Source organism: Paenibacillus sp. FSL W7-1279, assembly GCF_037969845.1.
Classification (GTDB): Bacteria; Bacillota; Bacilli; order Paenibacillales; family Paenibacillaceae; genus Paenibacillus_AQ.
In genome coordinates, this window is record NZ_CP150215.1 from 219,786 (window position 1) to 335,128 (window position 115,343).

Annotated in this window: 83 protein-coding genes, 1 tRNA gene, 1 other RNA gene, 4 pseudogenes and 1 other annotated feature (2 of these 90 cut by a window edge); of the genes and pseudogenes, 62 read left to right on the forward strand and 27 right to left on the reverse strand. The window is 51.0% G+C overall.

All coding sequences use genetic code 11. From position 1 onward, the window contains the following. Both MKY82_RS01070 and MKY82_RS01075 read left to right on the forward strand, forming a co-directional pair. Nucleotides 1-152: the 3' end of a response regulator transcription factor gene (locus MKY82_RS01070; protein WP_220686975.1), read on the forward strand. The gene continues 529 nt to the left of window position 1, outside the view; 152 of the gene's 681 nt are visible here — the last part of the coding sequence; its start codon lies off the left edge, out of view; it ends in the stop codon at nt 150-152. Continuing rightward, entirely contained in the window at nt 152-1,231 is a 1,080-nt protein-coding gene (locus tag MKY82_RS01075) for a HAMP domain-containing sensor histidine kinase (RefSeq protein ID WP_220686974.1), read from the forward strand. The genes MKY82_RS01070 and MKY82_RS01075 overlap by 1 nt, the downstream gene beginning before the upstream one ends. Nucleotides 1,232-2,012: 781 nt before the next feature. On the opposite strand, the gene MKY82_RS01080 is transcribed toward MKY82_RS01075, so the two are convergent. After that, entirely contained in the window at nt 2,013-2,741 is a 729-nt protein-coding gene (locus tag MKY82_RS01080; protein WP_071219487.1) for an amino acid ABC transporter ATP-binding protein, read from the reverse strand. After that, nucleotides 2,734-4,122 (reverse strand): amino acid ABC transporter substrate-binding protein/permease, encoded by a 1,389-nt coding sequence (locus MKY82_RS01085; protein ID WP_233355153.1) that lies wholly within the window; start codon nt 4,120-4,122, stop codon nt 2,734-2,736. The genes MKY82_RS01080 and MKY82_RS01085 overlap by 8 nt, the downstream gene beginning before the upstream one ends. A gap of 325 nt (nt 4,123-4,447) precedes the next feature. Here MKY82_RS01085 and MKY82_RS01090 point away from each other — a divergent pair, with 325 nt between their 5' ends. From MKY82_RS01090 to MKY82_RS01120, 7 genes are all read left to right on the forward strand, one after another. Next, the gene (locus tag MKY82_RS01090; RefSeq protein ID WP_220686973.1) at nt 4,448-5,209 is read left to right on the forward strand and encodes an SIMPL domain-containing protein; all 762 of its coding nucleotides are present in this window, start codon (nt 4,448-4,450) and stop codon (nt 5,207-5,209) included. 404 nt (nt 5,210-5,613) lie between these two features. Continuing rightward, on the forward strand, nt 5,614-6,585 hold the full coding sequence (locus MKY82_RS01095; protein WP_071219490.1) for an ABC transporter ATP-binding protein: 972 nt from the start codon (nt 5,614-5,616) through the stop codon (nt 6,583-6,585). Next, complete coding sequence (locus MKY82_RS01100; RefSeq protein ID WP_220686972.1) at nt 6,582-7,430, forward strand: ABC transporter permease; 849 nt, start codon at nt 6,582-6,584, stop codon at nt 7,428-7,430. Before MKY82_RS01095 ends, MKY82_RS01100 begins: the two co-directional genes overlap by 4 nt. After that, entirely contained in the window at nt 7,431-8,237 is an 807-nt protein-coding gene (locus MKY82_RS01105; protein ID WP_308116319.1) for an ABC transporter permease, read from the forward strand. It abuts the gene before it with no gap. A gap of 57 nt (nt 8,238-8,294) precedes the next feature. Then, nucleotides 8,295-9,347, forward strand: coding sequence for a spermidine/putrescine ABC transporter substrate-binding protein (locus MKY82_RS01110; protein WP_269468905.1), 1,053 nt, complete (start codon nt 8,295-8,297; stop codon nt 9,345-9,347). 231 nt (nt 9,348-9,578) lie between these two features. Next, the gene (locus MKY82_RS01115) at nt 9,579-9,800 is read left to right on the forward strand and encodes a hypothetical protein (protein ID WP_233354706.1); all 222 of its coding nucleotides are present in this window, start codon (nt 9,579-9,581) and stop codon (nt 9,798-9,800) included. Nucleotides 9,801-9,970: 170 nt separating this feature from the next. Continuing rightward, on the forward strand, nt 9,971-11,044 hold the full coding sequence (locus MKY82_RS01120) for a DUF4163 domain-containing protein (RefSeq protein WP_220686971.1): 1,074 nt from the start codon (nt 9,971-9,973) through the stop codon (nt 11,042-11,044). 598 nt (nt 11,045-11,642) lie between these two features. Here the strand turns inward: MKY82_RS01120 and clpP are convergent. Both clpP and MKY82_RS01130 read right to left on the reverse strand, forming a co-directional pair. After that, nucleotides 11,643-12,239 (reverse strand): ATP-dependent Clp endopeptidase proteolytic subunit ClpP, encoded by a 597-nt coding sequence (gene clpP / locus MKY82_RS01125; RefSeq protein ID WP_006207581.1) that lies wholly within the window; start codon nt 12,237-12,239, stop codon nt 11,643-11,645. A 162-nt stretch (nt 12,240-12,401) separates the two neighbouring features. Then, nucleotides 12,402-12,476: transfer RNA gene (locus MKY82_RS01130), tRNA-Arg, on the reverse strand. A gap of 260 nt (nt 12,477-12,736) precedes the next feature. Between MKY82_RS01130 and MKY82_RS01135 the strand changes: the two genes are divergently transcribed. The 6 genes from MKY82_RS01135 to eno all read left to right on the forward strand — a co-directional run bounded on the left by MKY82_RS01135 (nt 12,737) and on the right by eno (nt 19,973). After that, nucleotides 12,737-13,780 (forward strand): sugar-binding domain-containing protein, encoded by a 1,044-nt coding sequence (locus tag MKY82_RS01135; protein ID WP_071219496.1) that lies wholly within the window; start codon nt 12,737-12,739, stop codon nt 13,778-13,780. Between the two features lie 100 nt (nt 13,781-13,880). Beyond that, nucleotides 13,881-14,885, forward strand: a complete 1,005-nt coding sequence (gene gap, locus MKY82_RS01140; RefSeq protein ID WP_071219497.1) for a type I glyceraldehyde-3-phosphate dehydrogenase — start codon at nt 13,881-13,883, stop codon at nt 14,883-14,885. 194 nt (nt 14,886-15,079) lie between these two features. Further along, nucleotides 15,080-16,261: a phosphoglycerate kinase gene (locus tag MKY82_RS01145; protein WP_194540401.1), complete on the forward strand. Its 1,182-nt coding sequence runs from the start codon at nt 15,080-15,082 to the stop codon at nt 16,259-16,261. 76 nt (nt 16,262-16,337) lie between these two features. Next, complete coding sequence (tpiA, locus tag MKY82_RS01150) at nt 16,338-17,090, forward strand: triose-phosphate isomerase (protein ID WP_194540402.1); 753 nt, start codon at nt 16,338-16,340, stop codon at nt 17,088-17,090. Then, nucleotides 17,091-18,635, forward strand: a complete 1,545-nt coding sequence (gene gpmI / locus MKY82_RS01155; RefSeq protein ID WP_194540403.1) for a 2,3-bisphosphoglycerate-independent phosphoglycerate mutase — start codon at nt 17,091-17,093, stop codon at nt 18,633-18,635. 48 nt (nt 18,636-18,683) lie between these two features. Next, nucleotides 18,684-19,973: a phosphopyruvate hydratase gene (eno, locus tag MKY82_RS01160; RefSeq protein WP_071219501.1), complete on the forward strand. Its 1,290-nt coding sequence runs from the start codon at nt 18,684-18,686 to the stop codon at nt 19,971-19,973. Between the two features lie 472 nt (nt 19,974-20,445). Here the strand turns inward: eno and MKY82_RS01165 are convergent, their stop codons facing one another. Next, nucleotides 20,446-21,330 (reverse strand): LysR family transcriptional regulator, encoded by an 885-nt coding sequence (locus tag MKY82_RS01165; RefSeq protein WP_113060531.1) that lies wholly within the window; start codon nt 21,328-21,330, stop codon nt 20,446-20,448. 110 nt (nt 21,331-21,440) lie between these two features. Here MKY82_RS01165 and aroC point away from each other — a divergent pair, with 110 nt between their 5' ends. After that, nucleotides 21,441-22,499, forward strand: coding sequence for a chorismate synthase (gene aroC, locus MKY82_RS01170; RefSeq protein ID WP_220686968.1), 1,059 nt, complete (start codon nt 21,441-21,443; stop codon nt 22,497-22,499). A 110-nt stretch (nt 22,500-22,609) separates the two neighbouring features. Here aroC and MKY82_RS01175 read toward each other — a convergent pair whose 3' ends face one another. From MKY82_RS01175 to MKY82_RS01185, 3 genes are all read right to left on the reverse strand, one after another. Beyond that, nucleotides 22,610-23,734: an NADH:flavin oxidoreductase gene (locus tag MKY82_RS01175; RefSeq protein ID WP_339295276.1), complete on the reverse strand. Its 1,125-nt coding sequence runs from the start codon at nt 23,732-23,734 to the stop codon at nt 22,610-22,612. A 117-nt stretch (nt 23,735-23,851) separates the two neighbouring features. Beyond that, nucleotides 23,852-24,163: a helix-turn-helix transcriptional regulator gene (locus MKY82_RS01180; protein WP_009590170.1), complete on the reverse strand. Its 312-nt coding sequence runs from the start codon at nt 24,161-24,163 to the stop codon at nt 23,852-23,854. Nucleotides 24,164-24,281: 118 nt separating this feature from the next. Beyond that, the gene (locus MKY82_RS01185; protein WP_339295277.1) at nt 24,282-25,802 is read right to left on the reverse strand and encodes a flavocytochrome c; all 1,521 of its coding nucleotides are present in this window, start codon (nt 25,800-25,802) and stop codon (nt 24,282-24,284) included. Between the two features lie 402 nt (nt 25,803-26,204). Here MKY82_RS01185 and MKY82_RS01190 point away from each other — a divergent pair, with 402 nt between their 5' ends. Further along, nucleotides 26,205-26,771: a TetR-like C-terminal domain-containing protein gene (locus MKY82_RS01190; protein WP_100539618.1), complete on the forward strand. Its 567-nt coding sequence runs from the start codon at nt 26,205-26,207 to the stop codon at nt 26,769-26,771. Between the two features lie 112 nt (nt 26,772-26,883). Next, nucleotides 26,884-28,653, forward strand: a complete 1,770-nt coding sequence (locus MKY82_RS01195; protein WP_220686966.1) for an oleate hydratase — start codon at nt 26,884-26,886, stop codon at nt 28,651-28,653. Between the two features lie 132 nt (nt 28,654-28,785). Here MKY82_RS01195 and MKY82_RS01200 read toward each other — a convergent pair whose 3' ends face one another. After that, a complete protein-coding gene (locus tag MKY82_RS01200; RefSeq protein ID WP_339295278.1) occupies nt 28,786-29,004 on the reverse strand; it encodes a helix-hairpin-helix domain-containing protein in 219 nt (72 codons plus the stop codon). Nucleotides 29,005-29,310: 306 nt separating this feature from the next. Here MKY82_RS01200 and MKY82_RS01205 point away from each other — a divergent pair, with 306 nt between their 5' ends. Beyond that, nucleotides 29,311-30,345, forward strand: a complete 1,035-nt coding sequence (locus tag MKY82_RS01205) for an iron-siderophore ABC transporter substrate-binding protein (RefSeq protein WP_339295279.1) — start codon at nt 29,311-29,313, stop codon at nt 30,343-30,345. Continuing rightward, nucleotides 30,342-32,447, forward strand: a complete 2,106-nt coding sequence (gene fhuB, locus MKY82_RS01210; protein WP_339295280.1) for a Fe(3+)-hydroxamate ABC transporter permease FhuB — start codon at nt 30,342-30,344, stop codon at nt 32,445-32,447. The genes MKY82_RS01205 and fhuB overlap by 4 nt, the downstream gene beginning before the upstream one ends. A gap of 125 nt (nt 32,448-32,572) precedes the next feature. Here fhuB and MKY82_RS01215 read toward each other — a convergent pair whose 3' ends face one another. After that, entirely contained in the window at nt 32,573-33,505 is a 933-nt protein-coding gene (locus MKY82_RS01215; protein ID WP_339295281.1) for a helix-turn-helix domain-containing protein, read from the reverse strand. Nucleotides 33,506-33,651: 146 nt separating this feature from the next. Between MKY82_RS01215 and MKY82_RS01220 the strand changes: the two genes are divergently transcribed. Further along, on the forward strand, nt 33,652-36,441 hold the full coding sequence (locus MKY82_RS01220; protein WP_339295282.1) for a sugar-binding domain-containing protein: 2,790 nt from the start codon (nt 33,652-33,654) through the stop codon (nt 36,439-36,441). A 270-nt stretch (nt 36,442-36,711) separates the two neighbouring features. On the opposite strand, the gene MKY82_RS01225 is transcribed toward MKY82_RS01220, so the two are convergent. From MKY82_RS01225 to MKY82_RS01235, 3 genes are all read right to left on the reverse strand, one after another. After that, nucleotides 36,712-37,653, reverse strand: a complete 942-nt coding sequence (locus tag MKY82_RS01225; RefSeq protein ID WP_339295283.1) for a hypothetical protein — start codon at nt 37,651-37,653, stop codon at nt 36,712-36,714. Nucleotides 37,654-37,893: 240 nt separating this feature from the next. Continuing rightward, on the reverse strand, nt 37,894-38,592 hold the full coding sequence (locus MKY82_RS01230) for a hypothetical protein (protein ID WP_339295284.1): 699 nt from the start codon (nt 38,590-38,592) through the stop codon (nt 37,894-37,896). A 1,149-nt stretch (nt 38,593-39,741) separates the two neighbouring features. Continuing rightward, entirely contained in the window at nt 39,742-40,404 is a 663-nt protein-coding gene (locus MKY82_RS01235; protein WP_339295285.1) for a M50 family metallopeptidase, read from the reverse strand. 138 nt (nt 40,405-40,542) lie between these two features. Here MKY82_RS01235 and MKY82_RS01240 point away from each other — a divergent pair, with 138 nt between their 5' ends. The 18 genes and pseudogenes from MKY82_RS01240 to metG all read left to right on the forward strand — a co-directional run bounded on the left by MKY82_RS01240 (nt 40,543) and on the right by metG (nt 69,632). Then, nucleotides 40,543-42,543, forward strand: coding sequence for a TerB N-terminal domain-containing protein (locus MKY82_RS01240; RefSeq protein ID WP_339295286.1), 2,001 nt, complete (start codon nt 40,543-40,545; stop codon nt 42,541-42,543). Between the two features lie 67 nt (nt 42,544-42,610). Next, complete coding sequence (locus MKY82_RS01245) at nt 42,611-43,948, forward strand: ATP-binding protein (RefSeq protein ID WP_194540416.1); 1,338 nt, start codon at nt 42,611-42,613, stop codon at nt 43,946-43,948. Continuing rightward, nucleotides 43,945-46,164, forward strand: coding sequence for a DEAD/DEAH box helicase (locus MKY82_RS01250; protein ID WP_339295287.1), 2,220 nt, complete (start codon nt 43,945-43,947; stop codon nt 46,162-46,164). The genes MKY82_RS01245 and MKY82_RS01250 overlap by 4 nt, the downstream gene beginning before the upstream one ends. Beyond that, a pseudogene (locus MKY82_RS01255) lies at nt 46,157-46,969 on the forward strand (phosphotransferase). The gene MKY82_RS01250 and the pseudogene MKY82_RS01255 overlap by 8 nt, the downstream one beginning before the upstream one ends. Before the next feature lie 178 nt (nt 46,970-47,147). Continuing rightward, on the forward strand, nt 47,148-48,167 hold the full coding sequence (locus tag MKY82_RS01260) for a LacI family DNA-binding transcriptional regulator (protein ID WP_194540418.1): 1,020 nt from the start codon (nt 47,148-47,150) through the stop codon (nt 48,165-48,167). Nucleotides 48,168-48,285: 118 nt separating this feature from the next. Continuing rightward, complete coding sequence (locus MKY82_RS01265) at nt 48,286-49,275, forward strand: ABC transporter permease subunit (protein ID WP_339295288.1); 990 nt, start codon at nt 48,286-48,288, stop codon at nt 49,273-49,275. A gap of 23 nt (nt 49,276-49,298) precedes the next feature. Then, nucleotides 49,299-50,183 (forward strand): carbohydrate ABC transporter permease, encoded by an 885-nt coding sequence (locus MKY82_RS01270; protein WP_194540420.1) that lies wholly within the window; start codon nt 49,299-49,301, stop codon nt 50,181-50,183. A gap of 83 nt (nt 50,184-50,266) precedes the next feature. Then, nucleotides 50,267-51,910, forward strand: a complete 1,644-nt coding sequence (locus MKY82_RS01275) for a sugar ABC transporter substrate-binding protein (RefSeq protein WP_194540421.1) — start codon at nt 50,267-50,269, stop codon at nt 51,908-51,910. 112 nt (nt 51,911-52,022) lie between these two features. Then, nucleotides 52,023-53,372, forward strand: a complete 1,350-nt coding sequence (locus MKY82_RS01280; RefSeq protein WP_339295289.1) for a glycoside hydrolase family 30 beta sandwich domain-containing protein — start codon at nt 52,023-52,025, stop codon at nt 53,370-53,372. 181 nt (nt 53,373-53,553) lie between these two features. Continuing rightward, nucleotides 53,554-55,266 (forward strand): PrpR N-terminal domain-containing protein, encoded by a 1,713-nt coding sequence (locus MKY82_RS01285; protein WP_339295290.1) that lies wholly within the window; start codon nt 53,554-53,556, stop codon nt 55,264-55,266. A 240-nt stretch (nt 55,267-55,506) separates the two neighbouring features. Continuing rightward, entirely contained in the window at nt 55,507-56,496 is a 990-nt protein-coding gene (locus tag MKY82_RS01290; protein WP_194540424.1) for a 2-keto-3-deoxygluconate permease, read from the forward strand. A 15-nt stretch (nt 56,497-56,511) separates the two neighbouring features. Continuing rightward, complete coding sequence (locus MKY82_RS01295) at nt 56,512-57,813, forward strand: four-carbon acid sugar kinase family protein (protein WP_339295291.1); 1,302 nt, start codon at nt 56,512-56,514, stop codon at nt 57,811-57,813. After that, the gene (gene pdxA / locus MKY82_RS01300; protein WP_339295292.1) at nt 57,810-58,814 is read left to right on the forward strand and encodes a 4-hydroxythreonine-4-phosphate dehydrogenase PdxA; all 1,005 of its coding nucleotides are present in this window, start codon (nt 57,810-57,812) and stop codon (nt 58,812-58,814) included. Before MKY82_RS01295 ends, pdxA begins: the two co-directional genes overlap by 4 nt. Before the next feature lie 1,055 nt (nt 58,815-59,869). Continuing rightward, nucleotides 59,870-60,883: pseudogene (locus MKY82_RS01305) on the forward strand (Ig-like domain-containing protein); the annotation flags it as partial. A 567-nt stretch (nt 60,884-61,450) separates the two neighbouring features. Then, a pseudogene (locus MKY82_RS01310) lies at nt 61,451-61,915 on the forward strand (DUF11 domain-containing protein); the annotation flags it as partial. A gap of 708 nt (nt 61,916-62,623) precedes the next feature. Continuing rightward, nucleotides 62,624-65,299 (forward strand): annotated as a pseudogene (locus MKY82_RS01315) (isopeptide-forming domain-containing fimbrial protein); the annotation flags it as partial. A gap of 170 nt (nt 65,300-65,469) precedes the next feature. Then, nucleotides 65,470-67,344: an isopeptide-forming domain-containing fimbrial protein gene (locus MKY82_RS01320; RefSeq protein WP_339295293.1), complete on the forward strand. Its 1,875-nt coding sequence runs from the start codon at nt 65,470-65,472 to the stop codon at nt 67,342-67,344. A gap of 332 nt (nt 67,345-67,676) precedes the next feature. Continuing rightward, nucleotides 67,677-67,945, forward strand: a binding site (T-box leader). 46 nt (nt 67,946-67,991) lie between these two features. Further along, nucleotides 67,992-69,632 carry a methionine--tRNA ligase gene (gene metG, locus MKY82_RS01325; protein ID WP_339295294.1) on the forward strand — a complete coding sequence of 547 codons (1,641 nt, stop codon included), beginning with the start codon at nt 67,992-67,994 and terminating at the stop codon, nt 69,630-69,632. Between the two features lie 1,355 nt (nt 69,633-70,987). Here metG and MKY82_RS01330 read toward each other — a convergent pair. Together MKY82_RS01330 and MKY82_RS01335 are read right to left on the reverse strand one after the other, a co-directional pair. Continuing rightward, nucleotides 70,988-71,842, reverse strand: a complete 855-nt coding sequence (locus MKY82_RS01330) for an alpha/beta hydrolase (RefSeq protein WP_339295295.1) — start codon at nt 71,840-71,842, stop codon at nt 70,988-70,990. Nucleotides 71,843-72,195: 353 nt separating this feature from the next. Next, the gene (locus MKY82_RS01335; protein ID WP_194540430.1) at nt 72,196-73,314 is read right to left on the reverse strand and encodes an ATP-binding protein; all 1,119 of its coding nucleotides are present in this window, start codon (nt 73,312-73,314) and stop codon (nt 72,196-72,198) included. A 165-nt stretch (nt 73,315-73,479) separates the two neighbouring features. On the opposite strand from MKY82_RS01335, the gene MKY82_RS01340 reads away from it, so the two are divergent. Continuing rightward, on the forward strand, nt 73,480-74,433 hold the full coding sequence (locus MKY82_RS01340; RefSeq protein WP_339295296.1) for a GNAT family N-acetyltransferase: 954 nt from the start codon (nt 73,480-73,482) through the stop codon (nt 74,431-74,433). Between the two features lie 192 nt (nt 74,434-74,625). Here MKY82_RS01340 and MKY82_RS01345 read toward each other — a convergent pair whose 3' ends face one another. Together MKY82_RS01345 and MKY82_RS01350 are read right to left on the reverse strand one after the other, a co-directional pair. Continuing rightward, nucleotides 74,626-75,684, reverse strand: a complete 1,059-nt coding sequence (locus MKY82_RS01345; protein ID WP_339295297.1) for a hypothetical protein — start codon at nt 75,682-75,684, stop codon at nt 74,626-74,628. 310 nt (nt 75,685-75,994) lie between these two features. Continuing rightward, a complete protein-coding gene (locus MKY82_RS01350; protein ID WP_220687543.1) occupies nt 75,995-76,759 on the reverse strand; it encodes a DeoR/GlpR family DNA-binding transcription regulator in 765 nt (254 codons plus the stop codon). A gap of 252 nt (nt 76,760-77,011) precedes the next feature. Between MKY82_RS01350 and MKY82_RS01355 the strand changes: the two genes are divergently transcribed. The 6 genes from MKY82_RS01355 to MKY82_RS01380 all read left to right on the forward strand — a co-directional run bounded on the left by MKY82_RS01355 (nt 77,012) and on the right by MKY82_RS01380 (nt 84,252). Further along, complete coding sequence (locus MKY82_RS01355; RefSeq protein WP_220686943.1) at nt 77,012-77,764, forward strand: ABC transporter ATP-binding protein; 753 nt, start codon at nt 77,012-77,014, stop codon at nt 77,762-77,764. Beyond that, nucleotides 77,757-79,373, forward strand: a complete 1,617-nt coding sequence (locus tag MKY82_RS01360; protein ID WP_339295298.1) for an ABC transporter permease subunit — start codon at nt 77,757-77,759, stop codon at nt 79,371-79,373. Before MKY82_RS01355 ends, MKY82_RS01360 begins: the two co-directional genes overlap by 8 nt. Before the next feature lie 259 nt (nt 79,374-79,632). After that, entirely contained in the window at nt 79,633-80,628 is a 996-nt protein-coding gene (locus tag MKY82_RS01365; RefSeq protein ID WP_339295299.1) for an extracellular solute-binding protein, read from the forward strand. 22 nt (nt 80,629-80,650) lie between these two features. After that, complete coding sequence (phnW, locus tag MKY82_RS01370) at nt 80,651-81,745, forward strand: 2-aminoethylphosphonate--pyruvate transaminase (RefSeq protein WP_339295300.1); 1,095 nt, start codon at nt 80,651-80,653, stop codon at nt 81,743-81,745. Further along, on the forward strand, nt 81,742-82,560 hold the full coding sequence (gene phnX, locus MKY82_RS01375; RefSeq protein ID WP_339295301.1) for a phosphonoacetaldehyde hydrolase: 819 nt from the start codon (nt 81,742-81,744) through the stop codon (nt 82,558-82,560). Before phnW ends, phnX begins: the two co-directional genes overlap by 4 nt. A gap of 252 nt (nt 82,561-82,812) precedes the next feature. Further along, the gene (locus MKY82_RS01380; protein ID WP_339295302.1) at nt 82,813-84,252 is read left to right on the forward strand and encodes a serine hydrolase; all 1,440 of its coding nucleotides are present in this window, start codon (nt 82,813-82,815) and stop codon (nt 84,250-84,252) included. A gap of 187 nt (nt 84,253-84,439) precedes the next feature. Here the strand turns inward: MKY82_RS01380 and MKY82_RS01385 are convergent. Both MKY82_RS01385 and MKY82_RS01390 read right to left on the reverse strand, forming a co-directional pair. Beyond that, nucleotides 84,440-85,800 (reverse strand): IS1182 family transposase gene (locus tag MKY82_RS01385; protein WP_339219424.1). Its coding sequence is split into 2 segments (ribosomal slippage): nt 84,440-85,233 and nt 85,233-85,800, totalling 1,362 coding nucleotides; the frame shifts between segments, so codons are not numbered across the junction. A gap of 143 nt (nt 85,801-85,943) precedes the next feature. Beyond that, a complete protein-coding gene (locus MKY82_RS01390; protein WP_339295303.1) occupies nt 85,944-86,891 on the reverse strand; it encodes an alpha/beta hydrolase in 948 nt (315 codons plus the stop codon). A gap of 213 nt (nt 86,892-87,104) precedes the next feature. Between MKY82_RS01390 and MKY82_RS01395 the strand changes: the two genes are divergently transcribed. Further along, complete coding sequence (locus tag MKY82_RS01395) at nt 87,105-87,548, forward strand: DUF3888 domain-containing protein (RefSeq protein ID WP_194540439.1); 444 nt, start codon at nt 87,105-87,107, stop codon at nt 87,546-87,548. A gap of 144 nt (nt 87,549-87,692) precedes the next feature. On the opposite strand, the gene MKY82_RS01400 is transcribed toward MKY82_RS01395, so the two are convergent. Both MKY82_RS01400 and MKY82_RS01405 read right to left on the reverse strand, forming a co-directional pair. Continuing rightward, entirely contained in the window at nt 87,693-89,441 is a 1,749-nt protein-coding gene (locus tag MKY82_RS01400) for a M28 family peptidase (protein ID WP_339295304.1), read from the reverse strand. 168 nt (nt 89,442-89,609) lie between these two features. Beyond that, nucleotides 89,610-90,371 (reverse strand): kanamycin nucleotidyltransferase C-terminal domain-containing protein, encoded by a 762-nt coding sequence (locus tag MKY82_RS01405; protein ID WP_339295305.1) that lies wholly within the window; start codon nt 90,369-90,371, stop codon nt 89,610-89,612. 80 nt (nt 90,372-90,451) lie between these two features. Between MKY82_RS01405 and MKY82_RS01410 the strand changes: the two genes are divergently transcribed. Then, nucleotides 90,452-90,847: a hypothetical protein gene (locus MKY82_RS01410; RefSeq protein ID WP_339295306.1), complete on the forward strand. Its 396-nt coding sequence runs from the start codon at nt 90,452-90,454 to the stop codon at nt 90,845-90,847. 111 nt (nt 90,848-90,958) lie between these two features. Beyond that, the gene (locus MKY82_RS01415) at nt 90,959-91,672 is read left to right on the forward strand and encodes an SAM-dependent methyltransferase (protein ID WP_339295307.1); all 714 of its coding nucleotides are present in this window, start codon (nt 90,959-90,961) and stop codon (nt 91,670-91,672) included. Between the two features lie 97 nt (nt 91,673-91,769). Here the strand turns inward: MKY82_RS01415 and MKY82_RS01420 are convergent, their stop codons facing one another. Both MKY82_RS01420 and MKY82_RS01425 read right to left on the reverse strand, forming a co-directional pair. Beyond that, nucleotides 91,770-92,399 carry a GyrI-like domain-containing protein gene (locus tag MKY82_RS01420; RefSeq protein ID WP_339220990.1) on the reverse strand — a complete coding sequence of 210 codons (630 nt, stop codon included), beginning with the start codon at nt 92,397-92,399 and terminating at the stop codon, nt 91,770-91,772. 88 nt (nt 92,400-92,487) lie between these two features. Continuing rightward, nucleotides 92,488-93,471, reverse strand: coding sequence for a YafY family protein (locus MKY82_RS01425; RefSeq protein WP_339295308.1), 984 nt, complete (start codon nt 93,469-93,471; stop codon nt 92,488-92,490). A gap of 187 nt (nt 93,472-93,658) precedes the next feature. Here MKY82_RS01425 and MKY82_RS01430 point away from each other — a divergent pair, with 187 nt between their 5' ends. Next, nucleotides 93,659-94,300 carry a TetR family transcriptional regulator gene (locus MKY82_RS01430; RefSeq protein ID WP_233354710.1) on the forward strand — a complete coding sequence of 214 codons (642 nt, stop codon included), beginning with the start codon at nt 93,659-93,661 and terminating at the stop codon, nt 94,298-94,300. 308 nt (nt 94,301-94,608) lie between these two features. Next, nucleotides 94,609-95,352 carry an SDR family oxidoreductase gene (locus tag MKY82_RS01435; RefSeq protein ID WP_220686930.1) on the forward strand — a complete coding sequence of 248 codons (744 nt, stop codon included), beginning with the start codon at nt 94,609-94,611 and terminating at the stop codon, nt 95,350-95,352. Nucleotides 95,353-95,522: 170 nt separating this feature from the next. On the opposite strand, the gene MKY82_RS01440 is transcribed toward MKY82_RS01435, so the two are convergent. Beyond that, nucleotides 95,523-96,101 (reverse strand): TIGR00730 family Rossman fold protein, encoded by a 579-nt coding sequence (locus MKY82_RS01440; protein ID WP_339295309.1) that lies wholly within the window; start codon nt 96,099-96,101, stop codon nt 95,523-95,525. Between the two features lie 217 nt (nt 96,102-96,318). Between MKY82_RS01440 and MKY82_RS01445 the strand changes: the two genes are divergently transcribed. After that, a complete protein-coding gene (locus tag MKY82_RS01445) occupies nt 96,319-96,636 on the forward strand; it encodes a MazG-like family protein (RefSeq protein ID WP_339295310.1) in 318 nt (105 codons plus the stop codon). A gap of 235 nt (nt 96,637-96,871) precedes the next feature. Here MKY82_RS01445 and MKY82_RS01450 read toward each other — a convergent pair whose 3' ends face one another. From MKY82_RS01450 to MKY82_RS01460, 3 genes are all read right to left on the reverse strand, one after another. Continuing rightward, nucleotides 96,872-97,849, reverse strand: a complete 978-nt coding sequence (locus MKY82_RS01450) for an electron transfer flavoprotein subunit alpha/FixB family protein (protein WP_339295311.1) — start codon at nt 97,847-97,849, stop codon at nt 96,872-96,874. A gap of 276 nt (nt 97,850-98,125) precedes the next feature. Next, a complete protein-coding gene (locus MKY82_RS01455) occupies nt 98,126-98,893 on the reverse strand; it encodes an electron transfer flavoprotein subunit beta/FixA family protein (RefSeq protein ID WP_339295312.1) in 768 nt (255 codons plus the stop codon). Between the two features lie 38 nt (nt 98,894-98,931). Then, nucleotides 98,932-99,522 carry a TetR/AcrR family transcriptional regulator gene (locus MKY82_RS01460; protein ID WP_220686925.1) on the reverse strand — a complete coding sequence of 197 codons (591 nt, stop codon included), beginning with the start codon at nt 99,520-99,522 and terminating at the stop codon, nt 98,932-98,934. Between the two features lie 467 nt (nt 99,523-99,989). On the opposite strand from MKY82_RS01460, the gene MKY82_RS01465 reads away from it, so the two are divergent. The 10 genes from MKY82_RS01465 to ssrA form a co-directional block, all read left to right on the forward strand. Further along, nucleotides 99,990-102,170, forward strand: coding sequence for a heterodisulfide reductase-related iron-sulfur binding cluster (locus MKY82_RS01465; protein ID WP_339295313.1), 2,181 nt, complete (start codon nt 99,990-99,992; stop codon nt 102,168-102,170). After that, nucleotides 102,167-104,608: a 3-hydroxyacyl-CoA dehydrogenase/enoyl-CoA hydratase family protein gene (locus tag MKY82_RS01470; RefSeq protein ID WP_113061482.1), complete on the forward strand. Its 2,442-nt coding sequence runs from the start codon at nt 102,167-102,169 to the stop codon at nt 104,606-104,608. The genes MKY82_RS01465 and MKY82_RS01470 overlap by 4 nt, the downstream gene beginning before the upstream one ends. Before the next feature lie 348 nt (nt 104,609-104,956). Next, entirely contained in the window at nt 104,957-106,147 is a 1,191-nt protein-coding gene (locus MKY82_RS01475) for an acetyl-CoA C-acyltransferase (protein ID WP_339295314.1), read from the forward strand. Nucleotides 106,148-106,780: 633 nt separating this feature from the next. After that, nucleotides 106,781-108,571: an acyl-CoA dehydrogenase family protein gene (locus MKY82_RS01480; protein ID WP_339295315.1), complete on the forward strand. Its 1,791-nt coding sequence runs from the start codon at nt 106,781-106,783 to the stop codon at nt 108,569-108,571. Nucleotides 108,572-108,672: 101 nt separating this feature from the next. Continuing rightward, nucleotides 108,673-110,349, forward strand: a complete 1,677-nt coding sequence (locus MKY82_RS01485; protein ID WP_220686922.1) for a long-chain fatty acid--CoA ligase — start codon at nt 108,673-108,675, stop codon at nt 110,347-110,349. A 99-nt stretch (nt 110,350-110,448) separates the two neighbouring features. Continuing rightward, nucleotides 110,449-110,898, forward strand: coding sequence for a PaaI family thioesterase (locus MKY82_RS01490; protein ID WP_220686921.1), 450 nt, complete (start codon nt 110,449-110,451; stop codon nt 110,896-110,898). Between the two features lie 299 nt (nt 110,899-111,197). After that, on the forward strand, nt 111,198-111,428 hold the full coding sequence (secG, locus tag MKY82_RS01495; protein ID WP_194540456.1) for a preprotein translocase subunit SecG: 231 nt from the start codon (nt 111,198-111,200) through the stop codon (nt 111,426-111,428). A gap of 195 nt (nt 111,429-111,623) precedes the next feature. Next, the gene (gene rnr / locus MKY82_RS01500; protein ID WP_220686920.1) at nt 111,624-114,269 is read left to right on the forward strand and encodes a ribonuclease R; all 2,646 of its coding nucleotides are present in this window, start codon (nt 111,624-111,626) and stop codon (nt 114,267-114,269) included. 150 nt (nt 114,270-114,419) lie between these two features. After that, nucleotides 114,420-114,899: an SsrA-binding protein SmpB gene (gene smpB, locus MKY82_RS01505; RefSeq protein WP_071219562.1), complete on the forward strand. Its 480-nt coding sequence runs from the start codon at nt 114,420-114,422 to the stop codon at nt 114,897-114,899. A gap of 264 nt (nt 114,900-115,163) precedes the next feature. Beyond that, nucleotides 115,164-115,343, forward strand: a transfer-messenger RNA (tmRNA) gene (gene ssrA / locus MKY82_RS01510) (it continues 185 nt past the right edge of the window).

Genomic DNA, 115,343 nt, shown 5'->3' on the forward strand with positions numbered 1-115,343 from the left:
AAGATATATGGGGATATGACTTTGAAGGAAACGAACGGACGCTGGACGTCCACGTGAATCGGCTGCGGGAGCGGTTCCCGGAGGAGAAATACCGGTTCAGGATTCGGACGGTGCGCGGTCTAGGTTACCGCCTGGAGGCAGGTGAAGGTTAATGAAGAAAACGCACAAAATATGGTGGAAGATCGTTCGGGAAACGCTTCAGACCATCTTGGTCTTTGCTGTCTTAGGCGCGTCATGGACGGCGGCGACCTATGTGACGCGGTTTATTTACACCTGGACTGGAACGCCGCGTTGGGATTATGTCGTCCAGCTGATCAACTTGTTTGTTGGCGTCATCATCTTCTTCCTATGCATGCTGGTCGTGGGCATGTTCTTCAAGCATCGGCAAATGGCCATGCTGAATTCCATTACGGATGCCATGCGCCGGATATCGCAGGGAGACTTCAAGGTAAAGATGAACGAAAATGAATGGCGCGGGGAGTTCAAGATGATCGCCAGCAGCATTAACGACATGGCCGGCGAATTGGGGCGGATGGAGACCATGCGTCAGGATTTCATCTCCAATGTGTCCCATGAAATTCAATCCCCGCTTACTTCGATTCGGGGGTTTGCAAGGGCGCTCCGAAATCCCCGCCTCACGGAGGAGAAGAGAGCCCGTTACCTGGAGATCATCGAAGGAGAGAGCCGCCGCTTGTCGCAGCTGAGTGACAATCTGTTAAAGCTGTCATCCCTGGAAGGAGAGCAGCCGGCATTCGAAAGGGCCCGTTACCGGCTCGACGGGCAGCTGCGTGCGGTCGTCTTGGCGCATGAGCCGCAGTGGCTGGCGAAACGGATTCAGGTGGATCTGGATCTCGCTAAGGTAGAGATTGAGGCCACAGAGGATCTGCTGAGTCAAGTGTGGACCAACTTGCTGCACAACAGCATCAAATTCACGCAGGAAGGCGGTATGATCACCATCGTGCTGAAGGCAGGGGAAGACGGAGCCGAGGTTACGATGACGGATACGGGGGTTGGGATGTCGGAGTCGGACCAGCTGCATATATTCGAACGCTTCTACAAAGCGGACAAATCGCGTAATCGCGCTGCGGGTGGCAGCGGGCTTGGATTATCGATCGTGAAGCGGATCGTCGATATTCATCAAGGGAAGATTACGGTCCAATCCGAGCTCGGAAAGGGCTCTGTTTTTACGGTGATGGTGCCTTATAAGCGACCACTGGATATGAAAAAGTGAATTCTGCAGAGAAGGTTGGACATAAAGCATTTCCCTCGGTAATCTTGCGAATGTAACGGACACCAAGGACCTTATTTGCCGTATAAAGCACCGTAAACTAAAATAACGGACACCAGATCCGTTATTTTAGGATTTGTATAGGTAAATGCGGTCTTTTGGAAGGATTAACGGATCCTTAGTCCGATAGTCTTCGGAAAAGCCCCATTTTCCATCAAATAAGGTACTCTCGGTCCGTTAGCTCCACTAAAGCAGGGTGCAATGCAGTCATAGCAACGACCATTGCAGTCGGCTCTAAATAATATATTGCAGATGCCTATAGCCGTAAGAAAAAACTAGCCGGCGATAACGCTGCACGATAAAATGCAGATGCTAATACTTAGCTGGCGATAGCGCTGCACGATAACATGCAGATGCCAATACATAGCTGGCGATAGCGCTCTACAACAATATGCAGATGCCAATACTTAGCTGTTCGATGGCATGTACATGCCATTGTTAGCCGTACGATAACCGGTTAGTTTCACCCTAACGGTGCTAGTCGGATAATAGGGTCACTGGTTACTGCATGAATATGGTCGACAGCCAAGCACATTCCGAGGCCATGCGCCGTGTTTGCCGCGTGCCTCTCCCGCGCAGTGTAATAATGGCTGCTGCAAGATGATCAGCGTCGACGCACCTCAGCCACGCACCGTGCGCATAGGAAGCAGTGCGCACAGGGAGCAACGGCAAGGTACGTGCAGCCATTCGGCAACGGTTTGCTACAGGTAGGTTAGCTGCACTGTTACAGCACCTTCTCCAAAAAGCTGATGGTACGCTCATGCTTCGGTCTGCCGAACACTTCCTCCGGCGGGCCTTCCTCTACGATATACCCGCCATCCATGAAGATCACCCGGTCCGCAACCTCGCGGGCAAAGCCCATCTCATGCGTGACGATCATCATCGTCATGCCTTCGCGCGCCAGATCCTTCATGACGCCGAGCACTTCGCCGACCATCTCGGGGTCCAGCGCCGATGTCGGCTCGTCAAACAGCATGATGTCCGGATTCATCGCCAAGGCCCGGGCGATCGCGACACGCTGTTTCTGACCGCCCGACAGCTGGCTGGGGAAGGCCTCCGCCTTATCGGAGAGGCCTACTTGTTCCAGCAGCTTCAGCCCCGTGGCACGCGCCTCGGACGCGCTCTGCTTGCCCAGCTCGACCGGGGCAAATGTGATGTTCTTCAGCACATTGAAGTGGGGGAACAGATTAAAGTGCTGGAACACCATGCCGATGTTTTCACGTGCCTTGTTGATGTCCGTTTTAGGGTCATTGATATCCTTGTCATGCACGAACACCCTGCCTGCCGTAATGTCCTCCAGTCGGTTGATGCAGCGCAGGAAGGTGCTTTTGCCGGAGCCCGAGGGCCCGATGACACAGACAACCTCGCCTTCCTGAACCTGCATGTCGATGCCCTTCAGCACCTCGTTCGTGCCAAAATTCTTCTTCAGTCCTTCTACGCGGATTTTATCCATGACGCACCTTCCCTTCCAGACGGCCCGAAATTTTAGTCAGAATAGTAATCACGACCAGATACATGATGGCGACCACGAGCCAGATATCAAACGATGCGAATGTTCTTGCGATGATGATTTTCCCGGATTGGGTCAGCTCGACCAGGCCGATTACCGACAGGATCGACGTATCCTTGAGCGTGATCACCAGTTGGTTAATAAAGGTCGGAATCATGACTTTGATTGCCTGGGGAATGATGATTTTCATCATGGCTTTACGGTATGGCAGACCGAGCGAGCGGGCAGCCTCCAGCTGTCCAGGGTCAATGGATTGGATACCGCCCCGGATAATTTCCGTGACATAGGCACCGGCATTCAGGCTAAGTGTCAGGACAGCTGCCACGATCGGCGACATCGTGAACCCGAGCGCTTGCGGAATACCGAAATAGATGAAGAAGGCAAGAACCAGCAGCGGTATGCCGCGGAAAATATCCACGAATACAGTTGCGATGCCTCGGAGCCATTTATTGCGTCCGACCTTCATAAAACCGAATATCAACCCTAGGAAAAAAGCGAAGAACAGCGATACGATGGTCAACAGCAGCGTATTGCCAAGGCCCTTCAGCAGCGAAGGCAGCGACTCCACGATCAGCTCCCAGCGGCTTTGATTCGCCGCGCCTACGGCATTTTCGCCAATGTATTTTGCCTTAATGCGATCGTACTCTCCGCTTGCCTTCAGGTTGATCAAGCCGGCATTGAATTTTTCCAGTAGCTCCTGGTTCCGTCCCTTGCCGACGGCAAATCCGTAGGAGGCACCCGGCTCCATTTTCGTGACGATCTTCAGTCCATTGTTCTGTTCGACTCCGTATGCCAGCACGGGAAAATCGTCAAAACAGGCAACGGAATTGCCGGTCCTGACATCGTCATACATCTGGGCGGAATCGTCGAAAGGCACGATGGTAAATCCGTACTTGGACGAAATGGATTCAGCAAAGCTGTAGCCCTCCGTACCGGTTTTGACAGCGACTTTTTTTCCTTTTAAATCCTCGTACCCTTTAATAGACTCCTGATCCTGGCGGATGGCCATGACCACACCAGAGTCAAAATAAGGGTCGGAGAAGTCGAATTTCTGCTTCCGCTCTTCCGTGATGCTCATGCCGGCAATGACGCCGTCCACCTGATTGGCTTCCAGCGCCTGAACCGCCGCATTGAAGCCGAGCGGCTTGATCTCATATTTGAAATTTTGATCTTTTGCGATCGCATCCAGCAGATCCATGTCGATACCGACAAATTTGCCGCTTGCATCCTGGAATTCAAACGGGGCAAACGTAATGTCCGTTCCGATCTGATAGGTTTTACCGGAGGCTGGCTCTGCCGCGGCGCTTGCCGCCCCGTATGGCATGCCCGCTGCCATGAGTATCAGCAGTGACATGAACGCGTATAACATCCGGAATGATTTCATAGTGACCTCCTCTTTTTAAACACCGATGTAAGTTAGTTACCCATTAAGGCTTCCTTATTAAACAGTTTCCGTCTTCTTCATTGGGTATCTTATTTTGCTAATCAACCAATCATGCCTAGATATACCAATTAAATGGGGCGTATCAACATAAGCTGAAGAAAAAATTCAAAACGCTTCAATCCGGATGCAACATTTACCAATGCCCTCACGTTAGAAGGGTAAGGCAAGCATGGTAGCGATGCCAATATAAAGGAGGCTGACAATAATGAAAAGATGGGTCAAACAAGTAGGTTCCATCATGATTGCAGGTGCACTGTTGACTGGAAGTACGGCTGTAGTAGGATTGAGCGGGGCAACCGAGGTGCATGCGGCGGAGGCAGCACAGCAAAACCTTCTGACCGTACTCGGTAAAGGCGAGATCTCGGTGAAGCCAGATATCGTATATCTTTCCATCGGGGCTGAATCATATGCGGAAACCGCAAAATCCGCACAGAAGAGCAACGCACAGAAAATGGATAAGATTACGAAGCTGTTGAAAGAAACCTGGAAGATCGATGACAAGGATATCAAAACCGAGCAGTTCTATGTACAGCCTAACTATACGTACTCTGATGATAATGGACGTAAAGTGAAAAACTATTCGGCGTATCATTCCCTGGAAGTCACGCTTCGCGACTTGAGCAAAGTCGGTGATGTGCTTGATGCAGCGTCCGATGCCGGCGCCAATTCCATTGGAAACGCACGTTTCTCGGTTGAGAACCGCGATGCGTTTGAGGCCCAAGTGATTGATAAGGCGATGGCGAATGCAGACCTGAAAGCTCAGGCGATGGCAAAAGCCTCCAAGCGTCAGTTGGGCATCGTGCTGAACATTGTGGAAGGTTCCGTTGGTGTAGATACCATCTATGGTCTCGAAAAAATGGCGATGGAAGCACAATCCACGGCAGCGGACGCGGGCGCAAACACATCCGTGAAGCCGGGCGAAATCAAGATCTCGACGCAGCTGTACGTGCAATATGAGCTGAAGTAGTTGTTGTTTTCGACTCAGCATGCAGAGAACCGTTCATCCGGATCTTACCGGGTGGACGGTTTTTTGTGTATTCTTTTTTCGAAAAATGAAATACCATAATCAGGGCCCACATCCGTCCCTTCCCCTGTCGAAATACACAGAAAAGTGTTGTGTATAGGGGGAAAACGAGGTATAGTGAATATGCGAAAAACTGAACTTTGATCTGAACGTTACAGCCATACCCATGGATATGGCTTTTTTTTCTTAGTCGAGACTTCTAGCATCCTCCACCTTTAAGAAACGGATTCTGCCAACCTGAGCACAACAGGCAGTAGGACCGTTTCTTCTTAGTGGGGAACGTTTTTGTGCATACTGGTTAGCAGAAATGTACACATGGAATAGGTCACATTTTGAAGAAGGGGTTGATGCATGTGATTGAACTTGTCCAGATCGAGAAGCATTTTCAGGGACAAGCGGTCGTGCATCCGCTGTCGCTCTCCATTAAAGAAGGGGAATTCCTGACTTTGCTGGGCCCCAGCGGCTGCGGCAAAACGACGATTCTCCGAATGATAGCAGGATTCGAACAGCCGACCAAAGGACAGGTCTGGCTGGCGGGTCAGAATGTGACGGAAATGCCTGCGAACAAGCGGGATTTGAATCTGGTATTCCAACACTATGCTCTGTTTCCGCATATGACCGTAGAAGATAATATCGCTTTTGGGCTGAAAATGAAAAAAATGCCCCGTCAACTCATCAAGGAGCGGGTGGACGAGGCCGTTGCCATGACGCAGTTGACCGCCCTGCGGGAACGCTTCCCGCACCAACTGTCCGGCGGACAGCAGCAGCGCGTGGCCATCGCCCGCGCCATTGCCAACAAACCGAAGGTGCTGCTGCTGGATGAACCGCTTGGCGCACTGGATCTGCAGCTGCGGAAGAATCTGCAGTCCGAGCTCAAGCATTTGCAGCGGACGCTCGGGATAACGTTTGTATATGTAACGCACGACCAAGAGGAAGCCATGATGCTCTCCGACCGGATCGTCATCATGAACCATGGACGGGTAGAGCAAATCGGTACGCCGCGTGAGATCTATGCAAGGCCGCAAACGCTGTTTGCCGCTACGTTTGTAGGGGAGAATAACGTTTTTTCTTCGCCAGAGGGTCTCTTTGCCGTACGGCCGGAGAAACTCATTCCCCAGCGGGAATCGGGTGCCAAGAAGAACGGCGTGATTGAGGATGTGCAGTACCTCGGCAGTGTTCATAAACTGCTGGTCCAATTGGATGATGAACCGATGAAGGTCATGATTGCCCTCGATATCTCGGATGATCAGCCATGGGAGGTTGGCGAACGGGTTGGGGTGAACTGGAACGCCAAGGATGAGGTGATCATCGGATCATGAGGAAATCAAGGTTCCTGTTGACTCCGGTCCTGCTGTGGTTATCCCTGTTCCTGATCGTTCCGATGCTAATCGTGGTCGGCATCTCCTTTCTCTCGCGGGATTCGCTGGGGAATATCGTGTTTTCCTTCAGTTTGGAAGGATACAGGACCTTCTTTGATCCATTATATTTAGGGATCTACTGGGATACCTTGGTACTGTCGCTTCTGACTACGGTGATCTGCTTGTTAGTCAGCTATCCTTTGGCCTATTATATAGCCAACGCTTCCCCGCGTATCCAAACCTGGGGATTAATTCTGATCACGGTCCCGTTCTGGATCAACTTTTTGATCCGTACCTATGCCTGGGTCCTGCTGCTTCGGACCCAAGGCGTGGTGAACAGCCTGCTGCTGTGGATGGGATGGATCGACGAGCCGATTCAGATGCTGTATACGTACGGCGCCGTACTGCTCGGAATGGTGTATAACTTCATTCCGTTCATGGTGCTGCCGATTTACGTGGCTCTGGAGCAGATGGATAAGCGTCTGCTGGATGCGGCCAGCGATCTGGGCGCTTCCAGGTGGAAAGCATTCCGGCACATTACCTTGCCGCAGAGCAAATCCGGCATCATGACGGGAGCGGTTCTGGTCTATGTCTCGACATCCGGAATGTTTGTAGTTACGGATATTTTGGGAGGAGCGAAGTCCTCCATGATCAGTAATATCATTCAGCAGCAGTTCCTGGGTGCGCGCAACTGGCCCTTTGGAGCGGCGTTGTCGGTGATCTTTGTGATTACGTCCCTGGTGCTGATCCTGCTCTTTAACCGGGCGATGCAAGCCCGCCATCAACGCGTAGGGGAGGGGAGATAGGTGAAGAAGAAGAATCACCCGCTGCTTGGGATTCACTCTTTCCTTATGATGGCTTTCATCTATGTACCGATCATCATGATCATTATCTATTCCTTTAACAACACGCGGCTCAGCGGCAATTGGGAAGGATTTACATTCGATTGGTATGTGTCTCTATTCGAGAACCGGCATGTGATGGAAGCGCTGATGAACAGTTTAACGGTGGCGGTCATATCGACGATCGTTTCTACCCTGCTCGGAACTGCGGCGGCGCTCTCGCTTCGGACTCTGGGACGCCGAGGTCGCAGCGGCATGAACGGGCTGCTGTATCTGCCGGTCATTATCCCGGATATTATTATGGGGCTGTCGCTGCTGGTATTGTTTAGTCAACTGAATATGCCGCTTGGCAAGACGACGGTGATCATCGCCCATATTACGTTCAGCCTGTCGTATGTGTATGTCGTAGTGACCGCCAGACTGTCGGGCATGGGCAAACAGCTGGATGAGGCGGCCCAGGATTTGGGCGCTACGCCTTGGCAGACGTTCCGGCATGTTACATTGCCGCAGATTGCTCCGGGCATTATCTCCGGCGCCTTGATTGCTTTTACGCTGTCATTGGATGACTTTATGGTTAGCTTTTTTGTCGCTGGCCCCAGCTCAACGACGCTGCCGATCTATATTTACGCTCAAGTGAAGCGCGGCATCTCGCCAGAGATTAACGCGCTGTGTACGCTGCTCATTCTGGTCAGCATCACGCTGATTCTGTTAGCGCAATATATTCTTAACCGCGGCAACGGGGAAAAGAAACATAAAACATTACCGATCTAAATAGGTACTGCTTTTTTCGAAATAAAACATGGAAGTGGAAAGAGAGGAGATATTGAATTGAAAAAATCAAGATGGACCCGCCTGCTGACGGCAGGCATGGTTGCGGTATTGTCTGTAGGACTCTTGGCCGGTTGCGGATCGGATAAGGAGACGCTTCACATTTACAGCTGGGCGGATAACTTTGATCCCGAGGTGCTGAAGGACTTCGAAGAGAAGTTCGACGTAAAGGTAACCTACGACAATTACGCAAACAATGAAGACCTGCTGGCTAAAATCAAGGCTGGCGGCAGTGGGTATGACCTCATTCAGCCGTCCGATTATATGGTCAAAACGATGATTGAATCGGAGCTGCTTGAGCCGCTTGACATGAATAATATCCCGAACTTCGTCAGTCTTACGGATACTTTCAAAGATCCTTCTTATGACCCGGGCAATAAATATTCAATTGTCTACACGTCCGGTGTAACGGGAATTGCATATAACAAGAAGTATGTGAAGGATGAGATCAACAGCTGGGAAGATCTCTGGAACCCGGAATACAAGGGTAAAGTCCTGCTTCTGGACGACAACCGTGAAATGATCGGCATGGCGCTGAAGAAGCAAGGAAAGTCCAACAGCAGCACAGATGAAGCGGAAATCACCGCAGCTGCGGATGAGCTGAAGACCCTGCTCCCGAATGTGCTAGCGTTTGATACGGATAACATCAAGCAGAAGATGATCCAAGAAGAAGGCTGGATTGCTACGGTATGGTCCGGAGATGCCGCCTTTATTGCTGCGGAGAATCCGGATGTGGCGTATGTCGTGCCAGAAGAAGGGGCTACCATCTTCTCTGATAACTACGCGATTCCTAAGGGTGCCAAGAATAAAGAGCTGGCCGAGAAATTCATCAATTTCATGATGGAGCCTGAGGTCAGCGCCAAAAACTATGAATTTATCGGATACAGCAATCCGAACACCAAAGCGATGGAATTCCATAGCGAGGAATACCGCGCCAATACGATGATCAACCTGACAGATGAAGAGCTGGGCCGTACCGAATGGCTGGATAATGTCGGTGACTCGCTCTCGATCTATGATCGTTTATGGACCGAACTGAAGAGCGGTCGTTAATTATAGGGCTTGCATTTTCATATTTTTGTAATAAAAAGAGTCTGTCCCATTGGGGGCAGGCTCTTTTTTGTTTGTAAATAATAGTCCCTTAGTCCCGGGATAGGAAGAAATAGCCGATTTATACGAATCAAACCACAACTTCGGGGCCCGTTTCGTTGTTATATATAAAGGAGGACGCAAATAACTTAAACCAGGTTTCTATACGTTTAATCAGGAAAAGGAGAAAGCGGCTTGAGCGATGTGATGGGTATGTTTTTGATTGCATTGGTAGTTGCCGGGGTTGCAGCCGTTTTATTTCTGAACATCTTCAGGAAAAGCGCGCTGCATCTGCTGTTATTGAGTGTTCACAGTGCGCTTGTGGGAATCGGACTACTTCTATTAAGTTATGCAGCCCAGGGAAGGAAGTCTTGCTGTTTATGGGTACATGCGCTCTCTTGTTCGGTGTATTTCTAAGCGTAAAAGCATTCACTCAGAAAGACTTGGCGAACATATAGGTCCTATGGCCTGGAATCAAAATTGTCATTGACTTTGTTACCAATACATTGAAAGCTTTCCTTATAATGATTAAGGGTAATAGATTAACAACTAACGGAAACTTAATTTAACAAAGGTGGAATTCTGATATGAATCCTAAATTACGTGTATGTGCATCATTAATTGCAACTAGCGTCCTGCTTGGCGGTCTGGGTTTGAGCGGACAGGTCATCGATGCAAGTGCCGCTAAGGCACCCGTTTCCGCCAGCCAAAAATCGTCGAAGAATGAAGTCGTACTGAAATGGAATGGCAAGACCCTGTCACAGAAAGGTCTCGTGCTGCACGGGGTAACTTATGTGCCGGCAACCGCTTTGCGGGACGGCCTGGGAATGCCTCTTAAATATGATGCAAAAAAACGTACGTATACACTGGGTAACGGTTATAACAAACTGAGTGCCATCGTATATGATTCAACTGAAATTGGTATTCTGGTGAACGGTTCGTATGCCGGCGAGCCTGGGGGACAGATCATTAATGGTCGTCTGTATGTGCCATTCAAAACGATCAGCGAATACATGGGTGTTCAGGGACAATGGAACCCTTCCTTGAAAACACTCAGCATGACACAAAAGAAACAGAACGACATTACGATCAAATCGGCTGCGCTGAAGAAAAAGATTCAGGGCGTGGATGCCGTTGTGAACTATCCTGTAATCAGCGGACTCGCAAATGCGGAGGCGCAAGCCGAGATCAATCAAGTGCTGAAAGAAAATGCGTCCGGCGTAATCACCCGTGCCGAAGGGAATGCTGAGGAATTCCCGCCGTCGGAATCCAGTTTCCCTTATGAATTTAGCGGTGACTTCGTGGTCCATTATAACCAGAACGATATCCTGAGCATTACGGCATACGATTATTCCTACACGGGTGGCGCTCATGGCATGACCTTCCGTAAAAGCTTCACGTTCTCCTTGAAGGATGGCAAGAAAATGCAGCTGGGCGATTTCATCAACCTGCAGGGCAAGAACAAACAGAAGCTGAACAACCTTGTGCTGAACAAGCTGAAGAAAGAGGGGGGCTACCTCAGCGGATTTGAAGGCGTGCCTGCCGATGCGGACTTCTACGTGAAAGATAACGCTGCGGTGCTGTACTTCCAACTTTATGAGTACACCGCATATGCTTATGGATTTCCGGAGTTTGAGCTGAAGCTGAAAGAGTGGAAGTAAGAGTATACGGTAGCGGTTTGTGTAAACTGCAATCATTTATTTTCATACTATAGCTTGCCTAGAAACATGATGTTGTCCTGATGTAACACTGTATTGGAACGAGTTACGAAAATCCCTTGATCATGGAACGTGGAGAGTGTATTCTCCTTTCCTGCGATCAAGGGGTTTTTCGTTTATCTAGAGACTTGCCTGGATGATAACTTGCACGTCTTGTACATCTGCACACTGCTTCTGCTCCCTGTGCACGCGTGGTCCGTGGCAAGCAAGCCGTTCGTTGAAATGGCCACCCTGCACGGGTCTTCTTTTATTTTCCCTCCCCACAAGTTAAGGCAGGCCTTTTAGGAGGGGGATGCTCTTGAGCTAGTCTTTAAGTTTTTATAGATAAGGTCAGGTCGTACCAAAGTGAGAGTATCCTCGGAGGAGCAAAGCGTTCGCCTTTGAAATCGGGAAACCTCCCTATCCATTCATTCAAGTTTCCCGAGTTCAACAGCGACCGGAGGGGATACTCTCACTATTCAGTACTCGAAGTTTTCAATGATCCAGAGGATAAGAAAGGGCAGGCACCGGATAACGGCGCCTGCCCTTTACTTTATTTCTTTTATAAGCCTTGCGGTGGTGTATTCTCTAATACTTGATCAATCAGACCGTATTCTTTGGCTTCGTCAGCCGTCATGAAGTAGTCACGATCGGTATCCTTCTCAATGCGCTCCAGCGGTTGGCCCGTGCGATCGGACAGGATGCGGTTCAGCTTGTCGCGCATTTTGAGGATGCGGCGAGCACGGATCTCAATATCCGTGGCTTGACCTTGTGCGCCGCCGAGCGGCTGGTGAATCATAATCTCGCTGTTAGGCAGACCGTAGCGTTTGCCTTTAGCGCCTGCGTTGAGCAGGAATGCGCCCATGGAAGCAGCCATGCCGACACAGATCGTCGAAACGTCCGGCTTAATGAACTGCATCGTATCGAATATCGCCATACCTGCGGTAATGGAACCGCCAGGACTGTTGATGTAAAGATGAATATCCTTCTCAGGATCCTCAGCCGACAAGAACAGCATTTGGGCAATGATGGAATTGGCGACCACGTCATTTACGTCGGAGCCGAGGAAGATAATGCGGTCTTTCAGCAATCTGGAATAGATGTCGTACGCCCGCTCACCGCGGTTGCTTTGTTCAACGACCATAGGTATAAAACTCACGTGGAAAACCTCCTCTTAAGTACCTCATATAAATACTGTTACCGTATTACCCACATGATAAACAATTTAAATCAAAAAGTCAAAGATAGTCAAACTATTGGGTAAAAAAAAGAGCCGTCATGGGCGCTTTAGGGTAATCAGTATAGAAAATAAAAGTTATAATGGCGCGCCCGCGAGGAATCGAACCTCGATCTCAGGCTCCGGAGGCCTACGTCATATCCATTGGACCACGGGCGCAAAAAAAATTAGCAACGAAGTTGATTATACCGCATCTATTTAAAAAATACAATAGCAGACAAAACTTTGTTCCTATTATATAGACGAGCCAGTACTTGGCCATAATGTATAAGAATGCCCGGGGCAGAGAAATATACTTTCGGACACTTGCAACCGGCATAATTATTGGTTAGAATAAAGGTGGGACTTAAAAAGTTCAACTGGGACATTTTACGACCAGATAGAGGAGAGCCGAGACGAAGTTTGCAGGAGTGGAATGCATGCGTAACCTATTAGAAATACAAGAGCAGCTTCTGCCGGATCTGATGGACACTCTTAAACGAAGGTATACCATCCTTCATCAGATCAAGTTGTCCGGAATTGTTGGCCGAAGAACATTGGCTTCATCACTCTCGATGACCGAGCGTGTTCTCAGAGCAGAGACTGATCTTCTGAAAGCGCAGGGGCTGATCGAGATTGAAACGCTTGGCATGCGCATCAGCAGCTCAGGGATATGCTTGCTGGAGGAGCTGGAGCCGGTCATGAATGAGTTATTCGGACTGGTTGAACTGGAAGAGAAGATTCGTCAGGCTTACGGGCTTCGTAAAGTGGTCATTATTCCCGGTGACAGCGAGTCATCTCCGGAAGTCAAACGTGAGCTTGGCCGGGCCGGAGCAAGAACGCTGCTAAGCTTTGTCCAAGATGGAGATACGATTGCCGTAACCGGCGGCTCCACGCTCGCCGAAGTGGCCGAGCAGATGTCCTCTTTGCCAGGCGGCGAACCGCTGACAAGCACTTGGTTTGTGCCAGCGCGGGGCGGTCTTGGGGAGAGCGTGGAGATTCAAGCGAACACCATTGCTTCCAAGATGGCAAAGCGCGTTGGAGCTGAGTACCGATTGCTTCACGTACCGGATCTGCTAAGCGAGGATGCCTATCAGTCTCTGGTGCAGGATCAGCATATCCAGGAGATCGTGGATGTGATCAGGCGCTGCCGTGTCATTATTCACGGCATCGGAGATGCCATGGAGATGGCAAGAAGGCGCAAGCTGGATGAAAACTCTATTCAGAACTTGCAGGCAGATGGCGCGATTGCGGAATCCTTCGGCTACTACTTCAGTGAAGATGGTGAAGTTGTCCACAAAATGCTTACTCTCGGGCTGCGGCTTGAGGATATTATGCGGACAGAGACGATCATCGGCATTGCTGGGGGTCAAGGCAAGGGCAAGGCGATTCATGCGGTGCTGAAATTCGGACATGAGGATATTCTCGTTACCGATGAAGCCGCGGCACTGGAAGTCGAGAAGGAGATTGACGCCGGGATTTGAACCCACGGGCGTGCACACTGATTTTTCCTTATTGTTGTCTTGATTGGCTTAACGGCCAATCTTGAATATATAAATTTTACAAATATGGAGGGAACTACTCATGGTTAAAGTAGGTATTAACGGTTTTGGACGTATTGGACGTAACGTGTTCCGCGCTGCGCTGAACAACAGCGAAGTTGAAATCGTGGCAATCAACGATTTGACGGACGTAAGCACGCTGGCACACCTTTTGAAATATGACACAACTCACGGAAGACTTAATGCAACGGTTGAAGCTAAAGAAGGCGCACTCGTTGTAAACGGCCGTGAAGTAAAAGTATTCGCTGAGCGTAACCCTGAAGCATTGCCTTGGGCTGAGCACGGCGTTGAAATCGTTGTAGAATCCACTGGTATTTTCACAGCGAAAGACAAAGCTTCCGCTCACTTGAAAGGCGGCGCTAAGAAAGTTATCATCTCCGCTCCAGCAACTGACGAAGATATCACGATCGTTATGGGCGTTAACGAAGACAAATACGATGCAGCTAACCATACTGTAATCTCCAATGCTTCTTGTACAACAAACTGCTTGGCTCCTTTTGCTAAAGTTCTTGACGAGAAATTCGGTATCGTTAAGGGTATGATGACTACGGTTCACTCCTACACGAATGACCAGCAAGTGCTTGATCTTCCGCACAAAGATCTGCGTCGTGCTCGTGCAGCTGCTGAAAACATCATTCCATCCACAACTGGTGCTGCTAAAGCGGTTAGCCTCGTTCTGCCACAATTGAAAGGCAAATTGAACGGTATGGCAATGCGTGTACCTACGAAGAACGTTTCTGTAACGGATCTCGTAGTTGAGCTGTCCCAAAATGTAACCCTTGAAGATGTAAACGGAGCTCTGAAAGCAGCTGCTGAAGGCCCGCTGAAAGGCATCTTGAACTACTCCGAAGAGCCGCTTGTATCCAGCGACTACAATGGCGACCCAGCTTCTTCCACTATCGATTCGCTCTCCACTATGGTAGTTGGCGACAACATGGTGAAAGTAGTTTCTTGGTATGACAACGAGTGGGGCTACTCCAACCGTGTCGTTGACCTCGCTGCTTACATCGCAAGCAAAGGTCTGTAATTGATCTAGCCATACAATCGAAGAGGAGTTCCGTTTCACGGGTCTCCTCTTTGGTTCATGGTTTTTCCTTGTTTTCATGCCAGAGCACTGGGAAGTATAGACAAGATCCGGGCGCTGGTTAGCGATAGAGAGAGAAACGAGAGCAACTGCATGCTGTCGGTGAGGAGAATAGTTTTCTTAGGAGGAACGTGGAGATGAACAAGAAAAGTGTACGTGATGTAGAAGTAAGCGGCAAACGGGTGTTTGTCCGCGTCGATTTCAATGTACCGCTCGAAGATGGTAAAATTACAGACGACACTCGTATTCGCGAGACTTTGCCGACCATTAAGTATCTGGTAGAGCAAGGAGCGAAAGTCATCCTGGCCAGTCACATGGGTCGTCCAAAAGGAGAGGTCGTTGAATCTTTGCGCCTGACTCCGGCAAGTCAGCGTCTGTCCGAGCTGCTCGGCAAACCGGTAGCCAAAGCGGATGAAGCGGTAGGAGAAGCTGTTAAAGCTCAAGTCGAGAAGCTGCAAAACGGCGATGTGCTCGTGCTTGAAAATGTTCGTTTTTACGCTGGTGAAGAGAAGAATGATCCGGAACTTGCGAAGCAATTCGCCGAACTGGCCGATCTGTTCGTGAATGACGCGTTTGGTGCTGCTCACCGTGCGCACGCTTCGACAGAAGGTATCGCTCATCATCTTCCGGCTGTATCGGGATTGTTGATGGAGAAAGAGCTGTCCGTTCTCGGCAAAGCCCTTTCGAATCCGGACCGTCCTTTTACCGCCATCATCGGTGGATCGAAGGTTAAGGACAAAATCGACGTGATCGACAACTTGCTTACGCTTGCTGATAATGTCATCATCGGCGGTGGACTTGCTTACACGTTCTTCAAAGCTCAAGGCCATGAAATCGGCCAATCTCTGCTTGATAAAGAGAAGCTTGATGTTGCACTCGGTTTCATCGAGAAAGCTAAAGAGCTGGGCAAAAACTTCTACCTGCCGGAAGATATCGTCGTTACGGACGAGTTCAGCGCAGACGCGAATACCAAGGTCGTTGATATCGACGGCATTCCTGCCGATTGGGAAGGCGTTGACATCGGACCTAAGACTCGCGCCAAGTATGCAGAAGTGATCAAGAACTCCAAGCTTGTCGTGTGGAACGGTCCTATGGGCGTATTCGAAATCGCTCCGTTCAGCAACGGTACTCGTGAAGTGGCACAAGCTTGTGCGGATACGGAAGCTTACACGATTATCGGCGGCGGCGACTCGGCTGCAGCTGCAGAGAAATTCGGTCTTGCCGACAAGATGAACCACATCTCGACAGGCGGCGGTGCATCTCTTGAGTTCATGGAAGGCAAAGCACTTCCTGGTGTTGTGGCACTGAACGACAAATAGAAATAGGCACTATATTGGATAGCAAGTGGATGAAGTTTGGACCCCGATTCTTCGGGGGAATAAAGGAGTGAATCGTGTGAGAACACCTATCATAGCTGGTAACTGGAAAATGTTCAAAACCGTTCCGGAAGCAACTTCATTTATTGAAGATGTGAAAGGCAAAGCGGAAGTAGAAGGCGTTGAAAGCGTGATTTGCGCGCCATTTACCAATCTTCCTGCATTGGTTGAAGCGGTCAAGGGCACGAACATCAAAATCGGTGCACAAAATCTTCATTTTGAAGACAATGGCGCCTTTACGGGTGAAATCAGCGGTTTGATGCTGAAGGATCTGGGCGTGGACTATGTCATTATTGGACACTCCGAGCGCCGTCAGTATTTTGCTGAAACCGATGAGATCGTGAACAAGAAGGTACATGCGGCATTCCGCCATGGTCTTCTTCCGATCGTATGCGTCGGCGAGAAGCTGGAAGAACGCGAAGCCGGCCAAACCAAAGACGTGTGCAAAGTACAAACGGAGGCAGCGTTCGCAGGTGTTCCTGCTGATCAAGCGGTTCATGTCGTTATTGCTTATGAGCCAATCTGGGCGATCGGAACGGGCAAATCCTCTACGGCAGAGGATGCGAACGAAGTCATCGCTTATATTCGTGAACTCGTTCAAGGTCTGTACGGCGAAACCGTTGCAGAGCAAGTTCGTATTCAATACGGCGGCAGCGTGAAGCCTGAAAATGTAGCGGAGTATATGGGACAAAGCGACATCGACGGCGCGCTCGTTGGTGGTGCAAGTCTACAACCGGCTTCCTACATCGCACTCGTTGAGGGGGCGAAGTAAATGTCTGCTCCAAGACCTGTAGCTCTGATCATCATGGACGGTTTCGGGCTTCGCAACACCGAAGTGGGCAATGCGGTCGCTCAAGCGAACAAGCCTAACTACGACCGGTATTTGAAGCAATACCCGAACACCACGTTGACCGCTTGCGGTGAAGCCGTAGGCTTGCCGGAAGGTCAAATGGGGAACTCTGAAGTGGGTCACTTGAACATCGGCGCAGGCCGGATCGTGTATCAGGACTTGACCCGCATCACGAAGTCGATTCGTGAAGGAGAATTCTTCGAGAACGAAACGCTGGTGGAAGCCGTTCGCGCTGCTAAGAACAACAACAAGAAGCTGCATCTGTACGGGCTGGTATCCGACGGCGGCGTTCACAGTCATATTGAGCATATGTTTGCCATGCTGGATCTTTGCAAGAAGGAAGATTTCCATGACGTATACATCCATGGCTTCATGGATGGACGCGACGTGGCACCGGACAGCGGCAAGCAGTTCGTTAAAGATCTGATTGCGAAGATTGAAGAAGTGGGCGTTGGCCAAATCGCTACGCTTTCCGGTCGTTATTATGCGATGGATCGCGACAAGCGTTGGGATCGTGTCGAGAAGGCTTACCGTGCCATGGTGTATGGCGAAGGACCGAAATATACGGATCCGCTGAAAGCCATCATCGAATCTTACGAGAAATCGGTTTACGATGAATTCGTAGAACCGACCGTGATTGTGAATGGTGAAGGCGAGCCGGTTAGTCTGGTGGAGAGCGGAGATTCCGTTATCTTCCTGAACTACCGCCCTGACCGTGCGATTCAGCTGTCCCAGGTGTTTACGAATAATGACTTCCGTGGCTTTGAACGTGGACCGAAGTTCCCGCAAAACCTGCATTTTGTCTGCTTGACGCTGTTCAGCGAGACGGTGGAAGGCTTCGTTGCCTACAAACCGAAGAATCTCGATAACACGCTCGGCGAAGTGCTGGTTCAGCACAACAAGAAGCAGCTTCGAATTGCGGAAACCGAAAAGTACCCGCACGTGACATTCTTTTTCAGCGGTGGACGCGATGTTGAGCTTCCTGGTGAAACGCGCGTACTGATCAACTCGCCGAAAGTGGCGACCTACGATCTGAAACCGGAGATGAGCGCTTATGAAGTGGCGGATGCTTGCGTGAGAGAAATCGAAGCGGATAAGCATGACGCGATCATTTTGAACTTCGCCAACCCGGACATGGTAGGTCATTCCGGTATGCTGGAGCCGACAATTAAAGCCGTTGAGACTACGGATGAGTGTGTCGGCAAGGTCGTTGAGGCTGTTTTGGCAAAAGGCGGGGTAGTTCTGATTACCGCTGACCACGGGAACGCGGACATGGTATTTGACGAGAGTGGACGTCCGTTCACCGCACATACTACGAACCCGGTTCCGTTCATCGTAACGGATGAGAATGTAACACTGCGTGAAGGCGGTATTCTTGCCGACATTGCGCCAACCATTCTCGACCTGATGGATCTGCCGAAGCCGGATGAGATGACTGGAACTTCCATGATTGCAGCACGTAAATAAGTGGTTCATAATGGAACATAAACATAACATTAAAAGGAGACTATACACATGACTATTATTTCTGATGTATATGCACGCGAAGTCCTTGACTCCCGTGGCAATCCAACCGTAGAGGTTGAAGTATACCTGGAATCCGGTGCAATCGGTCGCGCGATCGTTCCATCCGGTGCTTCCACTGGCGTTCACGAAGCCGTTGAGCTTCGCGACGACGACAAATCCCGTTACCTGGGCAAAGGCGTTCTGAAAGCTGTTGAGAACGTGAACGAAATCATCGCGCCTGAAGTGATTGGCATGGACGCTCTGGACCAGCTTGGCATCGATAAACTGATGATCGCTTTGGACGGTACGCCGAACAAAGGCAAATTGGGTGCGAACGCAATTCTGGCCGTATCCATGGCTGTAGCTCGCGCTGCTGCTGATGCATTGGATCTTCCGCTGTATGTTTACCTTGGCGGATTCAACGCAAAACAACTTCCAGTACCTATGATGAACATCGTTAACGGTGGCGCTCACGCGGACAACAACGTTGACGTTCAAGAGTTCATGGTATTGCCTGTTGGTGCACCTAGCTTCAAAGAAGCCCTTCGCATGGGCGCTGAAATCTTCCACAACCTGAAATCCGTTCTGAAGGGCAAAGGCCTGAACACAGCGGTTGGCGACGAAGGCGGCTTCGCTCCTAACTTCACGTCTAACGAAGATGCACTGTCTTCCATCATCGAAGCGATCGAAAAAGCCGGCTACAAGCCAGGTGAAGATGTATTGCTGGGTATGGACGTTGCTTCCACCGAGTTCTTCAAAGATGGCAAGTATGTTCTGGAAGGCGAAGGCAAATCCTTCACGCCGGCAGAATTCGTGGACTTGCTCGCTTCTTGGGTAGACAAATACCCAATCGTAACCATCGAAGACGGATGCTCCGAGGACGATTGGGAAGGTTGGAAATTGCTCACCGAGAAATTGGGTAACAAAATTCAACTCGTGGGTGACGACCTGTTCGTTACCAACACCGAGCGTCTGGAAAAAGGTATCAACGAAGGCATCGGTAACTCCATCCTGATCAAAGTAAACCAAATCGGTACATTGACTGAAACGTTTGATGCGATCGAAATGGCAAAACGCGCAGGATACACGGCTGTCATCTCCCACCGTTCCGGTGAGTCCGAGGACAGCACGATCGCTGATATCGCGGTGGCTACTAATGCTGGTCAGATCAAAACGGGTGCTCCTTCCCGTACGGACCGTGTGGCGAAATACAACCAATTGCTTCGTATCGAAGATCAATTGGGCGAGCTCGCTCAATACAACGGCTTGAAGTCGTTCTACAACTTGAAGCGCAAATAATTGAAATAAGAGAAAGCCCGGCTCCTGCTTTTGTGGGAGCTGGGCTTTTTTGCATTGATTTGAGAGAGCGAAGGGCTGCACACTCTGTTATCGTGCTGTGGGATGGTGTCGTACATCGGCTCAGGTCGCTGTTAAAATCGGGAAGCTGGAATGGATTAAACCGAGGAAGCTTCCTGATTTTAAAGGCGAACGCGTTGCTTCTCCACCCCGATATACGCACCTGAGCAGGAAGAAGGTGTGCAGCCATTTGTGAGTATCTCATAGGAGTGAAAAGAAGAAAGCCCAGCTCTGTGATGTCACATGAGCCGGGATTTTGGGTGTATGGGAGGCGGGCCCATTAGCATTTCGGTCTCGTCTTGAAATAACCGCTTAGTAAGAGGTCATCGAAAAGGATCATAAAGGTGGATTGCTGTAGACAAGATCATGTATTCATAAGGTTGATGATGCTAATTTTCTTTCGACGGGAAGATCATCAATTCTGCTGCAGCATCTCCAAAAATGCCCCTGCCGCCAGCGAGGGCGACTGCTGCTTCCGAACGGCGACGCCAATATATCGATCCGGTAACGGAGTGTCTGTTCGAAGCTCCAGCAAGGAACCGTCCGAGATCTGAGACGAGACAAAGGCCCGTGGCAAGAAGGCTGTTCCATAACCGCGCTCGGCAAATTCTGCTAACATGTCCAGGCTGTTCAACTCGAAGTCGGCTGCCACTTCCACCCCTTGCGATCGGAACCACCCTTCGATGAAGGACCGCGTCGAGCTGCCGGGGGACAGCATCAAGAGGGGGAGCTCCGTCAATTCTTCCGTCCGTAGAGGCCTGCGCGCCCAATCTGCGAAGGCCGTTCCGACCACGGCGCAATAAGGCGAGGTACGGGAGTCGATGATATGGATTTCCTCGTCCGATACGGGAAGGTGAACAAAGCCGAGATCCAACGATCCTTTCTTTAAGCGCTCCACGATGCTGCTTGTTCGCTCCTGTGACAGCTGAATGCGGATGTCGGGATAGCGGGCATGGAATCGGTCGAGCAAGGAGAGGAGAAAGTCCTTAACGATAGCCCCGTTCGCGCCAATCCTCAGCCTGCCTTCGCTAAACTGCTTTAGCTTCTTCAATCGCCGCTCGGCTGAATCGAGTTCGTCGAATGCTTGCCTTACATGCTGATACAAGGCCTCTCCTTCTGTTGTTAAGCGGACGCCCTTGGATAACCGGTCGAACAGCCCCACGCCGAGGGCTTCTTCCAACTGCTTGATGGCATAACTCACAGAGGGCTGTGTCATATGGAGGTTATGCGCAGCTTTCGTGAGATTGGAAGTCTCTGCAGCATGCAGGAACACTCGATACCATTCCGTGTTGGCGATCATTTGTTATCAATCCTCTCTATGGCAACTGTTGATTATTGTGATTTCATTTATTTCAAATATACCTCTAAACTGAAGGATAAGGAATCGAAATGTTTACGGGAGGTATGAACATGGCAGGAAGTACGTTTGGAGAGCGGTTAAAAATGACTACGTTCGGGGAATCACACGGAGAAGCGGTGGGCGTCATTTTAGAAGGTGTCACACCGGGCGTTGAGCTGGACGAGGCTTACATTCAGATTCAGATGGATCGCAGAAGGCCGGGGCAATCCTCTGTTACGACTCCCCGCAAGGAATACGATAAGATCCGCATTTTATCTGGACTTTTCGAGGGGAGAACGACGGGGACGCCACTGTGCATCATGCTTAACAACACCGACATGCGCCCGTCGGCTTACGATACAATCAAATCGACCTACCGGCCCGGGCATGCAGATTTCACATATGAAAAAAAATACAAGATTCGCGACTATCGAGGAAGCGGAAGAGCTTCGGGAAGGGAGACGGCTGCGCGAGTGGCTGCTGGAGCCGTGGCGCGGAAGCTTCTGGAACGTCGGGGTGTCTCCATCCTGGCGTATACGACCGAGATCGGAGGTATCCGATGCGAGCAATTTGACGCCGATGCTATCGAACGGAATGCGGTTCGTGCGTGTGATCCGGAAGCAGCCGTTCGCATGATTGAGAGGATAGAACGACTGGCCGAAGAGGGGGACAGCTGCGGGGGGATTGTCGAATGCCGAATTAGCGGCATTGCCGCGGGACTGGGGGAACCCGTATTCGACAAGCTTGACGCTGAGTTAGCGAAGGCTATGTTGTCCGTCGGCGCGATTAAGGGCATTGAATTCGGGGCAGGCTTTCAAGCGGCCACTATGCGGGGAAGCGAGCACAACGATCAGATGGACGCGGGAGGGTTCCGGACGAACCATGCCGGCGGAATCATCGGTGGTATCAGCACCGGGGCGGATATCGTGTTCCGAGTCGTCGTAAAGCCGACTTCATCCATTTCAACCCCTCAACAGACTGTCGATGTAGACGGCAATGAACGGGAAATTGCGACGATCGGCAGGCACGATCCATGCATCTGTCCCCGCGTCGTACCGGTGATCGAAGCGATGGCTTGCATGGTAATCGAGGATCATTACAAGCGTCAAGCCGCTTTGCTGGACGAATAGCAGGAAACAACATACGGCAAAAAAAACCGGAAGCGATCTGCTTCCGGTTTTGTATTTAAAGATCTAATGCGGCTCTCAGGTCCCAAGGGGGCTGGGGAGCTGAAATCGCATTAAATCAGGGTTTGCAAGGAATCCGGCTTGAATGGTGCCAGCTCGTCGAAACGTCCATCTCGAACCTTAGCGGCCCATTGCGGATCAGCCAACAGGGCACGGCCGACGGCAACCAGGTCAAATTCATTTTCCTCAAGACGATTCAGGAGCTCTTCGAGGTCTCTTTGGCCGGCACCCTTACCTTGGGTGAAGAGGCTGGTGAATACTTCATCGAGACCGACGGAACCGACGGTGATGACTGTTTTTCCTGTCAGTTTCTTGGCCCATCCAGCAAAGTTCAGGTCAGAACCTTCGAATTCAGGCTCCCAGAAGCGACGGGTCGAGCAGTGGAATATATCGACCCCGGCGTCAGACAGCGCGGTTAACAACTGACCCAGCTTTTCAGGCGTATCCGCCAGCTTGGCCTCATATTGGGTTGTCTTCCATTGGGATAGGCGGATGGCAACTGGGAAGTCTGGACCCACCGCCTCACGTACGGCTTTGACCACTTCGACCGCAAAGCGGGCACGCTTCAGCATGTCACCTCCGTATTCATCGGTACGCTGGTTCGTTCTCTCCCAGAGGAATTGGTCGATCAGGTATCCGTGGGCACCATGGATTTCTACGCCGTCAAAGCCAAGGCGTTTGGCATTCGCGGCTGCATCGGCATAAGCTTGAATAACCTGCTCGATTTCATCCTTGGTCATGGGTTTCGTGACGACGTTGCCGTCCAGGTCAAGTCCGGATGGTCCGATCGGAAGTGCTTCCGGGTTAGGCTCGGCACCTATTGGTCTAGTCATGCCGATGTGCCAAATTTGCGGCATGATCTTACCGCCGGCTTCGTGGACCTGACGGACCACCTCGGCCCAGCCGTTCAATGCGGCTTCACCATGGAAGTTAGGTATATTGGGGTTATCGGTTGCAGCCGGGTGATTTATCAGTGTTCCCTCGGTAATGATCAATCCGACGCCATTCTCCGCACGCCGACGGTAGTAAGCGGCCACATCCGGGCCTGGAACGCCGTTCGGAGAGAACCCGCGCGTCATAGGGGCCATCACCACGCGGGATGGAAGAGTAAGGTTACCGATGGTATATGGCTCGAATAGGGATGCTGTAGATCGGACACTTTGATTTTGATTGCTCATGTATGGAATCCTCCAATATGTTTAATATACTTTTCTGCATTTTCATAAAAATAGATATATATGATAAAAAGAAAGAGCTTTTAAGCTTAATCTTCAATCTGAATTTGCTTTTTAAGCCTAAAGCTCTTCCTTGAGTTGTTCGATAAAACGCTTAATGCCCTCCTCATTGCGTCTGTAATATGTCCACTGGCCCGCTCGATGGGATTCCAGTAAACCGGCCTTTTGCAATTTTACCAGGTAGCCAGAAACGACCGACTGAGCGAGTCCTGTTTTTTCTGAAATGGAGCCCACGCAGATACCGCCATGAAAATCACATTTGGAAGGCATGTGATCCTGCGGATCAAAATGTTCCTCCGGATGCTTCAGCCACTCCAGGATTTTAAACCGGGACTCGTTTGATAGTGCTTTGATGGTTTGTAAGGTATCCATGTGTTTCATTATATCTATTTTTATAGAAATGTAAATATGATTTTTAAAAATGATCGCTATCGGAGGATTAGGACAACCAAGCGTGCGTTGTTTTGCCGTATAAAGGGATGTAGACTGCTTACTGCGCTCCTACAAATTCAGCCGATTTAATGCCGGCTTGGCGGCCGAAAATAATGATCTCGGCAACGGAGTTGCCGCCGATCCGGTTTTGACCGTGCAAACCGCCGGTTAGTTCGCCGGCTGCGAACAGTCCTGGAATAGGCTTGCCGTCTTTATCCAAAACTTCCGTGTTCGTGTTGATTTTTACGCCGCCCATGGTGTAGTGAATACCGGGGGCAATTTGGATGGCATGGTATGGAGCCCCGGATAATTCGTTATCCATGCCTGTCGTTCTGTTGAACTCGGTATCTTTATTGTTCTTCACCGCGCTGTTCCATGTATCCAGTGTGGCTTGAAGCTGATCAACTGGAACGCCCATTTCATTGGCCAAAGCCTCGATCGAATCGCCCTGAATGACAAAGCCCATTTTTTCATATTGCTGAATCGCTTTAACCCGGGATTTTACCCCGGAATCGAACACAAGATAAGCCGATTTTTCAGGAAGCTTATTGATGGCGGCGGTGACGTTATCCCGAGTATCCAGCTCGTTTGTGAAACGTTTGCCTTGGCTGGAAACGAGGATGGCCCCTTCTCCCCGAACGGCTTCCCCGATAAGATAAGATTTCTCCTGCTGAACCGTAGGGTGAACCTGGATTTGATCCATATCGACCGTAGTGCCGCCGAGTTTTTCAATCATGGTAATGCCGTCACCGGTGCTGCCTTCTTGATTGGTGGTCACGTAACCTTTCAGATCGGACCGAACTTCGGAGATCATGTCCATGTTGGCTCCGAAACCGCCGGTTGTCACAACAACGGCATCCGCTGCAATAGCTTTCTCGTCTTTCCCGTTGAAGATGACTTTGACGCCGTTTGCTTTGCCCTCTTTTTCCGTAATATCCGTTACCTTGGCGTTGACGAATAGCGGAATTTCTTGTTCTTGTACATTTTTCACCAGACCGTTGACAAGGTATTGTCCTACCGCCGAGCCGTCCTCAGGACGGTGCGTGCGCTTTTCGTTCATGCCGCCCGTAATGGTGATATTGTTCAACCGAATCCCGATGGAATCCAGCCAATCGATCGCGCTTGCCGAATGGTCAACGAAGAAACGAAGCATGTCTTTGTCGTTGGTTTCATGACCGCCCTTTAAAGTCTCTTCATAAAATAAATCGTTGCTGTCCTTAATACCCTGTTCTTGTTGGAACTTGGTTTCGGAAGCATTCATGCCCGAGGATGATTTTATGGTATTCCCGCCGGCAATCGGCATTTTTTCAAAAATGACCGGGTTCATGCCTTTTTCTTTTGCCTCAAGGGCAGCAGACATACCGGCTCCGCCTGCACCGACGATGATGATATCATACTTTTCTTTGAGCTGATCGATTGGCGTATACCCGGTTTGGGACGCACCCGAAACGGCCGTATCTGGGGCTTCTTCTTTTTTTGCGTTGTCTTGACTCTGATCCTGGGTCCCGCCGCCGCATCCCACGATGGCGAACATGAAAGAGAGAATGAGTATAAGCGTTGCTGCAACCTTCTTTTTCACTGTGTAACCCTCCACTTTCTCTACATCTATTTAGTTGACCATAAAGAGCCAAACGAAAAAGGAGGTTTACCGTAGAAAAACGAGAAACAATAGGGTGTGCGAGTGTGGCCTTTATTCTTCGAATCTCAGATCTTCCCCGGTTGCCTCCCTCCGTCAGCCTCGTTAGGTCCACTTCATTTTAATATAGGGCTGTTAATTAAGTGGTGAATTATTTCACAATATAAACTTAATTTTTATTTACAACGATGCCATCGGGTTGCGATTTTCTCGACTTCTGCGCATTTCCAATCTATTTGCCTTCATAGGGTCACCGCTTTTTCGCGTTGAGTTCCTTTATAATGAAGGTGTATCGTCTGACTAATGGCCTTTGTGAATGATTACGCTCTGGATTGGAGGAGTTTTATGGCACAAACAACAAAAAAAGCGCTTGCCCTATCGCTAAAAAAAATGCTTGAGAAAAAAACGCTTGATAAGATTACCGTCATTGATGTTGTCGAGGACTGTGAAGTGAATCGGCAGACGTTTTATTATCATTTCAGGGATATTTATGATCTTGTGGAGTGGATTTGCACAAGCGAGGCTACCATAGCGCTGGATGGCAAGAAAACGTATGACACGTGGCAGCAGGGCCTATTGCAAATATTTGAGTATGTGCTAAAAAACAAGGCGTTTGTGACGAGCGTCTATCATTCTATTAAACGAGAGCAGCTGGAAAGGTACCTATTTAACGTAACGTATCATCTTTTGATAGGGGTTATTGAGGAAAAGGCCGTTACGATGTCGATCAGGGATGAGGATAAGTCGTTTATCGCTGACTTTTATAAATATGCGTTTGTAGGGCTGATGCTGGATTGGATTGCGAAAGGGATGAAGGAAGAGCCCTCTGCGATTGTGGACCGGCTGAGCATTTTGATTCAAGGCGATATCTTTTTCGCGCTGGAAAAGTTTAAATTGCACCACTCTCATTAGACAATATTAGCCTTGTGTCGAAAGTTTCGACATTAGGCGGACATTGTCTATGGGAGACCTCCGAATATTTTTTTATGATGTAGTTGCTAGAATCAATTCGGAGGTGACTGGAATGTATTATAGCAATGGAAATTATGAAGCGTTTGCTCGCCCGGAAAAACCGGTCGATGTCGACAAAAAGTCTGCATATCTGGTTGGAGCCGGTTTAGGCTCTCTGGCAGCTGCGTGCTTCCTCGTGCGCGACGGCCAAATGAAGGGAGAGCGGGTCCACATTCTGGAGGAGCTTAGTCTTCCCGGAGGTGCCTGCGACGGAATTCATGACAGCGATAAAGGTTTTATTATTCGCGGTGGGCGAGAAATGGAAGATCATTTTGAATGCTTATGGGATTTGTTCCGTTCCATTCCGTCTCTTGAAATTGAAGGCGTATCGGTTTTGGATGAGTTTTACTGGCTGAACAAGAAAGATCCGAACTTCTCTCTAATGAGAGCCACGGTTAACCGGGGCGAGGATGCGCATACCGATGGGAAATTTGCTCTGAGCGAAAAAGCTTCGCTGGAAATCGTGAAGTTGTTCTTTACTCGAAACGAAGATTTGTATGATAAGAAAATTACCGATGTATTCACGGAGGATTTCTTTGCCTCAAATTTCTGGCTTTACTGGAGAACGATGTTTGCCTTTGAAGATTGGCATAGCGCCTTGGAGATGAAGCTTTACATCCAAAGATTCATTCACCATATTGGCGGACTGCCTGATTTTTCGGCGTTAAAATTCACGAAGTATAATCAGTATGAATCATTGATCCTGCCGATGATGAAATATTTGCAGTCGCATGGCGTTCATTTCCAATATGATATGACAGTTACGAATGTAGTATTTGATATCCAGGGCAATAAGAAGGTTGCCAAGCAAATGGTATGTCGCCGTGCCGGCAAAGAGGAATATATCGACTTGACGGAAGATGATTTGGTGTTTGTGACAAATGGCAGCTGCACGGAAAATTCTGCTTCGGGCGACCATCATCGCGCGGCTGAATTTAATCGTTCCACAGGCGGCTGCTGGGAGCTCTGGAGAAATATCGCTAAGCAGGATCCATCCTTTGGACGCCCCGATAAATTCTGCACGAATACGGAAGCGACGAACTGGGAATCGGCAACCGTTACGACACTTGATGACAGAATCCCGCCATATATCGAAAAAATCTGTAAACGCGACCCGTTCAGCGGAAAGGTCGTTACCGGCGGCATCGTGTCCGTAAAGGATTCCAAGTGGCTCATGAGTTATACTCTGAATCGGCAACCGCATTTCAAAGAGCAGCCGAAGGATCAGCTTGTCGTTTGGGTGTACGGATTATTCACCGATGTTCCGGGCGATTACGTCAAAAAGCCGATGAGAGAATGTACAGGCGAGGAAATTACGATGGAGTGGCTGTACCATCTTGGTGTGCCGGAGCATGAAATTGCGGACATGGCTGCCAACTCTGCCCGCTGCATCCCGACTATGATGCCTTACATTACGTCATTTTTCATGCCGAGGACAGCAGGAGACCGGCCTAAAGTAGTTCCGGATGGTTGCGTCAACTTCGCTTTTATCGGACAGTTTGCCGACACGGTTCGCGACACCGTATTCACAACCGAATATTCGGTTAGAACGGCAATGGAAGCTGTGTACACCTTATTAAACGTAGACCGCGGCGTACCTGAAGTGTTCGGCTCTTGCTATGATGTCCGCGTACTGCTGGACTCCACTTCCAAAATGATGGACGGCAAAAAATTAACCGATCTGAAGCTTCCGTTGATCATGAACTTAATAGAAAAGCAGGCTTTGAAAAAAGTTTCCGGAACCGTCATTGAAGATTTACTGAAACGCTATAACATCATATAGTCGAAGTCCCATTATCAAAGATGATATGGAACATCAACGAGCGCACCAATCCAAGATTGGTGCGCTGTATGGGAAAAAATAAACACGATAGATCCCTGGTCCTTATGGCTTCAGGAGACCTATCGTGTTTATTTATTCTTTGAAGGCTAGGCCCTTCTCGGCGAGAGCTTCGCGTAGTATTCTGACCGCCTTGGGTCCTACCCCGTGAATCGCCAGCAGTTCTTTCTCGGATGCCTGGGTGAGGTCGGCAAGCTGATGATAGCCTGCAACGATAAGGGCTTGGCGTGCAGGTTTGCCGGCCTTAACGGGAAAGTCGCTTTCTGCAGCCGGAGCGGGGGGGTTGTCACACATGGAGATCCCTCTCTTTTCGAATGTTTTGTTTAATGGATACAAGGCACAAGAATAGTGGTAGAGGTTAAGATGGTAGGAATAATCAGTAAGATTATGTTATACATCTAACGTTCTGTAAAGAACGAATCCTATAATCGAAGAAGGACAGATTCATGGATCGTTTAGACAATCTTCATAAATTCTATTGACATTCTTAATGAGAATAATTATCATTGTGCTGAGTATTGATAATGATAATTGTTCTCAATAATTATTATTAATAAACAATATCTACAATACATAGAGGGTATGAGGGGGAGAAATTCGATGCGCAGTATGAAGGGTGTCGTGTTTATCGTATTGATATTTGCTTTGGCTTTAGCCGGTTGCGGCGGGGGTGCGGCATCCAATGAAGGAGGCAGCTCCACGGCAGCGAAGAATTCGGATCAAGGGGCTGCACAGGGCGGGGATAACACTGAAAGCACGCCGGAAACCCGAACCATCAAGCACGCTCTGGGCGAGACGAAAATTACGGGCGTTCCGAAGCGTATTGTCGCGCTGGAATGGCTTTACGCGGAGGATGTCCTGGCACTTGGTGTTCAGCCTGTGGGCATTGCGGACATTGAAGGGATGAACCAATGGGTGAACATCCCCGTAGAGATTGGGGCGGACGTTACCGATGTCGGCACCCGTCAAGAGCCGAATCTGGAGCTGATCGCTTCCTTGAAGCCGGACCTGATCATCGGTTTGAAATCGAATCTTGAAGCCGGCTATGATACGTACAACAGCATCGCGCCTACCTTGGTGTTTGATCCTTATCCGACTGAGGGACAAGGGGATCAATATGAAGAGATGGTTAATACCTTCAATACGATTGCTGACGTGCTTGGCAAGAAAGACGAAGCCGCAAAAGTGCTTAGCGATCTGGATCAAACTTATGCCGATGCCAAGTCCAAGCTTGAAGCAGCCGGCATGACGGAAAAACCGTTTGCCCTCGCGATGGGATACAGTAATCAAAATGCGGTGACGTTCCGGATTTCGACGGATAATTCCTTGGCCGTCAAAATTCTGGAGCACATCGGGCTGACCAACGCCCACAAACCTGATCAATTTGAGGTTTATGGCTTTACCACCACAGACGTAGAGGCATTGCCTGCCCTTCAGGATGCGAATTTCCTGCATATTATCCAGGAGAGCGATAACATCATCGAGAACCAATTGAAGGACAATCCGGTGTGGAAAGGTCTGAACTTTGTTAAAGAAGACCGCGTGTACGCACTTGGCGGTGACATGTGGCCATACGGCGGCCCATTGTCTGCCCAAACCATGGCCCAGAAGACAGCTGATCTGCTCACAAAATGAGTCTCGGCAACAAACTGGCACAAGGCTCCGCGCCGGTGAGCATTCATCCAGCCCCACCCGTTTCCTCAGGTAGGGGCTGGAAGCCGTTATGGATGCTGGTTGGAGGCCTGGTGGCTCTGTTATTCCTCACGTTTATCAGCTTGACGCAAGGGCTAGCCGATATATCCGTCAATACGGTCGTGCAGGCCCTGGTGTCTCCGCAGGATATCGCGGATCACCATCTCATCCGCAGCGTGCGCCTTCCGCGTACGGTCATGGGCCTGTTGGCTGGCGCCGCCTTGGCGGTGTCGGGCGTGCTTATGCAGACCGTCACGCGCAACCCGCTGGCCTCGGAGACGACGCTTGGCGTAAATGCCGGCGCTTATTTGGCCGTCGTGGCGGGGATGATCTTCTGGCCGGGACTGCTGCATCAGTATGCCCTTCCACTGGCAGTGGCAGGCGGAACGCTGGCGGCCGTCGCCGTCTATGCGCTGGCGGGAAAAACGCAGGGCTCTCCTCTGCGGATTGCATTATCCGGGATGATTGTTACCCTGGTTTTATCCTCCGTTACGAGTGCGCTGGTGCTGCTGAACCAGCAAACGACGCAGGGGATTTTTCTGTGGGGCTCCGGCTCGCTTATTCAGAATGACTGGGATGGCGTAGCTTTTTCATGGCCGTGGATCATTGGCGGGCTGATCGTGCTGTGTTTGGCGGTACGTCAGTGGGACATTCTGACCCTCAATGAGGAGTCGGCACGTTCCCTTGGCCAAAAAGTCGGCACCACCCGTTTGCTTGCGATGGGGGCAGCGATTGTGCTGGCCTGCGTGACCGTGAGCGTGGTCGGTCCGATCGGCTTTATCGGGCTGGTCGCTCCCCATCTGGTCCGCCTGTCCGGCGTGGTCCGGCATGCGGGGTTAATTCCGCTGGCTGCCTTATGGGGCTCGGCTCTGCTTGTCGGGGCCGACACGGTGGCCAGGATGTTCATAAACGCCTACGGGGAGCTTCCGGTCGGAGCCATTACGGCCATGATCGGAGCCCCGTGCCTCATCTGGCTTGCAATGCGGGTATCCCGTTCGTTGATCGGAGGGCGCGGGTCTTCCGGCGGATCGATCATGGCGGGCACGAGCCTGCGCCGGATACCTTATCCGGCCTTGGTAACACTGTTTAGCGTGCTGCTGGTGCTGGTATGGGTATTCAGCCTGATGAGCGGCAGTCTGCGCATTCCCTTCACGGAAGTGCTGGCCGTGCTTACGGGAGGCGGCGAGTCGATGTATCGCCAGATTCTGCTGGAGTTCCGCCTGCCCAGGCTGTTAACTGCCGGGTTGTCCGGCATGGCGCTGGCCGTCAGCGGCAGTCTTCTGCAGAATGCGGTCCGCAATCCGCTGGGGGATCCCCAGGTGATCGGAGTGACCAGCGGAGCCGGTGCTGGCGCACTGCTCCTGATGATCGGTTTTCCGCAATTGTCGGCAGGCTGGGTCCCGGTCGGCGCGGTTCTTGGGGGGATGGCTGCAGCTGCTTTGGTATATGCGGTGTCCTGGAAAAGAGGACTTCATCCGACGATTCTTACGCTGGTCGGCATTGCCGTTGCCGCGCTTGGTTCCGCCATCATCAATCTGATGATCATTCATGCCAAGGTGGACGTAGCCCCCGCATTATCCTGGATGGCGGGCAGCACATATAACCGGGGCTGGACGGAGGTGCAGCGGATTGTTCCCGCTATTCTGATCCTGCTTCCTCTGGCTGCGTGGCTCGGGCGGAAGGTGGATCTGCTGACGTTCAGCGAAGAAAGCTCAACCGGCCTCGGTCTCCATGTGCGGAATACCCGGGTGTATGTCGCCATCATTGCGGTGCTGTTGGCTTCGATTGCCGCAGCCAATGTCGGCTCGGTCGGCTTTATCGGACTGCTTGCGCCGCATGCCGCCAGAATGCTGGTTGGGGCTCGCCATCGGCAATCGATGGTCATCGCGGCGCTGCTTGGCGGAATTTTGCTGGCTGGGGCAGACTGGCTCGGGAGGGTGGTCATGATTCCGAAGGAGTTGCCTTCGGGTATCGTTACCGCGCTTCTGGGTGCGCCGTATCTGTTATATCTGATGGGAAAAACCAATAAGCTGAAGAAGAAATAACCGTGATATATTCAAAAAGGCTATTCCATAGTCGCCAAGAGAGGTGGCATGGGATAGCCTTTTTTGTCTTCATTCGGTTGATTATTAGATTTGCCTCTTTTTCATCTTCTGGCTGCGGTGGGCTGTTAGACTTCCGTGTACCGTACAAAAGACAGGATGATATCCTGCGGATGATCTCCGAAACCCGAACCATATAGATTCAGGCCGTTCGGGTGCTCGGCGTCTTTCTTCACTTCGAAGCGGACGCGGATTGGCCGGTTAAAGGCAAGCTCCAGCGAATCGATGGTCGTGGCGCTGGACTCGTGGCCATTGACCTGGCTGCCTTGTTTGGTTACGCGCCATTCCGTCAGCAAACCGTACTCACTGCCGCTTCTCCATTTATCCGGGGTGAGTTTCCCCTTGCGATCACCAAAATCACCGGGACTCTTCCAAGTGCCTACAGGTTGGTCGTTGATGCTAACCGTGATGTCGGATGGCCAATCCTGCTGGAAGGAAGGCGCTTCGGAGCTAAGCTCCGCGCGAATGCGCAGCTCATCAAGGGCCGCTCCGGGCGGCATAGGGTTCGCAAAATAATATTCGATATATCCTGATCCCGAGAACCAGAGCAGCGCAGCCTCCGTTCGTTCCGGCATGTAAAAGGCGCGCGGATCGTCAGGGGATCCGATCAGAGATCCGTCCCGAGCTGCCATCCCGCAGGTTGGCTCGATATAGCAGTGGGAGAACATGCCGATGGGCATATGGATTTCTTCCGTGCGCTGCAGCCCCTCGCCCGGCTTCGATGGCAGCTCGAGAAAAATGGAACGGCAGGTGACGGCGCAGATTTTTTCCCGGTTCGCTCCTTGCGAAGAGACGATCAGATCCGCTTGCTCCAGCATCTGGACATTAATGGACACCGTAGGCTGCGCAATCCCTAGCGCCTCTGCTAACTGACCGACACTCATCGGTTTATCGCCAAGCGCTTCAAGGATGCGGACACGGACGTCACTGGATAGGGCCTTGGCCACTTCCACGATCCGGGATGCCGGATAACGGTTGGTTTCCAGCTTCGATTCGTTCATAATCCCCTTCCTTTACTGAAGAGTTGTAGTAGCTCCAAGTGTACAATACATTTGGTATATTGTAAAAGTATAATGTACATTGCATTTATTATATACAGGTGCTAGAATAGGGGCAAATTCAAAAAAAGGAAAGGTTGTGTACCTTCATGAAGACTCCTGTAGCACCCTCCATTCACACGGAAATTCCGCGCGCGGAGTACCCCAGACCGGATTTTGAGCGAAAAGACTGGTTGAATTTGAACGGCCAGTGGTTGTTCCGGCTCGACACGCAAGGATCAGATGATGTACAACAACAAGCAGGTACGGGCGCCGATGGAGACGCTGCTGCCCTGGAGGGTGGAGACGCCAGCCTTTTTACTTCAGAGATTACGGTGCCCTTCTCTTGGGTTAGTCCCCTGTCCGGCATTGAGCGTAACGAGAAGGGGGTAGGCTGGTATCGTCGATCCGTGAAGTGGGAGCCAACCGGGAGCCAGTCCCGGATCTTTCTGCGGTTTGGTGCCGTCGATTATCTGTGTGATGTATGGGTCAACGGCAAGCATGTCGGCTCGCATCAAGGCGGCTACGGAACCTTCGAGTTTGACGTGACAGCGGTGTGGGATTTGGTAAAAGACAATACGATCGTTGTGCGTGCAGAGGACTTCGACCACAATTATCAGGCCCGAGGGAAGCAGGGGTACGGCGAGATCCGGGGCATTTGGCAGCCGGTTTGGCTGGAGGCCCGGCCGCAAACCTACTTGGAGCAAGCCATCTTTACGACCTCCATTGACGGTCGGATCGAATTGAAATCCAAGATCCAGGCTCAAGAAGCAGGGACAGTGAAACTCCAACTCTCTTTTGCGGAGGGCTCGGTTACGCATCAGGTGGAGTGGGAACTGCAAGAAGGCGCGAATGAACGGACAACGGTGTTCCAAGTCCACGACCCGCGGTTGTGGAGTCCTGAAACCCCTCATTTATACGAAGGGGAGCTGCGACTGGCCGGTTCATCCGGCGAAGATGTCGTCCATACTTATTTTGGCATACGGGAGATCGGAACGGCGAAGTTTGACGGACGGGATTACCGCTGGATCACGTTGAACGGGAAGCCGGTTTATTTAAACGGGACGCTGGACCAATCCTACCATCAGACGGGATTCTTCACTTACCCGACGGATACGGAGATGCGGGACGAGATCTATCTGATGAAACGGCTTGGACTCAACTTCGTGCGGATTCATATCAAGCCGGAGGAGCCCCGCAAGCTGTATTGGGCGGATAAACTCGGGATTCTGGTGATGGAGGATATGCCGTGCTTCTGGGGCAATCCGGATGAAACGGCGCGTTCCGCCTATGAGCGCGAGGCGCTGGAAGTGATTGAGCGGGACCGGAATCATCCGTCGATCTTTTCATGGGTCATGTTTAACGAGACTTGGGGGCTTCGCACGGATAGCGAGTCTGCCGGCCTGACGGGCGGCGAAGGACAGCATCGGTATTATCTTCCGGAGACCCAGGAGTGGGTAAGGGAGAAATACAGATGGGCCAAGGAGCTGGACCCGACTCGAATTGTGGAAGACAATTCTCCATGCGCTTACGATCATGTGGAGACGGATATTAACACCTGGCATTTTTACATCAACGGTTATGAACCGCTGCGGAATCATATTGAGGAGATTGTCCAGAAGACCTATCCAGGGTCCGAACATAACTATATCGGCGGCAATCAGCAAGGCGACGCTCCGCTCATGAACAGTGAATGCGGAAACGTGTGGGGAATTGACGGAGGAGCCGGGGACAGCGATCTCGCGTGGCATTACCGTTACATGCTGAACGAGTTCCGGCGCCATGATAAGCTGTGCGGCTTCGTATTTACGGAGTTCCGTGACGTGACAAACGAATTCAACGGCTACTACCGTCTGGACGGGACGGACAAAAAATTCGGGTATGAGGATTTTGTGCCGGGCATGTCGATCGCCGATCTGCACACGCCGGATTTCATCGTTATTGACGCACCGCCTTGCCAGACGCTGGAGCAAGGGGCTGAGGCTGTCATACCGCTGCTGCGCTCCAGTTATTCGGATCAATACCATGGACAGAAGCTTACCCTTGCCTGGGAATTATCCTATGATCAGCTCGGAACGAAGGTTGTCGCTGATCAAGGCACCCTGGATGTGGTCTGGGACGGCTACGGTGTTGCGCCACTAACGGAACTCAAGCTTCGCATGCCGAAGACCGATGCGGTTGCGATCCTCGGAGTTCGTCTCTTGAATGAAGGAAGCGGTGTGGTAACGCGCAACTTTACGACGTTTGATGTGCGTGGCGGAGAAGTTCAGGGGAACGATGGAGCGGAAGGCAGCACCGTAAGCATCCCGGTTAACACATTCCGTGATCAAAGCTTCGCCTACATGTGGGAGGCGCTTCAAGGCTCCAAAGTGAATGGCGGCGGAGAAGGCCGATTCGTCTATGAGGTGCAGCTGCCGGATCACGACGAACAGCCGCTGATCCGCGATATCGAGATATTCTTCGAGGCTGGAGCGAAACGCTTATTGGCCAGAAATATCGAGGGGGCGCGGCATCGGACGCACGGAATCGATTTTATGCACGGGGCGTCGGCGGACGTGGAGTATAACCCAAGCACGTACTATATGACAGATGAAGAGCTGCATGAATCCCGTATATCGGTTTGGGTGGACGATGTCCAAATCGGCGAGGTTGTGCTCGCCGATGACCCTGCCGATGGTCGAGGCGTGCTGTCGTGGCACTATCAGCCGGTCCATAACCTTCTGGAAGAGGCCGGTTCGTACGGATACCTGTGCCAGGCGCAGGTACCGGGAAGACTCGCGGCAGAGCTTGACCGCAAGCGCAGCTTCCGACTGGAGCTGCGGGCCGAGGAAGGCGGCATCAGTCTGTATGGACGGAATGCAGGCCGCTATCCGATCGATTTGCTGGTGCGGTTTCGATGAGGATGGTTAATAGTTTTTTATCAATTTGCTTTTCGGAAATGATGTCTTAAAAGTATTGGGCAAATTTCATCTAATGTTTTTGCATTCAGATGTGACTCCAGCCTAAGATAGCTTATATCTTAGGCTGGGTCATGTGTTCTCTGCCATTTCTGAATATACATCAGGTCACCCAAGGTCACTAGCCTTCATTGTGAATGAGTGTTATGCATCTCTTCTAACCTATTCGATTCATTAACAAACAATTTATGTTAGACATTGTCTAATATAAATTTATGCTTTCTCTTCAAACATTTTTGACATTACCTTTAAGGTTTCATAGTGATCATTTGCATTCGTTTTAGTTTGATATGTTTGAAGATTTGTTGTAACTATATTAAATAATTCTTGAGAATCAATTTTGTTTTCCCCTGCTTTATAAATGACTCTCCTAACTGTATCTTTCCAAAAGTCCAATTCCTTTCTAAAATCACTTAACTTAGATTTATATAATATTTTCCATTTTGTATTATTATAATTTATCTCTTTTATTTTTTTGTGTAGAATATCTACTTCTTCTTTAAGTTCCTCTCGATCTTTTTTCAGGTCTTCTTGCCAATCACTTACCAACTTTAAGGACTCTTTCAAATCATTTTCTCTTATTCCTGCTAATTCCCTGAATTCTTCCATTCTTTTTTGACTTCTTCTGTCTATTAGATAATTGGCTACAGTAAGTAAAACTATAAACATTAGTGAGTTAATGACTAAACTTAACATAGTTTTTTTGAATGGACTTGTTACTTTATTAAAGTATTCAACTTCTATACTATTACCATTTTTATTTATTTTCACTTGATCACTATTAATAATTTTAGAACTTGTAATAATCATTGTTACTTTCTGATTCCCTAAAATATCAGGTATATTAAATATTGAGCCATTGTTAATTCCGTAATTAGCATTGACTTTTTTAATTACAATTGGTTGAGAAGTAATAATATCTTTTTTTTCAACATTCAATGGTAAACTAAATTCAATATTGCTAATATTTTTATCGGTTGAATTTAATATAGAAATTGAAGTTTGAAACTGACTTTGACCTACTTCTATTGGTTCACCAATTCGTACAACTCCTTTGTCTACAAACAAATAGCTAAAAAGTAAATTAATTAAAAGAGATCCTATTCCTAATAATACTGATGAAATTATTGTTTCCAAAATTTTCTTATTCATCATATTGCTCCTTCATAATAATTTAAGAAATATATACATAGTAGTTGCTCGATAACGCTATTGTATTCATGAGATCCCACATGACTTTAGGACCTGCCAGGGTTGCCGCGGTACGGTTATTCGGTGCGAGTTGTCCAGCGAATTCCAATCCTCTGCTGTCTCTTTGATCTACGGACTGAGGGCCTAATGACCCGATGCATGAATATTCTGTTAGATAATGTTCTATTAATCTCTCAGCTAATTTTATTTTTTAATGAAATTTATATAATAGGAATCTATTGCAACGAATGTAATAAGACTTTCAAACGAAATTTTACTAATCGTGTTCCAAAAATCACTATCAATTATTGGGCTGCCGTACAGCTTATCGAGAGTAGACAAGATGGTCAGTAAAATTACTAATTCATAGGCTCTTCTTCTAAAGAAAAAAACAGACAATGCTTTGTCAATTAAGCTTTGAATATCCTTGTGAGCTTGTGAATGTTCATTGCTAGTATATTTGTAGGTATAGATTGTTATTTTCCGACCGAAATATGCAAATACAACTATTGATACAAGCAAAGCTTGGTACGCTTCAATAACTTTCATTGAGTGATCCACATCAAATAAATAATAAATAGCTTCCCAAGTTAATATTTGTACTCCTGCTATCAATCCAAATGTCATAATTGGAAAAACAATTACTAAGTAGCCTTGTCCGAGAACCATAAGTGATGTTGCAATTCCACCGACAGCTTTCATTGTCAAGGCAATAAATTTGTATCTGGAGAATGGTTTTAATGCAGGGTAAATTACCAAAGAAGAGAATAAAACAGCTAACGTAGACAATAAAATATACTCAAATAAAGAAAGCTTTGAGATAAATATTGTTCTCCAAAAATAACAAGTAATAAAAATTAATATAAAATAAAATACTAGAGGGAGCCAATGCTTTTTTATCATTATTCATCATTATCTCCTTTATCAAGTTTCAGCTAAAGTTGCTGTATCTACGAACCTCACTGGGTTAAGAGGCTATAGCGCAGGTCCAACGAACTTTCCAAGTGAGGGGCTGTCTGCTGATTATACTTCATCAAGAATCTCTCCTGCAGACCAAGGGTTGTAAAGCCCCGAAGCGCAGATACACTGTTAGATGATGGTATTGCCTCCTTCGAATTTGCTATTTAATTGATCTATTAAGTTTGTTACTTCCCTTGGTGTTTTAGGTATTATTATATTTTTTCCTTTTTCATTTTTTGAGTATTCCTGGTCTTTTATATTTTCTGAAATTCCATACCCACTTAATGAATTCCCAATCTAATTGCTCAGGACATCTCTCATTCAAAATCAAGCCTCGTTCTTCCATGGCAACTAATTATTCGTTTAATGACTCTGAAGGTAGCTATCAACGGTGGTAAACCGCTGTTGGTGTCTTCCTCGAATTACTAGTCATCCTCGTTTACGCACCATAAAAAGTCAGTGTAGAAGCAGAGATTGTTGCTATAGCCGTAATTGCATTTCCTAGCCACTGTGGATCTGCCATGGTATCTCCTTCTTATTCGATATATCTTTCGCGTTGAATTCTTATAATGTCTTTTCCATACAGGACTCAATGGACGAATTCATATAATGCACACATACAGTATATTAGACGAAGAGAAGGCCAATCCTGCTCCATCTCCGACAGGTTCCTTCGCATGAGGCGGTCCAGGGTTTGGGAATGTGCTGATGGTTTTTAAGCCCGACATGGTATAATCTCTCGATTCGTTTTTAGGCTGAGTGGCAGAAAAACTCCCAGAATACGCCTTAGATCGATTCCAATTACCAGCTCATGACGCCGTAACGCATAGATCGTAGCTTTGTTCAATTCGTTTGGCCCGCTCAATAATATATCTATGGTTGTCTATGGATGGTAGGGGAGGAATCAAATTTTATGATGAAGAAAATAAGCTCTACTATTGTACTATGTTCCATCCTAATATTATGTTTTTGTATGAATCATGCCATCACAAAAAAGATCCTTTATAGGAATCAAGCGTTATAAAAAAGCCAGCGTCATTCCAAAGATTGGATAACGCTGGCTTCTTTTTCCTGTCTTGCAATTAACCTGTTTCACCGCTTCTTCCAGAACAGCTGGAGCGCCACCCTCGCGCACCATAGGGAGAACAGCAGGAACAGCAGCGCCCAGACGAAGGCCGGGAGCACGGTCATGTTGGCCAGGTTGGAGGCGTCGCCTGCTTGTTTGGGCTGGGTCAGCGCCATGGTCAGGAGGGTTAGCGGACCGACCACGGACTCTTCCAGCACGAGAAAGGCAAGCAGCAAGTAGTAGAAATTGCGGATCTTCTCCCCGAGGAAATAGAAGATCAGATTCACGATCATAAAAATAATGAGCCACCATAATCCATAGCCGGCACGAACGAAGAAGATGATCATAATGAGGGCAAGCACGGTAATGGTGATCAGGCCGGTGGCCTGTTTTTTCTTGGCATAGCCGTAGAACATCAGAATGGCGAACAGGGATGCCGACATATAACCTGCAAGCGAAACCACAATCGGACTCCAGCCGCCGGAAGCCAGCATGGAATAGGTCACGCCGCTGTGATCCGGATTCAGCTCGATGCTGAGCACCCGCCCCGACATCAGTAGGGTCATGACGGCATGCCCCAGCTCATGGACCATCGTATCCAGGATACGGAACCAGGAAGAGAAGGGGATCAGCCTTGTCAGAATAGCCGCGCCCACTAGAAATAACAATGCTTTCAGCCATTTATTCATTCGAAGGTCCTTTCAGCATAAAGTCATTCGCTAGACTGTCATTCCGTCCATTATAATACAGATGAGAAACATGTGAAAACCGGGTAGTCCCTATAGGTTAAATGGTATAATTGAAGTTGTGACGGAGGTTCATGTTCGATGACAAACGATAAGCCTAACAACGACAATCACATAAAAGATATAAGACAAACTACGCACGTGAGTGACCAAGGGATTCGTTTTGCCGAATTCGAGCTGGCCGGTGATGAGCAGGACGTTTCGCTGCCGGACAAGCAGTCAGTTATGCTGAATCAGGAGCAGGAACCCATGAATCCTGTGGCACCAACGAAGAAATCCTTGATTGTGAAGCCGCAGCAGCCGCTGGATATGAATTGGGATGAGGACTTCCGCTACGTGACCAAGGAGCAGCAATTCGTGCAGAAAGCAAGGGAGCTCGCATGGCATGTGGAGGGAGAGGCCCCTTTTGTGGCTTTCAAAAGCTATTGGCCGACCTACGACCAGATGGCCAGCGACCAGTTCAAGTGGTATTTTTACTGGCGGGAGGAAGTCAGGTCCGGGCGGTACCCGGATACGGACTTATCCTATTTGTTTGTCTATTTTTACGAGCTGATCCATGGTGTAGGCTGGAGCGATCCCTTACAGGGCTATGAGTTGATGGAGCAGGCATGGATAGCCTACCGCAAGCGGTATACCAAGCTGGATACGTACCTGCGGGAGTGGCTATATGATTTTATGATCGTGCATGGCTTGGATATGCCGATCCGCGAAACGTACCAGCGCTTTCCGCGCGTTCTATCCAGTGAGCTGAAGGAGAAGGAATGGAAGCGTCGGTTCTCCCTCCAGCCCGTGAAGCTGACGTGGGAGCTGCTGCTCGATTTACTGGATTATGACGTGGAGAAGAGCCGTTTTTATCAGGAGAGTGGCCGCAAGGACTTGGAACAGTATGCCCCCAAAGTCATTGCGCTCGTGGACAGCTATTGGGCCAAAATAAAGGGGCACCGATTCATCGACCACTTTCAGCCCCGGCCCCGGCAGGTGAAACGGCATTTATTCCGCAGTGCGGTGTACGATCATGGGTTATACGGGCGAAACGTCGTGCTGACGGTGGTGTCTTTAAGCGAGTATGCACCTTTGCGTTCCTATATAACGGCGCTGGTACGCTTGACCGAGAATAAGCTGCGGGAGCTGAGAGGTTTCAAGGGACGGCTGCGCGGCCCGGATGTAGTGGATCCTGAAATAGTAGAGATTATTACCCGTTATCTGAAAAAAGAGATTCAGGAGCAGATAGAGGCCCAGCGCAGACAGGCGATACCTGAGGTTCAGATCGACATCGGGAAGCTGCGCCGATTACAGCAGGAGTCGGACCAGGTCCGCGACATGCTGCTTACGGAGGAAGCGGGGCAGCAGGCTGAAGCGAGCAACAGTCAGCCGGCATCGGAACCAGCTTCGTCCGTTGGTGCTTCTTCAGATCACTCCGAAGATACGGGAGCAAGCAGTAACATGGCTGCACCTTCCAAGGGCCGATCTTCCCGAAAATCGGCGGCGAAGAAACCGGACGTGTTCCAGGCGGTGATGGATTTTGATGCGGATCCTTATGAGGTTGAAGCCATAGAGGTACGTGATCAGCTTGATGAAGCAGATGGCATCGTTCACTCCGTGAACACGGAAGAATCGAAATCAGAAGCAGCGAACGGAAAGTCTATGGGGTCGTCAGGGAGTGCTGGTGATCGCTCAATGCAATCCACAGGCTCTCTAGAGCTCAAGCCGCTGCCTTCATCAGAGCATTCATCTGAAGCTGGGGGCATCCACGTTATAGACCCGCACGTCGTAGATGTAGAGGCCCTTATAGGGATGCCTACAGTAGGAGAGCAGTTGTGGCAATGGGAGGTAGAGGATGAGGAATGGCAGGAGCTTGCAGAGCGTCTCAATCCCACCCACCTGGAAGTTCTCCACGCCCTCAAGGCGGGACCGAACCGCTCGGAGCTGCAGCAAATTGCGGAGAAGGTCGGTTCCATGCCGGCGTTATTGCTTGATGAGATCAATGAGGCCGCGATGGACACCATCGGTGATCTTTTGATCGATGGAGAGGTCATTGCGGATGATTATATAGATATGCTGGAAACATTAAAGTCCGTATAACCGGACGTGTGGAAATAGATTTTATGTTTTGAGAGATGTTTGTAAGATGCTTGAAAGAGGTGGAACTATGACGGAACTAAAAATACCGAAACGGCTCACAACGGCCCTCGTAAACTCTTTAACGGCAGGGGTCGTGCCGCGGGTGGGGCTTGAGTTCATCGCCGTCGGCCGGAAGCCGGAGGTGGAGTCCATCCTGCGCGATATGGAAAATATCGCCGAGGGCGGCGCCGCCTTCCGCCTGATTACGGGCCGCTACGGAAGCGGCAAAAGCTTCCTGCTGCAGATCATCCGCAACTACGCGATGGACCGCGATTTCGTGGTGGCGGATGCGGATCTGTCGCCGGAGCGGCGGCTGGTGGGCACGAAAGGGCAAGGTCTTGCCACTTACCGTGAGCTGATGACCCATCTGTCCACAAGGACGCGTCCGGACGGGGGCGCGTTGGAGGCCATTTTGCAGAAATGGATTGCCGCGATCCAGCAGGACATTATGCAGGAGACGGGCATGCGGCCAGATGATCCTGCCCTGAATGATCGGGTGGAGCTGCAGATCTATGCGGTGACAAACGGCATGCAGAATCTGGTGCACGGGTTTGATTTTGCGAAGGTGTTGGCTGCCTACTGGAACGGCTATAAGCTTGGCGACGATGACCGCAAGGGAGCGGCGCTGCGCTGGCTCCGCGGGGAAGTTCCGACGAAGACGGAGGCGCGTAAGGACCTTGGCGTCGGGGTCATTATCGATGATGACAATTGGTACGATTATATGAAGCTATGGTCCGAGTTTACGGCGGCCATTGGGTATAAGGGATTGCTGCTGTTCATTGACGAAGGGGTTAATCTCTACAAAATTACCAACAGCGTATCCCGCCAGAGCAACTACGAGAAGCTGCTGACCATGTTCAACGACACGATGCAGGGCAAAGCGGAGCATCTGGGCATCTACATGGGCGGAACACCGCAGTTTGTCGAGGATGAGCGCCGGGGGCTCTTCAGTTATGACGCGCTGCGTTCCCGCCTGATCGACGGACGCTACGGCAGCAGCTCGCTGAGAACGTACACTTCGCCCATCCTGAAGCTGGACATGCTGTCGTATGAGGAGATTCTGATCCTCCTGCAAAAGCTGCGGGATATCCACGCCCTGCACTTCAAATATGAAGCGCAGTTAACGGATGATCAGCTCATCGCATTCATGCAGACGGCCGTGAATAGGTTGGGAGCAGAGGAGCTGCTCACCACCCGCGAGGTGGTGCGGGATTTCATGGATCTGCTGCATACGCTGCATCAGCATCCCGATGCCACGTTTGAAGAGCTGCTAGGCGAGCGTGCCGCAGCGCAGCCGCAGGGCAAAGGGCCGAATGATGCCGATTCGGACGATCTGGACGATCTCCTCGCGGAGTTTGAATTATGAGTGCGAACCCTTTTTCCAGACTGGCCCCGTTCATTCAGGAGTTCATCTATAAAAAAAGATGGGATACACTCCGTGAGGCGCAGGTGGAAGCCTGCCGCGTCCTGTTCGACACGCCCCATCATCTGCTGATCGCTTCCGGTACGGCATCGGGCAAGACCGAAGCCGCGTTCTTCCCGGCGCTGACGGAGCTGTACAACGTGCCTTCCAGCTCAGTAGGGATCCTGTATATCGGCCCGCTTAAGGCGCTGATCAACGATCAGTTTGAGCGCATCTCCGATCTGTTGAAGGAGGGCCAGGTGCCGGTATGGCATTGGCATGGCGATGTGTCCCAAGCCGAGAAAACGAAGCTGATGCAGAAGCCGTCGGGCGTGCTGCAGATTACGCCGGAATCGCTTGAGGGGCTGCTCATGAACCGGCCGAACGCCATCCCGGCGCTGTTCCAGGATTTGCGGTATGTCATCATTGACGAGGTGCATGCCTTTATGGGAGCGGATCGGGGCATTCAGGTGCTGAGCCAGCTGACCCGGATCGAGCGGATGGCTTCCTGTTCCCCTCGCCGCATCGGGCTGTCGGCTACGCTTAGCGATTACGAGACCGCTGCCGGCTGGCTGGGCGCAGGCACGAAGAACGCGGTCGAGGTTGTCTCGCCGCAAGGGGGGCGGAAGCTGCGGCTGTCGGTCGAGCATTTCTCCTTCCCCGATGCGCGGGATGAGAAGCAGGCGGAGCAGCTGGAGCTTGCCCGTAAAGCCTATTACGATTTCGTATACGACAACACGCATCTGAAAAAAGCGCTGGTCTTCACCAACAGCCGCTCGGATGCCGAGCTGACCACGCTCGAGCTGCGCCGGATTGCGGCCAAGCGCGAGCAGCGGGACGTCTTCCATGTGCACCATGGAAGCATCTCGGCGATGCTGCGCGAGGAAGCCGAGGCTGCGCTCCGTGAAGGTCCGGGGCCGGCGGTTGCAGCGGCCACCCTGACGCTGGAGCTCGGCATCGATCTCGGCGAGCTGGAGCGGGTGATTCAGCTGGGCGCGCCGTACAGCTGTTCCAGCTTCGTTCAGCGGCTCGGCCGCTCCGGCCGGCGCGGGGATCAGGCCTCCGAGATGATGTTCCTCTGTCCGGAGGACGAGGATGAGGAGGCCATGCTGCCTGCGCGCATGCCATGGATGCTGCTCCGGGCCATTGCAGTCATCGAGCTGTATATTCGCGAGAAGTGGGTCGAACCGCTGGCCCTGCGGAAGAAGCCGGTGGGCGTGCTCTATCATCAAACGATGAGCACGCTTAAGAGCATGGGCGAAACCGAGCCGCCGGATCTGGCGAGAGCAGTGCTGTCTCTCCCGGCTTTCCGCGGCATTGAGCCGGAGGAATACAAGGAGTTCTTGCAGTATTTGCTGCAGACGGACCATATCCAGCGTACGGAGGAAGGAAGCTTGATCATCGGCCTTGGCGGGGAGAAAATCGTGAACAACTACCGCTTCTACGCGGTGTTTAAGGACGATGAAGAGCATGTCGTATATAACGGGTCCGAAGAAATCGGATCGATTACGACCGTGCCGCCGCCGGGCTACTGCTTCTCGCTCGCGGGCAAGCTGTGGAAGGTGGAGGAAGTCGATACGAAGCATAAGGCCCTGTATGTAAAGTCGGCCAAAGGCAAGGTCGATACCTTATGGCTTGGCGCAGGCGGCGATGTGCATACTCGCGTGGTGCAGAAGATGCGGGAGGTGCTGGCGGACAGCGCCATTTATCCGTATCTGGCGCCGGGCGCGGTGAATCGTCTGGAACGGGCTCGTCGTCTCGCCCGGGAAAGCGGACTGCTGAAGCAGGTGGTTCTACCGGCGGGCGGCGACTCCCTGTTCATCCTGCCTTGGGCGGGCAGCAAGCAGTTCCGCACGCTGGAACGACTGCTGAAGCATAATCTGTCCGAGCGGCTGGCGCTGCGCTCCATCGTGCCGATGGAGCCGTATTATATGGTGGTTGCGGGTAGGGTCGATAATAAGACGCTGATGGAGGAAATCAAGCAGGAACTGATGGATTGCGAGGACGCAAGCGCACTCCTGGATCCGGACGAAGCGCCGTATCTCGGCAAATATGACGAGTTCGTCCCGCCGAAGCTCGTTCGCACCGCTTTTGCCGCCGACGGACTGGATCTGGAGGGATTGGCTGATGTGCTGGGGATGGCACATGGAGCAGCGGGAAGGGGAGCTATGGATGTGTGACAAGGAAGAAATACTTCCTTATGGCAATGTGAACGAAGTCGTACGTATCGGTAATACCGTTCATCGTACGACTGAATGGAGTTCTTTCGTGCATGACTTGCTTCAACACTTGGATAAGCAGGGGTTTGAAGGCGCCCCCAAGTTCATAGGCATTGATCACAGCGGTCGCGAGATCTTGTCCTACATTCCTGGCGAAGTGCCGGGAAACCGATATCCTGATTTTAAACCCTATATATGGTCGGACCATGCCCTTATCCAGAGTGCAGCGTTGTTACGGCGTTATCATGACGCCGTGTAGGGCTTTGCCGCAGCTTCAATCCAACCGGAGGTTGCACATACCCCTCAGGCTTCGGGGGGATGGGACGATGAAGTGATCTGTCACAATGATGCCACGCCATACAATATCGTTTTTCAAGACGAAGTGCCGGTTGCACTGATTGATTTTGATTTGGCTGCGCCAGGTCCAAGAATCTGGGACATCGTTTATATGCTGTACACCTCAGTCCCGCTGGCAAGCTTTGCAATAGATTACACTACAGGGACATCGATACCTTATCAATCGGAATTACATGCTGCGGATCGCACGCACAGAGTATCGCTGTTCTTTAAGTCCTATGGTATAACACCGCCTCCCAACCTGAAAGAATGGACTATTAGACGCATCAAGGCATTATGCGATACACTTACAACCGGTGCGGCACAAGGCAACAAGGCTTACCAGAACATGATCGACGAGGGGCATGTGGCCCATTATGAGCGAGAGATTCAATTTCTGCAGGCACACTTTGAAGAGTGGTACCGATGAAGGGTACCGAGTTGAAGAGTGTCTGCTTTTTTTCATATCTATCCCCCCAGGGGTCGCTGAGCATAATCGAAAAAAATATTTGTAACCCCTTCCAAAAAAACATTGTGTTCACCTCGCGTATGTGGTAACTTATGTACATAAAAACGTTTTTATCGCAAAGGAAGAATGGAATGGTTATATGGGTAAAGTAACAATCAAGGATGTGGCAAGAGAAGCCGGCGTCTCCATTTCTACGGTTTCGAATGCATTGAACGATGTAGATGTATTGAACCCGGAGACCAAATCCCATGTGCTGAAGGTGGCGGAGCGACTCAATTATGTGCCTAACCTGAACGGAAAGCTATTGAAGTCGGGGAAGACCAAGATGCTGGGCTTCTTTACGACAAGCGTGTCAGGGCCTTACTTCTACACATTGGTGGAGTCGATGTCACGTGAATGTGACCGTCTGGGTTATGGATTGAACGTATTCGTGACGAAGGATAAGCAGATAATCATGAGCAATATTATGGGCGGCCGGGTGGATGGCGTCATTATCTTTGAAGAGCTGAAGATCGACGATAGAGACATCGCCGCTATGGAGAAGGACAAGATTAAGGCCGTTTTTCTGGATCGCGAGGTTCAGAGTGAGACGATGGGCAGCATCATATTCGACTCTTACGTAGCCGGTTATGAAGCAACCAAGTACCTGATCAGCCTGGGACATAAGAAGATTGCCTACATCTCCGGCGTGGATACGATGTTTGACAGCGTGCAGCGGAAAGAAGGATATCTGGCCGCGCTTCGGGAGTGCCAGTTCCCGATCGACGGAGACTACATCCTGCAAGGCTATTTTGAGGAAGAGGGTTCCTATAACGCCGTCAAATCGTTTCTTCACTTACACCCTGGCAAAGTGCCGGACGCGTTTCTTGCCGGTAATGACGTGAGTGCCATCGGCTGCATTCGGGCGTTGAAGTCCCATGGATACGAGGTTCCGCAGGACGTCAGCGTCGTAGGATTCGATGATATCGATATCGCGCAGTATTTTACGCCGCCTTTATCGACCGTACGCAATCAGATTGCCAGACAGGGGATTCTGGTCGTGGACCATCTGGTGCGCATGATTCAGAAGAAAGAGAAGGGCAAGATTCAGAAGCTTCCGGGAGAGCTGGTCGTTCGCGGCTCCAGTCATGTGAAGATGAATCGGAATGAATCGGGTTAAGCGAAGAGACGAGACTTACCAAGTCGCTTTTTTTAAAATGATTCAATAAAATCAGGGCGTTTTTTTACTGAAAATAAAAACGTTTTTATGGCGGTTCGAATCAAAGGAGGCTAAGCAGGTGAGCAAAACAGCTGCAGTTCAGTCAACCGGCACGGGAGCGGTTCGACCCACCGGGAAAAAGCCGATGGGGCAGAGGATCAAGGAATTCTTTATGGATTACAAGCGGCAATGGGAGCTTCAATCGATGATCATTCCCGGCGTCATCTTCATGTTCATCTTCTGCTACATACCGATTTACGGTTTGACGATTGCGTTTAAAAATTACACCGTTATCGATACGTTGGATTCCGCGCCGTGGGTGGGCTTGGATAACTTCAAAATTATTTTGTCGGACAAGTATTTTTGGGATTCCGTCGTCAACACGCTGGGCATCAGCTTCTTGAAATTGGCGATCGGCTTTGTCATTCCGATCATTCTGGCCATCATGATTTACGAGGTGGGCATGGGGCGCTTCAAAAAAATCGTCCAAACCGTCTCCTACCTGCCCCACTTCTTGTCCTGGATCGTATTGGGTGGCATGCTCATTACTTGGTTCTCGACATCCGGCCTGTTCAACGAGATATTGCTTGCTTTGGGGCTGATCTCGCAGCCGCAAAACATTTTGCTTGATCCAAGCAAGTATTGGTGGATCGCAACGCTGTCGGATATTTGGAAAGAGGCCGGCTGGGGAACGATTCTGTATCTGGCGATCATGGCCAAGATCGATCCTACCTACTACGAGGCTGCAAGAATCGACGGGGCCAGCCGACTAAGACAGATCTGGAACATTACCTTACCGAACATGAAGATGATTATCAGCTTGAATCTGATCCTGACTGTAAGCGGTTTATTGGGATCGAATCTGGATCAAACTTTGGTGCTCATGAATTCGCAGAACCGGGAAAAGGCTGAAGTCATTAACTCGTACGTGTACCGGATGGGTATGACGCAGGGAGATTTCTCCTATGCCACAGCCGTTGGTTTGGGTGTATCCATCATCTCCGTCATTCTGCTCGTTACGGCGAATAAGGTGACCAGTAAATTAAACGATAATCAATCCGTTCTATAGGTCATGCAGAAGGGGGTATAACGGTGAATTTCAAAGCAGCAAAAGGGGATCTCGACAGCCGGATCTTTGATACGATCAACATCATTTTACTGGTTACGTTTACGATCATCATTGTCGTTCCGTTATGGAACGTCGTCGTCTCATCCTTCAGCTCGGGCAGGTCCCTTGCCGAGGGTGGGTTCATCTTCTGGCCTACCGAATTCTCGCTTGAGAATTATCAGGCCGTGTTCCGGGATGCGAATATATGGAACGCCTTCTTTATCTCGGTAGCCAAAACTGTGATCGGGGTCATCACGCACGTGTTCTTCTGTGCCATGGTGGGTTACGGCTTGAGCAAAAAATACGTACGCGGCCGCAAGTTCTACGTGGCAATGGGCGTCGTCACCATGTTTTTTTCGGGCGGCATGATTCCGACGTACTTGTTGATCAAAGACTTGGGGCTGTTAAACAGCTTCTGGGTTTATATTATCCCAGCCCTGTTAAGCTTTTACGACGTCATCATTCTGATGAATTTCTTCCGCAACGTGCCGGATTCGCTGGAAGAGTCGGCGAAGATCGACGGCGGGGGAGACTGGAGGATTTTCCTGAGCATCTTCATTCCGCTTTCGATGCCGGCTATGGCGACGATAGCCCTGTTTAACGGGGTGGGGCAGTGGAATGATTTTATGACCACCAAATTGTATATCACCGATCAGTCGCTGTATCCGTTACAGATGATGCTGTATGAGATTATTGTGCAGTCCCAGACCCAATCGATGCAAAATATCGGTTCGGTCGCGATTCAGACAACGACCAAAGGGGTCCAACTAGCAACAATTGTCGTGACGACGCTGCCGATTGTTGTGATGTATCCAATATTACAGAAATATTTTATCTCCGGCATGATGCTCGGAGCTGTTAAAGAGTAGAGAAACTGCTCTTTAAAGGGGTGGAACAGAAGCAAGTCAGGGTCTGGTAAGTAAGCGCTTTTATTAAAAGGGAGGGTTACAGGATGTTGATGAACAAAGCATTTGGCAAGAAAGGACTTACGCTGATTACGGCATTGATGGCGGTTGTGCTGGTTGTGAGCGGCTGCGGCGGGTCTGGCGGGAATTCCGGCTCCAAGAAGGAAAATTGGGTTTCGATCGAGGATCGTTATACACCGAATGCTGAGACGCCGGCTTGGCAGCTGGATAAAAAAGAAGAGACAACCGAGCTTACGTGGTACGTGAATGCGGATTGGTGGAATACGGATTTTGGCAAGGACGTTGTAACTAAAAAGATTAAGGAAGACCTGAACATCAACATCAAATTTATCACGGGTGACGACACCAAGCTGAATACGTTTTTTGCCGGCGGGGACATGCCGGATCTGATTACAACGTTTGACTCCAATTCTCCGGTTGTGCAGAAGGCGGCGACATGGGCGCTGCCGCTGAACGATCTGGCCGAGAAATACGACCCTTACTTCAATAAAGTAGCGGCGCAGGATACCCTCAACTGGTTCCAATTGAAGGATGGCAAGACGTACGGATATCCGAACTACTCCAATACCCAGGAGGATTATGACAGCGGTAACATTCCGGCCAAAACGGCATTTATCATCCGCAAGGATGTTTATGAAGCGTTAGGTAAGCCTGCTATGGGAACGCCGGAAGAATTCCGGACCGTTCTTGCTGATATCAAGAAGCAATTCCCTGCTCTGATTCCACTTGGATTCAACTCCATCGGCGAAGGAACGGGCTCGCTTGGCGACGTGCTGCAGGATTTCATCGGCGTACCGCTGGAGGAGAATGGCGGTTTCTATAACCGTAATCTGGATGAAGATTATCTGACTTGGGTGAAGGCGTTCAATACCGTATATCGGGACGGCGCGATCAGCGATGACAGCTTTGCCGATGACGGAACGGCTTTTGAAGAGAAGGTGAAGGCGGGCAAATACGCAACGATCATGCTGGACGGCACGCCGCAGCAGGGCGGAAACCTGCAGAGCTTCTACAGCAACAACAAAGGCAAAGAATACATCGCAATTGACGGACCGCAAAGCACGGCAGGACGCCAGCCGACGTTGAATCAATCCGGTATCACCGGCTGGATGATCAGCTTCATTACGAAAAATAATGCAGATCCTGCCAAGTCGATTCAGCTCTTCACCTACCTGTTAAGCGAAGAAGGACAAATGCTGATGAATTACGGCATCGAAGGCGAGACCTACCAGGTGAATGCAGATGGAACGGTGGAGTTCCTCCCTGCCGTAAAGGATCTTCAGATGAACAATCCGGATACCTTCAAAAAGGATTACCGCATGGGCGAATTTATGTTCTTCGGGCATGACCGCCATAAAGCGCTGAGCGGGGATGCGTTCCCGGATGCGATCAAGCAAATGCAGGAATGGGGCAAAGGCAAGCTGACGCCGCACTTTATTTTGGAGAACATCAACCCGGATCAGGGAACACCGGAAGCACGCTCCCTGACGGCCATCAATACGAAATGGAACTCCACGCTCGTCAGCATGATTCGTTCCAAGGACGACGCAGCCTTCGATAGTCTCTTGAACGAATATAAAAAGTTCCTGGACGATAACAACTGGGATAAAATCGTCGAAGTCCGCAACGAAAAGATGAAGGCGAACAAAGAGAAGCTGGGGCTGAAATAACTCTAGGGTAATGGTAGGGAGGGTCCCCTTCTTGACAGGAGAGGGGCTCTTTCCAAAGTTATCTTCAGTAGGCCATGGATAGGAAGACACAAGAAACCTGGAGGGAAACAACATGCTGAACATCACCATCTACCAGTCGAACGGGGAAGAAGAATTATTCGTGAAGAAAGACAAGGCGCAGCTGACACCCGTAACTACGGGTGCACAGCAGCATACGGTTGTCATCGATGAGGAGCAGACGTTTCAGGAGATGGACGGCTTCGGCGCGTCCTTCACGGACTCCGCTGCTTATCTGATCCATCAGGTGCTGGATGCGACGCAGCGTTCAGAGCTCATGAATCAGCTCTTTGATCCCAGCGAAGGGATCGGATTATCTGTACTCCGCCAGCCGATGGGGGCATCCGATTACGCGCGTGACTTCTACAGCTATAATGATATGCCTGAGGGTCAGACGGATGTAGAGCTGGAGCATTTCTCCATTGTGCATGACGAGGAAGACGTTATTCCTCTCCTGCAGGAAGCGCTCCGTTTGAATCCGGACGTCAAGCTGATGGGCTCCCCGTGGAGTCCGCCCGGCTGGATGAAGACGAGCGGGTCAATGATCGGTGGAGAGCTGAAACCCGAATACTATTCGGTGTATGCTAATTATTTTGTGCGTTACATTCAGGGGTATGAAGCTAACGGTCTGCCAATCTATGCAATCACGCCGCAAAATGAGGCATTGTACTCGCCGGGTCATTATCCAGGCATGATCATGCTGCCCGAGGCGCAAAGCGATTTCATCAAGAATCATCTGAAGCCGCAATTTGTGAAGAACGGTATCGATACGAAAATCTTTTGTTATGACCATAATTGGGACAAGCCGGACTACCCGTTGACCGTTTTTGAGCAAGCGGGAGACGCTGTGGATGGCGTCGCTTGGCACTGGTACGGCGGCAAGCCGTCGGCCCAATCCGAAGTGTTCGATGCATTCCCGGGGAAAGAGGTTCATTTCACGGAAGGATCGGGCGGGGAGTGGATCCCGCCGTTTGAGCAGGCCTTCTCCAATGTGATGCGAACCGGAATCGAGATACTTCGCAATCACAGTAAATCCTACGTGCTGTGGAATATGGCGCTGGACGAGAAGAACGGCCCTACCGTTCCGGGCTTTGGAAAAAGCACCTGCCGCGGCATAGTCACGGTAAATCAGCAGACGAAGGAGCTTACCTATACGCTGGACTACTATGCGCTGGCGCATTTTAGTAAGGTGATCCGTCCGAAAGCGGTTCGCATTGCTTCTACCAGCAATGAGTGCATCCGTTCGGTAGCATTCAAGAACACGGATGGATCGATTGCCGTTGTGTTGTTTAACGACAGCGAGCATGTGGAGAGTACTGCACTGCGCTTGCGAGGAACGGAACACCTTAACCTCAGCCTTGCGCCGAAAAGCGCTGTATCTGTATTGATAGAGGTGTTAGGGTGAGGTAACATTTTCATAGGTTAGATAAGATAAGATAAGGCACTCTGTTCGGCGCCATCGGCCTTTTTGGTTGATGGTTGCATTGGCTGGGGTGCCTTTTCATATATAGAGTTGGTTATTTCATATAGAAACGGTAGAATAATAACAAGAATAAGGTTGACCAAAGAAAATACAGGTGACAATCATGACCATTAAAACGTTATTTATTGCTCCGTATCCCGCAATGAGCCATTTAATAGAAGAATGCCGGAAGGAAGAGCCGGAGCTGGATGTGCAAGTCGAGGTCGGCAATTTGCTAGAAGCGGTTCCTCTGGCAAAGGAAGGCGAACGCATGGGATATGACGTGATTATTAGCCGGGGCGGTACGGCTAAGCTGATCGAATCCGAGGTACGCATTCCCGTTATCGATGTCCATGTTTCAGGCTATGACATGCTGCGCGTGCTCACCTTAGCCAATCATTTTCCAGGCAAAAAAGCCATTGTGGGCTTCTCCAATATTACGCTTGGAGCCAAAGCCATTACCGATGTGCTGGATATCGAGGTTGACGTGTTCACGGTAGAGAAGGCCGAAGAGGTAGATCGGCTGCTGGAGGATCTGAAGACGAAGGGCTTCGAATTAATCATGGGCGATGTGGTGACGATAGAAGCAGCTGCCAAGCACCATTTGGAAGGGATTCTGATCCAATCCGGGCGCGAGGCCATCTTCGATGCATTTCAAAAGGCCAAATCCGCGTTTCGGTTACATGAACAGACGCAGTGGGAAATATCTTTTCTGCAAGCACTGCTGAAGGAAACGGCTGCGAACCTTGCCGTATTGGATGCTGAGGGACAGGTTGTATATGAACAGTGGCCGGATTATGGTTCCTGTCCGCTCCCGGTGGAAGCCTTGCAAGCCGATCTACGGCTAAACCGGGAGGCGGAAGCCTTGGTCCTGATTCAGGATGACGGAACCCGGAAGCTTAAGCAGAGAAGGACGCTGAAAGTAATACAGGGACAGCGGTACTACCTGTACACTTTTTCCGAGATGAAGCAAAATGGGGAGGCCGCAGGCTATCATGTCGAGGCCGTGGCCCAATTGCCGATGTTGATATCGCAAAGCGAGGCGATGCGCGGCTGCCTGCAGCGGATCGAGGATCATCTGGACAGCCGTGCCTTGATTCTCATCGGCGAAGCCGGTACAGGCAAGCAGCTGCTCTCCCGGTATATTCATTACCGAAAGAACGAAGGCCGGGGCTTGTATGTCCGGCTTACCGGAAAGCAGGCTGTGGCCTTGTCGGAAAACCACGAAAAGGAAGCTTGGGACAGCGATATCCGCACGCTATATCTCCATGGATTGGATGCGATCGCTCCGCAAGAAATGTCGGATTTGAAGCAGTGGATGAACGAGATGAAAAACCGGGCATTCACGGTCATCCTCTCGCTGGAAAAGGACGATTCGAATTATCATCCCCTCCTGCTGGATGAGGAGGCGGCAAGGATTGCCGTGCCGGCTCTGCGCGAGCGTATGGACGACATCAAACCATTGGTGACTTATTATATTGCCTCCTACCATGGCACGCTTGGGACTTCACCGATTAAGATCAAGGAGGAAGCGATTCAGCTGCTGACCCAGTACGATTGGCCGGGCAACGTGTCGGAGCTGAAAATCCTGCTCCAGGACGCAGTGACGGAGGAGAAGGGCTACGTGATCGGCAAGCCGCTCATTTCCCGGCTTCTTGCCAAGAAGGAAGGTCATCCGTCAACTGCAATGAGCCCCGAGTTTCTTCATGGTACGCTGGATGAGATCGAGAAGAGGATCATCGACGCGATTATGGAGGAAGAACAATTTAATCAGACGAAGGTTGCGGAGCGGCTCGGTATCAACCGTTCGACCCTGTGGAGAAAGCTGAAACAATAGTTTCAGCTTTTTTTTTATTTTGCGATCAATAGATCCCTCCGTTTCGGCAGATATTAGGATAAAGAGGGATTTATTTCAATAAACTAGCGGCAACACAACAATCAATTGTTTAAATTTGCAACAATTAATATTTAATATGTTGCAAATTTAATTGTATGCACTTACAATAAACCCTGCAAGCGATTTCAATATGAAATCACTGTTTAATATTGAAACAATTATTAGAGGGGTGTTACAATAATGAAGATTAAAGCGACGTTGGATCGGATTCCTGGAGGTATGATGGTAGTACCGTTGCTTATTGCAGCAGTCATCAATACTTTTGCTCCGGATCTACTCCGGATCGGGAATTTTACGGAGTCTTTATTTGTAAACGGTTCAGGTACATTGATTGCGCTGTTCCTCCTCTGTACGGGGGCACAGATTAACGTCAAATCTTTTGGCGTTTCCGTTGGAAAAGGAGCAACGCTGCTTGCAACGAAGTGGGTGGTCGGCGCAGCGTTCGGACTGATCGCTTACCTGTTTGCCGGAGAGAACGGATTGTGGCTGGGTCTGGCGCCGATAGCTGTCATTGCGGCGATGACCAACAGTAATGGGGGATTGTTTGTAGCCTTGGTAGGCCAATATGGCAGCAAGGAAGATCGTGCTGCGTATTCGCTGCTTGCCCTGAATGACGGACCTTTCCTCACGATGGTGGCCTTATCAATCTTCGGCGCCATGGGATTCGTGGACGGCATGTTCTCCTTCGTATCCTTCATCTCGGTTCTTCTTCCGATTATTGTGGGGATGGTGCTGGGTAATTTGGATGAGGAGATGCGCAAGTTTTTGGACAAAGGCAGCTCCATGCTGATTCCGTTCTTTGCATTTGCGCTCGGAATGGGCATTGATTTCGGAGCGATCGTGGATGGCGGCTTGTCGGGTATCATTCTTGGACTGCTTACGGTTTTCGTTACAGGTACTGCAGGATACTTTGTGTTTAAAGCGTTGAAATGGAATCCGATCGTGGGGGCGGCGGAAGGCTCCACAGCCGGTAATGCCGTGGCTACGCCTGCTGCAATCGGGGCGGCGAATGCTTCCTTTGCAGCATTTACCGATATCGCGACGGTGCAGGTTGCGGCGTCCGTGGTAACGACCGCCATCCTGCTTCCTTTATATGTCGGGTTTTTAGTGAAGCGTCTAGAGAAGAAAGGGCACTCATTTGATACAAATACAGCAGATGCCGAATCATAGAAGGTGTGATGAAATGTGATAAAACAAATTGGAATCATCGCGGACGATCTGACCGGTGCGAATGACTCGGGTGTACAATTGGCGAAGAAGGGGCTGGTTTCCACCGTCGTCTTCGATCATCGCCATTACCGTCAGGACACCCGTGCCGAAGTGTTGATCGTGGATACGGATAGCAGGGCGAAACGCAGTGTGGGCGCCTATGAAGCGGCGTACGAAGCCGCTCAATTCCTTGAAGAGCAGGGCTGCCGCCACATCTACAAGAAGCTGGATTCGACCTTGCGCGGGAATGTTGCAGAGGAATTGTTTGCGGTGCAGAAGGTATTCCGGCCGGACTTGGTGCTGATCGCTCCGGCTTTTCCCAAAATGAACCGCACGACGGTACAGGGACATCATTATGTTCAAGGTGTACTGATCACGGAGACGGAGTTTGCCAAGGATCCCAAAACACCCGTTATGGAAAGTTATATCCCGAAGCTGCTGCAGAGGGTAGGAGAGCCTGAGGCGGTGCTGGTTTCATCAAGTCAAGTGCGGCAGCCCGCCGCGCAATTTCTGCCATGGCTCCAATCCAAGCTGGCCGAAGGTCAAACTTGGTTTGTATGCGATAGTGAGACGGAAGCGGATTTACAGGCGATAGCGGCATTATTTTCACAGCTAGACAAGAAGATTCTGTGGGCCGGTTCTGCCGGATTAATCGAATACTTGCCGGAGGAGCTGTCCCTGATTTCCGTGGAGGAGAGGAGCCAAGACTGGGCTGGGGCGGATAAAGCGCTGATCGTATCAGGGAGCTTGTCCCAAACGACCCGACGGCAGCTTCGTGCCGTCAAGGACATGCCTGGCTCGTTGATGCTGGAGATCGATCCGGCCGCGTTGATTCGTGAAACTTACGACACGGAAGATATCCTGCAGCAAATCGCTCAGGATATGGACAAGCGGTATTTGGTCCTGTACGTCGACGCTTCGGAAGATAACCGCAGGCTGGCAAAAGAAGCAGGGGATGAGCAGGGATTATCTTCAACCGAGGTAAGCGAAGCGATCTCGTTGGGACTCGGAAGAATGACAAAAGCCATTTTACAGGCATACGCTGAGATCCAAGGGTTGGTATTAACCGGCGGGGATACGGCTAAGGCTATCTGTATGGAACTTGGCATGGGAGAAATGCAGCTGTATTCGGAAGTAGAGCCCGGCCTGCCGTTCGGAAGGCTTCAGGGCATGGGAAAAGGCTACTGGACCGTCACCAAAGCCGGGGGCTTCGGAAATGATCGATCCCTGGTAGATTCCTTGCACTATATAACAAATAAGAAAAAGGTGAGAACATGAGCCAGCATAAACCGGTTATCGGGATTACCATGGGAGATGCCGCAGGCGTAGGTCCTGAAATTATACTCAAAAGCCTCATGAATGAGGAGATGTATCATATCAGTCACCCGGTTGTGATCGGGGACGTGAAGATACTGGAGCGGGCAAAGTCCTTCGTGGGCAGTGACTTGACTATCGAAGCGATTACTGCCGATGAGATCGAGCAGGTTGACTACCGTTTTGGCACGATTCATGTGCTTGATCTGGATCTGCTGCCAGGGGACTTGCCGATAGGACGAGTTGCTCCGGAAGCCGGACACGCCGCGTTCAAATTTTTGGAGACAGCCATCGAATTGGCGAAGGACCATAAAATCCAGGCCATATGCACCGCACCGCTGAATAAGGAAGCCCTGCATAAAGGGGGTCACAAATATCCGGGCCATACGGAGATTCTGGCGGATTTGACCGGAACCACGGACTATTCCATGATGCTGTCGGCGCCGAATCTGAAGGTTATTCACGTGACGACCCATGTCGGCATCCTCGATGCCGTCCGTTCGATTAATCCTGAGCGCGTATACCATGTCATTAAGCTTGCTCATGAGACGCTGCAGAAGTCCGGCATCGCCGCTCCGCGGATTGCCGTTTGCGGAATTAATCCTCATGCGGGCGAGAACGGACTGTTCGGATATGGCGAAGAGGAAGAGAAAGTCATACCGGGCGTCGAAAAGGCGCAGGCGGAAGGAATCCAGGTCGTAGGCCCGCTGCCGGCCGATACGCTGTTCTTCCGGACGGTACGCGGTGACTTTGACATTGTAGTAGCCATGTATCACGATCAGGGACATGGTCCCGTCAAAGTGCTCGGCTTGGACGCAGGCGTCAACATTACCGTTGGCCTTCCGATTATCCGCACCAGTGTCGATCACGGTACAGCGTTCGACATTGCCGGTCAAGGCATCGCCGATGAGAAAAGCTTGATGGAAGCCATCCGTCAGGCGGCGGAGCTGGCGCCTAAAGCGTAAAGATGTTGTTGCTTGGCGGTCATAGCGGCCGCCATTAATCTTTAATGGAAGTGACTGCAGAAGACTCTGCTGAATCACTGCCATAACAAAAAGATGACTCCACCTGTGGGATCATCTTTTTTATTGTTTCTTCATCCGTGATGTTTCAGTGTGATTTTTCGCTAACATGAGAAACTCGATCAACAGTATGAAGGGAAAGGCTGTTTTGGTGATGTTTGGGATTAGAATAGCCGGCTGCCGCGAAAAAATCGCGGCCTTTTTTGTACAACAAAATAAGCATCGTGCCTGAGACTCATTGAGCTATGCATGGTCCTTTAGTCCGTTTAGCTCAACATGTATCTTTAGTAATGCTTTTTATAAATAGAACCTTAGAGAACTAGTAGTATCAAAATCAAATGATAGGTCGCACGTAGGGCGATACTGGTATAATATGGCTGTTTTTTTCGCATGGGAAGGACATATGTAGAAGGATGTCGTATTCCCACACCATATATCTTTCTTAGTCGGTTACCGCGGGCAAGTCTTTTTTTGGAATAGCGTTTCAACAGAAGGGCTTACCTTTCATGGTAACTCGCAAGATCAACTGTCAGAGGGAGAGGGGTGATCATCCTTGTACAACTAACGGCTTGAAACGAATCGAGGGCATCGGCTGATGTTTTGGTTCATGGCAATTAACGCGTTACATAATGATGCTAAAGGAGACCTCGTTACATACACAAGCGAAGTGATTCTTAAAGAGATCATGCAGAATTTTTGAAAAAGGTTAGATTGTGTAAGGAACAGGGTATGAACGTCGAGTTGTGCGGCTTTCGGTACAACAAGGTGGGAAGTGAGTTGTCTTTCTCTTAACTTGCAATCAACAACACTCCGCCTTTTACCGCGCACCCGCCATAATGCAGCAGCTTTCACGGTTCGTGAAATGAAAGTGTATGTATGGTTTAATCGACGGATGAATTCATTTGACAGCATCGGAATGGCTCCAAAGCCTTCCCATTGAAGATAGGGAGGAAACAATGAAAAGAAAACCGATAATCAATCGGCGTTTTAAGTATTTGATGGCGGTTTTCATCATTTTGTTCGGTCAGCTTCTACCTCTGTACCCTCAACAGGCTGAGGCGGCTGCGGATAACTGGCTGAATTTTAAATTTGATGAATTCTCCCAAAATACGGTCAATCAATTTACCTTGAATGGTCATGCCACGATCGCTCAAGGGCAAAATATTATACGATTGACACAACCGACTACGTTACAGAGTGGCGCCGCATTTAACAATACGGCGCTGTGTCCCAGAGACAATTATTCATTCAGCACGGCCTTTTCTTTTAAAATGAGTAACCCGAGCGCCCAAGGCGCAAGCGATGGATTGACTTTTACGCTCCAGACTGGCACAACCAGTCAGAATATGAACGGTGGCGGCTTGGGATATTACGGCATTAGTCCGAGTTTTGCCGTTAAATATGACACGTTTAAAAACGATGTTTATAAGGATCCTTCTTCAAACTACGTTGGACTTGCGGTAAATGGAGACGTAGTGAATCAAGCAGGCTGGTATACCGATTTAGACAGCACCAGCTTCAAATTGTCTAACGGAACCCAGTACTATACGTGGATCGATTACAATAGTTCAACTCAGAATGTTCAGGTTCATCTGGGCACTTCGCCGGATCGGGTAAATGCCAGCAAAGTTTTAGATGTCAATAGCATCGATCTTAGTTCGATATTTAACGGACAATCGATTCATGCCGGTTTTACAGGATCAACAGGGTTGCCGAATTACGAGACGCATGATATCCATAACTGGTATTTTGTGAATGCATACGCACCGATTGAAACTCTCAATCCGAATAATACTTACAAAGTGAACGAGGCACCCGTTGTGCCGGGTGATTCAAAAGTCACCGCGGTAAATACGCCGGTCTCGGGACAAGTAATCGGCACGGACCCGGATGGAGATCCATTGACGTACGCAAAAGGCGCGACGGATCCTCGGAACGGAACTGTGACGGTTAATACGGACGGAACTTGGACGTATACGCCAACGCAAGACTTTATCGGTAGCGATAGCTTCACCGTCATCGCCAATGACGGTAAATGCGCCGCTGCCGAAGCTACGATTAACGTTGAAGTATCGGATTCAGTTCCTCCAACGACTCCACAACCGCCTAATGCATGTGGAGTTAAAGTGGCATTGATTAACGGAAGCTTTGAAGAACCGCCTGGACCAGGGTCAATGAATGGTACATTTGGGTACTATGAAGACGAAGTTCCAGGATGGAAAACGACTGATGATACGGGTGGGGTAAAGTGGATTGAAATCTGGGACTACGCTGAAGGATATCCAGATCCTTATGTAAAACAGCAACCTGCCCCCGTTCATGGAAATCGATACGCAGAGTTAAATGCTAGCGGTAATGGCATGTTATATCAAGACGTAGAGACCACGCCTGGACAGACCATCTATTGGAGACTTTCCCATAAGGGGCTGTACGGTGAAGATACAATGCAGCTTCGCATTGGTCCGGCAACAGCCGATCCTTATGATACCTCAGTAATCGATCAGATGACGGATGGTAACACGGCTTGGGGAACTTATACGGGTTCCTATACGGTTCCTGCAGGACAAACGATGACAAGGTTTGGATTTGAAGCCGTTTCGACATCCAATGGATCGATCGGACACGGCAATCATCTGGATGATATCTTCCTGGGAACCGAACCATGTGTTATCGCAGAAAAATCCGTTTCTCCTGCTGGAGACGTTTTTGAAGGCAATGAACTCACCTACGAAGTCACAGTTAAAAATGAAGGTGGAGACGTTGCCGCCAATACTGTCTTTGAAGACGTCATTCCTGCGGGCACGGAATATGTTCCGGGCTCCATGAAAATGGTGAGCGGGACCAATGCCGTTGACCTAACCGATGCAGATGATACAGATGCAGGGCACTTTGACGGCAGCAAGGTGATCATTAGGCTCGGGAATTTGCAGAATACCAATGACTTGCCTGAAGGTATTACGCTTCAATTCAAGGTGAAAGCATTATCCAGCCATATCGGCCAGACGGTCACCAATAAAGCGGCTGTTGATTACAAGAATTTACTCATAGACAAGGATGAAACGACCGAGTCGAATGAGACGACGAGTCAAATTATCGAAAGAGAAGTTGTCAATGCCTGCACTAGACCCGTTGCGCTAATTAACGGCAGTTTCGAGGAACCTGCATATACGCCTGGTGATCCGAAGACCCCTACAGGTCCAGGGTATACATTCCCACAGGATGAGAACGTGCCGGGATGGCATACAACCGACTCAACAGGACGATATGACATTTTTGTTAAGAGCTTGATGGAGGCACCTGGAACTCCTGCTGGAAACAAACATGAGGTAATCCATGGTGAGCAGTTTGCAGAAATTAATAGTTTTGAAAATGCAACGTTATATCAGGATGTTGAGACTACTCCTGGACAAGCCATTTATTGGCGCCTAGCTCATAAAGGTAGATTCGGCGTAGACACCATGGCTGTAAATATTGGTTCAGGCAATACGGCTCCGGGTGATCTTCCGACTGTTCGTACAATGTCAACCGATAAAGACGCATGGAAATATTATTCTGGAACTTATACCGTTCCAGCCGGTCAGACGGTAACACGATTTGGATTCGAAGCCATAGCGTCTGCTAACGGAAATATCACCGGTGGTAACTTCATTGATGATGTTTTCCTTGGAACCGAGCCGTGCGTCATTGCTGAAAAATCCGTTTCCCCTGCAGGACAAGCCTTTGTCGGGGATGAGCTTACTTACGAAGTCAACATCAAAAACGCAGGTGGAGACGTTGCCGCCAATACGGTATTCGAGGATGAAATTCCTGCGGGCACGGAATACGTTCCGGGATCGATGAAAATCGTGAGCGGGACTAATGCTAGTGATTTGACTGATGCAGATGATCAAGATGCAGGCCATTTTGACGGCAGCAAGGTGATCATCCGGCTCGGGGAAGTGCCGAACACGAATGACTTACCTAACGGCATAACGGTTCAATTCAAAGTCAAAGCATTATCCGACCGTGCGGGAGACTCCGTCTCCAATAAAGCGAATGTGGGGTATAAAAACCTACTCACAAATGAAGATAAAACAACCCCGTCCAATGAAGTAACAACATCTGTAGAGTACAGAGAACCAAAATTAGAAGCTAATAAAACAGCGGAACTGTTTGAAAAAGCTACCGGCAACACCGACGCAACGCATCCGGAAGTCGGGGACACGCTGCTCTACACGATTCAAACACGCAACACCGTTACAGGCAGCCTAGTGACCAACCTGACGATCTCGGACGAGATTCCAGCGGGTCTGGAATACGTAACAGGCACGTTGAAAGTCGACGATGTGCTCGTCACCGATGACCAAGATGGCGATAAGGGCCATTTCGTTAACGGTAAAATCTTCGGTCAGTTCGGAGATGTGACCGGTACCGGGTGGCACAAGGTGACGTTCCAGGTCAAAGTGCAGTCGGGGCAAGCCGGCAATGACATCCGCAACGTGGCTGAGGTAGATGGCGACAATGTCACCACACCGAGCACGCCGGAGCAAATTGTCGAGGTTTATCCGCGTGAAACTTCGCTGGAGTCCACGAAAACAGCGGAGCTGTTTGCAAAAGCAGCCGGCAACACCGACGCCGCACATCCGGAAGTCGGAGACACGCTGCAGTACACGATTCAAACGCGCAACAACATCAAAGATAGTCTGGTTAAAAACTTGACGATCTCGGACGAGATTCCAGCGGGTCTGGTATACGTACCAGGTACACTGAAAGTCAAAGACGTGCAAGTCACCGATGACCAAGATGGCGACAAGGGCCATTTCGCAGACGGTAAAATCTTTGCCCAGTTCGGAGATGTTACCGACACCGAATGGTACAAGGTAACGTTCCAAGTCAAAGTATTGCCAGGACAAGCCGGCAAAGTGATCCGCAATGTGGCTGTCGTGGACGGCGACAATGTTAATACGCCGAAAACACCTAGGGAAGAGGTGGAGATTTATCCTCACGCACCTTCTCTGGAATCCACGAAAACCGCGGAAATGCTTGAAAAAGCAGCCGGAAACACCGACGCCGCGAATCCGGAAGTCGGAGATACCCTGCTTTACACGATTCAAACGCACAACACGATCGAAGATAGTCTGGTAACCAACCTGACGATCTCGGACGAAATACCAGCTGGTCTGGAATACGTAGCGGGTACACTGAAGGTCGACGACGCAGCTGTCACCGATGAGCAAGATGGCGATGCGGGTCATTTCGCAGGCGGCAAAGTCTTCGCCAAGTTCGGAGATGTGACCGATACCAAGCCGCGTAAAGTGACGTTCCAGGTGAAAGTATTACCGGGTCAAGCCGGTAAAGACATCCGGAATGTAGCTGCCGTGGATGGCGATAATATCACCACGCCAAGCACGCCGGAGGAAGTCGTCGAGGTTTATCCGCGTGAAACCGCGCTGGAGTCTACGAAGACTGCGGAGCTGTTTGAAAAGGCAACCGGGAATACCGATGCCGCGCATCCGGAAGTCGGGGACACCTTGCTTTACACGATTCAAACGCACAACAAGAACGAAGATAGTCTGGTAACCAACTTGACGATCTCAGACGTGATTCCAGCGGGTCTGGAATACGTAGCGGGTACACTGAAGGTCGACGACGCAGCTGTCACCGATGAGCAAGATGGCGATGCGGGTCATTTCGCGAACGGCAAAGTGTTTGCCAAGTTCGGAGATGTGACCGATACCAAGCCGCGTAAAGTGACGTTCCAGGTGAAAGTATTACCGGGTCAAGCGGGCAAAGACATCCGCAACGTGGCTGAGGTAGATGGTGACAACGTCACCACACCAAGCACGCCGGAGGAAGTCGTCGAGGTTTATCCGCGTGAAACCGCGCTGGAATCCACGAAAACCTCTGAGCTGCTTGAAAAGGCAGCCGGGAACACCGATGCCGCGCATCCGGAAGTCGGGGACACGCTGCTTTACACGATTCAAACCCGCAACACCGCATCCGACAGTTTGGTGACCAACCTGACCATTTCGGACGAGATTCCAGCTGGTCTGGAATACGTAGCGGGTACACTGAAGGTCGACGACGCAGCCGTCACCGATGACCAGGATGGCGATGCGGGTCATTTCGCGAACGGCAAAGTGTTTGCCAAGTTCGGAGATGTGACCGATACCAAGTTGCGTAAAGTGACGTTCCAGGTGAAAGTATTACCGGGACAAGCCGGCAAAGACATCCGGAACGTGGCCGTGGTGGATGGCGATAATATCAACACACCTAGCACGCCGGAGGAAGTCGTCGAGGTTTATCCGCGTGAGACTGCGCTGGAGTCCACGAAAACAGCGGAGCTGTTTGAAAAGGCAGCGGGGAACACCGATGCCGCGCATCCTGAAATCGGGGACACCCTGCTTTCACAATTCAAACGCGTAACACGGCCTCCGATAGTCGGGTAACCAATCTGACGATCACGGACGAAATTCCAGCAGGTCTGGAATACGTAGCAGGTACGCTGAAGGTCAACGACGTACAAGTCACCGATGATCAGGATGGCGACAAAGGCCATTTCGCTAATAGTAAAGTTTTCGCCGGTTTCGGGGATGTTACCGATACTGAATGGCACCAGGTGACGTTCCAAGTCAAAGTATTACCGGGTCAAGCCGGTAAAGACATCCGGAACGTGGCCGTGGTGGATGGCGATAATATCAACACACCTAGCACGCCGGAGGAAGTCGTCGAGGTTTATCCGCGTGAGACTGCGCTGGAGTCCACGAAAACAGCGGAGCTGTTTGAAAAGGCAGCGGGGAACACCGATGCCGCGCATCCTGAAATCGGGGACACCCTGCTTTACACAATTCAAACGCGTAACACGGCCTCCGATAGTCGGGTAACCAATCTGACGATCACGGACGAAATTCCAGCAGGTCTGGAATACGTAGCGGGTACGCTGAAGGTCAATGACGTACAAGTCACCGATGATCAGGATGGCGACAAAGGCCATTTCGCAAACGGAAAAATTTTCGCCGGTTTCGGGGATGTTACCGACACTGAGTTGCGTAAAGTGACGTTCCAGGTGAAAGTATTACCGGGTCAAGCCGGCAAGAATATTATCAATATTGCGGCCATAGAGGGCGACAATGTTGGTACACCGGACAGACCAAGAAATGAAGTCGAAGTTTATCCGCGGAATCCGCAGATTGAAACAGATAAGTCTGTAGCGAATACGAATGTAACCAAGGTCACGTATGAGGTCGGGGACACCATCACGTATACGATTCGTGTGAGAGGTGTTGTCAACGATACGTATCTGGAGAATCTGACGATTACTGATACGCTGCCAGCTGGGCTGGAGTACGTTCCAGGCAGCTTGAAAGTGGATGGTGTCACGGTCACGGATCCGAAAGACGATGACGCTGGTCATTCGGTTACCGGAGACGTATATGGCTCATTTGGCAATGTAAAGGATACCGACTGGCATACGCTGGAGTTCCAGGCCATCATTCTGCCGGGACAAGGCGGGCTGACAATCGAGAACACGGCACGGGTAACCGGCGATAATATCGATCAGCCAGGTGAACCGACGGAAAAAATGGTCGTTGAACCGGAACCGCCAGTAGAACCGCCTGTAGAACCGCCAATCGATCCGCCAACCGATCCACCAGTCAACCCACCGGTAGATCCGGATCCACCGGTTACACCGCCTGTAACGCCGCCTGCTCCAGTGATGGAGTCACGGAAGACGTCGCGGGATCTCAATGGCGGCACTATCGCGGTCGGCGATACGCTGGAGTATACGATCTCTGCCCGCAATACCGTTGCCGGCAGCTATGTATCGAACCTGATGATTGCCGACATCCTGCCGGAAGGGCTGGTATATGTAGCAGGCAGTCTGAAGGTGGACGGCGTTTCCGTCACTGATCTCGCCGATGGCGACAAAGGCCAATACGTGAACGGCAAAGTGAGCGGTAACTTTGGACGGATTACGGATACCGAATGGCATACGATTACGTTCCAGGCAACCGTCAAGGCGGGACAAGCCGGTCATACGATCGAGAACATCGGTGAAGTTACAGGTGATAATGTGACTAGTCCGGAGAAGCCATCCAATGTCATCGAAGTAACGGACAACGGGAACAACAATGACAACAATACGAACCCGGGTGGAACGGGAGATTCCGACAGCGATTCAAATGAGGACCCGAACGGAAACTCGAACGAAGACACGGACGGAGATTCCAACGGGAACCCGGATGAAGACTCGAATGGAGACACCGACGGGGATTCGAATACCGGGGTACAAACACCGGACGATCATGACGATTCAACCTTAGGCGTATCGGATTCGACTCCACGAGATCCGGATCAATCCGGAGATCAGGGAACGAACGAGCCTAACAGAAATAAATTGCCGAATACAGCTACGAATATGTACAGTTTTATGTTAGCCGGAGCGATTATGCTTTTTGCAGGTTTGCTTCTGCTCAGAAGAAAAAAAGTATAGGCTAAAAAAGCCGCCCCCCAAGTGAATTGAACTTGAGGGGTGGTTTTTTTAATGTATAAGTAACCTTTTCGAGGAATAAGGTCTTGTAGGTATAAGGTGGTTTAGTCTCTCAGAGAGGGACACACTTCTTCGACTATCGAGACTTTCTGGACTGCCATATTATGTCCAGTTCGACATGACTCAAAGGAAGATAATACTGCAAAATCATGATCTCCGACACCTCAGCGCAGAGTCGAAGGAAGGGGTTTAAAACTCAGGCGGGCTTTTACTGTACCCACTTGACTTCCAGAGCAGCGTTCGGGTATGATTTCCAGTAACTTGAATAACGTTAGACAAAAGCAATGAAGAGAAAGAGTACCTTGGCGACGTCTTTGAACAGAGAGCCCCGGCTGGTGAAAAGGGGTAAGGAAAGAACCTAGGGAATATGGTCTCTGAGCTGTGCACCGAAACCCTGTAGGGTAGTAGGCTGTGCCGGATCCCGCACCCGTTAACGTGCTAGGGTATACACGCGATACATGGCGTCGTACCCGAAGAGGTGAATGCCGCAAGGCATGAATGAAATTGGGTGGTACCACGTGAGCGGCAAGCTCTCGTCCCTTTTGGGATGAGGGCTTTTTTTGTTGTCTAAATAAAGGAGGAAGATTGACATGGCGAACATTTTTATCGGCGGTGCCTGGCCTTACGCTAACGGGTCCTTACATTTGGGGAGACTTGCAAGCCTCTTGCCCGGCGACGTGTTGGCACGTTATTTCCGCGCGAAAGGTGATCAAGTCCTGTACGTATCCGGTAGTGATTGTCATGGAACGCCTGTGGCGGTTCAAGCCATTCAGGAGGGCGTGGCTCCCGGGGATATTGCGGATCGGTACCATAGGGAGTTTGTGGATTGCTTCGAACGGCTGGGTTTCTCCTACGATTTGTACACGCGAACCGATCAGGCGTTTCATCACGCGGTAGTGCAGGAGTTGTTTCTGAAGCTGCTGGACAACGGACATCTGTACCGTAAAATCGTGCTGCAAACGTATTGCGAAACCGATCGACGGTTTCTGCCGGACCGCTATGTGGAAGGAGACTGCCCTGTATGCGGCAGCAGGGCCCGTGGCGATCAGTGCGACGCCTGCTCCACGATACTTGATCCGTCCGACCTGACGAACAGGACTTGCAAAATTTGCGGAAACCCTCCGGTGGAGCGTCCTACTGAGCATTTTTACGTATCGCTGTCGCATTTTCAGGGGGAGCTGACCAATGACCTGAATAACGCACAAGGCTGGCGGGACAATGCGGTGCAACTGACCCGCAGATATCTGGAGGAAGGCCTTCAGGATCGGGCGGCTACAAGGGATCTGACGTGGGGCGTAGATGTGCCTATTCCGGGATTTGAGGATAAGAAAATCTATGTCTGGATCGAAGCGGTAAGCGGCTATTTATCCGCCAGCAAACAGTGGGCCGCAGAGACGGGCGGTGATTGGGAATCCTTTTGGCTCAAGGGGAGGGATGGGATTACGGCTTACTATGTTCATGGGAAGGATAATATCCCGTTTCATACGCTGATCTGGCCAGCGCTGCTGAAGGGGACCGGTGACCTGCATTTACCGGACCGAATCATATCTTGCGAGTACATGACGCTGGAAGGGAAGAAGTTCTCGACCAGTCGGAATTGGGCGATATGGGTGCCGGATGTGTTAAGCCGTTATCAGCCGGACTCCATTCGTTACTTCCTCATTGCGAACGGACCCGAGAAGCGGGATACCGATTTCTCCTGGAGGGAGTTCATTCACAGTCACAATGGCGAACTGCTTGGCGCATTTGGGAATTTCGTCAACCGTACTTTGGTGTTTGTGAACAAATCGTTTGAGGGGAAAGTGCCCGAGGGCTGCATATCCGAAGAGTGGCAGAGCAGAGTTGAGGCATTGTATCGCGAGGCTGGGGCGCTTATTGAGGGTGGGCGACTGAAGGAAGCGTTGGAACGGATTTTTAGCACAGTGCGCCTGGCGAACAAATATTTTGATGAACGGAAGCCGTGGATTCAGGTCAAGGAGGATCATGAAGCGTGCCGGACAACGCTGTTTATTTGTGTTCAGATCATAGCCAATTTGGCGAATCTGCTGCAGCCGTTCATTCCATTTTCTTGCAATAGGATACGGGACTTTCTCTCGCTGGAGCAAGCGGCGTGGGAGTGGAGCCATGTTCCGGCTGGCAGGCCGATTCATGACGTAGAGCTATTATTCGAGCGGAACGATCCAAGCCGGATTGAGGAGGAGACGCGCAGGCTGGGGGAGCTGTCCCTCTAATGATAGGACTCTACGTTTCTCAAACTCCCAAAAGGCGAGTCGATGGAGTTGGGAGGCGCGAGGAGCTATTGTCGTTATGATGCAAATCGTACGATACCCTGCGAGGTAAAATAGGAGCTGCATCAAGGGATCTAGGGATCTGGAGACAAGGGATCTGGGTATCAAGGTATGGAGAGTTAAGGATAGGATCGAGGCAAGGAATCAAGATACCGGGAGTGAGGATTAAGTAATTAAGGAAGCGAGAATCGAGAGTTGAGGATTGAGAATTGAGGAATCGAGTAATTAAGGTATCGAGAGCTGAGGATTGAGAATTGAGGAATCGAGTAATTAAGGTATCGAGAGCTGAGGATTGAGGAATCAAAGCAACGAGAGCGAGAATCGAGGAATCAAAGTATCAAGGCACCGAGAACGAGAATGGAGGAATCAAAGTATCAAGGCAACGAGAGCGAGAATCGAGAATTAGGGAATTAAGGTATTAAGGTAACGAGAGTCGAATTAAGGCATCGAGGGGCGACGGCTCAAAGACTCAATGCATCTAGGTTTTTTGATGGGTCTGGTTTGTGTTTTAAAGGACAGTCGTTCCGCTATTTCTGTGTTTTTGGCTATTTCGTAGTGGTTTGAGGACATGAGATCCGCTATTCGCAAAATATTCCGGGATTTTTCCGTGAATGTGTTACATTAACGGATCCAGTGTCCGCAAGGTATCAAAAAACGATCGAATATCAGCAAATAGCGGATCCTGTGCCCGGATGATCTCAAAAACGGCTCAATATCCGCCAATAGCGGATTTTGTGCCCGCATGAACACAAAAACAGCCCAAGATATCAGCCAATAGCCTTCCATGTCCGTCTGGACTCAAAAAGGCGCAGTTCTCAGCGAAAAGAGCACCCATCCGCACGCTGCAGTCGAAGCTGTATGAAGCGAGAGTTTCAAAAGATTACCGACTGAAACGCGCAAATAGATGGTGAGGAGCCTCCAGCAAGACGCAAGAGGAGCCCCCAGCAAGATGTAAGAGGAGTCTCCAGCAAGATGTAAGAGGAGCCCCCGGCAAGACACAAGAGGAGTCTCCAGCAAGATGTAAGAGGAGTCTCCAGCAAGATGCAAGAGGGAGCCCCCAGCAAGACACAAGAGGAGTCTCCAGCAAGACGCAAGAGGAGTCTCCAGCAAGACGCAAGAGGAGCCTCCAGCAAGACGCAAGAGGAGCCTCCAGCAAGACGCAAGAGGAGCCTCCAGCAAGACGCAAGAGGAGCCTCTCCAGCAGGACGCAAGAGGAGCCTTCAGCAGGACGCAAGAGGAGCCCCCAGTGCTGAGGGCTCCTCTTCATTACAGTAACGCATACGTCGTATCTTCACGGGTTAGTTGTCCGTTTCATGAATCCAATCGGTCAATATGGCGTTAAACAGATCGGGCTCTTCAAACATCGGATTATGGCCGCTTTTTTCGAAAATGACCTTCTTCACGTTAGCTTGCGAGCCGTTAATCGCATCCCAAAGCGATACGGGGCTAACCAAATAGTCGTACCGTCCAAGTCCAATAAGGACGGGCTTGCCAACCTCTTTCAGGGAATCAATTAGATTGAGCCGCGCGAAGGCTTCTCCCCATAAATGATCGATGACGGGCATGTTGGTGAAGACGCCTTCCCACATCCAGGCCGCGTCATAGGCATAATCATAGAAGCTGTGCGCTCCCATTCGGATGCACATATGAGCAAACCGCCGTTCAGGCTCTCTCTGGATATCACCCTCCAGCAGGGCGATATCCGCTTCAAACTGCCGTTTCCGCTCAGGACACGCCGTCTCATTGAAAAAAGCAATGCTCTGCTGCTGCCGCTCCGGGCTGTTGGTCGGGGCGGTGTTCAGCAGGACTACCTTCCGGACGTGTTCCGGGTATTTTTTGGCATACTCCAGCGCCATGAAGGCGTGCCCCGAATGCCCCAATATAATAAAATCCTCCAGTTCCAGCGTTTGTCTTGCCGCTTCGATATCATCCAGAACCTTATCCAGTGTGTATTCTTCCGGCTCCAGTGTCCGAGGGGGCTTAACAAAGCCTCGATGGTCCAGGAAAATCAGTTGAAATGAAGTGTAGAGTTGTTCCGAAAACAAGCGGGGGTAGTAAATACTGCTTCCCACCACCAAAATGGGCCTGCCATTTCCACGAATGGAAACATTCAATGCAAATCCTTCGCTCATTACCGTACTCTGTATGTTCATGTTTATCGTCCTCGTTTCATTTTTTAAATTAAACGCACCATCCCCTTTCCTGTTCAGATTCCATTACATTCTCCATAGAACGTTCCAACATTCTATCTCACCTCGATTAGCGTTCGTTCAAGCTCAGTATAGCACCAGACATGCGCTCGGTCGACAGCCATTCAAGCATGCCCCGGACCACACATAGCGTCTCTACATCCGGACCGGTATTCGTTCCAGGACCGTTGGTTCAGCCACGGTTTGCATAGGGAGCAGTACCCTCGATGCGGCATCTGCGCGTATCGCTGCTGTAAAAAACGCTGCTGTAAAAAGCATGGTGCAAAGGCTTCGAACTACCTATTCTCCAGCTCCCCTTATTCAGCCGTATTGCGGATCGTCAGGGTGATTCCAGGATAATCCGCGGCAATTGCGCTCTTACGCTCGATGATGCGGTTAATATCAAAGGCAGAGCTGAATAATTCGGGCTCAGGCTTGAATGTCACGCTGGTGCCCGTCTCTTGAGTCATGCCGACAATCAGAAGCCCGGTCTGCGGAATGCCGTGCCTGTACTCCTGCCGGTATATGCTACCGTCACGGCGAATTTCCACGGTCAGATGCTTGGAGAGAGCATTGACTACTGCGATGCTGATGCCCTTCTCCGCGCCGGGGGCCAGAAAGTGTGCGCTGGTGTTCAATCGGTGGACATCGGTTAGTACCGATTGTACGACTGGGATGTTGGAATTCGGAAGGGCCTGCACGGGAATGCCTCTCCCGTTATCGGTAACCGTCACGCTGCCATCCTCATGCAGGTAAATGCCAATCTGATCGCCATACCCACTCGTGTGCTCCAATATGGAATTTTCCACGACGGCCCAGAGCAGCTGATGAATATCGAAGCCGTGCGAAGTCCCAAAATACATCCCTGCATTGTTGCGGGTTTCGGTCATCTCCAGGTAATCGCTTGTATCGAGCAGATCGCCAGCAGCAGAGAGCAGCAGTAGGAACGGCAGGCTCCGATGCTTAGGAAGAGCGTACTTTCCGCCTTGCTCCTGTACAAGGAGATCCGCGCCGAGCAGCGCCTTGAGATGGTGATACAGCTGACCCGTCGTTCCCATATTCAAACGTTCTACCAGCTCGGTGCCGGATAGGGGCTCTGCCATGACGGCCTTTAAAATATCCAGGCGCTGCTTGTTGCCCAGTGCTGCGAGGATTTTGGCGGCCTTCTCGGTGTTCATGTCCAGCAATTGATCCATTCGCCGTTCCTGCGGCTCCCAGCGGATGTTTTGTCCATTCAGGTGCACTTGTCCGGAGTAGAAGACGGAGCCGTCCTCGGAGGCTGCTTTATATATCGTAGGTGTTGGCGAGATTTCTTGGCGGTGTTGGTTTGATGCGGAACCAGGTTTGCGTTCCATAAGGGCTTGATAGACAAGCTGCTGCAGTTCCGTCATTTGATTCTTTAAGACATCCATCTCATAAACCAGATCACGTGTCATGGGGAATCATCAACCTCGCTTTATCATTATTATGTTATTACGTAATTATTATATTACGTAATTAAAACGTTGTAAACCCATAATAAGGAAAACGGTGCATGGTTAAGCGATTTGTTCGTTTATAGTTGTTTTTTATCTATTTTTATCATTCAGGGTCGTCTTACAATGAACGCAAAGGCTGGTGACATTCATTTGGGTGAAAGAATCATTCGGAATTTTAGGCAGGGCGATATGCCTCTGCTGGGGGAGCTGTATCAGGCAGTATCCGCAGCGGATGCGTTGTTTTGGTGGGTAGGTGACCAGGAGAATTGGGGCAATGTGTTCTGTGCTATTGAAGACGGGAAGATGGTGGCCAAGGGACAGGTGGGCATTATTAACGTGATCCCGCCGGGATGTGCGCCTAATTGCAAGCATCACATTTATGTGAATCTCAAGGCTGTACCTCAGCGGGAGCGGGATTATGATCTTCTAGGTGAAATGTATAAGATGCTCTATGAACATGCCCTTGTGTTAAAGAGGACGCTGCCGAAGATGTACGGGACGTATTTGTGCGTGGGCAATTATGTTCATGAGATCGCCAATAATGCTTTTTTTACTGAGGAAATCGGATTTCAGCCGCTGGAGAAGCTGTATACCATGAAGCGGTCACTTGAGGAGCCTTTACAAGCCTTGCCGTTAGATGATCGCTATCGCTATCGACTGTGGAAGATGGTGTCTGCGGAAGAGGAAGAGATGTATCTAAAGCTCGAGGCCGAGGTTTGGCCGGAAGCGCCGCTGGGGCTTGAACGCTTACGGGAATATAAAGAGCATCCCGGCTGGACTGCGATGAATGTCCTGGAAGGGGACATGATTATAGGCAGTACCATGGCATGGCTGGAAGAGGGGAACGTCGGCGTGATTGAAGATGTGTTTGTGAGAGAGCCGTGGAGACAACGGGGAATCGCCAAACATCTGCTCTACCGTGCCATGTCCTATCTTCAGGCTCAGGGATCCACCTCAGTAAAACTTGAAGTGAAGGCAGCCAATGAAACGGCGTTGTTACTCTATCAGTCGGTTGGCTTTGTCAAAGATCAAGAGGAGCACCGATTTTATCTGCCTTTGCAGGAGGAAGGCCGCTAATAGGTCATACGACGGCCATGCGTGCGTCAAGCATGTAGGACGGTCATCCAAGCATGTTGGTTGACAGCCATGTGAAGCATCCCTCCCGTGCACTTATCGTACGCACAGGGTGTCATACGCACGATGGGATATAACAAAAACCACGCACGGATCAATCCTGGCGTGGTTTTTGTTATATGAAATTTAGAAGAGTTATGAGGTCGATTCCCGCTCGCCTGTTACATTCGGATTGGCATCCAAGATGCTTTCCGTGACGCTCCAAAGTTTCGGCAGGAAATGGAGAACCTCGTCTGCCCGCTGCAGCAGGTCATCGGTGGAGGTTATGCCGAGATCCGCAAGGATCGCATCAAAAGCAGGGATATACTGCTCCTGAAACTCAGGAGTCCCGTCGACCTCCAATATGTTGTGGCAGCGAGCGAAGGTAGCCACCATCCAGAAGACGGCTTCCCTATGGCTTCCGTTTAGGATCAGCTCGCGGCTGCCGTCAATGGCAATGGCTCTTGCATCCGGCGTAATGTCACTGCTGAAGAAGAAAGGGGTCTTCGCAATCGCAGACGCGGCATCGAAGGTTCGGGCCAATCCATTGAGATGAATCATGGCTTGTTCGGCTCTCATGTCTTTACAGCCCAAAAGTCGTAACAGCTCCTCATATACCTCCTCTTGGTTATACTCCTTGAGCACATCGCGAACCGCTGCATAGCGGAGCCTGACCGTAGGGTTTCGAAGAGCGGCGACCAGGAGCATATGGGTAGTTACGCCGGTAGGGAACAGCCAGGAGGTAACCTGGCGATGCCAAGGGCCAGAAGGATCTATGGATCGGAGTCCGGTTATGATTCGTTCGCGCACGTTCTCACAGCGGCGGGTAACCCATATCCGGTCGGAAAAACGACGTGAAACCTCCGTCTGCAGCTTGCGCAGCTGCCCAGTCGGATCGGACATCAGGGTGTCTACACGAAAGCTGCCGGCAAGATGATAGGACGTTAATACCTGCTCGGGCGAGGCGAGGTCTCGCCAGGACAGATAGGTGGCTTCGATCAAAGCGTCCTGGTAGATAAATTTTCCCAGCTTAAGAGGGGGCTCCGCATCCTGGGTAACGATAACGATGTCAATATCCGAGGACGGGTCCATCTCCGCCTCATCCGGCTTTCCGACTGTGGAGCCGCTAAAATAGGCACCCATGTATCCAGGCTCCCTGCTGGCATGCTGCAAGACCCAGTCCGTTGCCGCAGCGCGTGCTGATCCAACGTTCATAATCAGTTTCCTCCTCTACCTGCATGGTGTCGCAGAAAATAACAAAAATATCCTGTTTCCCATTCATTAATCATTATATGGACTTCCCTTCTAATGTACAACCGCTTACAAAAGGGGGGCGTCATGCACATAATAAAGAGATGGTGATGCATGGGGGGAAGAAGATAACCCGTATGGATGCAGGATACTGGAAAAGGCTCGGTACATATAAGCTGGCATCGGTCTTCGCCAGTGTGAACTAAAAAACGGACATTCCAATACTCGCTGACGTTCGGCGATCGGTAATGTCCGTTTTTTGGCGTGCTCTATTCTATTCATCCGCAATGACTAGCGTTGTATTGGTTTTTTTGAATTTTGGGATGAAGCTTGCATGGACGTTCGCATCGGTCACGATCGTATCAATCTTGTCGAGCGATGCGATGGAAATGGTGACGTCTTTGCCGAACTTGGTGCTGTCCGCCATGACAACCACCTCTTTGGACAGCTCGATCATTTTTTTGCGCGTAATGGCTTCTTCCAGATTGTAGTCGGAAATGCCTTTTTCGATGGTAATGCCGCTGCAGCAGATAAACGCCTTCAACACATTCAGCTCATGAAAGTTGAAAATGTATTCATACGCGACGACGGATTGTTCCTCCCGCCGGATTTTGCCGCCGATCATAATCAGTTCCACATCGCTGTCCATCAGCTCAATCGCAACCGGTAGCGAATTCGTAACCACCGTCAGCTTCTTCCTATGCTTCACGTATTTGGCCATCTGATACGTAGTCGAGCCGCTGTCGATATAGATGCAATCGCCGTCATGGACGAATTCGCCGCATTTGCGGGCAATCCGGTCCTTCTCTTCCAACTGGCTGACCATGCGCTCGTCCATGGACGATTCGCCGAACCGGGACTCCACGAGCTTAACCCCGCCATATATTTTCTCGATCCGCCCCTGCTTGGTCAAGGTGTTCAAATCCCGGCGCAGCGTATCCACCGAGACGTTCAGCTCTTCCGTTAGCTCCGTGATCTTCAGCACTTTTCGAATCGTAAGCAGCTCAAGTATTTTCTTTTGCCTCTCCAGTGGAAACATTCGCTCACCCATTCAATCCGCATTAGTAGTTGGTGCCTGCATTCATGTCTAGTTTACCGATTCGCTCGGTCATGTTCAATAGAAATACCTATATTATTCGTAAGTTAGGCAACTAATGTGGATGAATATGGTCAATAGTTGGTCTTGATTTATGAATGATATATGCATAATTTACTTACATTTAACAGTTCTCATGATTCATGTTTACATATGGTTTCTATACTGAGGATGTGTTTAAGGGAGGTGAGCCGTTTGCTGAAGCTAGAGCATATTAGCAAACAATTCGACGATAAAGTGGTTTTGGATGACATCAACGTAGAAATCGGTTCGGGCGAGATCGTGTCGCTGCTCGGTCCGAGCGGCAGCGGAAAGACCACATTACTGAATATTATTTTGGGACTCACCCGGATGGATCAGGGAAAAATCGTGTTCCAAGATCAAGATCTGAGCAACGTGCCGATGAAGAAGCGGGGGTTTAATATCGTTTTTCAGGACTATGCCTTATTCCCTAATCTGAATGCCTACGACAATATCGTATACGGCCTGCGCAACAAGAAGGGGAGCGTGAGTCAGCAGGAGGTACAGGAATATATCGAGTTTCTGGAGCTTCAGCCCCACTTGAACAAGCGGATCGGCGAACTGTCAGGAGGGCAGAAGCAGAGAGTGGCCCTGGCCAGAACGCTGGTCACGAAACCGAAGATCCTGCTGCTCGATGAGCCGCTCAGTGCGCTGGACGGCGTGATCAAGGAGTCGATCAAACAGCGGATTCAATCCATAGCTAGAGAATTCAAACTGACCACGATCATTGTAACGCATGACCCGGAGGAGGCGCTGACGCTCTCGGACAAAATCCTGATTATCCATCAGGGACAGATTGCCCAATTCGGCACACCCCAGGAGATTGTCCATCATCCGAACAATGATTTTGTGAAGCAGTTTATTATCAAGCAGCTGCACATCAAAAGGCAGAACATCTACAACCTGTTCGGTGAGCAGTATGCATAACGTGAAACCGGAAATGCGGATTATCTTTACCGTCATCCTGTTATTGTTCGCCGTGTTTCTGTTCTTGCCGCTGCTCATCCTGCTCATCCGTTCCTTCGAATCCGATCAGGGGTTTACCCTCGGGCATTATGTATCCATAGGGTCGAGCAGGGAATTCATCACAGCGATTGGCAACAGTGTGAAGATATCGGGCATCACGGCGGTGATCACAACCGTCCTGGGGTTTATACTCGCGTATTCCATTCATTGCACCAAAATATACCGACCTGTTAAAGGCCTGCTGAAAACGGTCATCATCATCCCCATGCTGCTCCCGACCATTACATATGGGTTCGCCATTATGTATTCGTTCGGTAATCAGGGATTGATCACTCGGCTTGCCGGGCGCAATTTGTTTGAAATCTACGGATGGAACGGACTGCTCATAGGCTACATCATTTACACGCTGCCACCAGTATTCCTGTTGATCCATAACGCGTTTAAGTACATTGATAAAAAGTTCATCATCGTCTCTAAGTTAATGGGTGACGGTACGATGAGAAGTTTCCTGAATACGATTTTGCGCCCCCTCGCCGGAGCGCTTGGCGGAGCCTTTGTGCTTTCTTTTATCCTAAGCTTTACGGATTTTGGCATTCCGGCTTCGGTTGGCGGTACCTATCCGGTCGTGGCAACGCAGCTGTATCAGGTGATGCTGGGCTCCATTCCGGACTTCAACCAAGGCGCTGTCATTGCGGTGATGATGCTGATCCCCGCCGTGTTCGGCATCTGGCTGCTGAACTACCTGGAAAAATGGAATTTTCACTATGACAAGCTGTCGGATATGGAGCTGCCGCGGCAGCGTATTCGGGATATCGCCTTCGCCATAATGTCATCGGTCATCGTGCTTGGCATGCTATCGGTTTTTGCCGTGATGTTCATTGCGCCATGGCTGAGCAGCTACCCCTATGACCTGACGTTTACGCTTAAGCATGTACGGGACGTCTTACAATCGGGTGATTTGACGGGGGTATACCGCAATTCGCTCTGGGTCGCCTTGCTGACAGCGCTGTTTGGCACCTTGATGGCATACGGATCAGCGCTGCTGAATGTGCGTACGCCGTTAAAAGCCCGATCCACGGTGGATATGGTATCGATGATGACGAATACGGTGCCCGGCATGGTGCTGGGGATATCCTACCTGCTCTTCTTTAATGGAAGCAGCCTGAAGGGAACCTTCATCATTATCGTTCTGTGCAATATCATTCATTTCTTTACAACACCGTATCTGATGGCTAAGAACTCCCTGTCCAAGATGAATCCCTCATGGGAAACCACGGGAGAACTGCTGGGGGACAGCTGGTTCAAGACCGTTTATCGGGTGATCCTGCCAAACTCGGCTTCAACCGTCATTGAGATGTTCAGCTACTATTTCATCAACGCTATGGTGACGATCAGCGGCATTATCTTTCTTGTATCCGCTCAGACGTCGCTCGTAGCCAGCAAAATCAAAGAGCTGCAGCATTTCGCCAAATTTAATGAGATCTTCGTGCTGTCAATGCTGATCTTCTTCACGAATCTGATCATCAAGCTGGTGTGCGACGCATTGCAGAGGAGAACGACGCAGCGCTAAAGCCGCCATTACGTTCATGTCCGCTGCGATGCCGGATACGCGGCTGGCAAAAAACATACTCGAACACCGAGCGGAGAGGACGAATCGTATTGGAGAAGCGTATGCGTTCGCCTTTGTCTGGGTTTCTACAGTGGATTCATACCAATCAGAAGAAATCTGAAGACAACAGCGATCGGAGGTACGATACAGTATCGCAGTGGACATCAAGCACTGAATCTATTTTAATGCCAATAAAAAAATTCAAGGAGTGGAGTTAATCATGATGAAGACGCTTAAGGGAATGCTGCTGTCATTGATCGCAATCAGTATGGTGTTCGCTCTGGCCGCCTGCGGAAGCGGAAGCGCGGGGGAAGCCAAGAAAGTGGTCATCTACACCAACGGGGATGAAGAGGCCGTCGCTGCTATGGAAACATCGCTTAAGAATGCCGGTTACGAAGGGCAGTATCTCATGCAATCCATGGGTACATCCGAACTTGGCGGGAAACTGATGGCTGAGGGGAACAAAATCGAGGCGGATCTCGTCACGATGAGCTCGTACTTTATCGAAAGCTCGCAGACCAAGCACTCCATGTTTAAGGATTTGGCTTTTGACGCAGGCACTGTCGGAACTTATCCGAAATATTACACGCCGATTCTGGCGAATACCGGCGCCATCTTCGTGAATACGCAGGTACTGAAAGACAAAGGTTTGCCGATGCCGACCTCCATCACGGATCTGACCAAACCGGAATTCAGCGGACTCGTATCGATTCCGAACATTATGGATTCCTCCACCGGTTGGCTGCTGGTTCAGGCAATTCTTAACCAATACGGCGAAAATGCGGGACGCCAAGTGCTCCATGATCTGATTGCCAATGTGGGACCGCATCTGGAGAGCTCGGGCTCCGGTCCGATCAAAAAAGTACAGGCTGGAGAAGTGGCTGCGGGCTTCGGACTCCGCCATCAGGCGGTAGCGGCCAAAGCTGACGGTGCACCGATTGATTACGTGGATCCGGTCGAAGGAAACTTCTCCCTGACCGAGTCGGTTGCGGTGGTGGACAAGAAGAATGCAACGACGGATTTAGCGATGAAAATGGCCGAGACCATCGTGAAGGATGCCCGAAAAGACCTGATCGTGAACTACCCGGTGGCCCTGTACGAAGGGGAGACCGTGGATGAAGTCAACAAACCTGCGTACTCGATGACCTTTGAGAAGCCGCTGACCGTAGAGCTGCTGGAAGAGCATCAGCAATTCTTCAACGGATCCAAAGAATAAGCCAGCATAGGAGCGATGTGAAATGAATACCTACAAGCTTTTGACCCCGGGGCCTTTGACGACAACCAAGACGGTGAAAGAGGAGATGCTCTTGGACCGCTGTACATGGGATGATGAATATAAATCGATTACGCAAAAAATCAGATCACAGCTCCTGGCACTTGCCGGGGCGGATCAAGAGCGTTACACCGCCGTGTTGATGCAGGGAAGCGGCACCTTTGCCGTCGAAGCCGTCATGACGTCAACCATCTCTAAGGATGATAAAGTGCTGATCGTAACGAACGGCGCATATGGTGAGCGGATCGTGAAAATGGCGGAGTATATCGGACTGAATTATGTAGAGTACAGAGTGAATTACGACGAACATCCAAGCGAGGATGAACTGAGAGCCATACTGCATAAGGATGTGCGTATTACGCATATCGCGATGGTACATTGCGAGACGACAACCGGGATTCTGAATCCGCTGGAGATGGTTTCGTCGTTGTCCAGAGAATACGGCAAAACCCTCATGATCGATGCGATGAGCAGTTTTGGCGGAATGGAAATCGATGTTCAGGGTCTTGGCATCGACTACCTGATCAGCAGTGCGAATAAATGCATCCAGGGCGTTCCGGGGTTTGGATTCGTCATCGCCAAACTGGACAAGCTTGCAGCCTGCGAAGGGATTGCGCGCAGCCTGTCGCTTGACCTGTACGGCCAGTGGAAAGGCATGGACAAGGAAGGCAAATGGCGTTATACTTCGCCGACCCATGTTGTGGCCGCCTTCTCCAAAGCGTTGGATGAGCTGAACGAAGAAGGCGGTGTGTCGGCGAGATTCAGCCGTTACCGGAATAACAATCGCCTGCTGCGGGAGAGATTAGCGCAAATCGGTATCCGGGCTTATATTACCGATGACAAGCAATCCCCGATCATCACCACGTTCTTATTCCCGAGTGAAGGGTTTAGCTTCGAGCATTTTTACGCTTATATTAAAGAAAGAGGCTATGTGATCTACCCGGGCAAGCTGACCGACGTGGATACCTTCCGCATTGGGAATATCGGGGAAATTTATGAGCAGGATATCGAACAGTTATGTCATATTATCGAAGAGTATATGGGGGTGACGGCACAATGAGCCGAATCGAAGGCGTTATATTGGACTGGGCCGGAACGGCTGTGGATTTTGGATGTTTTGCACCGGTGAACGTGTTTGTCGATATTTTTAAGAATGCGGGCATTGAAGTGACGATGGATGAGGCGAGAGCGCCGATGGGGATGCTGAAGATCGATCATATTCGTGCCATGCTGTCCATGCCGAGAGTGTCGGCGCTGTGGGAAGCGAAGTACGGAAGAGCTTTCGATGAGCAGGACGTAGAGCGGCTGTACGCGGAATTCGAGCCGGCCTTGATGGCTTCCTTATCCGAGTACACCGACCCGATCCCGGGTGTCATCGAGACGGTTGAAGTTTTGAAGAGTCAAGGCTTGAAGATCGGTTCCACGACGGGATATACAAGCAGCATGATGGAGGTCGTGGTCGCCAATGCCCGGCAAAAGGGCTACAGCCCGGATGTCTATTTCACGCCGGATGACACGAATTCCCAAGGAAGACCTTATCCTTACATGATTTATCGGAATATGGAGTCTCTCCGTTTATCGGCATCCTGGAAAGTCGTTAAGGTAGGGGATACCGTCTCGGACATAAAAGAAGGCGTGAACGCAGGCGTGTGGTCGGTTGGCGTTATCATCGGCAGCTCGGAAATGGGCCTGAGTGCAGAAGAGTTCCATGCCCTGTCAGTATCGGACCGGGAAGCCGCGATCTCGAAAACCGAACAGACGTTTATCCGTAACGGGGCGGACTTTACGCTTCGGACGATGAACGAGCTGCCGGGATTAATCGAGAGAATTAACGATATGCTGGCTGAGGGGAAAAGACCGGGCATTCGATCCTAAGATAGTAGTTAATGAAGAAGCCGCATGAGAAATGTGGCTTCTTATAAGTTATTCGTGGTACCTAACGCGCCTGATCCTCCTTGTGCAGGGGACGGATAGCACCGTTATAATTAAACATTACCTATTCATCATTTGGTAATCCTTGTATATTAGGAGTGTAACTTTGAAGGGACGTGAAACCGTTGGTATAACGCATGGTATAACCCATTCATGCTGTTTGATAATTTCATATCATACCCATGGGAGGATACAATGAGCGATATACAGCGGATCGTTGAGAATTTAGATCGGATTCTGCCCCAGTTTTTAATGGATGAACCCTTGCCGGGCTTGGCTATTGGTGTGGTATATAATCATCGGATGATCTATGCCAAGGGATTTGGGGTCACGGATGCAGAGAATGGAGAAGCAGTTACAGAACACACCCTGTTTCATATGGCCTCCGTCTCGAAAACGTTGGTTGCTACTGGTATCATGCAGCTTGCTGAGGAGAGAATCATCAAGCTGGACGGTTTAGTGTCGGATTATTTGCCTTATTTTCGAATGGAGGATGACCGGTACCGGCATTTGACGATACGTCAGCTGCTGAGTCATACATCAGGACTGCCGGATGAAAATGATTTTGCATGGGATCGTCCTGAATATGATGATGGAAGCTTGGAGCGATATGTGAGGGGCTTGAAGAATTACAAGCTGCAAGGAGAGCCAGGTCAGGCTTTCGATTATAGTAACATCGGCTACGAGATATTAGGTGATGTGATAGCAAAGGTCACGGGCCTTTCGTTTGAACAATATATGAAAGAAAAGGTGATTGCTCCTGCTTCCATGCAGAGCAGCACTTTTTTGAAGGAAGAGGCCGCATTAGATACTCTGGCAACACCGCATGTGCTCGGACTTCAGGAGGGTTACGGTGCTCAAGTTAGCCGCATATTTCCTTATCATCGTGCCCATGCACCAAGCTCAACCCTCTATTCCAATGCGCTTGATATGTGCAACTATGCATTAACTCATTTAAGTGGGGGCCGTATGCGTAGGGAAGCAAACGCCATCCTCGAAGCGAACAGCTATAGTGAGATGTGGCAAATAGAGGCGTCTACGGAATATGGTGATGGTCTCGATGAAATGGGTCTTGGGTGGTTTATGGGCCAATACAGGGGCCGTCGTGTTATGTCCCATATGGGGCGGGATACCGGGTTTCGGAGTCACTTCATGCTGCTGCCGGACGAGGGAATGGCCGTGTTGTTTATGATGAATGCCGATTATATCGGGGGCAAAGTACTCTATTCAGCGATTCTTGATGTCCTGCTGGGCGATGATGTTCCTTATGTACGAAGATCACTTGCCCATCACTTATCTCAGGTTACGATGGTGTCCGGGGTAGATGCAGCTGTTAGGGAATATAACAAAATTCTGGAGTCATGTCCGGAACGCTTCCTTGTTCTTGAAGGAGAGTTCAATGCAGGCGCTTATACGCTGATGCGTGGAGGATGGCTTCAGGAAGGGATCCGGCTGCTCGAACTGTCCGCACAGATATTCTCGGAATCTTCGAACATCCATGATAGTCTTGGCGAGATGTACTTGCTTGCGGGTGAACCCGCGCTTGCGCTGAAGCATTATCAGAAATCAGTTGAGTTGGACCCGGAGCATGCCGAGGGAATTCGTATGGTGAATGAGCTACTTCAGTCCAAATAAGACATGAGGCACAAGGCAATAGCATAAGCTGGCTATCTATCCTGCGGTAGCAAGTACGCTAGTGTCACTCTATAAAAAAGAGCAGTCCACATGGACTGCTCTCAGATTGTCGAGAAACCCTGCACTTTTTTCAAAGTACAGGGTTTCTCCCTTTTTAAGTGGTCAATTCAAGAGGGGAAATGGGGGATTACCCCCTGTTTTCCAGGCGATCCAAGTGGATCGCCATCTTCTTCATATTCTGCACGGTTGCTGTCATCAGAGCTTGTTCCCTGACGTTTTGCAACCCGCGCAACCGGCAATAGCGAAACCCATGGAGCTCTTTGGCATCCGCGAAGCTTCGCTCAATCGTTTCTTTTCGTTTTCGGTATAAATACTTGCCGGATCGACTGAGCCGGTTGTTTCGCACCCATTCCTTGCTGTCTTCCCAGACATGGCGCGTGACGACCTTGCGGTGATTCCGTGAACGGGTACATTGCTCCAGCATCGGGCAAGTCTTGCAGTGCTTCGGATCGGAGGCATATTGCCGGTATCCTTCTCGATTCGTGGTGCGATACAACAATTCATGCTGGAGCGGACAAATATAACGGTTACGCTCGGCATCATAGGTAAACTTCCACTTCGGAAATAAGCCTTGGGTCGGATGAAATCTCCGGTGAGCAATCACTCCAAAGATCCCCCGTTCCTGCAATCCTTTGCAGATGGGGGTTGTTAAATAGCCTGAATCCAGGGCAACGGCTTCAACTTCAAAACCAAATCGCTCTCGTTGGCGATCCAAACGCGACAAATACGGTACAGAATCATGGACGTTTCCCGGCGTGACGTGGACATCGGTAATCAGATTGTACTTCAAATCAACGGTCCGGTGATCTAAATAAAAGAATCCTTCCGGTTTCCCGTCGCGAATCATATAACCGCTATCCGGGTCGGTTTTGCTCACCTTGATTTCTTTCTTCTCGACCACATCCTCTCTGGGTTTTAAAGCTTTTTTCCATGCGCCTTCCGGTCGGCTTCTACTGCGCCATTGAGTTCGTCCATGTAATCTCGTGTGTTTTGTAGAACCTGCTGCTTGGTGTACTGGTGTTTGTTCGCATTGGCCTTCACATGCGTGGAATCCGAAACCAGGACTCGTCCGCCGACCATGCGATGCTCGATTGCCTGCAGCACAATCTCATCGAAGATATCTTGAAAGATATTAGTGTCTTTGAAACGAGTCCGTCGGTTCCAGCTAATGGTGGTATGGTCCGGAACTTTGTCTGTCAATCCCAAACCAAGAAACCAACGGTATGCCAGATTCGTCTGAATCTCGCGTTCCAGTTGACGCTCTGAACGGATGCCGTAAAAATAACCGAGGAAAATCATCTTAAATAACACGACAGGATCGATGGCTGGTCGCCCATTATCAGCACAGTAAAGCGGACGGACCTTTTCGTCGATGAAAGAGAAATCGATATACTTGTCCACTTTACGGAGCAGATGATCTTGAGGAACCAATTCTTCAATCGAAACAAACTCGTAAGCCTGCTGTTTTTCTCGGTTAGAACGCAACATATTTAACACCCTTCCGAACGGTTTATTTACTAATATTATATAGTATTAACGCGGTGTCGTGTTGAACTAAATACACAAAAAATAGCTGTCGAGACTTTCTCGACAGCCTGAGAGCAGTCCACATGGACTGCTCTTTTTTCCTCTTATTGCACATACGCACCAATAAACTCCGTCACTTCGCGGTCATACCCCTCGGGATCGAACTGGCGCGCCATGCCGTGGCCCGCTTCGGGGACGATGAACAGCTTCTTTTGCTCCGGACCATTCTCGTACAGCTCATACACCATCTCGGTAGGTACGAACAAATCGCCGCCGCCGTGAATGAACAGCGTTGGTGTTTTGGATTTCTTCACCTGCTCGAGTGCGGATGCTTCGCCGAAGGAGTATCCGGCGCGGATCTTGGTCAACAGGCTCGTGGATTGAACCAGTGGGAAGGAGGGCAGCTTATACATGCGCTTCAGCTGATATTTCAGCTCATCCGTGACCGAGGTATATCCGCAGTCCTCAACAATGGCTTTTACCTGGGGAGGAAGCTCTTCGCCACTGGTCATCATGACCGTTGCACCGCCCATGGATACTCCATGAAGGACAACTTGCGAGCTTTCACCCGTATGCTCGATGACTTGATCGATCCATTTCAGATAATCCTTGCGCTCCGGCCAGCCGAAGCCGATGTAATCGCCTTCGCTTCGTCCATGACCTCGCGCATCGGGCAGAAGCACGTTGTAACCCAGGGCCTTATGGTACATTTGGGCGAATCCGCTCATCTGCTCCGAATGCCCGGAGTAGCCATGAGCAATGATGACGGTTTTATCCGTCGATACCTCGGCAGGTAAATAGTAAGCATGCAGCTTCAGACCGTCGTCTGAAGTAAGGTTCCATTCCTCGAAGCTCTGCTGGGCCCACCATTCCTTGCTGTCCGCAAAGGGATTGTCGATATTCGAATTGGCTTCCAGGTCCGGGTTGCCGTTCAGAAAGCCCTTGTCGGCGCGGGCAATAGCGACGTTATAGAAGTAGAAGCTTGCTCCGACAATAATGAGAACTAGAAATGCGATGATTGCTGCTGACATGATCATAATCCTTTTTTTCATGTTGATGGTTATCCTCCCCGTATCCATGGGACAAGCACGATGAATGTGATAAGGAAGGCATAGTCGATACGATATCGTTCCTTCCACCTATCATATCGCACGTCCCCTGATTAATCTATATCGCGGATCACGTTCGTTTCATGGGTGTTACATCAAATCTATCGGTTGGGGTAGCCTAAAGATAAAGAGCTGTAGCAGGAGGCGAGGGAGAATATGAACAAACGCTTCATCAGCCTAATTCTTGCCATCGTTATGGTTATGGGTTTAACGCTGCCGTCCCATGCCGAGGAGACCTATTCTTCACCGAAGAAGGATAGTGCGCAGCTGCAATATCAGGATATGCTGATGCTATTTCTGCTTCCTCATATCGATGAGGCGGTTCGCGGGCATTATATCCACACGTTGAAGGAGCAGCCTCTTGTTTATCCATACTTTGTGGATGTGACCGAAGTGAAGAGGGTGAATGGATTCCGCGGTTTTCATTTCATCATTACGCTTGAGGCCAATCCAACGGTTGGTCCCCATATTTCGGTTGGAAAGGATCGGCTTGTGTTTGAAGTAGCTCCGACGATTCCCGGCGGTATGGTCAAGCTGGTGGAATACAAACATTTGAAGACATATGAACTACCTCCGCATTGGCAAAATATCGTGAAGTAACGGCGGCGAAATCGATCCAATGTCAAAAAACAAGCAAACGCGGTTCGCGCGTTTGCTTGTTTGGCATGGAGATCATGGTGCGTTTATCGGGTCTCACACCCTCAAGCATTGAAGTAGCAGGTAGGGTACCTGGCGAGGTAATGCTTACCAGCTCTCATAAACCGGTCGATCCGGTCCCGGTTCGGCCTGGATCCAGCCGATGGCGAGCAGAACGATGATGGCGATGAAGGCAGCTGGCAGTACCCATTTCCAGGCAGATGCGAGCATTCGCACAGCAGGGGACATTAGGGCAAGAATCAGCCCGATCAGCACCACGCTGAATAGGTGAATCCCTGGCGGCAGCATAAGGAACACAATATGAAAGACCGAAGTGAACATCAGGACAGGGATCAGGGACGTTCCCAGTACGACTGCCGGATGGTTTAAGGATTCGATCGGGTCCCGGGTAAATGCCGCCCATGTCAGTGCCGCGTAATGGACCAGCAGCGGAATCGCAAATAAATAGCTTGCGCCCGGCAGGAACCCGGTTGAGCCGACAAGCAGCAGCAGGAACAGGAATGAGCCTCCCAGCAGCATCTCCATTTCATTCACTTTACGCACGATCCAGCGGGTGAGCGCAACATGAATGATGAAGGTTACCAGGATGAAGCTGACACTGTACAGAAGCGAATCATAGGTTGCCCCTGTGGGCTGCGTCATTTTGCCGGCCCACAACGTATCAACCAGCGACCACAGGCCAAAGCTTAGCGCTGCCGAGAGCACGATGGCCGCAATCGGGGTTAGCAGGCCGAGCAAACTTCCCTTGAGGGAGAGTCTGGAGATACGGGCAAACAATACTGCGAAAGCCATCCATACCGCCGCGAACACCACGGTGATCGGGATCGCCCATTTTGCAGGGTAATGAACCAGCAGGCCAAATAGATTGAAATAAATACGGTTGTCTGTTGAAGTCAGGTCAGTCAAATCAAGATTGCCAAAATGCTTTGCCACGGCCAGCGCATTCTCGCCTTGATGCTGCATGGTTTCAAGGGAGACGTTCTCCGTGTTGTCCATCGGGGTATGATAAGCGACCCACCCATCGCCATAGGCAAAGTTAAGTCCCGGGAGACCATGCTCAAGCGCCACCGTCAAATCGGTATCATTCGGCAGTTGTTTGTAGAGGTCCACCAAGAGCGAGTTGCTGACAGGATTGGATACGGCTTGTGCGTATTCTTCAATGATCCGACTATTGCTGTCGCTGGTCTGGAACATGAAGGAGGAACCCTTCGATCCCCGGGCTTCAAAATTCGCAATCATGCCAACCTCAAGGTGCTGCGGGTCACGGAAGAACACTTCCGCCCCCAGTAGGCCCTTCTCTTCCCCGTCTGTCAGCAGAATCCATATGTCATTCTGCGGCGGAGGTCCGGCTTGGATCGCTCTTGCCGTCTCCAGCAACGAAGCTACGCTTACCGAAGCATCATTGGCTCCGGGTCCGGTAGAGACCGAGTCATAATGGGACATAAGCAGGAGCGGTTTGCCCGATCCGGTGCCCTTAATGACACCCAGAATGTTCGTAAGCTGAATGTCGGCGTCGATGTACTTGGTTGTCAGTCGGCCATTAAATTCTTGAACGTCCGGGTTCAAGCCGAGCTGCTTCATCTGTTCCACCAAGTAAGCTCTGACTTCCGCATTGGCAGGCGAACCCATCGGATGGGGTTCTTGTGCGATGCGCTCGACATGCGCCATCGCGCGTTCGGCAGAGAACTCGGTTGCGGGCGCATCGATATTTCTGGCTTCCGGCGGCTTCTCGAACCACAGCATGAGGGAGATAACGAGTATGACGGTGAGGATGGTTGTAAGCGGCAGCCAATAAGGAGGTCTGTAATCCGGCGGTCTACTCAATTGAATTTGCATGATAAGTACTCACTTCCTTTTTATGATCATTCAGGCGTTTCGTAAAGCGATCTTTCATCGTATGTAAGAAAGCGGCTCTTACACAGCGTAGTTCCAGAATATGACATGTGTCAATATAAGATTGAGAATGATCAGCATTCCATGCATAACACAAAGCAAGAGCCTCCATCAGAATGGAAGCTCTTTTGATTTATATTCAATGTTCATTTTATCATACCATGCGTTCAGACCGGTCCAGAGCTGTTCGCAAAGCTCATACACATGATCGATCTGGAGAAGCTGACCCCGCATCACCAATTGTGCCAGCTCATCGTATCCCGAAGGCCTGGATTTCAGGGACAGTGATTCCTCCAATGTCTTGGCTCTTGTATTGTAAAACGTTCGGTTGGCAAGTCCAATCAGCTTGGCCGTCTGCCAGGTCAGGTCCTTGGCTCCAAGCGGGAGGTAGCCTAAGTTACCGGATTGGACGTTGTTTCGTATTTTGCCCATCGTTTCGTAGGGTTCCCAGATCATGAATTCCCGCATCGTTTCTTTGATGGCTTCGTCTGAAACCTGGAGGGGCAGCTTCCGAATTTCAGCAAGCAGGTTCGCCGGATCGTAGATTTCCTGTAGATGGACATAAGCGCCCGCTGTAATCGCCCATGAGTCGTCCACCGACGCTGCATCCTTGAATATGTCCTGCTTTTGTTCCATGCCGATTTCGATTTTGAAAGGGGGGTATATGAATTCATATCCGGGCAGGGAGACTCCGTCCTGTGTAACAACTTGAAGTTCAATGTCCGAGTAAGGACCATCAATCCCTTGTGCAATCGAACCGTACAAGCCAATGGCCAAAATGTTATCGCCGTGCAACTGAAGCAGTCGGTCTTTGATTTGATGAATGATGTTCATTTTCTCTTCTCTAGTCGTAGCAGCAGGATAAGGCAGCATAAGGAAATCCCCTCCGAAGAAAGTTAGTTATCTATATTATAGTATAAATAGAACGGTTGTATTAGGGGGGTGACGGGTTTATGAAGTTTAGGAGAGTTCTAGTCTGGTTCGTCATGGTGATAGTGATTGGTTGTTCTGGTTTGAGCAAGATAGCTGTGCCTGAGGACCTGCTCGCGGAGGGGGAAGATGAATTACGAATTCATTATTTCCATGAAGATGCCCATGCCGCGAATGAGCTGGATGAGCAAGCTCGGATTGTATGGTGGAGTGAAGAGGTCGACGATATGCCCGATGCCGACACAGAGGTTTTACAGGCAGCCATGTTACATAACGTAAGGGAGGAGATCGCCAAGCAAAAGGCCGAAACGTTAGGACTTCGAAGATTTCCGTTTTTTGTAGTGGTGAACCATAAAGAAATTGCCTTGAAAACAGCTGACTTGAATGAAGTTGTAGACTTTCTAAAGAAGAACAGGTAGAGATCGTAAAATCCTTATCCCCTCATTCCACCTTATGGTAATATATCCTTGCGGAGGTGGGGAAGTAGCCATCGTACCCGTTCCCGTAATAAATAGCTGAGGTGAGTAGAGATGAGTAGAGATGAGCAGAGTCAAGGCAAGACCAAGCAGGAACTGGACCGGGTTGTATTCATTGGCCGCACGTTTGAAGAATACACGCATATGTTTGATTTGGAAATGTCGAACCTAGCCGGCAAAAGCGTATTGGATTGCCCTTCCGGTGCGTGTTCGTTCACCGCTCACGGTGCGAAGCGTGGTCTCGATATAACGGCCAGTGATATTGCCTATGACCACAAGCCGGATGACCTGGAGGCCAAGGGGCTGCAGGATATCAGGCATGCGATGGAAACGATGGAGCAGGCGAAGAGAAATTATGTCTGGGACTATTATGGAGATGTGGTGGGGCTTCGTCAGCATCGCCAGCAAGCGCTCCTTGATTGCGTTCAGGATATGAGGGAGTTTCCGGATCGCTACGTCGCTGCGGTACTGCCGGAGCTGCCTTTTGATAACAATCAGTTTCATCTGGTGCTGTCCGCCCATTTTCTGTTTATGTACAGTGACCGATTGGATTATGACTTTCATGTCCAGACGATTCGGGAGCTGCTGCGCGTTGCCTCGGAAGAGGTGCGCATCTTTCCGTTAACCGATTTGTCGGGGGGGCGCTACGCTCATTTGGAGCGCCTGATTCATGAGCTAGAGGCAGACGGTTTTCGGGTGGCGGAAGTTAAAGTGCCTTATGAGTTTATGAAGAACGGCAATTCGCTGCTAAGCATTCGTAAGTTCTAGAAGAATGAAGGTAAGATGTGGGGAGCCGGCAATGTGCCGGCTCCTTTATTTTTAGCTGGGTATGGTGTTTGTCGTCAGGGAACAGGGTCCGCCGTATTTACTGATCCAATGAATGCGCCTGTCTTACAGGAGCGCGGAGAATGGTTTTCATGGAGGAGGAGGCGGCTTTTCGTGGATCGGACAAATAAACCTCATGATGATGCCCGTCCTGTACGTAATGATGCTGTTTCATGTAAGCATACATTTTCGCCAGCGTATCAGGCTCTGTGCTGTAGGGGCCGATATGCATGATTTGGACGCATAGTCCCTCATGGATCGTTTCCAATACCACTTGCTGAATGGGCTCCAGATGATTTTTCTTGGAGAAGGCTTTGTCCCGTGCGGAATCGACGATCTCCGGGGTGACAAACGCCGGCATCCGAATGAGCAGCTTCCAATGCCATTCCTCTTTTGGAACCTCCAAACCATACCGATCCGAGTTAACCCACCATTGCCCTTCAAGTTTAGGAACGGTGAAATCCTGAATCTCCGCCTTGCAATATCCCTTAACGCCATAGGCAACGGTATACAGCGCCTCGGTTGCATTCTCGAAAAGGGAGCTTTCGGGCGCGCCTTGACCTTCGAACGACAGATAGGGCAAGGGATCAAACTGCACGAGCTCGGGGGTGTTCCCGGCTGTATAATAGGTTTTATCGCTTTTGGCCAGATCGAGTTTAGGAAGCGGCATACATGAATCTCTCCTTTTTGGACATGATTTACGCCTATCATAAACCAGCTTCACTGACAGCATAGGAGTCAGTGAAGTTGTTGAAGGATCAGTCCTCGTAATATGCGGCCAGGTCTCGGGCCGTCTCGGAGAGAACAGTTCGCAGCTGCTGCGGCTCAAGTACTTTGACTCCTTTGCCAAAAGAAAGCAGCAGATAAGGCATGTATTGCAGCATCCAATCCGGATGCATACGGAATTCGGCCTCATCGTCATTGCTTCTTGCGACAAGATAAGGCTGTAGGAACCACTGGTTGCATAACGTGTCCAGAACCTCGGAGCGACCTTGAAGGCGAACGGTTACCAACGTCGGTTCCTTCGCCTTCGACTTCGTATTGTGATCCTGATACTCATGAATATGGCTCATATAATCATGTACCGAGAAATGTTCCGGCATTTCAAATGTACGGCCTGTTACCGACAGGCTGTTCATCCGGTCTACCCGGAATACGCGGAGGGCCTCCCGTTGATGGCAATAGGCAATCAAATACCATTTGCCGAGCCGGTAGATCAGCCCATAGGGATCAATATGGCGCTCCTCCACGGAGCCGCTGAAGGACTTCGCATATTGAAGGACCAGGGTTTCGCGTCTGGCAATGGCTTGCTCTAACTCTCGCAATCTGGGGTGAAGCAAGGCACTCTGTGATGGCAGTGGGATGTGAATGCTGCCAACATGACGCCTCAAGTCTTCCAATTGAGATTCCTGAAGCCGGTGCTCAATCTTGGTTAGTGCCTTTTCAAGAGCATCCGTAAACGGATAGTCCGCTTGCCGGGCAAGTAGCGCACTGTGTTCCATGGCTTTAAGCTCGGTTAGTTCGAAGAACAGCGGCACGCTTAAAAAAGAATCGGGCAGCCTGAATCCCCCGCCATGTCCGGATTCGGATATGATAGGGACCCCGCTCATATCCAGCGTGTCGATGTATCGGTAGACCGTTCGGACACTTAGCTCAAGCCTCTCCGCCAATTGCTGGGCCGTCATTTTTTTATGGGATCGAAGCAGCCATAGTATGGATAACAGATAGTCCAGCTTAGCCATGGACAGCACTCGCTTTCTTCATGTTATTTCGGTTATATCCGGCTTAATGAAGCTATTATAACAATCCATGAGGGGGTATGATCAAGCGAATAAAACGGGGTCTCCTGGTATAACAAATAACAAAACTTCAATATTGATATTGAATGATGGTTTGTTATAATGTGTTCAACAGAGAGGGGGCGTGAAGATGGGCAGTCGGGCGGACAATGTAAGTCCCGTTTCGGTGCTCATTGAACCTATGTCACATGACCAACCACTAACGAAAGAAGCCATATTGGACGCGGCCGAGCAGACGCTTCGGCGCTATGGTCCTGACAAAACCTCGGTTGTCGATGTTGCCAAGGCGCTTCAAGTCAGCCATGGATCCCTGTATCGGCATTTTCCCAGCAAGGCCGCTCTGAGAGAAGCCGTAACGGAACGGTGGCTGCAGCGGATTGCGGATCCGTTACAGAAGATTGCAGACGGAACGGAGGGCAGCGCCACCGATCGCTTGCGGTTATGGACGGATACCCTCATCCGGGCCAAACGGGCTTATGTCCTCGAGGATCCCGAGATGTTTGCCATGTATACGACCGTGACGCTGGAAGCCGTCAAGGTAATTGATACGCATGTAAAGCTGTTAATCGGACAGGTTGCCCAGATCATCGATCGAGGGATGCTTACTGGTGAATTTAAGCCGGGCCAGTCGGAGTCGGTGGCAAAAGCCTTTTTCATGGCAACGTCCCTGTTTCATCATCCGGTGCATGCTTCTCAGTGGACCTCGCAGGAGATTGAAGCCGATTTTGACTCGGTGTGGGCCATATTGTTATCCGGAATCGCGAAACAGTAAACGGGTGAGAATCATAGTTAGAGGGAACTAAGCAGGGGTAGAGGCGGCCGTTATGCATTTCCGAACAGCACTTCGGGAGCTGGTGCAGCGAGATCACCCATTACGTTAAAAAGATGCTATTCTTGGCGATGTGCATGAGATAGCGTCTTTTTTGTATATATATCATTACAAATGACAAAAATATAAAACTGTCACTTGTAATTTGTAATGTGCAGACATATAATCAAATTACAAAAAATGACGTACAGATCAGAGGATCCATCTGATGAGATATTCGTGCACCTAATTCATATGCGGGAGGTTGTATCATGACAAAGAGTTTATCGGGCAAGGTAGCTATCGTAACGGGAGCATCAAGAGGCATCGGGCGTGAAATTGCGGAGAGACTTGCGGAGAACGGGGCTAAAGTGGTTGTAAACTATGCAAGCAGCCCGGCTAAAGCCGAGGAAGTGGTGAGCGCCATTAAGCAAAGCGGCGGCGAAGCCCGGGCCATTCAAGCTGATATTCGTCAGGTAGCAGCGATTGAACGACTGTTTGGTAAAACGATCGAGGTTTATGGCGGCATCGATATTCTCGTGAACAATGCCGGCATCATGACAACCAAGCCGGTTGCTGCCATGACGGAGGAAGATTTCGATCAGCAGTTTGCGATTAATGTGAAGGGGACTTATTTCGCGATCCAGCAGGCTTTTCACCATATGAATTCGGGCGGCCGCATCATCAATTTCTCGACGTCGGTGGTTGGGCAGATGTTCCCGGCGTACAGCGTATATGCAGGCACGAAGGGCGCTGTAGAGCAGTTTACGCGTCAGTTGGCCAAAGAATTCGGACCGAAAGGAATTACAATTAACGCAGTGGCGCCCGGACCGATTAATACGGAGCTGTTTACGATTGGCAAGTCGGAGGAGCAGATCGCGGGTATCGCAAACATGAATGCTTTCGGACGTCTGGGAGAACCGGATGATGTTGCAGGGGCCGTCCTCTTTCTGGCCGGCGAAGAATCGAAATGGATCACAGGCCAAACGATCCGCGTGAACGGCGGTTTTGTGTAATACTCACACCATCAAAATAACGCAAGAACAAAAAGGCACCGGGAGTCCGGTGCCTTTCGTTACGGATACGGTCGATCTGTTGTAGAGAATCCTAAATACGTATCAACCAACATGGAGTACAAGACTTCCCTGAATGCGTGGGAAAGATCGCTGTTCTCCGCAAACGCTCCTTAATCCAATTCCTTCCACTTTAAGTCCAGCGTCGGAGGGGTGTAGCTATCCATGAGCTCGAGCAGCTTGAGCGGGTCATCGGAGAGGTTGATCAGGTTTAGGTGGGAGGCATTGGAGAAACCTTCCGTGATACTGTACTGAATCAGCTTCATGAACGGTTCATAATACTCCCGGACATTCAGCAGCCCGATCGGTTTCTGATGAATTCCGATTTGCGACCAGCACAATACCTCGAACAATTCCTCAAAGGTTCCAAAACCGCCCGGTATGGCGATAAACCCGTCGGACAGCTTCGCCATCGTCGCTTTGCGCTCATGCATATCCGCTACTTCAATGAGCTGGGTCAGCTCGGTATGTACAATCTCGCCTTTAAACAGTCCTCTCGGCATCACACCGATAACTTCACCGCCATGCTGCAAAACGGCGTTAGCCACTTCACCCATCAATCCGATTTTGGAGCCGCCGTATACGAGCTTGTATTGGTTGTGGGCAATGTGTCTGCCGAGCTCGGCAGCTTTCGCTTTATAATCTGGATGTTCCCCCATGTTCGATCCTGCAAATACACATATGGATTTCAATTCGCACACTCCTTGACAAGATGTTGATATTTCATTCGTGTAATTATACTATATATAGTGATTTGTGTCATGGCGTCGATGAACGATATTGTTAATGATCATCAGATGGCACCACTTATCTTATGGCATACATGTTAGCATTATCATGAGTTTGTTCTTGAATTGTGTAAAAAGTAAAGGTTTAGTCATCCCAGGGAATCGCGGAGGTAGCACAAGTATGGATATGAATGAAGCGCAGCAATGGATTAAACAATTTTATGGAGAGCGAGGCTGGACCGAGTACGGCCCCTTTATTCGCGTTGGGTTTTTGATGGAGGAGACAGGGGAAACAGCGCGTGCCGTTCGCGCTTATGAGATCGGCAGGGATCGCCCCGACGAGGAGGTTCAATCCAGGGAACGGCTCAAGCAGGATTTGGTGGAGGAGATCGGCGACGTGTTCGGCAACATTTCACTGTTGGCGGATCTTTATGGGATTTCGCTGGAAGAAGCGTTTACGGCCCATCAGCAGAAGCTGCTGAAGCGGTTTGGTTCTTAAATGAACGAAAGTCGGGTCCTTCCTATCATCAGATGATGACGTGGTGGAGTCATTGAATGGCTGAATGGCAGCATACATAACCGGCTTGATAGCGCATTGCAGGAATTATGGCAGTAGCCAGAAAGCAAAAAGGATACGTCCGGGTTTAGAACTGTAAAAAGGCTGCAACCCAGGGTCCAATGGACGTTGGGGTGCAGCCTTATCATATTATATCATCTAATGAGCTTGAATTATGCTAGGATACCAGGACTTTGCGGAATTCCTGCGTCAGCATCGGAACGATGTCGAACAGATCGCCGACGATGCCGTAATCGGCGACCTTGAAGATCGGTGCCTCAGGGTCTTTGTTGATGGCGATAATGACCCGCGATTGGCTCATGCCGGCCAGATGCTGGATGGCGCCGCTAATACCGCAGGCAATATAGATCTCGGGCGTAACGACTTTGCCGGTCTGCCCGATCTGGAGCGCGTAATCGCAGTAGCCGGCATCACAGGCGCCGCGCGATGCGCCGACGGCACCGCCGAGCAGGTCCGCGAGCTCCTCCAGCGGCTGGAAGCCTTCCGCGCTCTTCACGCCGCGCCCGCCGGAGATGACGATTTTGGCTTCCGAGAGGTCGATTTTTCCCGTGGTTTTGCGGACGACGTCCTTTACCACGGAGCGGAGGGAAGGGGCAGGGTAAGCGATGTCCTCAATGCTGGCGCTCGCGCCTTCGATGGCTTCCGCAGCAGGAATATTGTTCGGACGCACCGTGACCACCCACGGTCCGTTCTGGAAGACGCGCTTTTCAAAGGCTTTACCCGCATAGAGCGGACGAGTGAACACCACTTCTCTACTTTCCGTCTCGATCGCGGTTACGTCGGAAATTTGCCCGGCATTCAGGGAAGCGGCGACGAGCGGTGCTAAATCGCGGCCGATAGCTGTATGTCCGAAGAGTACGGCATCCGGCTTGGCCTGACCGATAACCGCTTCAATGGCGGCCATATAAGCTTCAGGATTATAATTTTCCAGATCATCATGCTCAACCGTATAGATCGTATCGGCACCATAGGCGTTCAGGGCCGATACAGCCTCCGTAATGTTGGAGCCCGCAACCAGAATGCGGATGCTGTCACCGTCACCTGCAATCAAGCGAGCCGCGCCAAGCGTTTCGAGAGCAACCTGACGCAGCTTCCCATCCCGGTTCTCGGCATACACTAATATCGTTTTGCTCATATCATAACCTCCTAGGATCCATTTGGGATTGAAGAGAAGAGATTTGACGATTTAACCAACCTGAGCAACTTAAGCGAATTCAGGGGATTTCCTCAGAAGCGCTGCTGCTCGGATTTCGCGGAACGTATCAAGCGAAAAGCGTGCATGACGGACATCCCGTAAACCATACAATCAGAATACATAGGGAATGATGGCATGGCTCTCTGTCGGGTCCGTGTAACCGCATTCAATAGTACGAGTTAAAGGGGTATATTCGTACATTCGAATACCCGTTCATCAGATCACTTTCGACTGGGTGCGGAGCAAGGATACCAGCTCATGCGCTACTTCGGCGGGCTCGCCCTTCAGAATGCGTCCTGCACTTCGCTCCGGCGGCAGGGACAGTTCGCTTTGCTTCGTTGCCGGCTGGATATCGGCTTCCGATAATCCGAGATCATCCAGGGTCAACGTCTGAAATGGTTTTTTCTTAGCCTTCATGATGCCAGGTAGCGATGGATAGCGTGGTTCGTTCAAACCTTGCTGTGCCGTAAAGATCGCCGGGAGCTGAACCTCCAGCACTTCAAGATCGCCTTCGGCATCCCGGTGCACTTTAGCCGTGGTACCGTTCAGCGTAAGCTTGGTAATGGAGCCGGCATGCGAAATACCAAGAAGGCTCGCCAGGCGAATGGCCACCTGACCCGAACCGCGGTCTACGGAGAAGTTGCCGCCAATGATCAGATCCGGGCTTACCTTGGACAAATACGCGTGCAGCACTTTGGATACCGCATATTCATCGTCTGGAATCCGCTCGTCGGAGATTAGCACGGCATCATCTGCACCCATCGCGAGGGCAGTGCGCAGGGCCTCTGCCGTACGATCCGGCCCGACGGACAAGAGTGTCACGCTGCCGCCGTGGTCATCCCGAAGCTTAACGGCCTCTTCCACCGCATATTCGTCATACGGATTGATGACAAATTTCACCCCATCCTCGGCAATCGATCCGTTCTCAATCGTAATTTTTTCCTCCGTGTCAAAGGTCTGTTTAAGCAATACCACAATCTTCATCGGTTAAACGCTCCCTTCAATATGAATATCAGCGGAACTTATTGTCCGCCGGAAACACCGTTCAGGAAAAAGCTAAGCGTCTCATCCGCCTGATCGGACAGAGAATACTTGCGGCCGGAGATCAGCCAAGAGGTTACCGCTTCGTCCATCGCGCCAAAAATCAGGTTGCGCACCAGCTTGACGTTCAGATCGGAACGGAATTTCTGTTCTTTGATGCCCTGTTCCAGAATATTCTCGATCAGCACAATATATGGCTTCAAAGCGCTGCCGATTTCCTTGCGCAGCTCCAGATCGCTCTGCCGCAGCTCAATCTGCGTGACATAAGCAAGCTCAGGATTGCTTTCCAGCTCCGAAAAATGGATGCTGCACACCGTCCGCAGCGCTTCCACGGCATCCGTGGTTCCTTCCACGCTTGCGTGGAATTTGCCGACCAGCTCGCCAAGCTTTTCCTGGAACAGGCGGATCAGGATATCCTCCTTCCTCTTAAAGTACAAATAGATGGTGCCGTCAGCCACGCCGGCAGCTTTGGCGATCTTGGAAACCTGGGACCGGTGGTAGCCGTTCTCGGCGAATACTTTCAGGGCGCCCTGGAGAATAAGGTGGTATTTTTCATTTTTTTTACTTGTCATATGCTCACCCCGGTGTTAGAATACAGTTAAAATTATGAATGAATACTCATTCATTTCTTGTATCCATCATAAAATACGTTCATGTCGTTGTCAACGATGGGTTACGAAGAAGCGCGAAATGGATGAAGCAGTTGGATCAGAGCAGCAGAATAAGGCGTTCATATCAGAGCAATAGACGGCAGTTCAACCGGAAGAAACAAGTCACTGGGTATCCGCAGGCAAGTACAGATGAGAGCGATGTACGGATGAAGAGATGCAGCCAGAAACGATGAAGTTCGGTTTAGAGTGGTCGGCACGGCACGATGTGGAGGTCTATTTTTGTTCCTCTAATGAAAGCGCTTCATATATGTCCCGACATGAACACATGACAAGAGGTTTCGGAAGGAGTGACAGGAGCTTCGCAAAATGGGACGCTGCACAAGACTATGAGAAGAAAGAAGGATTTTTAACGCAAGGGGCTGAGAGAGATGATTCTGACATTAATCAACGCGCTGCTCTTTGTCTTGATCACCGGTTGGGCGGTGTATATGTTCGCCACCGTGGTGTATCGCCGGTACCTGTATATCCGTTTGGGCAAGCCAGCGAATCTGAGGAAGGATCTGAAGGAACGCCTGAGCCAATTCGCCATCCAGGTATTCGGACAGAGCAAGCTGTTTAAGGATCGCAAGAGCGGCATCATGCATTTTATCGTGTTTTACGGATTTATCATTTTGCAGTTCGGTGCGCTCGACATCATCTGGAAGGGATTGTCCGGCCACAGCCTGCCGATTCCGGGGCACGCCGGCTTTATTCTCATGCAGGAGATTACGGTTGCGCTGATCCTGCTCGCTATCGGTTATGCGGCCTATCGCCGCTATGGCGAGAAGCTGAAACGGCTCAAGCGGGGCTGGAAGCCAAGCATTGTCGTGTTTTTCATCACCACGCTGATGGCTTCGGTGCTGCTGACGATGGCTTTTGAACGGCTTATGGAAGGACTGGCGTGGTCGGCCATGGCACCGATCTCCTCCAGCATTGCGGCCGTGTTTGCCTGGATGCCGCCGGTGGCGGTTACGGTTTGCTATTACGCGTTCTGGTGGCTGCATCTGTTGATTCTGCTATCGTTCCTTATCTATGTGCCGCAATCGAAGCATTTTCACCTCATTACGGCGCCGATCAACATTCTGGTTCGTCGCACCGATCCCCCGAGCAAGCTCAGCAAGCTGGACATGGAGGATGAAGAGGCCGAGGCATTCGGGGTAGGCAAGATTGAGGATTTTACGCAGAAGCAGATGCTCGATTTCTATGCCTGCGTCGAATGTGGAAGATGCACCAACGTATGCCCGGCCTCGAATACAGGCAAGCTGCTGTCGCCGATGCACATGATTGTGAAGCTAAGGGATCATCTCACGGAAAAAGGGGCTGCGCTCACCTCCAAATCGGCATGGATGCCAGCCTCTGTGTTTGGATCACCCGGCGTTCACTCCATGGGCGCAACGGATCTGGCCCTTGTCGGCTGGAAGGGCGAGGGCATTACCGATATCGGCCCGACGATGGAGGTGCAGAAGCGCTCCTGGCATCAGGTTGAGGGCGTTGACCCGAAGGACATTCAATTGATCGGCGGCGTCATGACGGAAGAAGAGATTTGGGCGTGCACGACCTGCCGCAACTGCGAGGATCAGTGCCCGGTCGCGAATGAGCACGTCGACAAAATCGTGGACCTTCGGCGTCATCTCGTTCTGATGGAGGGCAGCGTGCCGCAAGAAGGCCAGCGGGCGATGCAAAACATCGAGCGACAAGGGAACCCTTGGGGAATCAGCCGCGCGGACCGGAGCAAGTGGGTGAAGGAGGTCGATCCGGAAGGGACTTTGGATCTGAAAATTCCGACCGTGAAGGAAAATCCGGATTTCGACGTGCTGTTCTTTGTCGGCTCCATGGGCTCTTACGACAATCGCAGCCGCAAGATCACCAAGGCCTTTGTCCGGCTTATGAATGAAGCGGTCGTCAACTTCGCCATTCTCGGCAACGAGGAGAAGAATTCGGGCGATACGCCGCGCCGGATGGGCAATGAATTTCTGTTCCAGCAGCTGTGCATGGAGAACATCGAGACATTCCAGAAGTACGATGTGAAACGAATCGTGACGGCTTGTCCGCATACCTTCAATATTTTGAAGAATGAGTATCCGGAATTTGGGCTTGAAGCCGAGGTGATTCATCATACGGAGCTGCTGGACCAGCTGGTGAAGGAAGGGCGTCTTAAGCCCAAATACCGGGTTCAGGAGAAAATCACCTATCATGACTCCTGCTACCTGGGACGGTATAACGACGTGTATGATCAGCCGCGCAGCGTGCTTCGCGCCATTCCTGGCGTCGAGCTCCTGGAGATGGAGCGGAATCGCGAGAACGGGATGTGCTGCGGCGCCGGCGGCGGGCAGATGTGGATGGAGGAGGATGCGGGCAAGCGCGTGAATCTGGCGCGTACCGAGCAGGCGCTGGCTGTATCTCCGACGATGATCAGTTCAGCCTGTCCGTTCTGCCTGACGATGCTGGAGGACGGCACGAAGCTGAAGGAAGTGGAAGAAAGCGTAAAAACGCGAGATATCGCGGAAATCCTGGAGTTATCCGTATTCGGTCTATCCGAAATCCATGAACAGGAGGTCGTTGTGCAATGAGCAATACCATTACCAAGGAATCCGTCAGCGGTTCCGGTGTCGCAAGTCGAAACATAACCAAAGCCGCCGTGATCGGCTCTGGCGTCATGGGGTCGGGGATCGCCGCCCATCTCGCCAATGCCGGCATTCCCTGCCTGCTGCTCGACATCGTTCCGAAATCCTTAACCGCCGAAGAGGAAAAAGCCGGATTGTCGCTGGATCATCCGAAGGTACGAAACCGGCTTGCGGCCAAAGCCATTGCCGCTCTGCCCAAATCAAGCACAGCTCCGCTGTATAGCGCCGATTTTGTGGGCCGGATCACCCCAGGCAATACCGAGGATCATCTGAGCCAGCTGAAGGACGTGGATTGGATCATTGAGGTGGTCACGGAGCGCCTGGAGATCAAGAAAAGCATCTTCAAGCAGATTGAGGGCGTGCGCAAGGAAGGATCAATCGTCAGCACGAATACCTCCGGCATTTCCGTTAATGCGATGGTCGAGGACTGCAGCGAGGAATTCCGCAGCCACTTCCTGGGAACCCATTTCTTCAATCCGCCGCGTCATATGAAGCTGCTGGAGATTATCCCGGGCTTTGATACGGATCCGGACATTACAAAGTTTATGGTTGATTTCTGCACGAAGCGCCTTGGTAAAGGGGTTGTGCTTGCGAAGGATACGCCGAATTTCATCTCGAACCGGATCGGCACCTACGGTCTTCTGGTCACATTGCAGGAGATGGTGAAAAACAGCTATACCGTGGAGGAAGTGGATGCGGCCACGGGACCCGTTCTGGGGCGTCCGAAGAGCGCCACCTTCCGTACGCTGGATTTGGTCGGCATCGATACCTTTGTTCATGTGGCCAGAAACGTGTACGACTCCGTGCCGGACGGGAACGAGAAGGACGTGTTCACGGTTCCCGATGTCATGAATGAGCTTGTCACCCGCGGCTGGATCGGTGAGAAGGGCGGCCAGGGATTCTATAAAAAAGTAAAGAGCGAGCAAGGCAGCAAAATTTTATCGCTCAACCTGTCCACGATGGAGTACAATCCGAGCGCCAAAGTGAGCTCCGCTTCCATCGAAGCCGCCAAAGCGGTGAAGGGAGCCAAGCGGAAGATCAAGGCATTCCTCGGTACGCAGGATCGTTACTCTGAACTGGCTTGGAATGTATTGAAGCAAGTGCTTGTCTATGCGGCCGACAAGCTCGGAGAGATAGCCGATTCCATTCAGGACATCGACAACGCGATGAAATGGGGCTTCAACTGGGAGCTCGGTCCATTCGAGACCTGGGATCTGATCGGACTGCCGGAATCCGTGCAGCGCATGGAAGCGGAGGGCATGATCGTCCCGGCTTGGGTGAAGGATTGGATTGCCGCCGGGAACAAGTCCTTCTATCAGCAGAAGGACGGCGAGGTGTTCCATTATTTCAAAGGCGAGTATAAGGGCGTAGAGGTTCAGCCTGAGCTGATCTCGCTGCAAGCGCTCAAATCGCAAAACCGGATCATCCGCTCGAATACGGGGGCGAACCTGATTGATATTGGAGATGGCGTGGCATGTCTTGAATTCACGTCCCCGAACAATGCGATCGGCGCCGATATTCTGGTCATGATCCAGCAGAGCGTGGAAGAGGTCAGGGCCAATTACCGCGGGCTGGTGCTGGCGAACGAAGGCCGCAACTTCTGCGTCGGCGCCAACCTGATGCTTATGCTGATGGAAGCGCAGAGCGGCGATTGGGATGAGGTGGATGACATCATCCGTCTGTTCCAAGGCAGCATGATGAAGCTGAAGGGGCTAGAGAAGCCGGTTGTGGCTGCGCCTCACCGGATGACGCTGGGCGGCGGCGTGGAAGCGTGCCTGCCGGCTGACCGGATCATTTTCTCGGCGGAGACCTATTTCGGTCTCGTAGAAACGGGGGTCGGCCTCATTCCGGCAGGCGGCGGCTGCAAGGAGCTGGCGCTCATGACCAGCAACCGTCATCCCGATAAGGAGAGCGACCTCCAGCCGGAGATTAACAAAATCTTCGAGATGGTGGCGATGGCGAAGGCATCGACCAGCGGACATGAAGCAATCCGCATGGGTTATGGGCGCAGCGGGGATACGGTGGTCATGAATCAGGATTACCGGATCTATGAAGCGAAGCAGGCGGTACTTGCGATGGACCGGGCAGGCTATGTTCCGCCGCAGCCGGGCAAAGCCCGCGTGGTCGGCCGCGACGGCCGGGCCGTGCTCCAGATGGGCGCCATCGACATGAAGCGCAGCGGTTATATCAGCGATCACGATCTGTTGATCGCGAAGAAGCTGGCGCACATCCTGACGGGCGGCGATGTTCCCGCGGGAACGGTGGTGAGCGAGCAGCATCTGCTCGACCTGGAGCGGGAAGCGTTCCTCAGCCTGCTCGGCGAGGTCAAGACCCAGCAGCGCATGCAGCATATGCTGGCGAAAGGCAAGCCGCTGCGGAATTAGGGCGATTCAGCTTGGACGGTACTTCCTTGGCAATTTTGAGCGTCTCGACTTCCGGTCTCTCCTTGCCTTCGGTATCTTGAAAGCAATCAGGACATGACGAAAGCTAAATGTTGGTATAGTCCTTAAAGCTTCACAGCTAAAAGATTAGCTATCATCCGCAACGTGCGATTCACCAAATCAAACGTGGATACGGTACATGTGGCAGATTGTCCGTGCTGTTGAAGTTTGGGTGATGGCAGCTCTTTAATCAGTTCCACCTGTTACGAATTCATTTCACGGCCGATTAGCGGCCCGCGCAATTATAAACGGTATTGGATCCAACCATTTCAAGTTGATGAGGTGAATGGCATGAGAGAAGCAGTCATAGTATCCCTTGCCCGTACTCCGGTGGGGAAGGCGAAGAAGGGCAGTTTTGCCCAGACGCGCGTGGAGGATCTCGGCAAAGCCGTACTGGAAGCCGTCATTGAGCGTGCACCGGGCCTGAAAAAAGAGGACGTCGAGGATATCATCCTCGGCTGCGCGATGCCGGAAGGCGAGCAAGGCCTGAATGTCGCGCGGATTATCTCGCTATATGCGGGATATCCCGTGACGGTACCCGCGCTGACCGTCAATCGTTTCTGTTCCTCGGGGCTTCAGGCAATCGCTTTTGCGGCAGAACGCATCATGCTTGGTCATGCCGAGGTCATCGTCGCCGGCGGTGTCGAGAGCATGAGCCATGTGCCGATGACCGGCTTCAAGCCGGCGCCGCATCCGACGATCGTGGAAGAGATGTCGGAGGTGTACATTGGCATGGGCCATACCGCGGAAGAGGTGGCCCGTCGCTTCGGCATTACCCGCGAGGCGCAGGATGCCTTCGCGGCTAGCAGTCACCGCAAGGCCGCGGCGGCCATCGCGGAAGGGAAGTTCCGGGACGAGATCGTACCGGTGAACGTAACGCTGGCTGCGGCCGATGAGCAGGGCAAGGTGCGCAGCAAAACCTTTGCCTTCGATACGGATGAAGGGGTCCGGCCAGACACGACCCCGGTTGTGCTGGCTAAACTGAAGCCAGCCTTTGCCCTTGGCGGCTCGGTGACCGCGGGCAATGCGTCGCAGACGAGTGACGGCGCGGCGGCGGTAGCCGTCATGAGCCGCGAGAAAGCGGAGCAGCTGGGCCTTACCCCGCTGGCTACCTTCAAATCGTTTGCCCTGGCAGGCGTAGAGCCGGAGATTATGGGCGTCGGCCCCGTTGAAGCGATCCCGAAGGCGCTGCGCATGGCGGGCATTGAGCTGGATCAGGTGGATGTGTTCGAGATTAACGAGGCGTTCGCTTCGCAATGCCTCCACATCATCCGCGCGCTGGGTATCGACGAGAGTAAAGTCAACGTCAATGGCGGCGCTATTGCGCTCGGCCATCCGCTCGGCTGCACCGGCGCAAAACTGACCGTCAGCCTCGTCTCCGAGCTGGCCCGCCGCGGCGGCGGCTACGGCGTCGTGAGCATGTGTATCGGCGGCGGCATGGGAGCCGCGGGGGTGTTCGAGGTGCACGCAGCCGGGGCGTAAGGAGTAGGTGGTGCAGAATTACGCTACCTTCCAAGCGCCTAGAGGATATGGGGCGGGATTCTCGCATTAGTCTCTGCAGGTGCTCATTGTGGTTCGATTCGCGTTTGTCCTCAAGAGGACCTGCAGCTCCCAACAAGGTGTTAGGAAAAGTTAGTTCAATAACGTTTCTGATAATAATCGGTCAACCCAATCTAGATTCTTTAGTATCAAGTCTACTGGTCCTCTACTGATGCATGACCAGCCTATTCACTCTGAAATGTAGTCTTAGTGCCGTGTCCGCTCCGAACACGGACCGGACACGGCACCACCCACTCCAACCACAGGGGAGTGCAATGATAGCCAAAGGCAGGGGTCAGGACCTGAGCGCTCTAGCCCAGCGGAGAGGGCGGAATTGTACTGGAGAAGCGGCAGCGGTCGCCTTTGAGTTTGGATTTCTACTATTGATAGATCCATTCCTGGAAATCCACACTCAACAGCGATCGGAAGTACAATCCGCACGCGGAGCGGCCACTATTGCGCCGAAGTGAAGGTGTTTATGCCTCTATGCTCAACCCAGAAAAGTTACCACGGAGCAACACCTAGGCATTTCATTGCACTCCACCTTATTCCACATTCCGAAAGGGGAAACCAATCATGAGCGATAACCAAACCAAAGAACCGAAAATCAAAGGCGGCAGCTTTGTCATCGATAATCCCGATAAACAGCGCATCCTGACACCGGAGGATTTCACGGAAGAGCACCGCATGATCGGCGAGACGGTGCGTGATTTTATTGACGGGGAAGTCGTGCCGCATGATGAAGAGCTGGAGAAGCTGAATTACGAGATGACCGTAGATCTGCTTCGCAAGGCAGGCGAGCTGGGTCTGCTCGGGGCCGATGTGCCGGAGCCGTTCGGCGGGATCGGGCTGGATAAGGTCAGCTCTACGATTATTAACGAATCGTTGGCCAAAGGTTCGTCCTTTGCGCTTTCCTTCGGGGCTCATGTGGGGATCGGTACGCTGCCAATCGTGTTCTTCGGCACGACAGAGCAGAAGCAGAAGTACCTGCCGGATCTCTCGACCGGCGCTAAAATCGCGGCTTATTGCTTGACGGAGCCGACCTCCGGCTCGGATGCACTGGGTGCCAAAACGACGGCACGCTTGTCGGATGACGGCGACTATTATATTTTGAACGGATCGAAGCTATATATAACTAACGCCGGATTTGCGGATATTTTTATCGTCTACGCCAAGATTGACGGGGAGCACTTCACCGCGTTCATCGTCGAGAAGGAGATGGAGGGCTTCACGCTCGGTCCGGAGGAGAAGAAGATGGGCATCAAGGGCTCGTCGACGCGTCCGCTCTTTTTCGAAGACGTCAAGGTGCCGAAGGAGAACCTGCTCGGCGAGATCGGCAAAGGCCACCGGATTGCCTTTAACATCCTAAACATCGGCAGGTATAAATTGGCAGCCGGTACGGTCGGTGCGGCGAAGGAATCGATCGAGCTGAGCGCGAAATATGCTAACACCCGTAAACAGTTTGATACGCCTATCTCGCAGTTCCCGCTCATGCGCAAGAAGCTGGCCGAGATGAACATCACCACCTTCGTGATGGAGAGTATGGTTTACCGGACGGCAGGATTGCTGGACGAAGCGATGCAGGACATCGATTACAACAGCGAGGATGCCGGAATCCACTCGGCTGCGGCGATCTCTGACTATGCCATCGAATGCTCGATCAACAAGGTGTTCTGTTCGGAAGGACTCGATAACGTGGCAGACGAGGCGGTACAGATTCACGGGGGCTATGGATATATCCAAGAGTACAAAGTGGAACGCATCTATCGGGACTCCCGCATCAACCGTATCTTTGAAGGCACGAACGAGATCAACCGGCTCCTGATTCCGGGCACGCTCGTGAAGAAGGCCATGAAGGGTGAGATCGCGCTCCTGCAAAAAGCACAAGGTCTCCAAGGAGAGCTGCTGCAGCTGGTACCTGGTCAAACCTTCGAGGGCACACTAGAGCAGGAAGCGCACTTCCTGGAGATGAGCAAGAAGATTTTCCTCCTTGCAGGCGGTATGGCGGTACAGAAGTTCGGAACGAAGCTGGAGAAAGAGCAGGAGGCCTTGTCCAATCTGGCGGATATGATGATTGATATTTATGCTCTCGAGAGTGCGCTGCTGCGTACCCGCAAGCAAATCGAACGCACCTCCGAGGAAAAAGCAGCCGGCATGATCGAGATGACGCAGGTGTTTGCATACGAGGCGTTCCAGCGCATTGAAGCACTTGCAAAAGAAACGCTGGCCTCAGTGGAAACCGGGGATATGCTGCGGATGCAGCTGTCGGTGCTCAAGAAACTGACGCGTTGCACGCCGGTCGATACGGTGGCCCTCAAGCGCAGCATCGCAGCCCGCGTGGTCAAGAACGAGCGGTACACGGTGTAACACGCGTCAACGCCAATACGATGCGTAAGTAACCGCAAAAGAGAGAGATTTTTCTTGGAGTAGGAAAGAAGGAGCATTCCTTAGGAAAGGGTTGGTTTTGTATGGATACAAAGCCTTGGCTGCCGTTTTATCCGCCCGAAGTAGCCCCCGCTTTTGATTATCCGAAACAGAATTTGGCATCATTTCTCGTGACGTCGGCACAGAAGTTTCCGAATCGGCCGGCCATGTATTTCATGGGCAAGACGATCAACTATAGAAGTCTGCTGGAGTCGTCCTATCGTATGGCGAACGCGCTCCGCAGCAAAGGAATTAAGAAGGGCGACCGGGTAGCGATCATGCTGCCCAACTGCCCGCAGGTGGTGATCTCGTATTATGGCGTGCTGCTGGCCGGAGCCGTTGCCGTCATGACCAACCCGCTCTATATGGAGCGGGAAATTGCGCATCAGATGAAGGATTCCGGTGCCAAGATCATCATTACCATGGATATGTTTGTGTCCCGCGTTGAAAAAGTCATCGAGGAGACGGAACTGGAGCATATGATCGTCACGTCCGTGGCGGATTACCTGCCATTCCCCAAAGATCTTCTCTACCCGATCAAAGCCAAGAAGGAGGGCCCTCTTCCGGTCGTCAATTATGGGAGCCGCGTCCATGCCTTCAAGAAGCTGCTCGCCAGCGCGCCGAATGACCCGATCTGCGAACCCGTGAAGGCGGAGAAGGACTTGGCACTGCTCCAGTATACGGGTGGTACGACGGGTGTTCCTAAAGGCGTCATGCTGACGCATATGAATCTGATCGCCAACACCTTGCAGTCCGCGAACTGGTGCTTTCAGGTGGAGGATGGGAAGGAGCGCTATTTAGCGGTTTTGCCCTGTTTTCACGTGTTCGGACTGACCGTGCTGCTGAACCAGGCCATCTACCGTGCCGGCATGCTGATATTGGTACCGAAATTCGAAGTGACGATGATTCTGAACCTGATCAAAAAAATGAAGCCGACGCTTTTCCCGGGCGCGCCGACCATGTATATCGCACTGATTAATCATCCCAAGATCAGGGAATATGACCTCTCTTCGATTAATGCTTGCGTCAGCGGCTCTGCCGGGCTTCCGGTTGAGGTGCAGGATAAGTTCGAGGAGCTGACCAAAGGACGGCTGATCGAAGGCTATGGCCTGACTGAAGCTTCCCCGGTTACTCATGTGAATCCGATCTGGGGAAGGCGCAAAATCGGCACCATCGGCGTACCTGTTCCGGATACGGATGCTAAGGTGGTCGATCCCGATACGGGCGAAGAAATGCCCATCGGGGAGCCTGGTGAGCTAATAGTAAAAGGACCGCAGGTGATGATGGGGTACTGGAACCGGCCGGAGGAGACGTTCGACACGCTGCGAAACGGCTGGTTGTTCACAGGGGATATGGCAACGATGGACGAAGAGGGGTATTTTACGATCATCGACCGCAAGAAGGACATGATCATTGCAAGCGGTTTCAATATTTACCCTCGGGAGATCGAGGAAGTACTGTATGAGCATCCTTCCGTCAAGGAAGCCGTCGTTGTCGGAACGAAGGACGATTATCGCGGCGAAACCGTGAGGGCTTATATCGTGCTGAAGGATGGCGCGTCTCCGGACCCTTCGGGCCTTGAGAAGTTTTGCCGCAGTCAGCTGGCAGCCTATAAGGTGCCGCGCGAGTACGTGTTCCGCGATTCGCTGCCGAAGACGATGGTAGGCAAGGTGCTGCGCCGCAAACTGCTGGAGGAGGAAGAGGAAGGTAGAACGGGCTGAAGCGCAGAATAGCGGAGCAGGCACGTTAAGTGATTCATGTTATCCCGCTGGAATGGATACAGTACTAACGACGTCATAACAAAAAAAGGAGGCGGCCTGATGAATCATACCAATGCCAATCCGGATACGAAGGCCGGGCAGCCGGAATTCGACCGGGAGGCGTACATTGAGGCCATGACTCGAGCGGCGGAGCCCACCTTCTGGGGATATCTCGGCTGCAAGCTTGCGTCTGCCAGTCCGGAGGCGGTTGTCGTCACGCTGGATGCCCAGCCACATCATATGAATATGATGGGCATCGTGCATGGCGGCGTACTCTCCTCATTGATGGATAACGCCATGGGCATTGCCGTCATGCTGGAGCGCCCCGGCGAATCCACGGTGACGAGCAATCTGAACGTGCATTTTGTCATGCCGGCCAGAGCGGGTCTCCTTACCGTAACGGCAAGCATCGTGCATCAGACGCACCGTTCGGTCACAACAGAATGCAGAATTGCGAACGAGAAGGGCGATCTTGTAGCGATCAGCACAGGATCCTTCCGAGTGAAATAAAGCAGCCTTGGCTGCTATGAAACAGGTGGTCTGCCAGCGCTGGAGGGGCAGGCCATTTGTTTTTTGGCGAGCGAATCATGGTGTGGCCGGATATGGAGTGTCAGTCCATACCGCCAATCGACGATGTTAGGCGACTTCCAACCGGCTGGCCGAGCAGATTTTTTGTTGGGATTGTTCCCCGCACTTCTTGTCAGGCCATTAAAGCTGTGGTACAATAAAAATGCTGTTTTTCATGTAGAATCTAGAATGTCTCTTCAGATCATAAATTTAGATGTTTACATACGTAGGAGGTGGAAGTCATGGTTGTATTTTTTGAAGTGTTGCTTGTTATTTTCTCCATCGGGTTGATTACTGTCGTTCTTCTCCAAAAAGGGAAAAGCGCAGGTCTTGCCGGTGCCATCTCCGGCGGTGCGGAACATCTTTTTGGTAAAACAAAGGCTCGCGGTATGGATCTCGTACTGCAGCGTACAACGGTAGGTCTTGCAACAGGATTTATGATTTTGGCCATCGTTGTTGCTATGTTGAAATAACAATGAACGTTACCCTCGCTTTTTCACTCTTGGAAGAGCGGGGGTTTTTTATTGCCTGAATTTCGGAATACATAGGTTAAGACGGTGTTCGGAAGGATACCGAGGATTAAATTCGTGTATACTAGGGTATGAGTATATGAAGGTAAAGAATGGATAGCGGAACGATGAAATTGCAGGTTCCCCGAGGTGATAATGATGATAACTGAAGAAATATTACTGAATTTTATGCGGGAAACTGCATACAAGCCGATGACGTACCAGGAATTGGAGCAGCATTTTGCCATTAAGGATGCCCATGAATTCAGGGAATTCTTGAAGCTGCTGAATGAGCTTGAGCAATCCGGAAAAATCATTCTGACCAGCACCCAGCGATATGGCGTGCCGGAACGGATGAATTTGCTGCGCGGACGACTGCAGGCTCATGCGAAGGGTTTTGCCTTTCTGATTCCTGATGATCGCGAGCACCCGGATGTGTACATTCATGCTAATGACTTGAAGAGTGCGATGAATGGAGATATCGTGCTTATCCGGATCAGTTCCCAAAGCAGCGACGGCGGCAAAATGGAAGGCGAAGTGGTCCGTATCGTGACGCGCGCCGTCACCCAAGTCGTGGGTGTATTCCAGAACCATGAAGCCTATGGCTTTGTGCTGCCGGATGACAAGCGGATCAACCGGGATATTTTTATTCCGAAGCATGCGATTAACGGAGCCGTTGATGGCGTGAAGGTCGTGGTGAAGCTGGTCAGCTATCCGGAAGGAAGAGCGGCGGCAGAGGGCGAAGTGGTGGAGATTCTGGGTCACAAGGACGATCCGGGCGTCGATATCCTGTCCATTATCCGCAAGCATCAGCTGCCAGAAGGCTTTCCGGAGGAAGTTCTGGCCGAGGCAGATGCAGCGCCGGATGCCATTTCGGAAGAAGAGATTGTACAGCAGGGACGCCGGGATCTGCGCGGCTTGAACATTGTGACGATTGACGGCGAAGATGCCAAGGATCTTGATGATGCGGTGAATGTGGAACGTCTGCCGAACGGGAATTACCGTTTGGGCGTTCATATTGCCGATGTCAGTTATTATGTCCGTGACCGCTCCGAGCTGGATAAGGAAGCTTACAATCGCGGCTGCAGTGTGTATTTGGTGGATCGGGTTATTCCGATGCTGCCGCACCGTCTGTCCAACGGCATATGCAGTTTGAATCCGCAGGTGGATCGTCTGACGATGTCCTGTGAGATGGAATTCAACGAGCAGATGAAAGTTGTGAAGCACGATATTTTCACGAGTGTTATTCGTACAAAAGAACGGATGACGTATAACAATGTACGTAAAATCCTGGTGGATGAGGATCCGGAGCTGATCGAGCGTTACAGTGACCTCGTGGAGGATTTCCGCTTGATGCGCGAGCTGGCGCTGAAGCTGCGGAATCGCCGGATGCGCCGGGGCGCGGTGGATTTTGATTTTGTGGAATCCAAAGTCATCGTGGATGAGAACGGCAAACCCGTGGATATCGTTAAAAGAGAGCGTTCCATCGCGGAGCAGATCATTGAGGAATTCATGCTGGCGGCCAACGAAACCGTGGCTGAGCATTTCCACTGGCTGAAAGTACCGTTCATCTACCGGATCCATGAGGACCCAGATCAGGAGAAGCTGCAGAACTTTATGGCATTCGCGGCCAATTTCGGGCATCAGGTGAAGGGACGGGGCAACTCGATCCATCCGCGTGCGCTGCAAAACCTGCTGGAAGCCATTCAAGGCACGAAGGAGCAAACGGTGCTCAGCACCATGATGCTCCGTTCGATGAAGCAGGCGAAATATGACGCGGAGAGCACGGGTCACTTCGGCCTTGCTGCGGAATATTATTCTCACTTTACGTCTCCGATTCGGCGTTACCCCGATCTGGTTATTCACCGGGTCATCCGGGAAGTGCTGGAGAACGGCGGCGCGCTCGATGAGAAGCGTCATGAGGTGCTGGCGGGCCGGATGGCTGACATCGCTCAGCAATCTTCGGAGCGCGAGCGTGTGGCCGTGGATGCGGAGCGCGATACGGAAGCGCTCAAGAAAGCCGAGTTCATGCTGGATAAAGTCGGCGAAGAGTTCGAAGGCATTATCAGCAGCGTGACCAGCTTCGGTATGTTCATCGAGCTGGAGAACACGGTCGAAGGCTTGATTCGCCTCAGCGCGATGACCGACGATTATTATCATTTCGATGAGGGCCATATGGCGCTCATCGGGGAGCGGACCTCGAAGGTATACCGCATCGGTGATGATGTGAAGGTTCGCGTGGCGAAGGTGAACATGGACGATCACACCATCGATTTTGAGATGGTGGATATGAAGCCGCGCCGCCAAGGGCGCGGCGAAGGCGACCGCGGCGGCAATGGCGGCCGCGGATTTGGTGCCCGCGACGGCGCAGCCCGCGGGGGTAAGGGCCGCGGCGGTAAGCGCGGCGCGGCTGAAGGCGGCGCGCCAGGCGGACGCCGCAAGGACAGCGCCGGCGGCCAGGGTGGCCGCGGCGATGCCCCGCCGAGCGGGCGTGGTGCGCGCGGTGGCGGTGAAGCAGCTGCTGGAGCTGGCGAGCAGCAGGCGTCGAACTTCGCCTTTGGCTCCGGCAAAGGCGGCTACAGCTCCGCCAGCGGCGGCGCCCTCGGCTTTGACCGCAACGCGCGCTCTGGTGGTGCCGGCGGCAAGGGTCGACGCAAGAAGACGGCGGGCAGCGGCATTTTCATCGGCGAAGGTCCAACACCAGGCGGCAATACTGGTGGCAACTCCGGTGGCGGCGGTGGCCGCAAACGGAAGAGCAAGGGCGGAAACGGCACGGCCGCTTTTGTCCGCAAGAAGAAAAAGTAACATTCTCCTCCTGATCTGTCACTGGAGGCGCTTGCCCCACCTTGCTTTTGGAGGCTGACGTTTGATACAATGGACTTCTGGTGAGATTGCATTGGCGGTCTGCCGGAAGTCCTTTTTCCATTATCATTGTTGATGACAAGGGGTGAGACCATGGGTAAGAAAAGTGACGGGAAGGTTCTGGCCCAGAACAAAAAAGCTTCCCATGATTACTTCATCGAGGATACGTATGAAGCCGGGATGGTGCTGACCGGAACGGAGATCAAATCCATACGGAACGGCCGCGTCAATATCGGAGATGCATTCGCAACCATTCGGAATGGCGAGATCCATATCCATAACATGCATATCAGCCCGTTCGAGCAAGGGAACCGCAACAACCCAACGGATCCTACGCGGACACGGAAGCTGCTGCTGCACAAGGAGCAGATCCGCAAGCTGCTGGGCCTGTCCAAGCAGGACGGTTACGCGATCGTACCGCTGAAGATCTACGTTCGTAACGGCTATGCCAAGTTATTGCTGGGCCTCGGTAAAGGTAAGCGTCAGTACGACAAGCGTGCCGATGCCGCCAAGAAGGATGCACAACGCGATATCCAGCGTGCGCTGCGCGAGAAGCAGAAGATTGCAAGGTAATGGAGCAACTTGCCCGATGGCAGCTTTTAGCTGTGTTACCTGCAATGTATATATCATTTTGATGTAAAATGTGATATACTAGGTGATGTAAGAGAGATCAACAAGATCTTTGACAATCAGCATACAGCCTGCGTATTCCTTTCTTGGAGGGAAAGAATGCGCAATAGATGGACTGCTATGACTGAATACATTCTTTGATTTAATCCGATAGCCCTTTTTGGCAGGAACGCCAAGGTGCGAAGCACCGGCATTTCTCCAACTTAAGGGGGCGTTTTTGGATTCGACGGGGATAGTTCGGGCATGAGTAGCGGGTAGTGGGGACGCGTCCACTTCATCAACGCTAAAGCCAATTAAACGGCAAACAACAAAACAACTACGCTTTCGCAGCTTAATAACCTGTGAGCGTGCTCTCGCTCTGTATCGCCCATGTACCGGGATGAGGGC

Bases quoted from the DNA above. Each gene is read 5' to 3' on its own strand.
- MKY82_RS01075 (WP_220686974.1), top strand. From the start codon at position 152: ATGAAGAAAACGCACAAAATATGGTGGAAGATCGTTCGGGAAACGCTT.
- MKY82_RS01080 (WP_071219487.1), bottom strand. From the start codon at position 2,741: ATGGATAAAATCCGCGTAGAAGGACTGAAGAAGAATTTTGGCACGAAC.
- MKY82_RS01085 (WP_233355153.1), bottom strand. From the start codon at position 4,122: ATGCCATACGGGGCGGCAAGCGCCGCGGCAGAGCCAGCCTCCGGTAAA.
- MKY82_RS01090 (WP_220686973.1), top strand. From the start codon at position 4,448: ATGAAAAGATGGGTCAAACAAGTAGGTTCCATCATGATTGCAGGTGCA.
- MKY82_RS01095 (WP_071219490.1), top strand. From the start codon at position 5,614: ATGCATGTGATTGAACTTGTCCAGATCGAGAAGCATTTTCAGGGACAA.
- MKY82_RS01100 (WP_220686972.1), top strand. From the start codon at position 6,582: ATGAGGAAATCAAGGTTCCTGTTGACTCCGGTCCTGCTGTGGTTATCC.
- MKY82_RS01120 (WP_220686971.1), top strand. From the start codon at position 9,971: ATGAATCCTAAATTACGTGTATGTGCATCATTAATTGCAACTAGCGTC.
- MKY82_RS01135 (WP_071219496.1), top strand. From the start codon at position 12,737: ATGCGTAACCTATTAGAAATACAAGAGCAGCTTCTGCCGGATCTGATG.
- gap (WP_071219497.1), top strand. From the start codon at position 13,881: ATGGTTAAAGTAGGTATTAACGGTTTTGGACGTATTGGACGTAACGTG.
- MKY82_RS01145 (WP_194540401.1), top strand. From the start codon at position 15,080: ATGAACAAGAAAAGTGTACGTGATGTAGAAGTAAGCGGCAAACGGGTG.
- gpmI (WP_194540403.1), top strand. From the start codon at position 17,091: ATGTCTGCTCCAAGACCTGTAGCTCTGATCATCATGGACGGTTTCGGG.
- eno (WP_071219501.1), top strand. From the start codon at position 18,684: ATGACTATTATTTCTGATGTATATGCACGCGAAGTCCTTGACTCCCGT.
- MKY82_RS01165 (WP_113060531.1), bottom strand. From the start codon at position 21,330: ATGATCGCCAACACGGAATGGTATCGAGTGTTCCTGCATGCTGCAGAG.
- aroC (WP_220686968.1), top strand. From the start codon at position 21,441: ATGGCAGGAAGTACGTTTGGAGAGCGGTTAAAAATGACTACGTTCGGG.
- MKY82_RS01175 (WP_339295276.1), bottom strand. From the start codon at position 23,734: ATGAGCAATCAAAATCAAAGTGTCCGATCTACAGCATCCCTATTCGAG.
- MKY82_RS01180 (WP_009590170.1), bottom strand. From the start codon at position 24,163: ATGGATACCTTACAAACCATCAAAGCACTATCAAACGAGTCCCGGTTT.
- MKY82_RS01190 (WP_100539618.1), top strand. From the start codon at position 26,205: ATGGCACAAACAACAAAAAAAGCGCTTGCCCTATCGCTAAAAAAAATG.
- MKY82_RS01195 (WP_220686966.1), top strand. From the start codon at position 26,884: ATGTATTATAGCAATGGAAATTATGAAGCGTTTGCTCGCCCGGAAAAA.
- MKY82_RS01200 (WP_339295278.1), bottom strand. From the start codon at position 29,004: ATGTGTGACAACCCCCCCGCTCCGGCTGCAGAAAGCGACTTTCCCGTT.
- MKY82_RS01205 (WP_339295279.1), top strand. From the start codon at position 29,311: ATGCGCAGTATGAAGGGTGTCGTGTTTATCGTATTGATATTTGCTTTG.
- fhuB (WP_339295280.1), top strand. From the start codon at position 30,342: ATGAGTCTCGGCAACAAACTGGCACAAGGCTCCGCGCCGGTGAGCATT.
- MKY82_RS01215 (WP_339295281.1), bottom strand. From the start codon at position 33,505: ATGAACGAATCGAAGCTGGAAACCAACCGTTATCCGGCATCCCGGATC.
- MKY82_RS01220 (WP_339295282.1), top strand. From the start codon at position 33,652: ATGAAGACTCCTGTAGCACCCTCCATTCACACGGAAATTCCGCGCGCG.
- MKY82_RS01225 (WP_339295283.1), bottom strand. From the start codon at position 37,653: ATGATGAATAAGAAAATTTTGGAAACAATAATTTCATCAGTATTATTA.
- MKY82_RS01230 (WP_339295284.1), bottom strand. From the start codon at position 38,592: ATGATAAAAAAGCATTGGCTCCCTCTAGTATTTTATTTTATATTAATT.
- MKY82_RS01235 (WP_339295285.1), bottom strand. From the start codon at position 40,404: ATGAATAAATGGCTGAAAGCATTGTTATTTCTAGTGGGCGCGGCTATT.
- MKY82_RS01240 (WP_339295286.1), top strand. From the start codon at position 40,543: ATGACAAACGATAAGCCTAACAACGACAATCACATAAAAGATATAAGA.
- MKY82_RS01245 (WP_194540416.1), top strand. From the start codon at position 42,611: ATGACGGAACTAAAAATACCGAAACGGCTCACAACGGCCCTCGTAAAC.
- MKY82_RS01250 (WP_339295287.1), top strand. From the start codon at position 43,945: ATGAGTGCGAACCCTTTTTCCAGACTGGCCCCGTTCATTCAGGAGTTC.
- MKY82_RS01260 (WP_194540418.1), top strand. From the start codon at position 47,148: ATGGGTAAAGTAACAATCAAGGATGTGGCAAGAGAAGCCGGCGTCTCC.
- MKY82_RS01275 (WP_194540421.1), top strand. From the start codon at position 50,267: ATGTTGATGAACAAAGCATTTGGCAAGAAAGGACTTACGCTGATTACG.
- MKY82_RS01280 (WP_339295289.1), top strand. From the start codon at position 52,023: ATGCTGAACATCACCATCTACCAGTCGAACGGGGAAGAAGAATTATTC.
- MKY82_RS01285 (WP_339295290.1), top strand. From the start codon at position 53,554: ATGACCATTAAAACGTTATTTATTGCTCCGTATCCCGCAATGAGCCAT.
- MKY82_RS01290 (WP_194540424.1), top strand. From the start codon at position 55,507: ATGAAGATTAAAGCGACGTTGGATCGGATTCCTGGAGGTATGATGGTA.
- pdxA (WP_339295292.1), top strand. From the start codon at position 57,810: ATGAGCCAGCATAAACCGGTTATCGGGATTACCATGGGAGATGCCGCA.
- metG (WP_339295294.1), top strand. From the start codon at position 67,992: ATGGCGAACATTTTTATCGGCGGTGCCTGGCCTTACGCTAACGGGTCC.
- MKY82_RS01330 (WP_339295295.1), bottom strand. From the start codon at position 71,842: ATGAACATACAGAGTACGGTAATGAGCGAAGGATTTGCATTGAATGTT.
- MKY82_RS01335 (WP_194540430.1), bottom strand. From the start codon at position 73,314: ATGACACGTGATCTGGTTTATGAGATGGATGTCTTAAAGAATCAAATG.
- MKY82_RS01340 (WP_339295296.1), top strand. From the start codon at position 73,480: ATGAACGCAAAGGCTGGTGACATTCATTTGGGTGAAAGAATCATTCGG.
- MKY82_RS01345 (WP_339295297.1), bottom strand. From the start codon at position 75,684: ATGAACGTTGGATCAGCACGCGCTGCGGCAACGGACTGGGTCTTGCAG.
- MKY82_RS01350 (WP_220687543.1), bottom strand. From the start codon at position 76,759: ATGTTTCCACTGGAGAGGCAAAAGAAAATACTTGAGCTGCTTACGATT.
- MKY82_RS01360 (WP_339295298.1), top strand. From the start codon at position 77,757: ATGCATAACGTGAAACCGGAAATGCGGATTATCTTTACCGTCATCCTG.
- MKY82_RS01365 (WP_339295299.1), top strand. From the start codon at position 79,633: ATGATGAAGACGCTTAAGGGAATGCTGCTGTCATTGATCGCAATCAGT.
- phnW (WP_339295300.1), top strand. From the start codon at position 80,651: ATGAATACCTACAAGCTTTTGACCCCGGGGCCTTTGACGACAACCAAG.
- phnX (WP_339295301.1), top strand. From the start codon at position 81,742: ATGAGCCGAATCGAAGGCGTTATATTGGACTGGGCCGGAACGGCTGTG.
- MKY82_RS01380 (WP_339295302.1), top strand. From the start codon at position 82,813: ATGAGCGATATACAGCGGATCGTTGAGAATTTAGATCGGATTCTGCCC.
- MKY82_RS01390 (WP_339295303.1), bottom strand. From the start codon at position 86,891: ATGAAAAAAAGGATTATGATCATGTCAGCAGCAATCATCGCATTTCTA.
- MKY82_RS01395 (WP_194540439.1), top strand. From the start codon at position 87,105: ATGAACAAACGCTTCATCAGCCTAATTCTTGCCATCGTTATGGTTATG.
- MKY82_RS01400 (WP_339295304.1), bottom strand. From the start codon at position 89,441: ATGCAAATTCAATTGAGTAGACCGCCGGATTACAGACCTCCTTATTGG.
- MKY82_RS01405 (WP_339295305.1), bottom strand. From the start codon at position 90,371: ATGCTGCCTTATCCTGCTGCTACGACTAGAGAAGAGAAAATGAACATC.
- MKY82_RS01410 (WP_339295306.1), top strand. From the start codon at position 90,452: ATGAAGTTTAGGAGAGTTCTAGTCTGGTTCGTCATGGTGATAGTGATT.
- MKY82_RS01415 (WP_339295307.1), top strand. From the start codon at position 90,959: ATGAGTAGAGATGAGCAGAGTCAAGGCAAGACCAAGCAGGAACTGGAC.
- MKY82_RS01420 (WP_339220990.1), bottom strand. From the start codon at position 92,399: ATGCCGCTTCCTAAACTCGATCTGGCCAAAAGCGATAAAACCTATTAT.
- MKY82_RS01425 (WP_339295308.1), bottom strand. From the start codon at position 93,471: ATGGCTAAGCTGGACTATCTGTTATCCATACTATGGCTGCTTCGATCC.
- MKY82_RS01430 (WP_233354710.1), top strand. From the start codon at position 93,659: ATGGGCAGTCGGGCGGACAATGTAAGTCCCGTTTCGGTGCTCATTGAA.
- MKY82_RS01435 (WP_220686930.1), top strand. From the start codon at position 94,609: ATGACAAAGAGTTTATCGGGCAAGGTAGCTATCGTAACGGGAGCATCA.
- MKY82_RS01445 (WP_339295310.1), top strand. From the start codon at position 96,319: ATGGATATGAATGAAGCGCAGCAATGGATTAAACAATTTTATGGAGAG.
- MKY82_RS01450 (WP_339295311.1), bottom strand. From the start codon at position 97,849: ATGAGCAAAACGATATTAGTGTATGCCGAGAACCGGGATGGGAAGCTG.
- MKY82_RS01455 (WP_339295312.1), bottom strand. From the start codon at position 98,893: ATGAAGATTGTGGTATTGCTTAAACAGACCTTTGACACGGAGGAAAAA.
- MKY82_RS01460 (WP_220686925.1), bottom strand. From the start codon at position 99,522: ATGACAAGTAAAAAAAATGAAAAATACCACCTTATTCTCCAGGGCGCC.
- MKY82_RS01465 (WP_339295313.1), top strand. From the start codon at position 99,990: ATGATTCTGACATTAATCAACGCGCTGCTCTTTGTCTTGATCACCGGT.
- MKY82_RS01470 (WP_113061482.1), top strand. From the start codon at position 102,167: ATGAGCAATACCATTACCAAGGAATCCGTCAGCGGTTCCGGTGTCGCA.
- MKY82_RS01475 (WP_339295314.1), top strand. From the start codon at position 104,957: ATGAGAGAAGCAGTCATAGTATCCCTTGCCCGTACTCCGGTGGGGAAG.
- MKY82_RS01480 (WP_339295315.1), top strand. From the start codon at position 106,781: ATGAGCGATAACCAAACCAAAGAACCGAAAATCAAAGGCGGCAGCTTT.
- MKY82_RS01485 (WP_220686922.1), top strand. From the start codon at position 108,673: ATGGATACAAAGCCTTGGCTGCCGTTTTATCCGCCCGAAGTAGCCCCC.
- MKY82_RS01490 (WP_220686921.1), top strand. From the start codon at position 110,449: ATGAATCATACCAATGCCAATCCGGATACGAAGGCCGGGCAGCCGGAA.
- secG (WP_194540456.1), top strand. From the start codon at position 111,198: ATGGTTGTATTTTTTGAAGTGTTGCTTGTTATTTTCTCCATCGGGTTG.
- rnr (WP_220686920.1), top strand. From the start codon at position 111,624: ATGATAACTGAAGAAATATTACTGAATTTTATGCGGGAAACTGCATAC.
- smpB (WP_071219562.1), top strand. From the start codon at position 114,420: ATGGGTAAGAAAAGTGACGGGAAGGTTCTGGCCCAGAACAAAAAAGCT.